A 115,343-nucleotide genomic window follows, 5' to 3' on the forward strand; every position below is an offset into this window, starting at 1 on the left:
GCCACATTATACTCTTGATACTCTCTCCCGCCCACCGGAAAAATCCGCTGACCCTGATTTTGTCTACTTTTTTTATGATATGACCTGTATTGTTATAGTCTGATATTTATTTCCCGGTCTTTAATGAATTATATTTGCTTGCAGAAATCATTTTCAATGAGAGGAAATTCGATAAATTATATATAGGCATAAGCCGGTACTGTTGGATTTGGTGATTTGTCTTCAGGCTAGGATACGATGCTTCTGATTTATAAAAGGGGTACTCTTAATCTTGGTAGAAGTATTTTGGGGGTCTTGAATTAGGATTTTTTGTCCGATGAATAAGTATCTGTCTTGCTGTTAAGAAGAGTTCGTCTTGTGGATGGTAATGGGTTCTCGGGTATAAAAAAAATCCGCCGAGTATCATCTACTCAGCGGATTCTCTGTTCTTTCTTAGTTAGTTTGTAGCTAACAATTAAGCAACTGTATCAGCGGCAACTGTATCAGCGGCAACTGTATCAACAGCAGCGCTATCAACGTCAACAACAACAGTATCAGAATCTACGGGAGCAGCCTGATTTGTTTTGTTACCACAAGATGCGAAAGAGATAGCTGCAACAGCTACAAACATAAATACTAATTTTTTCATTTTCTTTGCTTTTTTAATTTCTGTAAAACAATCATTTGTTTATTAAAACGTTGCAAAGGTATACATTTTTTTGATACGTTGTTTGTTTTTTTATGACTTTTTTATGCCTGTAGTTGTAACTTTTTAGTAATACGCTGAAAATCAGTGTATTGTGAAGTGTTAAAAAAGATGTATTTGTGATTGTTTGTGATAAATAGTATCATTTATATGTTGATTGGTAAAAAATGCGTATCTTTGTCTTGGTTAAATGACCCATCGACAGGATTTAAGATATACATTATTTTATATATATGATAGATACATCAGCTTTTCAAGGCAAAAAAGCGGCTTATTTCACTTTGGGGTGCAAGTTGAATTTCTCCGAGACATCCACATTTGGTAAGATGTTGCAGGATATGGGAGTATGCACGGTGAAGAAGGGGGAACAAGCTGATTTATGTCTTATAAACACATGTTCGGTCACAGAGGTGGCAGACCATAAATGCAGGCAGGCCATTCACCGGCTTGTGAGAAACAATCCGGGCGCGTTTGTCGTTGTGACCGGATGCTATGCACAGTTGGAGGCGGAGACGGTCAGCAAGATAGATGGCGTGGATCTTGTGCTTGGCTCAAATGAGAAAGCCAATCTTATACAGTTTCTATCTGAAGCGTGGAGTGGTAGGTTGGCTATGAGTGATACTGGGTGTGAGAGTCTTCACCGTTTTCATAGAGTTAAGACAAAAGAGATAAAGAGTTTTGCCCCAAGTTGTTCGCGTGGCAATCGCACACGATATTTCCTGAAAGTGCAGGACGGATGTGATTATTTCTGCACTTACTGCACCATTCCGTATGCCCGAGGGTTCAGTCGTAATCCCTCGGTGGCCTCTCTTGTGGCACAAGCGGAGGAAGCTGCCCGTGACGGGGGGCGGGAGATTGTGCTTACGGGTGTGAACATTGGAGATTTCGGCAAGACGACAGGCGAGAGTTTCACAGATCTTGTCATGGCGTTGGATAAAGTTGATGGAATAAAACGTTTCAGGATAAGCAGCCTTGAACCGGATTTGCTTTCAGACGAACTTATCGGCTATTGTGCGTCGAGCAGGGCTTTTATGCCTCATTTTCATATTCCGTTGCAGAGTGGCAGTGACACGGTGCTGAAACTCATGCACCGTCATTATGACACCTCATTGTTTGCGGATAAGATAGTTAAGATAAAGCAGGCCATGCCGGACGCATTCATTGGGGTAGACGTGATGGTGGGATGCAGAGGGGAGACTCCTGAGTGTTTTGAGGAAACTTACTGTTTTCTGAAATCACTTGATGTGACACAGTTGCATGTGTTTCCATACTCCGAGCGTCCTGGGACATCGGCTTTGAGCATCCCGTATATAGTGGACGACAAAACCAAGAAGCTGCGTAGCAAGCGTTTGCTCGAACTGTCGGAAGAGAAAACCCGTTCGTTTTATTCGCGTTATATAGGCCGTGAGGTCGAAGTTTTGTTTGAGAAAGCTCCTCGTGGAAAAGCCATGCATGGGTTTACTGATAATTATGTGCGTGTCGAGCTTTCTCCAGCCGATGCCAGGCCGGAATATGACAATATGCTGATGAGAGTGAGACTTGGTGATTTTAATCATGATAAAACGGCCTTAAAGGTTGATGGGATATGGACAAAATAGCTATAGTGATACTCAACTGGAATGGGGCTGATATGCTGAGGAAATATCTTCCTTCCGTGTTGGCAAATTCGGGAGATGGGGTGTCGGTATACGTGGCCGACAACAAGTCTTCCGATGACTCGTTGACTCTTTTACGCAATGAGTTTTCCGAATGCAGGATAATAGAACTTGAAAAAAACTGGGGCTTTGCCGAGGGATATAACAAGGCTTTGGCCGGGATAGATGCAGAGTACTATCTGTTGCTCAACTCAGATATTGAAGTGACGGAAAACTGGCTTCGTCCTCTTGTCACTTTCATGGATTCTCATCCTGATGTTGCGGCATGCCAGCCCAAGTTACTGTCCATATGCGACAGGGGAGCTTTTGAATATGCCGGCGCGAGCGGCGGATTTATAGATAAGTATGGCTATCCTTTCTGTCGCGGACGCATATTTGACACCGTGGAGCGTGATGAAGGGCAGTATGACGGCAATATTGAGATTTTTTGGGCCACGGGAGCGGCGTTGATGGTGAGGGCCGACGATTATAATACTGTTGGCGGTCTTGACGGCCGGTTCTTTGCCCATAACGAGGAGATAGACCTGTGTTGGCGTCTTCGTATGCTCGGAAAGGGGATATATTGCATTCCGGAAAGCAAGGTATATCATGTGGGTGGAGGAACGCTTCCAAAGAGTAATCCGATGAAGACATACCTTAATTTCAGGAATAACCTTACCATGTTGTATAAATGTCTGCCGGAAGCAGAGATCAGACGTGTGATGCGTATTCGTATGTTACTCGACTATCTGGCGGCGTTCGAGATGTTGCTGCTGAAGCGCAGTCCCAAGGATTTTATGGCCGTGCTGCGTGCCCGCAGGGAGTTTGGCAGGTGGAAAAAGGATTTCAAGGCCGAAAGGGAACACATAATGGAAGCATGTATGGTGAAAAAAATACCAGGCAGGTTTGATTTCTCTATTCTTTGGCAGTATTATGTTAAAGGATATAAGCGTTTTTCCGATTTGCCCATGGCTGATGGATAGTGGGAAACTGCCGATGGTTTATGATAATGGAATTACGGATTTAACACCTTGTTTTAGTGAAATATAATTGTCCGGTTCCTACATGCCACTATATTTAGTGTGGTGTTCCCGCCTATGTATGAGTTTGATATTCAACAGGATTAATTCAATAGGCCAAATCATTATGATTTGACCTATTGAATTAATTGTCCGGTACTTGTGTATTAAAACGTTCAAGATACGTTTATTTGTGTCCGTGTGGATTTTATTCCAGAATTATCGAGGCTTGAAGTACCTTATAATAATGGTATTTCTCGAATTCATATTTCGGGATAAATCTCTTTTCTTTCCTTGTCATTTGATTTCTATGGGAGTTTCAAGTTCTTTCTTCCACGCTTTCAGATGCTCGAACCATGCGTCGGCACTGTGGAAACCGAAAGTCTCGTTGGCAGAGCCGAAGGTTATGTTGTAGTGCAACTCGTCTGTTGCGTTTCCGATGACGTATGGGTAGTTGTCCTTGTTTGCGGGCAGTTCGCTTATCACGTTTGCCGCAGGAATGCAGATGCCGAGACCCACGGTCTCGCGCTTGTGGCCGGCCGAGTCTTTCTCGGATACGGGCCAGTCTGTTCCCCAGCAACCGCGCAGACCTTTGTTGTCGCTCATCTCAACCGAGTTTTTAACGTTTATGATACCGGTGGCAAATTGGTATTCCGGCACCGGTTTGTTGAACTTCACGTCCACGAAACAGTCGCGTCTTCCGGCGTAGAGCGTATATCTCATTGTCATGTCTATTTTGTCTTTGCCCGGGTTCATAGTATTCCATCCTTTGTCTATGACTTCTACAATGGTGCGCAACGGTCCGCGTGCCACTAGGCGCAATGTTCTGTGGTCTACGTCTTTGAGCATTTGGGGCGCGTTGCCGTTCCATCCGCGCAGCGTTCCCAGTCCGAGTGTCTCGCCGACCCACAGGATGTCATCTCCGAAACCGGCCGCTTTCTGAGCCTTGTCGGGGTAGAACTGTGTCTCTTTCAGTTCCAGTCCTTTCTTGTATTTGCCATATATGTCTACTGTCTGGCGGTGATCGAAGTATATCCTGTACGCCACCATTTCATTTTCGAATGCCGGGCCGTGGTGATGAAGCATCCAATATGGGTTCGTGCCGTTGTCTACGGTCAGGCTGCTAATGTAAAGGTTCTGCTTGTTGGAACTTTTCACCTTTTTGTTTGACATCAGCATCTCGGCGTATACCTGCGGCTTGTACTCGCGGGGCTTGCCGTCCGGCATCAGTCGCACGCTGAACTTAAGCTCGCTTTTCTTGCTTATGTCTGTTATGAAGCACAACTCGTCAAATATTCCGTCGCCGTTCAGATCATCGAGTTGAGACGGTATCTCAGTGCCGTCGCTCTGTACCAAGGCTGATTTAACGTCCATGCCGTATTTTTTGAGGTCCAAGACCACCGGAACGGCCTTACGGTCTGTCTTTGATTTGTTGATTACATTCACGTCGAATGTTTTTTGTGCCATTGTCGCCGATGCCATGACGGTCAGCAATGCAGTCACAAGAAAAGTTCTTTTCATAATTATATAAAATGCTTTAATAGTTAGTATTAATCAGAATACAAAGTTAAGGAAAATAGCTTGAAAAGCCTGTTCGTTTTTGCGGAAATAAACAATGGAATAGGTTTCGTATGTTCTTTTTTCACTTTTTTTAGCTTACTTCTTTGTTAATGATTTTTTTATTCGTATATCTACCCGCATAATAAAAAACTTGTTTCCTTATGATATAATACGGACAGAGCAATATCATAGCAGATTATAAATGCCGGTTTTCATCAATTCTCGTTCCCCGATGTATGTAAATCATATATGAGGAACAGGAAAACAACCGTTCAACTCAGCATTAATATCTTATCATTTGCCTACAATTAGTTTTATTTATAGTCTTAGAGTTGAAGACAAGTAATATTTTAAACTTAATATAGTATTTTACTGGTTTGGGTGTTTTGTGTCAGAATAGTGGATTGTTAGTGACTTTTGTATTATCTAATGTTTCTTAAAGTTTTTTATTTTATTTATGTTGTAAGACTGAGATTCGCAAATGGGAAAACGTATATATCCATAATGATATTATGGTAGATCCTGCAATCTGAACTGTATGTAACAATCATAGTCTTGACATGCCACGTATTGGCATGTACTACTATTTTTCGGTTTCATAAATTTTAATCGGGTGCCGATGTCTTTTAAAAAAGCGGCGGATTGTGCCGTATTTAATATTTTTTTACTATATTTGCGGTAGCTTTACGATTTAGCCAGGAATAGAAATCAAATATCAGGTGCATAGGATATATTATATATTGCTTATCGTTTTATTCACTTGTGTAGGTTGCGAGTGGAAGATGAAATGGGGAGACAGTGATACGGATTTGCTGTTGCGGGTGGAGCGATATGACAAAGTGGAGACAAAATATCTCACTACAGGGGATTTTTCCGCATTGCAGCAGATGAATACCGGATATCCAATGCAGACATGTACTTTGATTGAGGATGTGTTGAGGATTGGTTATGTGAATGAGCCGCAGATAAACGCCAGATTTTTGAATTACTATCAGGACAGCACGCTCCAAGGTGTTTTGGGTGAGGTTGGGGAGCAATATGCCGATATGACTGATATAGACAAAGATTTGTCAGATGCTTTCGGACGTTTGAAAAGCATACTTCCAGACATGAAGATACCTTTAATCTACACCCAGATAGGTGCTTTTGACCAAAGTATTGTGGTAAACAATGGGATGATAGGCATATGTCTGGATAAGTACTTGGGTACCAAGTATCCTGTTTATTATAAGTATTATCCGGAGTCGCAACGCAAGCATATGGTGCGCTCGATGATTGTTCCTGATTGCGTTATGTTCTATGTTCTCAGTCTTTTTCCCGTTTCTCCAGAGGAAGATACATCCCATGCTCTTCATGATATGCACATAGGGAAAATACAGTGGGTGACGAACAAGATTGTCAGGCGGAATGTATTTGGAGGCAAATGTGTGTCAAAGGTGGAGAAATACATGCACAAGAACAGGCAGGTGACTCTGGAACAGTTGCTCAGACATGACAATTGTGCGTATATCTCGACCTATTGACCGTAATGTTTTTGCCCCTGAAATATGTTATTCCTTTTCAGATGATTGTTCAGAAGGTTGGTAAACTCGTGGTTTTTCAATCCCCACTGCGGGGCGACGAGCAGTTCTTTGGGCGATTGCGACACAAATCTTTCCAGTATCAGGTCGCTTCTCAGCATACTGATATACTCCGATATAAGTGTTACGTATTCCCCGGCAGTGTAAAGATGAAACGGTTTTTTATCGTAAATATCGGCCAGTCTTGTTCCTTTTATTATCTGCATCTGATGAATTTTAAGAATGTCGAGACGCAGGTCCGATATTAAAGGTGCTTGTCTGAGACTTTCGGCGCGGTCTTCTCCAGGCAGTCCTATGATGATATGTCCGCCGGTTGTTATCCCTCTTTCTGCCGTTCTCTCTATCGTTTCCTTTGCGCATTCAAACGTGTGGCCTCTGTTTATCTGCTTCAGGGTGTCGTTGTTGGCCGACTCTATGCCGTATTCCACGATGAGAAATGTCTGCCGGCTGAGCTGTTCCAGGTAGTCGAGCAGTTCTGTGGGCATGCAGTCGGGGCGCGTGCCGATTACTATTCCCACCACATCTTCCGTGCCCAGCGCCTCTTCATACAGCTCTTTCAGCTTGTCCACAGGGGCATAAGTATTCGTATATGCCTGGAAATAAGCCAGATATTTCATGTCGGGATATTTCCTTCCGAAAAACTTCTTTCCCTCTTCGAGTTGCAGCTTTATCGAGTCTTTCTTGTCGCAATACGACGGGTTGAAGGTCCGGTTGTCGCAGAATATGCACCCGTCATGGCCTGTAAGCCCGTCTCTGTTGGGGCAGGAGAATCCGGCGTCGATGGATATTTTCTGTACTTTGAACGGGAATTTTGAGCGTATCCATGTCCCGAAGTCATTGTAGTGTGTGTCTGTTGTCATTGTCGCTTTGAAAAGAACAAAGTTACCGGTTTTTTCCTTAAAACTTGCATTCCGCTTCAAAATTTCGTATCTTTGCCAAAGATATTAAACTATATATAATATTTACGGTGTCTTTCAACAGACTGTCGTATTTATATGCCTTGAGATGTGCTTGCAGGGCTTCTTTGTAAAGATATTGCTTGCTGAAAATATATCCTTCTGTACGTTTATATTGCTTAAAAGCCGGTAGTTTCTGTTTTTGTTTAATTTATCTTCCGCCTTTTGATAGAAATCGATGGCGCGTGGAGCGTCGTTCAAATCACGGTATATGCTTCCGGCATAGTAGTATGCTTCGGGGAGAAAGCGTGTGTCGCCGGCGTTCTCGTAGTAGTCTACGAGTTTCATTATTGTGCTGTCCGACTTATGAGTTATGTATGTCTTGTCGGCAGCTTTGACGCGCAGCAACTCGTATAACATCCGTTCATGCTCCGGAGCTGCCGGCATTTCGGCTCTCATCGAGTCGAGCATGGATACCGCTTTTTCGGGATTTTCGGCCATGATGCTGTCTGCCGTGAGCAAATCCCGGCAATATTCGTAGTTGGTGCATGCATGCAATAACGACATGGCAGCAACAGCCGACACAGTATATAGTATGTGTATGATATGTTTGTAAAGCTGCGTTTTCATTTCGTCAGACCATTAATAGCCGTTCATCAGTATGCAAAGATCATAAAAAAACGGACAACGGCAACTTCTTGTTGTTGTCATGCAACATGGGCTTAGAGTTTTCTTGTTCCGTTTTTTTATTATTTTTCGTTAATAAAAAAGTCCTGTCACAGTGGTCTTGGTTGATATAACCTTTGCGACAGGACTTTCGTCTTATGCGTAAATAAATCTTTTGCCGGTGCTATTTCAGACTGTCTTTGTACCAATCGAAGAGTTTTTGCACTCCGTCCTCAATCTCAACCTTGTGTGTCCAGCCGAGAGAGTGCAGTTTTTCGACATCAATCAGTTTGCGGGGAGTGCCGTCCGGTTTAGAGCTGTCAAACTCAATGACTCCCTCGAAGCCCACCGTTTTCACCACGAGTTCCGATAACTCGCGTATGGTAAGCTCTTTTCCTGTGCCCACATTGATGTGGCAGTTGCGTATCTCGCCGAGTGCCGGTATCGCCCCGCCACGCCCTTCGCTGTTGTTGCGGTCTACATCGCCGTCGACAGATGCTCCGTGGAATACAGATGAGTATTTTTCTATGCCTATGATTTCTTTGAAATCAACGTTGAGCAGCACGTGAACGCTGGCATCCGCCATGTCTTCGCTCCACAGGAACTCGCGCAGCGGAGTGCCGGTGCCCCATAGTACGACCTTGTTATCTCCGATACCGTATTTTGCGAGCACGGCGAGTATATCGTCTTTTGTGTTGCTGCCAGTGACGCTTTCCACCGGCCGCTTGTCCATGTCAGTCTTGATGGCGTCCCAATTGTTGTCGTGTATGAGTTTCGCCAGATACACTTTTCGCATCATTGCCGGCATCACATGACTGTTTTCCAAGTGGAAATTGTCATTCGGCCCGTAGAGGTTGGTCGGCATTACGGCGATGTAGTTCGTGCCGTATTGCAGGTTATAGCTCTCGCACATCTTCAAGCCGGCAATCTTTGCTATCGCATATTCCTCGTTGCTGTATTCGAGTGGCGATGTCAGGAGGGCGTCTTCTTTCATCGGTTGCGGTGCGTTTTTGGGATATATGCACGTTGAACCGAGGAAAAGGAGTTTCTTCACACCGTGTGAGTAGGCGTTTCCAATGACGTTGCACTGCATCATCATGTTTTGCATGATGAAGTCGGCGCGGTATAATGAGTTTGCCATTATTCCGCCTACGAATGCAGCCGCAAGCACGACGGCATCAGGCCTTTCACTGTCGAAAAACTCTTTTACGGCTTTCTGGTCGGTGAGGTCGAGCTCTTTATGCGATCTGCCGATGAGATTTTTATAGCCTCTTGCATGCAGGTTATTCCAAATTGCGGAACCCACAAGCCCGTGGTGTCCCGCAATATATATCTTACTGTTCTTGTCCAACATTATTTCACGACTCCTTTTTCAAGATATTCGGCAAGGTTTGTTCTCATGACGCTGGCCACGTGGTCTGCCGCCACTTTCTGCATGTCATGCTTTACCATTATGTTGACGAGCTCTTCAAACGTGGTCTTCATCGGATCCCAGCCCAGTTCTTTCTTGGCTTTTGAGGGGTCGCCCCAAAGATTGACGACATCGGTAGGTCTGTAAAAGTCGGGTGACACCTCGATGAGGCATTTGCCTGTCTTGATGTCGTACCCTTTCTCGTCCATTCCTTCGCCTTTGAATTCCAGTTCTATTCCTGCGGCCCTGAAAGCGTATTGACAGAACTCACGTACCGAGTGCTGTACGCCCGTGGCTATTACGAAATCTTCCGGGGTGTCGTGTTGAAGAATCAGCCACATGCACTCCACATAATCTTTCGCATATCCCCAGTCGCGAAGTGACGACAGGTTGCCGAGATATAATTTCTCTTGTTTTCCTTGCGCGATACGTGCTGCGGCAAGGGTTATCTTGCGTGTGACGAAAGTCTCGCCACGGCGTTCAGACTCGTGATTGAATAGTATTCCCGAACAACAGAACATGTTGTATGCTTCCCGGTATTCCTTGATAATCCAAAAACCGTAGAGTTTTGCCACGGCATAGGGAGAGTACGGGTGGAAAGGTGTGTTCTCGTTTTGCGGTACCTCTTCTACTTTTCCATACAGTTCGGATGTGGATGCCTGATAGATACGGCATGTTTGTTCGAGATGATTGGCTCGAACGGCTTCCAAAATGCGAAGAACGCCGGTGGCATCAACATCAGCGGTGAACTCAGGAGAATCGAACGATACCTGGACGTGACTTTGGGCGGCAAGGTTATAAATCTCGGTCGGTTGTACTTTGCCAACCACTTTCACGAGAGACATCGAGTCACCCATGTCGGCATAGTGCAGGTGGAACTGCGGATGACCCTCAAGGTGGGCAATCCGTTCTCTGTAATCTACAGAGCTGCGGCGGATGATGCCATGTACATCGTATCCTTTCTTTATTAGAAATTCAGACAGGTAAGAGCCGTCCTGGCCTGTGACACCTGTGATTAATGCGACTTTTTTATTCATAATGCTTTGTTGATTGTTATTCTGTTGATATTGTTTAATTCTGTCCTGAGAATTGTTTTATGCGTTGTTCTTCCGATAGTTTACATATAAGGAGAGTGTCGTTGTTCTCCGCCACGATATAGCCGTCGAGCCCTTGGATGACCACTTTCTTTTCCTGCATGGTGTGGATCATGCAGTTGTGTGTCTCAAACAGGTTTATGTCTTTTCCTATGCAACTGTTTCCGTATAGGTCTTTCTTTGTCTGTGTGAGTAGGGATCCCCATGTGCCGAGATCGCTCCACCCGAAATCTGCCGGACAGATGAAAATCTCTTCGGCCTTTTCCATTATAGCGTAATCCACTGATATGTTCTCACACTCAGGAAACAGCCGGTTGATTTCTTTTTGCTCATTATCCGTATTGTATACAGGTATAAGCGATTCGAATATTTTTGCCATGGTTGGCTGGTATACTCTGAATGCGTTTACGATAGTGTTTACGTTCCAAATGAAGATACCTGCATTCCAGAAATAGTTTTTCTTCTGTATATATTGCTGTGCGGTTTGCAGATCGGGCTTTTCACGGAAAGAGTCTACTTTGTATATTTCTTTGTTTCTCAGTGAACTTGAAGACAGGTCGGCCTGTATGTATCCGTAGCCAGTTTCAGGACGTGAAGGTTTTATTCCAAGCGTGACTATGGCGTCGTTCTCGCTCGTGAACTTCATGCATCCGGAGATTACACGTGTGAATTCCGCTGTGTTTGTGACAATGTGGTCGCTTGGCGAAATCACGATATTGGCTTTGGGGTCTTTCGATTTTATTCTCCAACTTACATAAGCGATGCATGGTGCTGTGTTTCTTCTGCACGGTTCGCAAAGAATGTTGCTTTCGGGTATATCCGGAAGCTGTTCTTTCACGATGCCAATATATTTCTCGTTGGTTACAATCCATATATTGTCATGGTCGCATATATCTTTAAATCTCTCTACCGTGAGCTGTAACAGCGATTTTCCCACACCGAGGACATCGATAAACTGTTTCGGATTGTCCGTTGTGCTCATGGGCCAAAAACGGCTGCCTACGCCGCCTGCCATGATAACCAAGTGATTGTTGTTGGCTGCCATAATGATTAATTTGTTTAATTGTTATTTGGTGGATTTGCCGCGTTTGCTCATCATTCTTTTAATTACGAAGTAACCTACGGCGATGATAAACGCTACAATAATGAATAATTGAATCTGATGTGAGTATTCCGATATTTTATCATTGAGTTCGTTTTCCGGAACGATCGAATGCAGATACCAGCCGAGTGCGGCTAATATGCCGTTCCAGCAACCGGCTCCTATTGTTGTATAGAGCAGGAATTTCCAATAGTTCATCTTTGCCAGTCCGGCCGGAATGGATATTAATTGCCTTATTACAGGCAGCAGTCTTCCGGTCAGTGTCGCTACCGTGCCGTGATCATAAAAGTATTTTTCGCTTTTTTCCACTTTCTCCTGATTCAGTAAGCACATCTTTCCCCATCTGCTGTTGACAAATCTGTATATTATAGGTCTGCCGAGAAAATAAGCGGCAACATAATTTGCGGTAGCTCCAAGGTCAGCTCCGATGGTCGCAAATAGTATTACAAGAAAAATATCCAATTCACCTGCCGCGGCATGATATGCCGCTGGTGCCACCACTACCTCCGACGGAAAAGGTATGGCACTGCTTTCGATGAACATTAAAAAGAGAATCGTTCCGTAATTAAGGTTGTCTAACAGTGTCGAGATAATATTCATTCTATTATTTAATATTTAATTTGTTAATCATGTAATCAAAATAATTCTCAGGCTTGATATCTTTCGGGAAGATATTTGAAAGCACGTTTTCCGCTTCTTTTGGATTACGTTTTACTGCAATTTTAAGATAGTATAAAAACTCATCCGCTTTTTTCATATCCCAGCAGCAACGTGCCATATATGCGTATCCTTGATTGAAACCGTCTTCCGTTACTTCAAATAACTTTTTGAACATATTGTATGCCGCTTCGATGTATTTGTTATCGTATAATGATACTGTGATGCGTAATACAATCTCGGGATTGCTCTCAGATTTTATGATTGCTTGTTTGTATATGTCTTCCGCCTCTTCCAATCTGCCGTTTTCCAGTAATATATGTCCTTTAAGCACGTCTATATCGGCATGATTGCAGTCAATGCTTTTTGTCTTGTCGAGGACTTCCAGCGCTTTGTCTGGCATTTTTTTTGCGCTGTACGCAAAAGCGAGTTCATGATAAATCTGCACTCTGTATGGTGAACTGGACTGTGCCGCGGCCTCAGCTTTAAGCAGGGCCTCTATTGCTTTGTCATATAAATCAAGATATGCGAGGCATGTACCAGTGTTTAGCCATCCGAATTCGTCATCGGGAACCACGTCGCAATATCTTTCATAATACTTCAATGCCTCTTCATAATTACCAAGACGGTACAGGCCGTTGGCCTTGGCTATCAGTCCGTCGGGGTCTGTAGGGTCGATGGCAATCGCATATTCGCTGCTCGTTATGGCATCGCTGAACTTCTCTTCCATGAACTGTGCGCTGGCCAAGGCATTCCAATAGTTCTTGGAATACGGATTTTCATCAATAAGCTCATTGAAAATATCGGCGCTGTCGCTGAATTTTCCCATTCCGAACAGTGCCCTTGCCATAAGTTCCTTATAGTCGGAACTGTGATGATTTTTTGCCCGCGTCATCCATTGATATGCCTTGTCGTTTATTCCATAGTCTATGTATATGTTTGCTATGTCAAGTACAAAATCGTCGTAATCATCCGGTTCAACGGTCATGAAATACTCATGAAGGAATTTTTCCGCTTTGTCGATTTCGTTTTTGGCTATCAATATTTCCGCTTCAAGATATTTATAGTCAGGTGTTTCTTTATCTGTGACACAGCCGGCAAGCTCTTCCGCATTTTCAATCCGGCCGTTTCTCAATTCTTCGCATGCTTTGAATATGAGCGGCGATGCGGCCTCGGGATACAATTCGAGCGCAAGCCCTATTGCTTCCCGAGACTTTGCCGCTTTGCCTTTGTAGTTATAATAGTCGGCAATATCAACCAAATCGTCAACATCCATAAAGGGAGTATCGCCCGATTCGATTGATTCTTCGTATGAGTTTAATACTTCCTTAAACTCTTTACTGTCGAAGTATTCGTCGTCTATTTGCATTACTTAAATATTCTTCGAGGCCTTATTTGTTCATTTTTGCCCATGTGTCTTTAAGTCCCACTGTGCGGTTGAATATCAACTTATCTTTTGTGGTATCCTTATCTATCGTGAAATATCCGATTCTCTGGAATTGCAGGAAGTCACCGACATTTTTTTCCGTGATGAATCTCTCCACATAACAATTGTTGAGTACTGTCAGTGATTTCGGATTGAGCAGTTCTCGGAAGTCACGATCATCGGCCGACGGATTTTCCACGCTGAACAGTCTGTCGTATAGGCGCACTTCGGCAGGCATACAGTGACCTGCGCTTAGCCAATGTAGCGTGCCTTTCACTTTTCTGTTTGCCCCGTCCATGCCGCTTTTACTCTGCGGGTCATACTCGGCATAGATTTCTTCTATCTCCCCGTTTGCGTTTTTTTTGCATCCGGTGCACATTATTATATAGGCGTTTTTGAGTCTCACTTCCTTTCCTGGTGTCATGCGGAAAAACTTCTTCGGAGCGTCTTCCATGAAGTCATCCCGTTCTATCCACAGTTCACGGCTGAACGTGATGGTATGGGTTCCCTCGGCTTCGTTTTCCGGATTGTTCACCGCTTCCATCTCTTCCGTCTTTCCTTCGGGATAGTTTGTGATGATAAGTTTCACGGGATTTATCACTGCCGATATGCGTGTAGCTCTCTTGTTGAGATCATCTCGAACGGCTGCTTCGAGCAGTGCGTAGTCGTTCAGTGCGTCAAACTTGGTGTAACCGATTGAGCGTATGAAATTTCTTATGCTCTCTGATGAATACCCGCGTCGTCTCATACCGCAGATGGTGGGCATTCGCGGGTCGTCCCATCCGTTTACGAGATGTTCGTCCACGAGAGTGTGAAGTTTGCGCTTGCTCATCACTGTGTACGTGATGTTCAGGCGGTTAAACTCAATCTGTCTCGGACGGTAGCCTGTCTCGTTTTCCGTTTTGTTTTCCGACTCTTTGAGCAGGTCTATGAACTTGTCGTAGAGAGGGCGGTGAGGAACAAACTCCAGCGTGCATATAGAGTGGGTGACACCTTCGAAATAGTCGCTCTGTCCGTGTGCGAAGTCGTACATCGGGTAGGCGTGCCATTTCGTTCCGGTGCGGTGATGCGGAGTGTGGATGATGCGATACATTACCGGGTCGCGGAAGTGCATGTTGGGATTTGCCATGTCCATTTTGGCTCTCAGTACCATTGAACCTTCCACTGCCTCGGGTGTGTTCATCTTGTTGAACAGTTTGAGACTTTCCTCTATCGGGCGGTCACGGTACGGACTCGGCTTTCCCGGAGTGGTCGGAGTGCCTTTTTGTTCGGCAATCTGCTCCGATGTCTGTTCGTCTATGTATGCGAGATTGTTTTTTATCATCCATATTGCGAAATCCCAAAGTTGTGGGAAATAGTCGGATGCATAATAAACGTTGCCCCATTTAAAACCGAGCCACTTGATGTCGTTGAGTATCGAGTCAACATATTCGGTGTCTTCTTTCGAAGGATTGGTGTCGTCGAAGCGCAGATTGCATACTCCGCCGTATTTTTCCGCCACTCCGAAGTCCATACAGATGGCCTTGGCGTGTCCGATATGGATATATCCGTTTGGCTCGGGAGGAAATCGTGTCTGTATTTTTCCTCCGTTTTTCCCTTCCGCAAGGTCGTTTTCAACCATCTGTTCAACGAAGCTCAAGCTTTTTTTCTCTTCGTTTTCACTGCAATTTTTCTCAACCATAATAATCTTATGTTTTTTGTATTTGTGAATGCAAAGTTACTAAATATCATGGCACAAAGCCATCGTCATATAATAAAATATGTGGGATGCAAAGATACGAAATAAATGTCTAATAGATATTGTCAATATCTTTTTTTATGGATTTATTATAATAAAAATCCATTCCGGCGGCATAATACCATTCCAACCGTTTTATATCATTGTTGTAATCGTACCGTAAAACCCTGTCGTCATATATCTTTTGCGGCACGAAGACACTCATTCCGCCATATAGGCCTTCCGCGTCTTTGAAATCGAAATCAATATTGTATGACGTGGTCCATTTCCTCGTCCATTTCTTGTACACTACCGTTCTGTTGAGCTGTGCTTTCCATTCGTCGTATGCTTCGGCATACCGTATGTTTCCGCTCATTATGCAGTCTATATCGGTTAGAATCTTGATAACATCCGCTCTTGAACGTTCTCCATAATAAAAGATAGCATCTTCTGTTTTTATCGTTCCGTCTTCCGGCAGCAGTGCTATAATCCTGTTTGTGATGTAGGCCAGATACTCCATCTCGTTTGTCTTTATCACAGAGAGTGGCACTTTATTGCCGTAATAATCTTCTTGTTCGAAATATGTGTCTACGATTTTCTTATAGAAATCGTCTGATGTGCCGAACAGTAATGGCACTATTTTGTCGTAAGGCGCGCCGATAGCCGGTATTTCTGCCGGTGATCCTATTATGAAATCCGCGGTGTTGCGCAGTTCGTATGCGACTTCGGCCGACTGGAAGTTGCATATATCTGCGAGGATGAATTTGAATCGTATTCGAAGTCCTTCGAGAACATTTGCGAGAGTGGGTATGTTGATCCATTTTCGTCCGCCATTTCCGTCCATGTCCGCACCGGTATCATATCCGTAGGCCCTGCGTACCGTTTGGGAGGCTTGATGAGCGGTGCGGTATGCTATCGTGTCTTGTTCTATCAGCCATCCGCTTGCATGTCCCCATAGTACCAGTCCGTATTCTTCCGCCGGATACTCCGTAATGATTCTGCTCAGTATCTCGCTCATCTTTTGCGGGTCAGAGGCATAAAACTCATTTCCGGCACTGTTGTATCCCGTGTTCTTGCATATCTTTCCGCCTGCAATTCTTGCGATGTATGGAGGGTTGTTCCTGTCTGTATTGTCTACGAATGCCACCAGGTTTACATCGTCTGGAATGTTCTTCGACCCGGCTGCCATTTCTGTCAGGTCGGCAGTGGCGTTACCGGACAGATTGTTTTCAGCTATCATATATACAATCACTGTTTTCCTTGCGGCAGACGGGGGCTTGTGATTGTTAGGTATTTCATTATCATCGTTGCATGATATGAGCAGAAACACAGCCCAAATCATGGTTAATAAATACTTCATATATTAATATTTTTCGGCAAAGTTACATTTATTTTGTCAATAGTTAGTATCTTTGCAACCTAATTTTGCTATCATATAATGAAATATTTGACGATTATATTACTGCTTTTAATGTCCCTATACATGCGTGGTCAGGATTTTTACGAGCAGTGTGAGGATACTTGTACACACGTTCACGGAATAGACATGAGCCACTATCAGGGAGAAGTGTTCTGGGAGGCGGTGGGAGAAAACACCAAGATGGCATACGTGTACCTGAAAGCCACTGAGGGCGGTGACAGGATAGACTCGAGATATGAGCGTAACATAGAATTGGCCCACAGGCACGGACTGAAAGTGGGAAGCTATCATTTTTACCGCCCGAAGACCGAGCAGGTCAAGCAGTTGGAAAATTTCAAGACACAGTGTCTGCCGGGAGAACAGGACCTTATACCTATGATAGATATAGAGTCGACCGGCGGATACGGCACAGATGAGTTCTGCGACTCGCTTTTTAAGTTTCTTCGGCTTGTGGAAGAAGCATACCATCAGAAACCACTATTGTATACATATACCAATTTTTACAACAAGCATCTGTGTGGAAAAGTGGATGACTATCTTCTGATGATAGCCCAGTACACGGAGCGTGAGCCGGTATTGGCAGACGAGCGGGATATAGCCATGTGGCAGTATACCGGAAAAGGAAGCCTGAACGGGGTTAACGGGTATGTGGATAAAAGCAGGTTCATGGGAAATCACGGCCTGCGTGAAATCAGATACAGGCATAATGTCAAAGTTTCGGAAAAAACAAAAGAGTAGAATATGGCAATAATAAAGTGTCCGGAGTGTGGCCATCAGGTTAGCGACATGGCCAAGACGTGCCCGAGTTGTGGCATAGAGATAGCCGGAAAGGTGATGAAATGCCCCGATTGCGGAGAGGTCGTTTTTAATGATTTGGACTTGTGTCCGGGTTGTCATCATCAGTTGCACACCGTCAAGGCAACCCGAAATGATGGTGCCGGCAATGTAGGTGCACAGTCATCGGATGATTCAGTGGAATCTGTCGGTGTGGTTGATGCACCGAAGAAAAAGAAAACAGGGTATACTGTTTTTACCGTTTGTTTTGTCATAGTTCTGATAGCCGTGTTCGTTGGCGTGTATTTTTATACTGGCGAGCAGCAGCGCAATGAGTTGGAGGCATACGAGAATGCAGTGTCGAGTGAAGAACCGGCTGTGTTGCAGACATATCTTGACATGTATGAGGACGCTCCGGCAGAGCATCGCGACTCGGTGAAAGCCTGTCTCGACAGGTTGGGCAAGATCGACGCAGAGTGGACCGATGCGGTTGTAAACGGAACGAAAACAGCTTTCGAGCGTTACATGAGGTTGCATCCTGGAAGTGTGCATAATGTGGAGGCAAAGATAAAGATAGACTCTCTCGACTGGATTTCGGCCACACAGACAGATACACGCGATTCGTACAGGAACTATATAGACGCGCATGCGGACGGAATGTATGTAGATGAGGCCCGTGACAGATTTGACCGCATGGAGGCAAAACGTGTGGACGATACAGACAAGACGGAGGTAAGCCGGTTATTCACAGCTTTTTTCAACGCTCTTGCCACCGGTGACGAAGTCGGGCTGACTTCGTCTGTAAGTCCGGTAATGGACGATTTCTTGCACAAGGCAAATGCCACGAAGAGCGATGTCCTTGATTATATGGCACGCATACATGAGCCGGAAGACATAAATTCGATTGTATTCAGGCCTAATGGTGACTGGAAGATAAACAAGCAGGAGACGGCAGATGGAGGCCGTGAGTATGGCGTGATGTTCACGGTAGATATGAAGATAGACCGTAGTGACACAGAGAAAGAGACTTTCTGTACTTACAAGGTGGATGCGAAGATCACTTCCGACGGAAAGATAGGTGTGCTTAATATGAGGAAAATAGTGCAGTGACGAACATCCTCTTATCGGACTGTTTGATTGGTTGGATATATTTACAAAATCCTCTTGAATACTCGGTTGTTTTGAAATAAAACTCCAGTGGTCGAAAAAAACGTGTATTTTACGTTGTTTTGTTAAGTGTTTGATATACAGTGTATTACTGCTTATTGGGTGTTGAGGGTTTGTTTCCCGCTTTGCAACGGGATACTTATTGGTCTGCATTTAGCCGCTCGTTGCGTTGCGTTTAGCAATCCGTTATCTTCCAATTGGCAACCGAATGCAAGGCTACAAGCACCCTAATGTATCCAAAGGTAGTAGCCAGTGTTAAATATATGTAAATTATGTGTTTGAAAACAGCATAATTATAGACATGTTTGGGTAAAACAGCGCCTTTGATTTTCTATTTTGCGGAAAATTAAAGGCGTTTTTTTATGATATTATTATTACATCAGATACAGGGCGTTTGCCGGTCTATGTATGCTTTTCCTTATTTTTTTATTCCTCGATGCGTGATAGTGAGCGGGCAAAAGAAGCGAAGAAATTGGTGAAAATCTCAGCTGGATAATATTTGAAGAATTTTGCGGTGTGACGGATGTGCCATAGCATGGCATTCGAGTTGCTTGTCGTGACGAACACATGTTTGCCCTGGGTAAAGAACCAGTCTACTGTATGGCTGCCGTTCATGTCGAAAATGTCGTCGGTTATTGTAGTGGTGTCCGTGTCGTTTTTGAAGTTTATGAACGGTAGCTCATCCTCATCAAATTTCATCAGCTTTACGAGAAGTGCTCCTTCGAGTAGTGCCATGTGTTGCAGCTGCAGTTTGCCGATCCATTTTTGCAGTTTTACGAAGTCCACCTTGTCTCCTTCTTTTCTGAGAAACATCCCGAAGTCGATAAGTTGTTTCAGGCTGATGCCTTCGTTCATGATATAGCGTGCCATGCGAACTATGATGATAAGAAGACTCAGTGTGTGAGGCACGATCTCTATCTTCGTTCCGTTTATGATGCGGTATGCGGAGTCGCAGCATCGTATTTCGCTATCTATAATCTTTTGTAAGCGCCTGTTGAGCAGTGTGTTTGTCAGATACATCATTTGCTTGTGATGTTCTATCTTAATGTCGTGACGGAAGTATTTCAGCATGTTTCTGTCACTCTCGTCTTTTTCTGTGCCATGCTCGATAGCCCATGCGTCGGCCTTTTCCGCTTGCGGTTTGTAAGGGAAATATATGTCTATGTCTCCTCCCGAGCGGTGGCCGGGTCGGTCGTATAGTGATGCGAAGCCCTGGCCTTTCAGTAATATAGGGCGCAGGTGGGCATGATTGAACGTGTCGAAAAGCTCGGCCAGGCACATGTCTGTCTCTTTGTTTCGCTCTTCCGTCTCTTCGGTAATTCTATGCCAGTTATCCTTTTGCCTGTCCGACAGTCGCAAGAAAAAATCATCCGAGTATGCTTTTATTCCGTCTGCCACGAGTGCGCCTACACCGTGCATGAGCGCCAGTTGGCACAGACGGTCCCATTTCCATTCGGACATGGGTTCCAATGGCTCGTCTTTTCTTCCGAAAGTTCCGCTGCGCAGGAGCCGGAAGAAGTTTCGCTGTATCACCGGCATTGTTTTCATGAGTATCGTTTCGGGTATCTGAATATGATGGCAAGTACGGCGGCTGCACCTGTGCAGAAAGGATAATAAAGATATGGGATGAGGCTCATGGGGCTTGTCGAGGCTATTCCGGCTGCCAGTAGCAGGTGTGCCCCGTATGGCAGCAACCCTTGGGTGAAGCACGACATGGTGTCGAGGATGCTGGCGCATTTGCGGTTGTCAAGGCCGAAACGTTGGCTTATGCGGCGGGCTATACCGCCGACGGTGATGATTGCCACCGTGTTGTTGGCCGTGCACATGGTCACTATGCTTACAAGTGCCGCTATCGACAGTTCGGCTCCGCGCTTGCCGGATATGCGGCGCGTCATGTTTTTGATGATGTAGTCTATACCACCGTTTACTTTTATCAGTTCGAGCATTCCTCCGGCGAGCATCGTTATTATTATAAGCTCGCCCATGCCTGTGATACCGTCGCCGATAGTCTTGAACCATCCGTAGGTGTCGAAAGAGTTGTCGAGCAGTCCTATGAGTCCTGTGAGCGATATGCCGAGGGCGAGAACGGCCATGACATTAAGTCCGCACACAGCCGTGATAAGTACTACGATATACGGTATTACTTTCGTATACTCCACGTCCGGGATACTCTGAGGCGAGCTAATGTTGTTGCCGAGTAGTATGTATATGATGAGAATGAGGAACGCGGCCGGCATTACGAGAAATGAGTTGACCTTGAACTTATCGCTCATCTTGCATTCTTGAGTGGATGTGGATACGATGGTGGTATCGGAAATGAATGACAGGTTGTCGCCGAAAAAGGATCCTCCCACAACCACTGCCACCATCATCGGGACGCTTGCTCCCGTGGAATGTGCCAGACCTGAGGCAATCGGGGCGAGTGCCACGATGGTTCCGAAGCTCGTGCCGATAGACAGGGATATGAAGCATGACGCGAGAAAAAGACCGGCCAGGAGCATGTTTCCGGGGAGTACGGTCAGCATGAGGTTCACGGTGGCGTCTATGCTTCCCATCACCTTTGCGCTGTTTGCGAACGCTCCCGCCAGAATGAATATCCACAGCATCAGCATCATCTGTTCTGAGCCGGCTCCACGGCTGAAAATGTCGATGCGTTGGCGCAGTGTCCTGCCTCGGCTTATGATTACCGCATATACCGATGATGCCATGAACGCCACGGTAATCGGCACCTTGTAGAAATCACCTGCCACAATGGAGGTGACGAGATACAAGGTGACGAATACCAGTAACGGACTTAATGCTATGAGACCTTTGTTCAAATCGTTATAGTGTTACACCGTTTTTGAATATTGCTATCTCACGGTAGTCGTTTATTTCGTTGCGGGCTTTCTCTCCGCTTGCCACAGCGAGTATCTTGTCGATGAACTCAGGTACAAGTTCCTGCATGGTTTTGCCCTCGATGAGCTGGCCTGCGCTGAAATCGATCCAGTTAGGCTTGCGGGCGGCCAGGGTGGGGTTGGTAGCTATTTTCATTGTCGGAACGAATGTGCCGAACGGTGTGCCGCGGCCGGTTGTGAAAAGTACAATCTGGCATCCGGCGGAAGCGAGTGCCGTTGAGGCTACCAGGTCATTGCCGGGAGCAGATAGCAGGTTTAGACCGTTGGTGTCGAGCCGTTCTCCATATTTGAGCACTCCGCTGACGGGAGCGCGTCCGCATTTCTGGGTGCAGCCGAGAGCTTTGTCCTCGAGGGTAGATATGCCTCCCGCCTTATTGCCCGGTGAGGGGTTTTCGCCCACGGGCTCGCCGTGGCTGAGGAAGTATTCTTTGAAATCATTTACCATGCTCACGGTTTTGCCGAACAGTTCAGCGGTCTCGCAACGGTTCATCAGAATAGTCTCGGCACCGAACATCTCCGGCACTTCGGTGAGTATTGATGTTCCTCCTTGGGCCACGAGCCAGTCGGAAAACTCGCCCACGAGCGGATTTGCAGTGATGCCGCTGAAACCGTCGCTACCGCCGCACTTCAAGCCCACTCGCAACTTGCTTACACTCACATCCTCACGCTTGTCTTCCTTTGCCGTGGCGTAGAGACTGCGCAGAATATCCATTCCGGCCTCAATCTCATCGCCGTCAACCTTTTGGGTCACGAGGAATTTTATTCTTTCTTTATCATAGTCGCCGAGCAACTGCTCAAACAGTTCCGGCTGGTTGTTCTCGCATCCGAGTCCGAGCACGAGCACACCGCCCGCATTGGGGTGTAGGGCGATGTCACGCAGCACGTTGCGTGTGTTCTCGTGGTCACCGCTGAGCTGTGAGCAGCCGTAATTGTGATGCCATGCATAGATATCGTCTATGCCTTCGCAGCCTGTCTCATGGCGCAGCTTGCCGGCAAGCTTCTCGGCAATGCCGTTGACACATCCCACAGTGGGCACGATCCATATCTCGTTTCTGGTGCCAACCTCACCGTTTTTACGCATGTATCCCTTGAAGGTTCGTTTTTCATCCTTGATATCAAGAGTTTCCTTTACGGGGTTGTATGTATATTTGAGAGTTCCCGATAGATTGGTCTTCAAGTTGTTCTCATTGACCCAGTCGCCGGCTTTCAGAGGCTTGCAGGCGTGTCCTATCGGGTATCCGTATTTTATTATGTCGGCTCCTTCGGGGGTGTCGGTGATGAGGACTTTGTGTCCCGCCGGGGTGTCCTGGTTAAGGATGACGGTCTTGCCGTCTATTTCGATGGTGTCGCCTTTGCTTTTTTGTTGCAGGCAGACAACAACGGTGTCGGCCGGATTGATTTTGATGAATGTTTGTTCCATTTTAGTAGGTATTTTAAGTTATTAAAAATCATAATTGTTTGTCATGAATCGATATTCATTATCCGTGAAGTCACGCTTTTTGCTCATTGGCTTATATGTCTTCTGCGGTGATGTAGGGAATTTCATGGAATATGCGTTCATAGCTGTTGACGTCTGTAAAAGTCGACGTTTTCTTTTGTGAGAATTTCTATCGGCATATAGTTGATGGGTGTCACTTCTTTTTTTAGTACAATGGCTTCAAACAAAGTCTCGATACACGAGAAGCCTTGCATGTAGGCATGTTGTGCGATGAGGAACGAAATAGAACCTTGCTTTACACATTCAGCGTTTTTATTGACCATGTCATATCCCATGATTTGCACGTTGCGTCTGTTGCTTTTCTGTAAAAACTCACCGACAAGATGTGCCTTTGAATTGAAGGTTATACAATGATGTACATGAGGGTGCTCTTTGAAGAATGTGTCGAGAATGTCATCATATTGTTCGCGCTCTTCGTTAAGAGGAAGATTTACCTCGGTTATTTTTACTTCGGGAAAATGATCCCGCATGTAATGCCGGAAGCCGGTCTCCCGGTTTTCCTGTTGCTTGCTCGCCACGTTGCCGTTTTTCATTTGTTTCATGAGCATTATCTCATTTTCTTTCGCTGCCAGCAGCATAAGCATGCGACCGGCAAAATATCCGCTGAAAAACGAGTCCTGCCCATAGAATGACAACGGTTTGAGATCCGGCATGTATGAGTCGAGGAGTATGAAAGGTATGTCTTGATCGTGCAAGATGTCGGTAAACTCGCGCATCACATCAAGTGTCGTAGGAACTATAATCACTCCGTCCGGCTGGTCTTTGAGACACTGCTCTGTGACCTGCACGAATGTGTTCTTGTCAAAGCGATTGTAATACATCATTTTCATGTTGATATTGAAGTCGCGGCGATGCTCGCACGCACTCATCGCTCCTTCCTCGATCTCTTCCCAATATGCTTCGGATTCATGCTTTGGGATTATGAAATCAAAATTGTATTTCTTGTTGTAGGCAAGCGCGCTGGCATACATGTTGGGATGGTAGTCCATCTCTTTCAGTGCTTTCTCCACTTTCTCACGCGCTGTTTTGGATACATTCGGACGGTTGTGTATAACCCTGTCCACCGTACCTACCGATACACCGGCGAGTTCGGCAACGTCCTTGATTCTTATTTTGTCGGCGGCCATGTCTTATCAGTAATTTTTTACAATGCAAAAATACCAATAAAAAATGAATTGTGTAAATGCACAGTTCAATATTTTACAAAATAAGAAAGATTTTGTCAGTTTTGTTTCGCCATTTGAGAAATAAGTACTATTTTTGTGCTCACAAACTGTAGATCTATCAAAACAATAATAATAAAAATATTTTAGAAAATGGCTAAGGTAGTTACATTGGGCGAGATAATGCTCCGCCTGTCTCCTAACGGCAATGACCGTTTCATTCAGACCGATTCTTTCCGTATCATTCCCGGTGGCGGAGAGGCTAACGTTGCGATAAGTTGCGCCAATTATGGACATGATGCGTATTTTGTCAGCAAGTTACCGGCTCACGAAATAGGTCAGATAGCGGTTAATTCATTGCGCCGTTACGGTGTAAATACACAGTTTATAGCACGTGGCGGAGAGCGTGTCGGGCTTTACTATGCCGAGACCGGAGCCTCAATGCGTCCGTCAAAGGTTATTTACGACCGTGCTCACAGTGCCATAGCTGACGCTGATCCGTCTGATTTCGATTTCGACGCTATTATGGAAGGTGCCGACTGGTTCCACTGGTCAGGTATCACTCCGGCCGTATCTGATAAAGCGGCAGAGTTGACAAAACTCGCTTGCGAGGCGGCAAAGCGTCATGGTGTGACTGTATCTGTTGACCTTAACTTCCGTAAGAAGCTTTGGACATCCGAGAAAGCAATCTCTATCATGCGCCCGTTGATGAAATATGTCGATGTATGTATTGGCAACGAGGAAGATGCAGAGCTTTGTTTAGGTTTCAAGCCGGATGCAGACGTTGAGGGAGGACAGACTGACGCTGCCGGATATGAGGGCATTTTCAAGCAGATGAAAGAAGAGTTCGGCTTTAAGTATGTTGTATCAACATTGCGTGAGAGCTATTCGGCAACTTTCAACGGTTGGAAAGCGCTTATTTATAATGGTGAGGAGTTCTATCAGAGCAAGCGTTATGAAATCAACCCCATTATCGACCGTGTAGGTGGCGGTGACTCGTTCTCGGGCGGTCTTATCCACGGTCTGCTCACTAAGTCTACTCAGGGAGAGGCTCTTGAATTCGCTGTAGCCGCTTCTGCATTGAAGCATACAATCAACGGAGACTACAACCTTGTAAGCGTTGATGAGGTGGAGTCGCTTGCCGGAGGTAATGCCAATGGACGTGTGCAAAGATAACCTGATATTATTATAGTTTAAGAACATAAACTGATACGTTTAAATTTTAGATAATGGCAAAATTTGATAAAATAGCTGTTTTGGCAAAGATCGGCCAGACAGGAATGGTTCCTGTATTCTATCATAAGGATGCTGAGGTGGCAAAGAAGGTTGTGAAAGCTTGCTATGACGGCGGAGTACGTGCTTTTGAGTTTACCAATCGCGGTGATTTTGCTCACGAAGTGTTTGGGGAAGTGGTTAAATTTGCAGCCAAAGAGTGTCCGGAGCTGGCGCTTGGTGTCGGTTCTGTCGTAGATCCCGCCACGGCAGCTCTTTACATTCAGCTTGGCGCCTGCTTTATTGTAGGTCCGCTTTTCAATCCTGAAATATCCAAGATCTGTAACCGTCGTTTGGTTGCTTATACTCCCGGATGCGGTAGCGTGTCTGAGGTAGGAGCCGCTCAGGAGACAGGTTGCGATCTTTGCAAGATATTCCCCGGCGACGTTCTCGGTGCCAATCTCGTGAAAGGGCTTATGGCTCCGATGCCATGGTCTAAGCTGATGGTGACCGGTGGCGTATCTCCAGACGAGGCTAACCTTACATCGTGGATTAAAGCCGGTGTATATTGCGTCGGAATGGGTTCAAAGTTGTTCCCCAAAGACGTTATCGCGTCAGAGAATTGGCAGGCGATTACCGATAAATGTGTTGAGGCATTGGGATATATTGCTAAGGCACGCGGATAATGATATGACATTCACAAAAGGCTCCTTATGGCTTTTATGCCTGTGGAGCCTTTTGTTTTTTTCGGCATGTTCACGTTCCGATAGGCAGCAAGTGGACAAGTTGAATTCTATATCTTATGCCTATCATTATCGCAATCTCGATTCAACCTATTCTTATGCACGGCGTGCTTATGACATGTCTGGCGGTTACGGGGCGGGCAAGGCTGCCGCATTGAACAACATGGCATTTGTCAGTATTGCCAGGATGGACTATGAACTGGCGGAGAAGCAACTCGAAGAGGCTCTTGATGTTACCGATAATCATATCGAATTGCTTGTAGCCGAGGTTCAGAAGATGCGTCTTTGCCAGCGAATGTCGCAAAACCGCAGGTTTTATGATTATCGGGAACGTGCCAACAGCCGTATATCCAGAATCAATGAGGAGCGTTTTGAACTGTCCGATGCCATGCTTCGCCGTATGATATATGCGGAGACGGAATTTGCGATAGTCAATTCCACATACTATTTCTATGTGGGTCTGGAAAGGCAATCTATAGATGCCATATCCGTTATATCTCCCGATGGTGATATTAGGAAAGACACTGCGCAGTATTTGAATTATCTGTATAACATAGGTGTCGGCGGAATTATAACAGGCGGTTCGCAAGCAGAGATAAGCCAGCGTGAGTTTGACTATCTGATTAAATGCCTTATTATGGCCGGGCAGGGGAATTATCCGTTTTTTGTGGCCAACAGTCTTGAGGCTTTATCCGAGCACTTGTTAAAAAGACAATACCGGAATAGACTGATAGAGGATAACGCTCCGGCCATGAAATACATCAATCCGACAAATGTTTCAGATTCTATTGTTCCGGAACTTTTGGCGAAAAGGTCACTTTCCATATTTCTTGATTATGGCGATGTGTACCAAACGGCGGGTGCTTACCGCACTTTGGCGTCATGTGTCATGGCTGTTGGCGACAATGCGGCGGCTTTGCAGTATCTTGATTCGGCCTTGGCTGATAGGAAAATATATCAGGCTCCCGATTTGGTGGCAAGTATCAGAGAACAGTTGAGCGTAACTTTTTCCGCCGTTAATGATAAGCAGGCAAGCGATTATAACCGTAATATCTATATAGACTTGCAGGAGCAGACGCGCCAGGACCGTTATTTGGAAGCCCGTGCAGACATGTATGATAAGGCTGCCAAACAGTTAAACATCATGATTATAGCCGTAATCGTGGCAATACTGGTGCTTGTATTCATGCTTTTGTTTTTTTATTATCTCAACAGAAAGCGTCGTGATGAGTTTTCGATGGATATGCTTCTGCGTCCTTTGCGTTTATGGCAGCGGAAAGAGGAAGCGGAAATGAACCGGCTGACCGATTATGAGGAGGAGATAAAGGAAAGGCACGCCCTTCTCCTTTCACACATAGAAGCAGGAGAGAGATTGGCTCTTGAAAACAGGGCTAAAGTATTTCTTGCCAACAGTGTAATGCCGTTTATAGATAGGATAATAAACGAGGCGCGTATGTTGGAAGGTAGAGATGAGCCGGATGATGTGCGTGCCGGTCGTTATACGTACATCTCAGAGCTGACCGACAGGATAAACGACTATAACGATGTGCTTACACATTGGATACGGATGCGTAGCGGCAGGCTTGGCTTGCGTATAGAGAGTTTCGCCCTTCAACCTCTCTTCGATATTGTGGGAAAGGGCGTATCCGGTTTCAGAATGAGCGGGATAGATTTGAAGGTGAAAGATACTTCGGCGGTGGTGAAGGCTGACAGGGCGCTGACTCTTTTTATGGTGAACACTCTTTCTGATAATGCTCGCAAGTTTACTCCTGCCGGCGGAACTGTCACCGTTAGCGCGAAAGAGACTGATGATTATGTCGAAATATCGGTTGAAGATACCGGTGAAGGTCTTACGGCGGACGAATTGAACTCTGTTTTCGAGCGAAAAGTGTACAATGGTACTGGGTTCGGATTGCTGAACTGCCGCGGAATAATAGACAAGTACCGCAAGACAAGCCGTATATTCGATGTCTGTATCATATCGGCAGAGAGCGATAAAGGTACCGGCAGTCGTTTCTTTTTCCGTCTTCCTGTCGGTATACGCCGCTCCGTTACGGTCCTTTTATTACTCTTTATTTCTTTATTGTCATCCGTGGCGGAGCCTGTCTCAAACATTTTCATGGCCAAGGCTTATGCAGACAGCGCTTATTTCTCGAATATAGACGGCACATACGAGCTTACGCTTCGGTATGCAGATTCGTGTAGGGCGTATCTCAATCGGCATTACCTGTCGCTATATCCCGATGGGCGGCATCTAATGGTGAGGGAAGGGAATATCTCCGTCATGTCTCCGGAGATAATATGGTATCATGACAAGGTCGCGACTAATTACAGCATTGTGCTCGATATGAGAAACGAAAGTGCCGTCGCTGCCCTCGCTCTTCATCGGTGGACATTATATGACTATAATAATAAGGTATATACGCAACTGTTTAAAGAGATTTCGGCAGACAATACACTTGCTGACTATTGCAGGATGATGCAAAGTTCGCAGACCAACAAAAACATAGCCGTGATACTGCTTGTACTTGTTTTGGTAAGCATTTTGCCTGCTTATTATTTTCTTTATTACCGTCATCGGATTTATTATCGTTTCTGTTTAGAGCGTATAAATACTATCAATGAGATCCTTCTTGATGATATAACGCCGGCGGAGAAGCTCGGCAGGATTGATTTACTGGCAAAAGAGCGTTATCCTGATGATTTGCGGAAGATTGTGTGTGACATAAAGAAATCTCTTGCCATGGCCGTGGATTCCCGTAGCCGGCTTAGTGCTGATATAGAACTTGCCGATGACGAATGCCGCCGTGCCGAACTCGAATGCAACAATCTGCATGTGGCCAATTCGGTGACAGACAACAGCCTGTCGGCATTGAAGCATGAGACTATGTACTATCCGGGGCGTATACGCCGCATTGTGGATGAGCCGGAAGTTGACGTGCATGCTCTTGGAGAGCTGGCCTCATATTATAGGGAATTGTATTCGGTGATGAGCAGGCAGGCCATGCGTCAGACAGAGAGCGTCAAACCTCATGTCAGGCCGTTGCCTGTATCTGATATACTGCCGGGCGATGACAGCGGGCTTGTTTTTCTTGCCGATAGAAATCTTATTGTTTTTCTTTTCGACATATTGCGCCGGCAGAACGGCCGCCAACCGCTTGATGCCGTTGTGCGGGCCGCAGGTGTGAAATATATAGAAGTGACGCTTGGTATGCCTGGTGAATATGCTGTGCCTGGCACTGCCCCGGATATATTCACACCTGCGGCTGACAATATCCCGTATCTGCTCTGCCGACAGATTGTGCGCGACCACTCGGAAGCTACAAACCGCCACGGATGTGGAATAAAAGTGAGTGTAAAAGACGGGAAGGCGGTGATGGCGATAACGCTGCCAAGATATAAATAAATGAAAACGAATGACAAACAGACGTATGGATAAGTTTAAAGTGATAATCGTTGAAGACGTTCCGCTCGAACTGAAAGGTACCGAGGGAATAATACGCGGTGACATACCGGAAGCTGAGATTATAGGAACAGCAAGTACCGAGGCCGACTATTGGAGGCTGATGAAAGGGGATTTGCCCGACCTTGTACTGCTCGACCTCGGTCTCGGAGGTTCGACGACCGTGGGCGTTGAACTATGCCGTCATACGAAAGACACTCACCCTGAGATTAAAGTACTCATATTTACAGGTGAGATACTGAATGAGAAATTGTGGGTCGACGTTCTTGATGCCGGGGCAGACGGGATTATCCTTAAAAGTGGCGAACTGCTGACGAGAGTAGATGTGTGCCGCGTGATGGAAGGCAACCGCATGGTGTTCAACCAGCCGATATTGCAGAAAATAGTTGAGCGGTTCAAGTCTTCGGTAGGTAAGGAACTTGCTCGTCGGGAAGCTTTTGTCAATTATGAGATAGACGAGTATGATGAACGTTTTTTGCGTCATCTCGCTCTCGGATATACGAAAGAGCAAATAACAAACCTGCGTGGCATGCCGTTCGGTGTGAAGAGCCTTGAAAAACGCCAGAATGAGCTTTCACAGAAATTCTTTCCCGATGGGAACGGTGGTATGGGCATTAATGCCACGAGACTCGTGGTGCGTGCTTTCGAGATAGGAATACTCGACATTGATAACCTTGAGCCCGATGAGGAGTAGGATAACTGAATATTCTGTAGTGGCGCTGTGCCTGGTTCAACTTGTGCTTGTACCTTTGTCATGGTTACTCAGTGTGGCCGATGTGGGTTTTGAGGTGCGCAGCCTTATAAGCAGCGAGGGTATCAGGTGGTTTTTCGGACGTTTTGCCTCCATGTTGGCCTCTCCGTTTCTCGTCTGGCTTTTGCTGTTGTCAATGGCTTCCGGATGTATAAAAGCCTGCGGATTACCGGGTTTGTTTGTGCGCAGACCGTTGCTCTTGCGTTATCGGGAGCGTGTGGCATTGCTGTTCGGCGGGTTGTCTCTTCTGCTTCTGTCATGTGGCTATTCCATGCTTGTTTTTGTTCCTCATGCCGTATTGCGCGGTGTTACCGGCGATTTGTTGCCGTCTCCGTTTTCTGCTTCCGTCGTGCCGTCTGTCGCTTTCATTATTATTGTCGTCGGTATGGTATACGGGGCTGTGTCGGGCTGTTTTCATCGTATCTCGGATGTTTGCCACTCGTTGTTTTCCGGAGTATCGTCCGCTGCTCCGTTGTTTCTATACTATATTTTGTTGATGCAGTTGTACCATTCCATAGTATTCGTTTTCGGTTGAAACGTTACTTTAAAATATTGTGTGTTTAGGATATTAATTCATATTTTTTTTCAATCGTTGATAACCGTATATATAATATGGAAAGATGAATTGCCGGAAGTGATATGTGGATTAAGTCGAAGGAATTAACTTCATGACGTTTTTATGATTTTGAATTGATCGGACGTAAAATCGGTCAATTCTTTTTTGTTTGTTGGATTGCTGTTTGTTAAGATAATTCGCGGTGGGCCGGGCTTTCTTAATAGTTGCGTTTTGGGTGTGAAAAAATCATTTCCTGTATAAAAACCATTGAGAAATGATAAAAAAATGCCAGCGTTCATGCTCGTTTTTCTTTTTTCTGCGTTTGGATAGTCATCGCTCTGTGTTCGGTATCCCGTTACAATGCGTTTAGACGCTAAACGCATTGTAACGGGATACCGAACGCAGAGCAACGGGTAGCCTATTAGAGGCTTGTTTGGCGTTGTTTTTCGGAAAATAAAAATCCCGTCGGTGCATATTCATGCACCGACGGGAACAATGCTCGGCCCTCACTGCTGTTCGCCGGGTGTCGACAGGCAAGACATTTATTCCTATTATGGAATGTGAGTGTTGCGCCGGTATGTTGCGGTATCAAATATTACAGTCGCTTTTTTGGGGCAGAATTTATTGCGGTTGTTATGGTGATTGTAAATATTTATCATGAAAGTTGTCATAAAAAGAGTTTTTGTTCATCACAAAGATAATATAAAACATGCCGTGAAAAAAGGATTGTCACGATACACTTTCATATACATGTGCATATGTCTGACTGTCTCGATTTATTTATTCCGCCATTGCGGTAATGTGGCACGGAGTATAAAAATTAGTCTTCCTATCGTTATTTAGGCGGTTCTGTAAACGGTTTTTCCGACGTTTTTTATTAATTTTGCATTGTTTTACACGATAAAAATAAAAACGATATATAGATTATGGAATTAGCAAGCAAGTACGACCCGCAAGCAGTGGAGTCGAAATGGTATCAGTATTGGCTTGACAACAAGCTGTTCAGCAGCAAGCCCGACGGTAGGAAACCATACACGATAGTGATTCCCCCGCCGAACGTGACGGGAGTGTTGCACATGGGGCATATGCTCAACAACACCATTCAAGATATCCTTGTGCGCCGTGCCCGCATGGAGGGTAAAAATGCTTGTTGGGTTCCCGGCACCGATCATGCATCTATTGCCACCGAGGCAAAGGTGGTGAACAGGCTCGCACAGCAGGGAATAAAGAAGACCGATCTTAGTCGTGACGAATTTCTGAGACATGCGTGGGAATGGACCGACGAGCACGGAGGTATAATATTGAAGCAGTTGCGCCGTCTGGGAGCGAGCTGTGATTGGGAACGCACGGCATTCACGATGGATGATACTCGCTCGGCAGGTGTTATAAAAGTGTTCTGTGACCTATATAAAAAAGGCCTTATCTACAGAGGCGCTCGTATGGTGAACTGGGATCCGCAGGCACAGACGGCTCTATCAGACGAAGAGGTAATATACAAGGAAGAGCAATCCAAACTCTATTATCTGCGCTATATGGTTGACGGCGAGCCTGGTAAGTATGCGGTGGTGGCTACCACGCGGCCGGAGACAATCATGGGCGATACGGCAATGTGCATCAATCCTGGCGATCCTAAAAATCAATGGCTTCGCGGCAAGCATGTGATTGTGCCGCTGGTGGGTCGCCGCATACCGGTGATAGAAGACGATTATGTGGATATTGAGTTCGGTACAGGTTGTCTGAAAGTCACTCCAGCGCATGACATTAACGACCATGCGCTCGGAATCAAGCATAATCTGGAAACGATAGATATATTCAACGACAACGGAACGATCAGTGAGGCTGCCGGAATGTATGTGGGAATGGACCGCATGGACGTGCGTGTCAAGATAGAGGATGACCTCAAAGCGGCCGGGCTGATGGAAAAAGTGGAAGACTATACTAACAAGGTGGGATGTTCAGAGCGTACCAATGTACCCATAGAACCTAAGCTGTCTACACAGTGGTTCCTGTCAATGAAGCATTTTGCTGATATAGCTCTGCCACCGGTGATGAACGATGAGATAAAGTTTTATCCGGTAAAATACAAGAATACGTACCGTCACTGGCTTGAAAATATCAAGGACTGGTGTATCAGCCGCCAGTTATGGTGGGGACACCGGATACCGGCTTACTATTTCACCACTGAAGACGGGAAACGTGATTTCGTTGTTGCCGAGAGCCGTGAGGAGGCTCTCATGATGGCACGGGAAAAGAACGCGGCTCTTGTCGAGGCTGATCTTGAGCAGGATGAGGACTGTCTCGACACGTGGTTCTCAAGCTGGTTGTGGCCGATGTCCGTGTTTGACGGAGTGAACAACCCTGACAATGAGGAGATAAACTATTATTATCCGACAAGCGACCTGGTGACAGGTCCGGATATTATATTCTTCTGGGTGGCGCGAATGATAATGGCCGGATATGAGTATCGTGGTACAATGCCGTTCAGGAATGTTTATTTCACGGGTATTGTCCGTGACAAACTCGGACGTAAGATGTCCAAGAGTCTCGGCAACTCGCCCGATCCGCTGCTGCTCATAGATAAGTATGGGGCGGACGGAGTGCGTATGGGCATGATGCTTTCGGCACCGGCCGGAAACGATATTCTCTTCGATGAGAGCCTGTGTGAGCAGGGACGCAACTTCAACAACAAGATATGGAATGCTTTCCGTCTTGTGAAGGGCTGGCAGGTAGCCGGCGTTGAGCAGCCAGAGGCAAACAGGATTGCCGTGGAATGGTTTGATGCGAAATTGCGCCAGACAAATGCAGAGATTAACGACCTGTTCCGCAAATACCGTATCAGTGAGGCTCTTATGGCCGTATATCGTCTTTTCTGGGATGAGTTTTCGAGTTGGTATCTCGAAATGATAAAGCCGGTTTACGGTCAGCCGATAGACAGCACGACGCTCGGTGCCACCTTGCGTTTCTTCGAGACGTTGCTGAAAATGCTTCATCCTTTCATGCCTTTCATCACCGAGGAACTGTGGCAGCATATTTATGATCGTCGTGACGGGGAGTCAATCATGAGCGACAAGCTCGAGATGGCGGAAATGACGGCAGTCGATGAGGCTCTGATTTCAGGAATAGAGAGCGTGAAGCAGATTGTGGGCGGTGTGCGCACGGTGCGTAACCAAAAGAACATAGCCCCAAAGGAGTCTTTGGCTTTGCAGGCAGTGAACGCCAACAGGTATGAGGCTTATAATAGTGTCATTGCCAAAATGGCCAATCTTGGTTCTATTGACATTGTTGAAGAGAAAGATGCCACTGCCGCTGCTTTCATGGTCGGGACAGATGAATTTGCCGTACCATTGGGCGATATGATAGATGTAGATGCAGAGATAGACAAGTTGGAAGGTCAGCTCAAGCATCTTGAAGGATTTCTTTCCGGAGTAAGGAAGAAACTGTCCAACGAGAAATTTGTGGCTCATGCTCCTGAGGCCGTAGTGGCTTTGGAACGCAAGAAGGAAAGTGACAGTGAGGAAAAGATAGCCGCAATAAAGGAGTCGCTTGCCGCATTGAGAAACAGATGATACATGGCCGGCTGGGTTAATGATGATACAATGTGCGTGGACAACCATCCACGCACATTTCATAAGTCTCGGTTACGGTAGTTGTAGTGTGGTGGTCTGGTGGCGAATAATAATGATTCGGATATCAATTACTGTTCGTCTCATTGTTTGAAATGTTTTATTCGCGCTGTTGATTGTAGATATACTCATTATCGGGCAGGAATAACGTTTTATGTATTTATAATGTTTATCAAGAAGATGAAGAAATCAGAAAGATATAAAGTTGTCTTGGAGTATTTCAGAAAGGAAATGCCCGATGTTGACACAGAGTTGCAGTTTGGCAGCATATTTCAGTTGCTTGTAGCCGTGATATTGAGTGCCCAATGTACCGATAAGCGTGTAAACCAGGTTACGCCGGCGCTGTTTCGGCGCTATCCTGCGGCAAAAGACATGGCAGTTGTTGAGCCTGAGGATGTGTTGGAATATGTGAAAAGTGTATCATACCCCAATGCCAAGGCTCGACACCTTGTGGAAATGGCGCGTTGTCTAATGGAAAAGCATGACGGTGAGGTACCGTCGGATCTGAAAGAACTGCTCGCTTTGCCGGGTGTGGGCCGCAAGACGGCGAATGTGATCCAAGCTGTCGCTTTCGGGAAACCTACAATGGCTGTCGATACGCATGTATTCAGGGTCAGTCACAGGCTCGGATTGGTATCGGATAAGGACGATACCCCTTATAAGGTGGAGCGGAATTTGATGAAATATATACCCGAAGATGATATACCATTGGCTCATCATTGGCTCTTGTTACATGGAAGATATGTATGTACATCAAGAAAGCCGCACTGTGAGAAGTGCGGCTTGGAGAGTATTTGTCCTAAAAATATAGATAATTCCAAACTTGGCTGAATATCAGTTGCTATATGGAGGGCATTCGGTTCTGATATAATGGGATATTCGTTCCTATATGACCGATATGGCAATTCTGATATAGCTGCAACCGGTTCCGGATTGGTATTTGAATCTGTTTGACAGAAGGCATGTTCCGATACAGCCGGTGTTCGATTTTAATATAATCGTAAATCTATTTTCTGCCTTTCTTTTGGTTGTTATCGTGCATTTTTTTCAGTGAACGCCTGTGAAACTTATTCTCCGCTTTTATGACATCAAGCAGTTTTCGTGCAGGTATGACGGTCAGAAACTTGTTGTGATATGACTGTTGTATCCTCTTCAGGTCTATTTCCAGTTTGTCGCACTGTTTGATTATATTCAGGCAGGCGGCATCGTCTGTCGGATTATTTCTGCTTAATTGGCGTATTCGGTCGAATTTCGCACGTTGGGCTTTTCTCATTTCATCGTATAGCGGAAAGAATTTCTCTGCCTCTTTGTTGGTCAGGCCGGCTTCTTTGATAATGAATTGTTCCAAATCAGCCTGAAATTTTTCTGGAGAGAACCCTTTTCCACGGTTATCCTGGGCACAGACAGACAGTGCAATGACCAATGAAACAAAACAAAGCAATAATCTTTTTCTCATATATTCCCTATTTTATTATTCGCTCATAAGGCAGGCATACATGTCTGCATTGTCCATCATGGCATGGTCGATTATGGCATCTTCCGCCGTGTATGTATACCCATTTGAGTGAGCAACGGATTCGTTTCGCATGGTGTCGTGTGTGTGTGGCTCTGTTTTAGACATATATACCGTGATGCCGAATATGGCGAGACACAGGCATGCTGCCGAGTAAAGTATCGGACGCAATATTTGCATGCGTGAGCGGCTATGGATTATCACGTGCTCTTGCTCTGGCAATTTGTCGATAATTGTTGAGGCAAAATTGTCGAAATAGCCTGTCGGCACACGGAAATGATTATCCTTGCCAAACCGATTTTTTATGTACCTTTCTTCTTTTACCATAACTGTTCTTTATCTTTTTGATGTATAATAAACTGAAAAGTTTAATCATGCAACTTGAAATACTCCGATATTTTCTTCACCGCAATGTGGTAAGAGGCTTTTAATGCGCCTTCGGATGTACTCAATATCTTACTTATTTCGCTGTATTTAAGTTCATCGTAATACCTCATGTTGAATACGCAACGCTGTACATCGGGCAGCTTGGATATTGCTTCTTGCAGCATCGCATGGGTCTCGTCGCCGTCGAAATACTTATCTGCAATCAACTCATTGGCGACGTTGGTATCTTCGGCGTCAGCGCTTATCAGTGTCATTGTCTTGCGTTTCCTGAGAAAGCCGAGGCTTTCGTTTACGGCAATGCGGTAAAGCCATGTGGAGATCTTGGAGTCGTTACGGAACGAACCGAGATTGGTCCATGCTTTTAGGAACACATTCTGCATCACATCGTCTGCGTCTTCATGAGTGATGACTATACGGCGGATTTGCCAATACAGCTGCTCGCTATATTGGCGTACGACCATTTCAAAGGCGTTGCGCTGGGTTTTGGGGTCGGCCAGCAACAATGTTATATGTCGTTCGTCGTATTTTTCCACTTTATTCTTTGACGATTTATTTCATTAAAGGTTTAATACCGTTCCGGTAAATGCTTTATTATGCTTCATCAGGTGTCTGGCACGGCCTCGTGATATGCTCGATATGGTATAGTGAGGTGTTTAATCCTGTCTCATAAACGGTTTGATGTGCATGCTCATTATATTGTCGTATCCGTATACATCGGGATAGCTCCGTAACGAGCCGTCCGGTTCTTCAAATATAGTATAATAAGTTATGGATATCGGCACGTTTGGTTTGACGGTCAATGAGCGTATCAGCCGGCGGTTGTTGTCTTCGTTTTGTATATATCTTCGCCCTTTGTTGGTCTCCGGTGCGATATCCATTGATATACGCAATCTGTCAAGCAGCCATTCGTCGGGATTGTCTAACAGGAATACCGCCAGGTCGAAAGGCCGTTGAACTCTCACGCATCCGTGTGAGACGCTACGGTTTTCCCTGCCGAAAACGCCACGGCTCGACGTGTCGTGAAGAAATACCGAGAAGTTGTTTGGGAACCTAAATATTATGCGTCCGAGCGAATTGCCTGCTCCGCCTTCTTGAATGACCGCATAATGCCCTGAGCGCAAGTTACCGGCCGTCAGATTCTCTATGTCAATTCTGTTTCCGGTTTTTCTCTCGATGATGTAGTAATTGTTTCTTTCGAAATACGAGGCGTCACCCGCATGCGGTGCGACTTCGTTTCTGATGATGCTCATCGGGATGTTCCATACGGGATTAACTTCCATCCAACCTATTGCGCTTGTGAGTAACGGGGTCTTTGTCTTAAAGGCTCCGCATCCTATTCGCATGTCAATCACGTTCCCACTGCCGTATGCGTATAAGTGATATGCCGGGATGTTTACGATGATGTGCTTTCCCGTTGTGTCGCGGACGCCGTTTTGCCGCCATCTGCATCGCTCCATATTGCATAATATCCGCATTCGTGATTTGGTGTCATTGTCATTTTCGGATGCGGCCAATTCCTTTTGCAGGCGTAGATACAGAGGGTTTGCAGGCTTCACGCTGCGCAGAAAACCTGATATGCTGTCGTTGGTGATTTGGCTTAAGGCATGTATGAAGAATTTATCATCAGGCCTGCGTATTTCAATGTCGAAAAGCCGGCGGTAGCCAAGTACACGCTTTGTCGAATCGTCGCTGATGGCATCCAGTTTGTTAAACATATAATAAGGGTTCGTAAACCCGAAACTCTGTCCGGTTACATAGCGAAGATACGCTTTTGTAAGTCGGAATTCCAAGCGGGCCATTACATCGTTAATGGTATTTCCGTCTTTATCGAAATCAAGGTTGCGTATGCGCTGTATATCGTTTTCGATGAGTTCGGCATCGAAAGAACGGCTTGTAAATCCTATGCTGTCTTCCACCGTTTTCAGAACGGTAAGCAGGCTGTCGGCACAGCTTCCGACACCATATCTGTTTATCCATAAAAGCGAACCGTTGTTTACATAATGACTGCGTGTATGCCCGTCAGCGAATATAGTGTCAGTCTCAATGCGACAGATCTTGTCTATATTCTCTTTTATTTTATGTGAATTTATAACATATTCCTGCGTTCTCAAATCCGAAAACGCATCCATTGTTATATTATTATGATAATGATTGTGGCTGTTGTCACCGCACCCGGATATAATTGCCAATAGGCAAAACCAGATTAACGGATAGAGACTTTTCTTACAATCTTGCCGATTTTCAATATGTAGCAACCTTTGGGTACATTAAGTTCAACACGTTGTGCGGGGCTTTCTATCTTTATTTTCATCACAGGTTTGCCTGTGAGCGATACGACTTCGAGTATCAGCCCGTTCGCGCCTGTTACATGCACAGTAGCCTGTTCAACCGTTATGCTTATGGCCCGCTCATCAATCTGCTCCTGATAGCTCGCTTCCATCTCCGAGGCGAGTGCCGGTGAAGATGCCGCAAGTGTCATTATGGATATAATTGCAAGTATGAGTAGTCTTCTTGTCATATTCGATTTAATTTTATTTGCAAATATAATATTTTATATCCATACTGCAAAATATTTATTGTGAAAATACAATATAATCGTGAATGCAGAGTTGTATGGGGATGAAATTTTTATGCAATATTAAACAATCCTTTACGTAATATTAACCGAGATGAAACATTTATGAAATATAATGACTTTAATTTTGCATCGACAAAAGAAGTGAAATTATGGAATTAGTATTTTTAGGAATAATCATTACAATCTTTTTGCTGGCAGTCTTCGATCTCTCGGTGGGTGTAAGTAACGATGCGGTGAACTTTCTTAACTCCGCCATAGGCTCAAAGGCGGCATCATTCAGGGTCATTATAATCATCGCTTCGGTGGGTGTCTTCATCGGGGCGGCCATGAGTAACGGCATGATGGATATCGCGCGGCACGGTATTTTCCGTCCGGAGCATTTCTCTTTCTATGAGCTGATGTGTATTTTCATGGCGGTGATGGTCACAGACATCATTCTTCTTGACATTTTCAATTCAGTGGGGTTGCCCACGTCCACTACCGTTTCGCTTGTCTTTGAGTTGCTCGGTGCCGCGTTTGCCGTTGCCATCGTGAAGATAATCGGCGATGCGGGAGACTTGGGTATAAATGATTTGCTGAATACGGAGAAAGCGTTGTCTGTCATACTCGGTATATTCCTTTCTGTGGCCATCGCTTTTTTCTTCGGCACGGTTGTGCAGTTTATCACGAGAATGATATTCTCTTTCGGATATAAGAGTACGATGAAGTGGAAAATAGGGCTTTTCGGCGGTGTCGCCACCACGGCTATAATATACTTCCTGCTTCTTAAAGGTATAAAGGATATGGCCTTCATGACTCCTGAACTGAAAGGCTGCATACATGACAATACAATCGTCATTCTGGCTGTATGCTTCTTGTTTTTCACTGTCCTGATGCAGGTTTTATATTTTCTGAAGGTCAATGTGCTGAAAGTTGTGGTTCTTATCGGTACGTTCTCGCTGGCTATGGCGTTTGCGGGGAACGACTTGGTGAACTTTATAGGTGTGCCTCTCAGCGGATTGTCCTCTTACACGGACTACGTGACAAACGGTGCCGGTGATCCCCATTCGTTTATGATGGGGTCGTTGAACGCTCCTTCAGACACGCCGTTTTATTTCCTTGCCATTGCAGGCACGATAATGGTTATATCGCTTGCCACGTCCAAGAAAGCTCTTAACGTGTCGAAGACAGAGATAGGATTGGGCAGTCGTGATGCCGGCGACGAAATGTTCGGTTCGTCGCGTGCCGCCCGCAAGATTGTGCGTATGGTATTGTCTTTCAGTTCCTGGCTCAGGAGGTATATCCCCAAGCGTGTGCTGTCTTGGCTTAACGGTCGTTTTGATACTGAAAAAACAGAAATGGAGGACGGGGCGGCTTTCGATCTTATACGTGGAGCGGTAAACCTGACCCTGGCGGGAATGCTTATAGCCGTCGGTACGTCGCTGAAACTGCCTCTTTCCACTACTTTTGTCACTTTTATGGTGGCAATGGGTACGTCGCTTGCCGATAGGGCCTGGGGGCGTGAGAGTGCCGTCTTCCGCATAACGGGAGTCATATCTGTCATCGGTGGCTGGTTTATTACGGCCGGCGCGGCGTTTATCGGTGCGGCGGTGATAGTTCTTGTCATGCATCAGGGTGGTTATGTGGCAATGATAGCCGGTGCTGTGATAGCGGTAGTCTTGCTGATAAAGAGCAACATCAGGTTTAAGAACAGGAAGAAGGAAGACCAAAGCGACTCTCTCTTCCAGACCATTCTTACCACCAGGGACAAGAAGCAGGCTTGGAATCTGTTGTCGATATACATGGGTGAGCACCACAAAAAATTCCTGTTGCATGTAATCGAGACTTACAGTGACATCACATCCGGATTTATCAATGATAAGATAAACATGCTCAGCAAGAGCGAACGTGAACTGTACAGGCAGAAGTCTATATTGAAAGGTACGCGGAGGAGGGAGACTCTATGTCTCCGATATGTCAGCAAAGAGATTGCTATAGAGAAAAACACGTGGCTGCACCTTGCCAACAATTCTTGTATGGCGATGAACTATAATATGAGGCACATAAACGAAGTGTGCAAGGAGCATGTGGAAAACAATTTCAGGGTGCTTCCGTCGCAATATAAATCAGAGTTTGACGATATTCGCTCTGAAATAATGGATGTGCTGAACGAATCGTTGAGCGTGATAGATACGGACGGTTTTGAATACATAGCGATGATACGCAGGAAATGCGACAAGATAAAGGATGCCATATCTGTAAAATGCCGTCTTATGTTCGAACGTCTCAGAGATGGCGATCCGGCTGATATGGCTGTGCTGTACGTATATCTTAATATGCTACAGGAATCTCAGGAAATGATGTCAAATCTGCGTAAGTTGCTGCGCTCGGTAGACAAGTTGCACAGGCAGACCGGTTTTTAATCCGGCTGCCTGTGTTGCTTGGAAAATATATTACAAAAAACCTTTTGTATTTCGGTTTTTCTGAATTTAAAATCCTGTGGACGGAAATACCGGTGTATTTTGTCGTTTAGTTTAATTCGTTGAAATTCAGACAGATAGGTTAAGAGGTGAATTGCGGCATGCTTTCCATCTGGTCTCAAAACGCTTTCCGGGTTGTGTTTAGCGTCTAATTGCGTTCCATTTAGCGTCTGATTGTCTTCCAACGGGCTGCTAACCGTGTTGCGGTTAGTTGCCCGATGCGTTCCAACGGGCATCCGGTTGCGGAAAAACTGTTTACAAATAATATTCGGATGATTGTGCTATCGCAATGTATATGGCGATATGTATCGTTTACGCAATTCTGGTTTGAGAAAAAAGACAGGGCTTTTTTTATGATATATTTCTTACATATCGGGATATGCCTGAACCATTGTTTCCGGTTATATGGCTACTTCCTGCTTATGGAGAAGTGGAATTCCAGTCCTCCGTCACGTCTGTTGTTCACCGAGATGGTGCCGCCGTGAAGTTGTACCGAGTTTTTGACGATGGATAGTCCGAGGCCTGTTCCGCCTGCCTTTCGTGAGCGGCCTTTATCTATACGGTAGAAACGTTCAAACAGGTGAGGTATGTGTTCGTCCGGAACGCCTATACCGTTGTCAGACACAGAAAAAAAGTATTTATCGCTGTCGCTTGCTGTCAGTTTTATTTTTATATTGTCGCCTTGCGAGTATGTGATGGCATTGTCTATCAGGTTTCTGAATATTGATTCGAGAAACGGTGCGTTGCCGCATACCGTTAGATTGTCTTTAACGTTGTTATTGATATTGAATCCATGTGTCTCAGCGTGCGGTTTCTCATCGGTCACCACACCCGCTATCAGCAAGTCGAGTCTCAGTTTTTCTTTCTCTATAAGTCTCGAACCGTCGTCCATGCGTGTTATTGACGATACATCGGCCATCAGTCTGCCAAGCCGTTCACAGTTGTCATGGCACATTCGGATAAATTTAGTGCGCTTTTCTTCCGGCAGTTCGGGATGGTCGAGCAGTGTTTCAAGGCATGCCAGCATTGATGAAACGGGAGTTTTAAGCTCGTGGTTTATATTGTTGGTAAGTTGCTTTTTTATTCTTATCTTCTCCTGTTCCTCGTGTATGGCAACCTTGTGCTCGTGTTTAAGGTCGGTCGTGGCTTGTTGCAGTCGGGCATACAGTCTGACTATATGGCTCGATATGCTGCCAAGCTCATCGCTCGGGAAGTATCCGTCATCGTAGATTTTCTCTCCTTTCTCTGCTTTTTCCGCAAAATCGTTGAGTCTGGTGATGGTGCGTCCGAGGCGCCGTGTGGCAAAATATCCTATTATGCTTATTCCGAGTGTTACGAAAAGCATGAACCACAGGAATGTGTTATCCGTTTTGAGCACGGCTTGCAGCGGCAAGGAGTAGGGCACGGCCGATCGTATGATGATGTCGCCGCCCCTTGTGGCAGAGTAGAAATATGTGTTGTCGGTGCTCTGTGAGTGTCGTCTCAGTGTGTAGTCGTGTCCGTATTTTATTGCGTTTGAGATCTCGGTGCGGCTGAGGTGGTTTTCAGACGGCAGGGTGTCGAGCGAGTTGTCGAATACCACATGTCCTGACAGGTCTGTGATTGTGACACGGATGTCGTCCATAGGCTTTCTTGAGTCGTTCAGAACCCGGTCTATGGGTGTGTCGGCAGATATGGCATCGAGCAGATGCACGTTGTATAGTTGCAGTTGGCTGTCCAGTTTGTCTATCTTGAACTGTTTTTCGCGTTCACACTGAAAAGCCACGAAGCAGACGACCATCAGCCATGAAAAGCCAAGCAATAGAATGAAAATCTTCGTATGATATGACATTTTACCCCTTGAAACCATATCCGTATCCTACTCGTGTGAAAATATTTTTTCCGTATTCTCCTATTTTGGAGCGCAGTCGCGTGATATTCACGTCTACCACTCTGTCTGCCACGACAACTTCTTCCGGCCATACTTTTGAAAGTATTTCATGCCGCGAGAAAACCCTGCCTTGGTGTGTCAGCAACAGACAAAGTATTTCATATTCCTTTCGTGGTAGTATCACTTCCTTGTTGTCTACAAGACAGCGTTTAAGGGAAAGCTCGAGCGAAAGCCCTCTGTATGACAAAATGTCCGGATTGGTGTCGGCTGTGTGGCGGGTGCGTTTCAAAACCGTTTTTACCCTGGCCATAATATTCCGCACAGAGTACGGCTTGACTATGTAGTCATCGGCACCGATATTCAGTCCGGCCACCATGTCGTCTTCAGAGTCTTTTGCCGTGCAGAAAATGATTGGTATTCCGGCTGTTTCAGGTGCGTTTTTTAGTATGCGCGCCATTTTGAACCCGTTGATGTCGCCCATCATCACATCGAGCAGTATGAGTGAGTAGCGGCTTATGTCTTTTTCCAACGCTTCCTCTGCACTGTATGCCACATCGACTTCATAGCCCTCAACTTCGAGATTAAACTGCAAAACCTCGCAGAGAGTCTCTTCGTCGTCTACGACCAGTATTCTGTCTTTTTCCATTTTAGGTGGGGTTTATATGCTGTTAATTCAGTAAAAAAACGGTAAAAGGCTGTATGGCGGCAAATATGATTTGCCTGAATGAAAGAGTCATACGTCGATGACAGCCATTTCATCGGATAGAATAGTGTTTTCAAATACGGCCCGTGCCTCGTTGAGCAATATGGTTTCGTCCTCGTATCGTGACGAGTAATGGCCCAGTACAAGTTGTTTCACTCCAGCGGCAAGTGCCGTACGGGCTGCTTCTTCGGCTGTGGAGTGCTTGTATTTGATAGCCATTCGCTGATTATCGTTGGCGTATGTACTTTCGTGGTAGAGAGTGCTTGCTCCAGGTATGAGTTTATGAAGTCCGGGTATATAACGCGTATCGCTGCAATAAGCATAGCTGCGCACAGGGTCGGCCGGTGTCGTGAGCTTTGAGTTAGGTATGACATCCCCGTCTTCCGTGGTCCAGTCGTGTCCGTTTTTGATATTGTCTATCTGGCTTACCGGTATTCCGTAGAGATTGATGATGTCTCGCCTGATATGTGGCATGGTGGGTTTCTCTTTGAAAAGAAAGCCGCAACATGGCATACGGTGGTTTAGGGGGATTGTAGTTACGGTAAGGCTGCGGTCTTCATAGATGACGGTACTTTTTGCGGTGTCTATCGGGTGAAAGCATATTTCGTAGTCAAGTCCGGAGCAAAAGGCTGCCAGGCTCGATTTCAGTATCGGGCCAAGTTCTTCCGTGGCGAAGATGTGCATGGGTGCCGTGCGGCCCAACATTCCGAACGTGGACAGCATTCCGATAAGGCCGAGGCAATGGTCGCCATGCAGGTGTGAAATGAATATGTGGTTTATCTTGGTAAATCGGATTCGGGAACGTCGCAGCTGCATCTGCGTTCCTTCTCCGCAATCTATCATGAAAAGTTTCTTGCGCACCTCGACAACTTGCGATGATGCGTAATGCTTAAGGGTGGGGAGGGCACTGCCGCATCCCAATATATGGACTTTAAACGGTTCCAAAAGCTGATCAGGATTTTTAATTATCCGGTTTATTTCTGACGGCAGTATTCAAAAATATCTTCGTCGTTTCCGAATACCAGCGAGTCGGCATCAAGCTTCTTTATGTCGTATACCTCGATTTCGTCCTCCTCGCTTCCTCCTTCCCGCATAAGTGTCAGTTCAAGGCGGCCATTGGTAATTCGCCATGCTTTATACACGATATTTGCCATGTCTATGCTTTCCGCTATACCGCCGTCTTTCAGGGCCATGCCCACTATCGAACTGCCGTCAAACGGGTCTGGCATAGTCCAATTGCCGAGCAGGGTTGTCTCGTTTATTACTTGCTTGGCTTCGGTTTTATCATCATTGAGCAATACGGCCATACGGTCTCCTATGCCGTAACCGCCAAATACATTGTTGTTTTCCTTGGCTTCGTTGACACTCAGAGACAATGTGTCGCCGCTGTCTGTTATCAATTGCAGGGTGTTCATGGCGGAAGCCTCTCCGCACATGCCAAATACGGTAAGTTCCTTGTTAATGACATTCTCAACCACATTTGTGCTGTCTTTCGGTGCTTGCCGTTCTGTCTTGTTGCCGCAACTGAAAAGTGTGGCCGCTACAGCTGTCACCATTAGTAATATTCTTTTGTCCATAAACTTTGATTTTAGTTGTTGGATAATCGTCATTCATTCTCATTTTTCTTGGCTTCGTTCCATAAGGCATCCATCTCTCCGAGAGTCATGTCTTTCAACGGTTTGCCTATTTTTATGCTGTGCTCCTCTATATAATTGAAACGACGGATAAACTTGTCGTTTGTCTTGTCAAGAGCGGTATCGGGATTGAGGTGATACAGGCGGCCGGCGTTTATTACGCTGAACAGGAAGTCTCCGAACTCGGCCTGCGCCCTTTGGGTGTCTTCACGTCTCAGTTCGGCTTCCAGTTCTTCGAGTTCCTCGCGTACTTTACCCCATACATCGCCTTTGTCTTCCCAATCGAAGCCTACGTTTCGTGCCTTGTCCTGAATGCGGTAGGCTTTTATCAGTGAGGGAAGTGATGTAGGAACACCGGACAGAACACTCTTGTTACCGTCTTTTTCAATCAACTTTATCTGTTCCCAGTTCTCCACTACTTGTTCGGCTGTTTTAGCATTTCGCATATCATCGCTCTTTTCACCGTTTTCTCCGTATGGTAATGGCTTGGGCGCAGCCGCGCCTACTTGCGACGGATGGTATACATGAGGATGCCGATATATTAGCTTGTCAACGAGCTTGTTGCAAACATCGGCTATGTCAAACTTGCCTTCCTCGCTGCCTATTTTAGCATAAAAACATATATGAAGCAATACATCGCCCAATTCTTTGCAAATATTCAGACTGTCATTTTTTAGCAGGGCATCGCATAGTTCGTATGTCTCCTCTATGGTATTGGGGCGTAGGCTTTCGTTTGTCTGCTTGTGGTCCCATGGGCATTTCTCCCTGAGTTGGTCAAGCACGTCAAGCAGTCTGCCGAAAGATTCCAACTGTTCTTCTCTTGTATGCATCGTGTTTTTATATTTTGAGTTCTTTCATTATCTCGCTCATTCGCTGTAATGTGGAGATTCTTGTTGGCACGAGCGGCAGTCGCAGTATATTGTTGATCATTCCCATCTCGTGAAGCATGGCCTTGACTCCGGCCGGATTGCCGTCTACGAACAGCAGGCTGAACAGGTCTGTAAACTTATGATGTATCTTTCTGGCTCCGTCGTATTCTCCTTTGAATTCAAGACGGATCATCTTTGAGAACTCACGTGGCAGCGCATTGCCTATAACGCTGATTACGCCCACGGCTCCACATGATATCATCGGGAATGTGAGAGCATCGTCTCCGCTTATCACATCAAAGTCGTTAGGTTTGTTCTTGATAATCTCGTCTACCTGTTCGAGGCTGCCACCGGCCTCTTTTATTGCAACGATATTCTTGCAGTCGCGTGCCAGCCTTACTGTTGTGGCGGCGGTGATGTTGACTCCCGTACGTCCCGGAACATTGTAAAGCACGACGGGCAGTTTTGTTGCGCCGGCGATAGCTTTGAAATGTTGGTATATACCTTCTTGCGACGGTTTGTTATAATAAGGACAGACACTGAGTATACCGTCTATGCCGCGAAAGTCTCCTGTTTGCAGTTCGTTTACGATCATGGCTGTATTGTTACCTCCGCAACCCATAAGAATAGGTACCCGTCCGCCAACTTTATCCACTACAAGTTGTTTTATCTTATTTTTTTCTTCGGATGTGAGACATGGAGTCTCTGCCGTTGTGCCTAAAATGCAGAAAAAATCGGCACCGTTATTTAATTGATATTCCAGTAATTGGAGCAATGACGCATAATCAACGGAACCGTCTTCGTTGAACGGTGTGACCAACGCTATACCCAATCCCTTGAAAATATTATGTACCATAAAAAATAATGAAAGTCTGATTATGCCTACAAAATTATAAAAATTAATTGTAATCTGTTATTACAAATGTCACTTTTTTGATAAATCAATAATATAAAACATATATAAACAATAAGCCAGTGATATCAATGTGTCATAAAGACAACAGATATCACTGGCTTATTGTTTCATGATGATGTTATGGTGCTATTCGGCTTTGAAGAGTTCTTTTATACCTCCTATACTGCCCATGAGGTTTGTCGCCTCGTAAGGCATGTATACAGTCTTGGTCTTGTCGCCTTCAGCGATGGTTTGAAGCATCTGGATGTATTTCTGTGCGAGCAGGTAATTGGCCGGATTGCTGCTTTTGCCTACAGCTTCGGTTATCTTCTCAATGGCGATGGCTTCGGCTTCGGCTTTTCGTATTCTTGCCTGAGCTTCACCTTCGGCATGTAAAATGGCCTCTTGCTTGGCTGCTTCGGCACGGTTGATGGTAGCCATTTTTTCTCCTTCAGACTGCAATATTTCAGATGCTTTCTCTCCTTCACTTGTCAGGATGGCGGCACGTTTGTTGCGTTCGGCCTGCATTTGTTTTTCCATTGCTGCAAGTACACTTGCAGGTGGAGTGATGTCTTGCAACTCTACACGGTTGACTTTTATTCCCCATTTGTTTGTGGCATCATCAAGCACGACACGTAGTTTGGTGTTGATTGTGTCACGGCTGGTCAATGTCTCGTCGAGTTCCAACTCTCCGATGATGTTTCGGAGCGTCGTTTGTGTGAGTTTCTCGATGGCGTTTGGCAGATTGCTTATCTCATATACAGCCTTGAACGGATCGACAATCTGGAAGTAAAGCAAAGCGTTGATCTCTGTCTGGACATTGTCTTTGGTAATCACGTTCTGCTTCGGGAAATCATAAACTTGCTCTCTTAAATCTATGGATGTCGTATACATATAACGACCGCGTGAGAGAATAACAATCTCTTTTGCCCTGTCGATAAATGGGATTATCAGATTTATACCGGGGTTTAGCGTCGCATAGTATTTACCGAGACGCTCGATAATTTTTGTTTCTGACTGCGGAATGATCACCAAGGCCATTTTGGCAAATACCAAAATACATACTATTAGTACGATAAAAAAATACTCTATGAACATATTTTCTTTACTTTAAGGATTATACTTTCACGTCCTGTTACCATCACCTTTGCGCCGGCAGAGATGGTCGTGCCGTCTTCCGATTCAACTTTCCAGTTGTCGCCGTCTATCTCAATGCGGCCGTATCCGTCGCTCTCTATGGTCTGAACAACGAGGCCAGTGCGTCCTATGAGCGCATCGGCATTGCTTGGGCGCCATTTGCTGCCTGTATTTAGATAGCGGACCGCAAACGGCCTGACGAGGAATATGCTTATGGCCGAAACCACTGTGTATACAGTCAATTGTAGATATACGCCTCCGAAGAATGACGTTATCAAGGCGGATAAGGCTCCAACAGCAAAGCATGCGATGAAGAATCCGCTTGTGAAAATCTCAAATAAGATAGATATTAGTGCTACAATCAACCAAAGTTGCCACATGTTATCTATTAAATAGCCAATCCAAGACATAATAAACATTAGATTTTAAATTCACCGTAAAGATACGAATATTTATTTGTCATGATGCTTTTTTTATTCTTTTTTTACATAAACTATGCAAAAAAGAATTTTACCATTGTATTCTTTTTCAGATAAACGGTTATCGTGAGCCTATGTATAGGAATATCATGCCGAGAATGACCAATGTCAAATCAATGAATTTGGATTTGAGATTTTTTTCATGGAAAGCTATCGCTCCTATTAAGAAACTGACAATAACGCTGCCACGACGGATCATTGACACAATGCTTATCATGGCGTCCTGCTGACTTAACGAGTAGAAATAAACGAAATCTGCCGTACTTAGGAATATGCTGACGAATATAATGCTCCAATCCCAGTGGAATGGTGTGGTGGATTTGCGTTTGGGCCACCATAAAATCATCATCATTATTCCCATCATGAAGCATTGGTATATATTGTACCAGCTTTGTACCATCATTTTGTCAAGTCCTACTCCTCCGCTGCTTTCTGGTGCCATTAGATATTTATCGTATAGTCCGCTGATGGCTCCGAGAACGGCCGCGCCGACTATCATCCATATCCAGTGGTCGTGTTTGAAGTCTATCCCTTCTTTTTTGCCGCTGCGGCTGAGCATGAAAAATGATGCGATTGCAAGCAAGACACCTGTCCATTGCCATAAATTGAGCCTTTCTCCAAAGACAAGAAAAGCCCCGATGAGAACCATTACAGGGCGTGTGGCGTTGATAGGCCCGACGATTGTAAGCGGCAAATGTTTCATGCCGAAATATCCGAGAACCCAACTGCTGAGAACAATTATACTTTTAAGGATTATGTATTTATGTGCGTCCCAATTTCCGGATGCTACATGAAAGATAGTGGAATCGAAAACATCAGTGTTGTGGCTTAATATGATGAAAGGCAAAAATATGAGTGAGGAGAATAAGGTGTTGAGAAATAAAACAGGTATTACGGAATTGTTTCCGAGTGCTTTTTTCTTGAATGAATCGTAGAAGCCGAGTAGGGCGGCTGACATGAAAGCTAAGATTAACCACATAAATTATACAAATAGAACTTAATATTTTATGTCTTCCAGAAACAGAGCATTGCCTGGCATTGACTCTCCAGCCTCTGTTCGGCGCCGTCCTTCAATGACATTGCGGAACTCTTCTATTGTAAGGCGATGGCGTCCTACATCTACCAGTGTGCCGACAACAGCGCGGACCATGTTGCGAAGAAATCTGTTTGCGGTTATTTCGAAGTACCATGTTGTGGGTGACATGCGGTGCCATTCTGCTGATGTTACCTCGCATAATGTTGTCTTCACATCCGCATGGCTTTTACAGAATGCTCCAAAATCCTTATATTCAAGTAAAAGAGCGGCGGCTTCGTTCATTAAGTCAAAATCAAGTTGATAATGAAGCTCGCAGGAATAGGCTCTGAGGAATGGATTTTTGGCGGTGTGCACATAATAATGGTATGTGCGTGATGTGGCACTGAAACGAGCGTGCATATTGTTGCCGACAGGCTTTACTTCGCTAACGGAAATGTCTTTAGGTAAAAGCCTGTTCAGTTTGTATGCCAATTGCTGGCAGTTTAAATTTCTTTCAATATCAAAATGTGCTGTCATGAAACGTGCGTGTACGCCGGTATCGGTGCGTCCGGCACCAACTACGTTTATATCTTGGCGCAGCAAGATTGTCAATGCGCATTGAAGTTCGGCCTGGACTGTATTCCCGTTTGGCTGGATTTGCCATCCGTGATAGTTTGTTCCGTCATAACTGAGTGTTATAAAGTATCGCATATAAATCTTTTTACCATTTTAGCAAAGAAAGCCTTGTGCCATTTTTCAAGAAAAGAGATGCGGTAAGAACCTCATCTCTTTTTGTGATCCCGGAGGGATTCAAACCCTCGACCTTCAGAACCGGAATCTGACGCTCTATTCAGCTAAGCTACGGAACCAATGCGGATGCAAAGTTAATAAAAAGAATGGAAACTGCCTAATTTTTATACAGATAAATTCGTATCATAATATTTTTTGGCTGTACATGTCGGGGTGTTTGCGGCTTCTGCTTTTGGTTGCATGCCCATGCGGAAACGACTGCTTTCTGTCGACGCACGATTGCAATTATATATATTATACTGTGGCGATTTGTATTTTCAGTTTAATTGTACGGGATTTGTCAAAACGTTATAAATAAACAGCCTTTTCTTTCTTTTAATTTAAAATACAGGTGCTGTCGCTTGCGTATTGGAGTGAAAAAGACTATCTTTGCAAACGATAAATGAATTGTATGGAAGTACGAGAGTAATCACATATTTATAGTTGGAATATATGAGTGAATTGATAAAGCCGGCAGGCTATAAGGCATTGCTTGACATGAAGCAGACAGAACAGGGGATAAAACTGATTAAAGAATTCTTCCAGCAAAATCTGTCTACGGAATTAAGGCTTCGTCGTGTCACGGCGCCGCTTTTTGTTTTGAAAGGGCTTGGTATAAATGATGATTTGAATGGAGTGGAGCGTGCGGTGTCGTTTCCGATAAAAGATCTTGGAGATGCGGAGGCAGAGGTTGTCCATTCTCTTGCCAAGTGGAAGAGGCTGTCGCTCGCAGAGTATGATATAGAACCTGGATACGGAATATATACAGATATGAACGCTATCCGTGCCGATGAGGAATTGGATAATCTCCATTCGCTGTATGTCGATCAATGGGACTGGGAAGCTGTAATAACGGATAGTCAGCGCAGTGTGGCTTATCTGAAGAATGTGGTGGAACGTATTTATGCGGCAATTCGTCGTACAGAGTATCTCACTTGTGAGACATATCCGCAGTTGATTCCTTTTCTGCCGGAGACGATAACTTTCATTCATAGTGAGGAACTGAGACAGATGTATCCGGGGCTTTCTTCAAAAGAGCGTGAGGATGAGATATGTAGAAAATACGGTGCGGTATTTATAATAGGTATAGGAGGAGAATTGGGTGACGGAAAGAAGCATGATGGTCGTGCACCTGACTATGACGACTGGTCTACTGTTGGCGAGAATGGGCTTGCCGGCCTTAATGGCGACATTCTTATATGGTATCCGGTTCTTGGCCGTTCGTTTGAACTGTCGTCTATGGGTATCCGTGTTGATGGCGGGTCACTTTTGCGCCAGTTGGCAATGGAGGGTAAGGAAGAGCGGGCATCGCTTTATTTTCACAGGAAACTTCTTGCCGGAGAACTTCCGTTGAGTATAGGAGGTGGAATAGGACAGAGTCGTCTTTGTATGGTGCTGCTTCAAAAAGCGCATATCGGTGAAATTCAGGCAAGTATCTGGCCGGATGACATGAGGCGGGCTTGTCGGGAATGGGGTATGCAACTTATTTAGTAAATGTAAAAAGCATAGAGCTTAAAAGTAAAAGGTAAAAGGCCGGCGGTTGGTTTTTATATCAATACTTATAATATAATCATGCCGCCAGCCTTTTACCTTTTATGCTTTTTTGTATGTGTTATGCCAGTTCAAGGTCAAGCAGTGCCCGTAATTTCTCAATGGCCGGATTTTGCCGGCTCATCATTTCAAATTGTTCTCTTCTGGTTAATACTTTCACTTGTTCGTTCCGCTCGGCCATTTTCATATTGAACGTGATCTCACTGTTATGCAGATAAAGCTTCAGCGTGTTTACGACGCTTCCTCGTATGGCTTGTATCTGATCGAGCATGATTTGGTTTTCCACCGTAACTTCAATATTCGGAAATTCCGTTATTACGGGATTCATATTTTTCATCCGTGCGGCTATGCCGCTCAGTTTCTGCGGCATCCGGTTGCACATGGACATCCACTGAAATTCAAGTTCTTGTTGAGTGAATTCCTGATATTCGTTTTTATTTGTCGAGTTCGGATCGTCTGTTCCGAGTGTACCAGGAATGATTTGCATTTTCTTCGGTTTTGACATTTGCCGAAGATTATTCCATGAGTATCCTAATGCTCCTTTACTGTCTTTGAGCACAATGCGTGATGTCGTTTTTTGCGTAGGTGATATAGAGTTGCCCGATTGTACGGTTGTCGTTTGCGGTTGGACATCAATATCGGCATTGTCGGATTTGGTATTTGTACTTACTGATATCTCTTTTTCTGGAGTAGCCACATTGTCTGTGGCTACAGGCTTTGTTGATTTAGCAATGCTTGAATTTTGCCCGGCGGCGGCCACCTGCGGAGCCTCCATGTGTTGTCGGGATTGCTGAATCAGGTTCTTGAACAGGGATTTTAATCTCTTGGGGCAACGCCCCGCGGCAGGAGAGTCTTCGGGTTGTGTTATTTGTCCGATCTCTATCAGCGTAAGCTCCACTAAAAGACGCTTGTTGCTGCTTTGACGGTAGTTTATATCGCAGTTGTTCATTATTTTCAATGCCTGATACAAAAATCTTGTATCACAGCGCCCGGCTTGCTGTTTGTACATTTCCCTGCGACTGTCGCTCACTTCAAGCAACGGGAGTGTGCTTTCATCTTTTGCCATCAGTACGTTGCGCACGTGCTTTGCCAGTCCGCCGATGAGCAGTCCACCGTCAAATCCATTGCTTATTAGATTGTTGAGCAATATCATTATTCCGCTGATATTGTTTTTGATACTCAGATCCACTATCTTGAAATAGTTGTCGGAATCAAGCACGTTGAGATCTTCGATAACTTTCTGGTATGTTATGTCGCCTTGGCAGAAACTTGCCGCCTGGTCGAATATGGAGAGGGCGTCCCGCATTCCTCCGTCAGCCTTATCTGCAATGACGGCCAACGCTTCCTCCTCATATTTGATGCCTTCGCTGTCTGCCACGTTTTTCAGATGTGCTATGGTGTCCTGCACTGTCATACGCTCGAAGTCATAGATTTGGCATCTTGACAGGATTGTAGGCAGGATTTTGTGCTTTTCTGTGGTTGCGAGCACGAATATGACATGTGCGGGCGGCTCTTCAAGTGTTTTTAGAAAGGCGTTGAATGCCGCTGTGGACAGCATGTGGACCTCATCTATGATGAACACCTTGTATTTTCCTACTTGGGGTGGGATGCGTGTCTGCTCCATAAGGGTCTTTATATGCTCCACTGAGTTGTTGCTCGCTGCGTCAAGTTCGAATATGTTGAATGAGCGTTGTTCGCTGAAAGCCTTGCAACTCTCGCATTCGCCGCATGCTTCTCCATCTGCTGTCGGGGTCATGCAGTTTATTGCCTTGGCGAAAATTCGTGCACAAGTGGTCTTGCCGACTCCTCTCGGTCCGCAGAAAAGATAGGCATGTGCCAACTTGCCGCTCTTCACCGCATTCTTTAATGTTGTTGTCAGAGATTTCTGTCCAACCACAGTATCGAATGATGCCGGCCGGTATTTACGTGCCGAAACGATGTATTCTCCCATAAATATACCAATTTAAATATGCTTGCAAAGATAGTAATTAAACCGCAAAAATCAGCCTTTGGTATATTAAAAAAGAAATGTATATAGCCTTTTTGATACTGCCTTTTTTCGTAATGTCAGCTTATGTTTCTCACGTCAAGGTCATATTCCTTTATCGTTTTTATCCTGGTTGGAATGGTTTTGCCATGTGCTTTATGCTTATTTGACAGGTTGGTCCTTGCTGGACGATATGCGTACTATATTATTCCGGAGTGGATAAAATCGTGTCAGTCTGTGGCTTCCCACTTATTGTTATCGCTTTTATATTGCTTTTAAAGGTAAAAAGCCTATGAAAGATTTTGCCATATCGGAAAATATTTGTAACTTTGCCGCCCGACAGTGAGTATAATCATTTATAACAATAATATTTTAAAACAACAATGAAACAAGGTATTCATCCAGAAAACTATCGCCCCGTCGTATTCAAGGATATGTCCAACGGCGATATGTTCCTTACACGTTCTACATGCAAGGCTACAGATACAGTAGAATTTGAAGGAGAAACTTACCCGGTGGTAAAAGTCGAAATCTCAAGCACATCTCACCCGTTCTATACAGGTAAGAGCAAGCTTGTTGACACGGCTGGTCGCGTAGATAAGTTCATGAGCCGCTACGGTAAGGCTGCGAAGAAATAAGATATATATTTATCTTTAAGAAATTACAAAGGATGCGTCGGTGTAGTTGCATATGCACAGACGCATCTTTTTTGGTTTATGGTATTGGCAGTCCCGTTTAATAGATGATAAAACCACGTCTGTTTATCAATTTTTTAAATCTTAGATCTTTAATGTTTGGAAGTGTCGTTCTATTTGTATGGTGATGTCCAATTGAATAATCAAAGCATATAAAATATTTATTATTGCATGGTGAGAACTTGTGTGGTACATTTAAAAACATTTTATTATAGTGGACGGTTGGAGTTGGACATGTGAAAAAAAGGATTGCTATATAGGGGGATATTTGTCTTTGAAATAAAAATGGCGGACCCACATCACCACGATGTAGGCCCGCCCGTTCATTTCTGCTAACTACTAGTTATAAAAATTACTCACTAAAAAACAAATATCTGCTCACGTAGGGCAAAATATCATTGTTTTCAATCTTATTTTTTTTAAAATAGTCAATACGTAAATATGTTTACAATTTATTGTTGTTTGATTTGAAAATCTTTTTATTTTAATTCCTGATTACAAATTTACAATTAATGATAAGTAAATAACAATCAAAACGTTATGAAAATATGAATATATCACGATTTTTGACATATATCAACACAATTATCTGACAATAATAAAAAGATATTCAGATTGTCAAAAACATCATAAAAAGAGAATAAACATTTGGGGGTAAAGCAGAAAATGAGTACTTTTGCGACACAAACAATAAACAATGTAAACATTTATAATCGGATATAAACATTAATAATAAGAAGATGAAAACAGTTTATGATTTCTCTGTCAAGGACAGAAAGGGCAAGGATGTATCACTCAAAGAATATGCCAATGAAGTGTTGCTGATTGTCAACACTGCCACAAAGTGCGGCTTCACACCGCAGTATGAAGAGTTGGAGAAGTTGTATGAGAAATATCACAGCATGGGATTTGAGATCCTTGACTTTCCGTGCAATCAGTTCGGACAGCAGGCTCCCGGTACAGACGAGGCTATACATAGCTTCTGCAAGCTTACTTACGGAACGGAGTTCCCTCGCTTCAAGAAAATCAAGGTTAACGGAGAGGATGCCGATCCGTTGTATAAGTTCTTGACAGAACGAAAGGGATTTGCCGGGTTTGATATGACTCACCCGATTGCGCCGAAGCTTGATGAGATATTATCCAATGAGGATCCGGATTATAAGGAGAAAGCGGATATAAAGTGGAACTTTACCAAGTTCCTTACAAATAAGAAAGGTGTTGTAGTGGCACGCTTCGAGCCGACAGAAAAGATAGAAAACATAGCCAAGCAGATAGAAGAACTGCTTGCATAGTCTTTCTGTCGGGAACCGCATGATGTGGATTGAATATCTGAACAGTCTTTAATATCATGCTTCCATAAAGTAATATGCGTAATTTACATAATAGGAATACTTCCCATAAATAAAAAGCAATGGAACAAAACCATACCGAACACGTCCGTTGCCTCATTGTAGGTAGCGGACCTGCCGGATACACGGCAGCCATATATGCGGCCAGGGCCAATCTCAATCCGGTGATATACTGCGGAATACAGCCGGGCGGGCAATTGACGCAAACAACTACCGTTGAGAATTTTCCGGGCTATCCACAAGGAGTTGACGGCAACCAGATGATGATGGACCTACGTGAGCAGGCCGAACGTTTCGGAACCGACATACGAGACGGTGAAATAGTTAAGGCTGATTTTTCGCAATCTCCTTACACTCTAACGGCAGAGGGTGGAAAAACAATCAAAACCGATACGGTGATTATCGCTACCGGTGCGTCTGCCAAGTATCTCGGGCTCGATGACGAGAAGAAATACAACGGCATGGGAGTATCTGCATGCGCCACTTGCGACGGATTTTTCTATCGTAAGAAAAATGTTGCGGTAGTGGGTGGTGGCGATACGGCCTGCGAGGAAGCCATATATCTGTCAGGTCTTGCGGCAAAGGTATACTTGATTGTGCGTAAGCCGTATCTTCGTGCTTCGAAAGTGATGCAGGAGCGTGTGATGAAAACAGAGAATATTGAGGTGCTCTTCGAGCATAATACCCTTGGACTATTCGGTGAAAACGGTGTGGAAGGCGCTCATCTTGTGAAGCGTAAGGGTGAACCTGATGAAGAATTGGTTGATATCAGCATCGACGGTTTCTTCCTCGCTATAGGCCATAAGCCCAATAGCGATGTATTCAAGGAGTGGCTTGACACCGATGAGGTTGGCTATATAAAGAAGATAGACGGCACGCCGAAAACCAAGGTTCCTGGTGTTTTTGTTGCCGGCGACGTGGCGGACCCTCACTATCGTCAGGCCATTTCAGCTGCAGGTTCCGGATGTCAGGCGGCGATAGAGGCTGAAAGATATTTGTCTAACATGCAATAAGATAAATACGAATATTCATATTTTATTATAATTCATTAATAAAAATACAAATGAAAAAAACAATCAGACTTGTTGCGGTGGCTATGTTCTGTGCCGCAACTGCATTGACATCGTGCGGTGATTCAAAGAAACAATGCGATGCGCAAGGTGGCGAGGCTCAGACAGAACTTTCCACTTCTCAAAAGATAAAGTTGAGAGCTTTTGAGAAAGAGATGGAGAGGGTGAACAAGCAGTTGCCTATGGACATGGGGCAGGGGCTTACACTTGTGAAAGCAGAGATCAAAGACGGTTTCATGACCAATACTTATACGTATAAGAAAGGCACGGATATTACAATAGACAACACCGAAGAGTCGAAAAAGGCTATCAAAGGTGCTGTCGGTGAGTCTATCAACCGTTTGAAAGAACTTAATCTCGGTGTGAAATATATCTATAAGGAGGAAGGCTCAAACATAGAGAACGTTATAACAATCTCTCCAGATGAGATGTGATAAGACCGGCAGATGCCTATCGTGGCATGGTTGACGGACACAAAAAGACAAAGGGGTAAAGCCGCATAATGCGTAATCGCAGAATGAAGACTTTATCCCTTTGTTTTTTTTGTTTATGTCCCGTTTACTAAAAGCATTTTGTATTTCAGTGAAAGTATTCTTGGCTTTTACTAAAAACATTCCCGCCTTTAATTAAAACTTAGTATGTATTTCTGTAAAATGTTGCTTCTGTTACAGTCAGATGATGTCCAACAGTTCGCTGAAATCATCTATCACATAGTCCGCATTGCCGAAGTCTTCTTTTTTGCCGTTGCCATATGTCACGGCACATGTTTTCGTTCCTGCGCTGCGTCCCATATCGATGTCAAATGTCGTGTCGCCCACCACAAGTGCCTCGTCGGCTCGTCCGCCTGTAGCTTCCAGTATCTTGTATACCATTTCGGGTGCCGGTTTGGCTTCTGTCACGTCCCATGCCGATACGATGTATGAGATATATGGTTCAAGTCCCATATCGTGTACAAACGCCACAAGCGTGTCCCGTCCTCTGCTGCTGGCTATGGTGAGTGTCAATCCGCGGTCGTGCATCTTTTTCAGGGTCTCCACCACGTTCGGGAATAAAGGTACTGCACCCGGCACGTTGTTTATGTCGAACAGTCTGGCGTAAGTCTCTTCGCACTTTTTTCCTATCTTCTCATCCATCGGTATCAGTTCCGTGAAAGTGCGGCGTAGCGGCAGGCCTATCATTGCCGCACACTCATCATTTGTTCTTTCCGGTAATCCGAGCTTGGCTATCGTCTGCTGCATCGTTTTCACTATCAGTGAGTTGGTGTCGCCCATCGTACCGTCGAAATCCAGAATAATAGTCTTCATATCGTTTTTTTATTTATCAGTTGTATATATTGTTTTGCCTTTCACCTGCCGTTGTCATGTTCATTTCTTAATGTTCTGCCTGCCAATTCCCGACGCATACAGTCCGCAGAAAGTCAGCATACCGTTCATCATCAGCAATTCATAACCGAATTTATATCCGGTTAGCCGCTGTGTAAGCATATCTATTGCAAAACAAAGCAGCGGTGATGCTATGGCGATATAAGGTGTCCATGCGTCGTTCACGTTCCTTCGAGTTGCCAGTCCGAAGGCGAACAGTCCCAACAGTGGGCCGTAGCTGTATGAACATATTATATATATGGCATCTATCACGTTGGTGGAGTTGACTGTCTTGAACAGCAGTATGCACGCCACGAAAAGAATGCACATTGCTATATGCGTGCGTCGGCGAAGCGTTTCATCACCGTATCGCCGTCTGATATCCACACAATAGCTTGTGGTCAGCGATGTCAGAGCCGAGTCGGCACTGCTGAACGATGCCGCCACCATGCCGATTATGAAAAGGATGACGACCGGTACTCCGAGGTTGCCTGTGGCGGCGAACAGAGGCAGAATGTCATCTGTGGCAGAAGGTAATGCCACTCCCTGCCTCTCGGCGAGCGTCACGAGCAGAACGCCGAGAGAGAGAAACATGAGATTGACCGGAACAAAGGCAAAACCGTATGTGCACACGTCTTTGCGGGCTTCGCGCAAAGTCTTGCACGTAAGGTTTTTCTGCATCATGTCCTGATCAAGCCCCGTCATTACTATAACGATGAATATTCCGCTTATAAACTGTTTCCAGAAATTTTGTTTCGACATCCAGTCGTCGAAGACAAAAATACGGCTCATGTCGCTGTTCGCTACCGTATGCACGGCCTCGCGGAAAGTAAGTCCGAGGGCATCGGCGACATTGACGAATATGAGAATGATGGCTGTAAACAGGCACACTGTCTGGAATGTGTCCGTCCATACAAGTGTCTTTATTCCTCCGCGATACGTGTACAGCCATATCAGTGCCACCATACAAATCACGGTGACAGCAAAGGGAATGCCGGCAGCGCCGAAGACAAACCGTTGCAGGATTATGCATACAACGTAGAATCTCACGGAGGCCATGGTCATCTTGGTGACGAGAAAGAACCATGATCCGGTCTTATAAGACCTGTCGCCAAGCCTTCTGCCGAGATAAGTGTAAATGGAAGTCAGGTTATGCTTGTAATAGAGAGGCAAGAGAACAAGCGCTATGGTGAAATATCCGAGTATGAAACCGAGGCATGTCTGTATATATGTCATGTCGGAATGTACCACCATGCCGGGCACCGACACAAATGTTATTCCGCTGATAGAGGCGCCAATCATGCCGAAGGCCACCATGTACCATGGCGAGCGACGTCCTGCCCTGTAAAAAGTCTCGTTTGTAGCTCCGCGCCCTGTTATCCTGCTTACAACGAAGAGTACAAGGAAATATACCAATACGGTGATGATGATTATCATGCCGCAAAGTTACTTTAATTCGTGCATTCGGCAAAGAAAAACGCCAAGAATACATGGATGATATGATGAAAAAGCCAGGTAACGATAATGTACCGACAGGCGATGTTGTCTGAAACTGTGATGATACAGTCGCTAATTTGCACTTTCTCTGTCTTTCAGTATCCGTATCTATTATAAAGCAAAAAAACGATAAGTGGTAAGTAATGGACTGATAACCTGTTTTTACAGATTGTCAGTTTTATTGTGGTATATTATTTGATTTATATCATAAAACATGTTATTCGAGTGTTGATTTAGTATTAAAACAATAAAAATAATAACAAAAACGATGTATAATGCAATAAAAATAATATACCTTTGCACTATTCAAACCAATAAACGAACATATATGTCGAAGCAAAAGAAATTCATTCTGGAAGAAAACAGTATACCCACCCGGTGGTATAATATACAGGCTGATATGCCCACCAAACCGTTGCCGCCGCTTAATCCGGCAACGAAGCGGCCGATGACGGTAGAGGAACTGGGCCGTGTTTTCGCTTTGGAGTGCTGCAAACAGGAACTCGATACCGAGCATGCGTGGATAGACATTCCGGAGGAGGTGCTCGACAAGTACAGGTATTACCGCTCTACACCGCTTGTGAGGGCTTACGCCCTTGAAAAAGCACTCGGCACACCGGCGCATATTTATTTCAAGAACGAGAGCGCCAACCCACTGGGCAGCCATAAGATAAACTCGGCGATTCCCCAGTGCTACTATTGCCGTGAGGAGGGAACGACCAATGTCACCACCGAGACGGGTGCCGGGCAGTGGGGCGCGGCTCTGGCGTATGCCGCAAAGATATACGGTCTTGAAGCCGCTGTGTATCAGGTAAAGATAAGCATGCAGCAGAAACCCTATAGAAGTTCGATAATGCGCACGTTCGGAGCCACGGTCACCGGATCACCGTCTATGTCCACCCGTGCCGGCAAGGATATCATCACTGCCGATCCTACTCATCCCGGCTCGCTTGGAACGGCAATATCCGAAGCCGTCGAACTGGCCACCACCACACCCGGTTGTAAGTATACGCTTGGTTCGGTGCTCAGTCATGTGACGCTGCACCAGACCATAATAGGTCTTGAGGCGGAGAGGCAGATGGAGATGGCTGATGAGTATCCTGACATGGTGATAGCCTGTTTTGGCGGCGGGTCGAATTTCGGAGGAACGGCATTCCCATTCATGCGGCATAACATAAAGGACGGAAAAACAACGGAATTTATAGCTGCCGAGCCTGCAAGTTGTCCCAAATTGACGCGCGGCGTGTTCAGATACGACTTTGGAGACGAGGCGGGATACACACCGCTTCTGCCGATGTTCACGCTCGGGCATGGTTTCAAGCCCGCCAACATCCATGCCGGTGGTCTGCGTTATCATGGTGCGGGAACGATAGTAAGCCAACTGTTGAAAGACGGAATGATGCGTGGTGTGGATATACCGCAGCTCGAGTCTTTCGATGCCGGAATGCTCTTTGCCCGCACTGAGGGCATAATACCCGCACCTGAGAGTTGCCACGCCATTGCGGCGACCGTCAGGGAGGCAGTGAGATGCCGTGAGGCGGGTGAGAAGAAGACCATTCTGTTCTGTCTTTCGGGGCATGGTCTGATAGACATGACTTCCTACGACAGATATATCGACGGGGATCTGCAAAATTATTCCATTGCCGATGAAGACATAGAGAAGAACACGGCAGACCTGCTTCATGTGGAGTAGTGGGGAAGTAAAGGTCGTTTGATAAAGATAAAACGCCATGCACGGAAATGTGGTGGATATGTCACTTATAGTGAGATAGCCATGCGTTTTCGTGCATATGCGTTATTATAGATTTAATTTCAATATTCGCTTGTCTTGTTTTTTATTTCCGAGAGTATCTCCACTCCTGCCGCTACGGTCTTTACATCGGTGATGATTATCGAGCGTTTGCCGTTCTGTTCTCTAAGATTACAGCGGCGGGGATTGTGAGATATGTAGCCGAGTATGCTGTCGAAAGCAGTGCTGCGATAGTAAGGACTGTTTGCGTTGCTAACGAAGAAAAGCGTCATGCGGTGCTGTTTTATCATTATCTTCTCGCAACCAAGGCTTTTGCCGAGACGACGCAGCGGTACCACGTTCATCAGTTCCTCGGCCACGGCAGGCACGGCTCCGAAGCGGTCGCACAGTCGCAGACGGTATTTGGCTATCTCGTCATCGTCGCGCAGGTTGTCAAGTTCACGGTAGAGAAGCATTCGTTCGCTGTCGCTTGGCACGTAACTGTCGGGGAAATACATCTCGATATCACTCTCAAAGGCGCAATCGTCCACGAAGTCGCCACCTTCGGCTATCGCTTCTTCGGCATATAGATCGGCAAACTCGTCATTCTTTAACTCGGCTACCGCCTGGTTTAAAATCTTCTGATATGTCTCATAACCCAGATCAGCGATGAATCCGCTCTGTTCCGCTCCGAGCAGATTACCGGCTCCGCGTATGTCGAGATCCTGCATGGCAATGTTTATTCCGCTGCCAAGGTCGGAGAAGTTTTCGAGTGCTTCGAGGCGACGGCGGGATTCCCGGCTGAGCGACGACAACGGCGGCGCGAGCAGATAGCAGAAAGCCTTGCGGTTGCCGCGCCCCACACGTCCGCGCATTTGGTGCAGGTCGCTAAGGCCGAAGTTGTGAGCTCCGTTTATTATGATGGTATTTGCGTTTGGTATGTCTATGCCGCTCTCAACTATAGTAGTGGATATGAGCACATCGTAGTCATGGTTGGAGAAGTCGATAAGGATGTGTTCGAGGTCTTCGGGTTTCATCTGTCCGTGCCCGATGGCTATCCGTGCGTCAGGAACATACTTGTGCACCATGTCGGCTATACGTGTAAGGTCGCTTATGCGGTTGTTTACAAAGTATACCTGACCGTTGCGGCTCATCTCGAAATTCACCGCATCGGCAATCACTTCAGGGTCAAACGTGTGTATTTCTGTATTTATCGGATATCGGTTTGGCGGCGGAGTCTGTATTATGCTGAGGTCTCTTGCGCCAACCAGAGAGAACTGCAAGGTGCGTGGTATTGGTGTGGCACTCATCGTCAGCGTGTCTACGTTGACTTTTATCTGTCTCAATTTCTCTTTCGTAGATACTCCGAATTTCTGTTCTTCGTCTATAATCAACAGGCCGAGATCCTTGAATTTCACCGTCTTGCCTATCAGTTTATGCGTTCCTATTAGTATGTCTATCTTGCCGTCGGCAAGGTCTTTGAGCACTTCTTTCGTCTGTTTTGCCGATCGTGCCCTTGTAAGATAGTCTACCCTGACAGGGAAATTCTTCAATCTGCCGCTGAAAGTGCGGAAGTGCTGATAGGCCAATACGGTTGTCGGGACGAGCACTGCCACCTGTTTTGAGTCGCATGCGGCCTTGAACGCCGCCCGAACGGCCACTTCCGTCTTGCCGAATCCTACATCACCGCATACCAGGCGGTCCATCGGACGGCGCCGTTCCATGTCAGCTTTTACGTCGTTGGTGGCTTTAAGCTGGTCGGGAGTGTCTTCATATAGAAATCCTGCTTCAAGCTCATGCTGCATGAATGAGTCTGAGCTGAATGCGAAGCCCTGCTCTTGTTTGCGCTGTGCGTATAGTTTTATGAGGTCGCGCGCGATGTCTTTGAGCTTGTTCTTCGTCCGTTCTTTAAGCCGCTCCCACTGTCCGGTGCCCAAGTGGCTCAGTCTCGGTGCCTCGCCGTTGTCCTGCGCTTTGTATTTCGACACTTTATATAGTGAATGTATCGACACATATATGGAGTCGCCGTGCTGATACTGTATTTTTATCATCTCCTGATAACTGTCGCCTTGCGGCATTCGTACCAGTCCGCCGAAACGTCCTATGCCGTGGTCTACATGCACTACGTAGTCACCTGGTTCAAACTGGCGTATCTCTTTGAGCGTAAGAGCTACTTTTCCGCCTCGTGCCCTGTCGGATCGAAGGTTGTATTTATGGAAGCGATCGAATATCTGGTGGTCTGTGAAGAAGCATACCCGCAGGTCGTTGTCGGCAAAGCCCTCATGCAGTGTCTTGTCAACGGGTGTAAACTCTATCGTCTTGCCGTTTCCTGTGCGATTTTCTCCGCTGCCGAATATCTCTTTGAGACGTTCGTTCTGCTTGCGGCTGTCGGCAAGAATGAATAGTCGGTAGCCCCGAAGCAGATAGTCTTCGAGCGAACGTGTGATTAAATCGAAGTTCTTGTGAAAGAGCGGTTGCGGTGAGATGTCGAACTTGATGGTGGCATCCGGTTGGATGACAGGCCTGCGGCCAATCTCTATTATGCGGAAATCTGCGGTATCCTGTGCGAATCGGGAACCGCTGACCAGTTGCAGGTCTTTGCGCAACCGGCGGCTTATCTCCTGCTGTTCCATTTCCGTGGCTCCTTCCATCTGCTCCATCACGGCTTGCTGTGAGAAGCCCTCGTCGTAGATCCGGCTGACAGCGTGACGTATAAACTCGCTGTCTTTCATCACAAGCAACGTGTCGGCAGGCAGAAAGGACAACAACGGTACGCGGTCTTCGGCTATCCGTGCGAGTTCGGGCATTATGTCGATACACTCCTTACGCTCCCGCGACAACTGTGTCTCAACCTCAAATGTGCGTATTGAGTCAATCTCGTCGCCGAAGAAATCAAGGCGGAACGGATATTCGCAACTGTATGAATACACATCGAGAATGCTGCCTCGGAGAGCAAATTGCCCCGGCTCATATACATAATCGACCTCCCGAAAACCGAAATCGCGCAGTGTCCGCATCATGTCGGGCATGTCGGCGGTCTGTCCTTGTCTTAAAGATAATGTGCGGCTGTCGAGCCGTTTGCGTGAAACCACAAGCTCGGCCACTGCTTCCGGGTATGTGACGACATATAAGGGTGCGGTGTCTTCTGCTTTTCTGGCTGCCAGCCTGGACAGTGTCTCTGTGCGCAATATCTCGCTGGCGGCGTCTCTTTGGCCGTATTTCACTGCCCGTTTGTATGATGACGGGAAATAAAGCACGGTCTCGCCGCCCGTCACCTGCGTGAGATCATGATAGAAATAACCCGCCTCGTCGGCGTCTTGCAGAATGAAAAGAACGGCAGATAGGCACTTGGAGGCAAGTGCTCCGAAGACCATTGGCGCGGCCGATGCCATGAGCCCGTCAAGGAAAACCGTCTTCACCGACTTGTCTTCCAATGTCTTTGCCAGCGCTCCAATTTTTGGAAGCCCGGCATACATAGTTTGTAAATCCTGTATGTTCATCGAGAATAGTAACGGCAAAGGTAATATTTTTTGGCCGTTCAACCAAAAAAAGAGCAGAATCAACACCGGCATGTACAGATAAAAAGGAATTAAAGGAGACGCGGTTGCGGCCTGTCGTTCCTTTAATTCCACCACAATTCACCAAAAGGATAAGGTATAGATATCTGGTTCCAGTCAGTTACGCATGTCTTGTACTTATCTTATTCCCATTTCAGCTTGTCGTACTCTTGGTCCGTCATCTCCTCAAGCCACTCGTTTGACGTGTTTTCTCCCGGTATCTCAAAAGCGAGGTGTGCAAACCAACTGTCAGATGCGGCTCCGTGCCAGTGTTTAACGTTGGCGGGTATGTGTACCACATCGCCGGGCTTCATCATCCGTGCCGGTTTTCCCTCTTCCTGGTACCAGCCTCGTCCGGCCACACATACGAGCGTCTGGCCTCCGCCTTTGGTCGCGTGGTGTATGTGCCAGTTGTTTCTGCACCGTGGTTCGAATGTTACGTTGCTGAACGGTATCTGGCTTGCCGACACACGTGCCAGATAGCTTTTGCCCTTGAAGTACTTTGCGTATTCGGTGTTGGGCTCGCCTATCGGAAATATCATCTCATGCTGAAAAGCCGCTTTTGCGTCTTCGTTTGTCGTTTCGTCTCTCCATATATCTTTTGCAAGTCGGAATGCTCCCCATGCGTTTGGCCAGCCGGCATAAAAGGCGATGTGGGTCAGCGTCTCCGATATTTCCGTTCTGGTGACACCGTTTGACTTGGCAAATTGCAGATGATGACTGAGCGAAGAGTCGATGATGCCTTTACCGACAAGGGTTGCCACGGTTACCATGCTGCGGTCGTGGGCACTGAGTCCGGGGCGGTTCCATACTTCACCGAACAAAACGTCGTCATTAAGCTCGGCGAATTTCGGAGCCAGGTCGCCGAGCTGGGTTTGTCCGGCGGTTTGTGTGATCTTTTTCTGTGCCATGATTGAATGTGTGACTGTTAATGCTGTAAAAAGAAAAAATGTGATTATAAGTCTTTTCATGTTATACTTTTTTGATTTGCAATGTATGCCTTCGGTTGCAAAATTACAACCGTACCGTAAAATTCCTTGTGCACATTTTCGTGAAAGATTTACCATATTCACGGTTTTGCCTGTGTCAATGAGGTTTATGCCTTTCATGCAGGGGCATATATGTGAGGATGAGAATATATTTTGTGGGCATGTCCTGTTATATGGCAAGGCGATTTTGAATAATTCTGACAAAAAGTTGTTTATAATTCGCTTGTTTATAAATAAAAATCCGCAGGCCGAGAATATCGGCGTATTTCAAAGGTTTTTGCAACTGCTTGTACGTCAGTTGTATACGTTCTCGGTTGCTAAAATTGACTCTAAGCAAAATGTATATTCTCATGCTCGTTTTTGCAATGGGACGCTCGTTGGCCTGCGTTTAGCGTCCCGTTGGAACGCAACGGGACGCTAAACGGCTCGCAATTACTTGCCGAACACGGACCAACGGGTGTCCCGTTGCGAAAAAACTCATGAATTTACATATAGCGGAAGGTATTTCACTGCACTGTGTATAGCGATGTATATCGTGATCTCAGCTCTATTTCGACAAAAAAGAAAGTGTTAAATCCGTGACTTTATTATTACATATTTTACGGCAATGGGTTTAGGATGTATGAGCAAATACAAAATTTTGATAAATAAAATCGAATAAAGCAGTTTATCTTTGGCCGTTAAACGGCTTTGAAGTATCTTTGCGACTATAAAATAACACGTCCGACAATATAATATATAAATATTTGCGGCATAAAAAGACGTAGCATCATGAACAGTAGCGACAGCATAGTAATAATACCGACATACAACGAGAAAGAGAACATCGAGAAAATTATACGTGCGGTGTTTTCGCTTGACAAGTGTTTTCATATCCTCGTGATAGACGACGGATCACCAGACGGCACAGCGGGTATCGTTCACCGGATGATTGATACAGAGTTTGACGGCAGGCTCTTTATAATTGAGCGCACCGGTAAGCTTGGACTCGGTACGGCATATATCATGGGATTTAAGTGGGCGTTGGAACACGGGTACGATTATGTCTTTGAGATGGACGCTGATTTCAGTCATGATCCCAATGACCTTCCCCGACTGTATGCCGCCTGTCATGACGAGGGCTACGATGTGGCCATCGGGTCGCGTTATGTAAGCGGAGTGAATGTAGTCAACTGGCCAATAGGTCGAGTGCTGATGAGCTATTTTGCGTCTAAGTACGTGCGGTTGGTGACCGGTTTCAAAGTTAACGACACCACGGCCGGTTTCAAGTGCTACAAGCGCAGGGTACTCGAGACCATTGAACTTGACAAGATTCGTTTCAAGGGCTATGGGTTTCAGATAGAGATGAAGTTTACCGCCTACAAAATAGGATTTAGGATAAAGGAGGTTCCTGTGATATTCGTAAACCGTCGTGAAGGAGTGTCGAAGATGAGTGGAGGAATATTCGGGGAGGCATTCTTCGGGGTTATGCGTCTCAGATGGGACGGTTGGACGAGAAAATATCCCAAGATAGCACATTGAGACTTATTCCAACTCATGGTTGTTAGTGATGGGTGAATAGCCATGATTACAGCATGTGAATGCCTTTTGTACTGATGCGGTTACTGAACGGCATCGAGACTATGGCTGGTTATGCTCCGGAATCTATCGGTAATCACGGCTATTTATTTTGTACTATCCGCTCTAATACCGTAAACTATCGGGCATCGAGGGCGCTTGCCACTGAGTCATAGCTCTGTCGAAGCGTTGCCAAAACATTCTCCTGTCCCTTGCCCACCGGATATATAGGTTGATGGATTGTGAGGCGGAGCGGATGCCATGAAATCCAATGCCAGTCTTTCATGCGGGGTAGAACATCGAACGAACCGTTTATCGTAAGCGGTACGATGGGCAGTTGCAGTTCGTCTGATAGCATGAAAGCACCTTTCTTGAAGTCGCGCATCTGTCCGGTAAACGTGCGGGCACCCTCAGGAAAGACAACCAGGCTCATACCGCTGCTCAGCGTTTCGCGGGCCATGCCGTATGTCTCTCTTACCTTACCCGGATTTCGCTTGTCCACAAATATGAAGCGGGCTTTGCGGCAGGCATATCCCACGAAAGGGATTCTTTCCAGTTCGCATTTCATCATCCACTTGAAGTTCCGCCCGAGATAGCCGTAGATAAGGAATATATCGAACGCTCCCTGATGGTTGGCTACGAATACATACGACTGCTCTGGTTCAAGGTTTTCGCGTCCCTCTACTGTCACAGGCAGCAGGAATATGCGTACCATGAGTTTAGACCACCACTTGCCGGGATAATACCCCCAGAAATGTCCGTTGCCGACTGTACAGCCTATAATAACGGTAACGGCTGTTGCCACTGTCGAAATAAAAGCCACGGGCAATGACACCAAAAGTTGGAAAGCACGGTATAAGTATTTCATCTTTGCGTTATTTTTAATGTAATTGTTTCGTTCCTTTATGCAATGTGATTACGACAATCTCTCCCGGAACGCCGAAGCGGAAAGGAATGAAGCCGCCAAGCCCCGTGCTGACGTTGATGGCACGGGTATTCTCATAGTACATGCCGCCCCACTCGGAGTATTTAAAGGCTACCGGCGACCATCCGAACAGTTCGAACTGCATGGCATGGGTATGGCCGCTGAGTGTCAAAGCCGCGTTAGAATGAGGTAATATACGGTTGCGCCATGATGTGGGGTCGTGTTCGAGCATGACGACAAAAGCACTGTCTGACACTCCTGCGAGCGTCTTTCCGATGTCTCCCTTTCTCGGGAAATGCTTTCCGTCTCCGTCGTTTTCCATTCCGGCTATGACGATGCTGTCTGTTCCGCGGAATATCGCACGGTTTTCGTTTCTGAGCAATGTCCACCCCATACGGGTCTGCAATTCGACAGTCTCACGCTCATTGGCTTCCTTCACACTTTGAGGAGCCGCTATGTAATCGGCATAGTCATGGTTGCCAAGCACAGAGAACACACCGTCATGTGCTTTTAATCGGTTGAGTACCGGTATGTGTGGGCGTATCTCTCCGGGATGCATGTTTTGCAAATCGCCAGTGAAAACAATCATGTCCGGCTGCCTGGCATTGATGCTGTCGACCGCACGGCTCAGCAGTCCGGCGCGGCTTCGACCGTATGTGCCCACATGGGCATCGGAAAACTGTACAATCCTGTACCCGTCGAACGATGCCGGCAACGTGTCGGAATAGTAATCTATATGGCGTACATCAAGTTTGCCGAAACTTATGAAAGAGCCGTAAAACAGGACATAAAGGCTTCCTGCGGCAAGAAAGACACCCATTGCCGTACCGTAATTGCGGCGCATTCGGAACACCTTTTGCAAGGCAAGGCCCGCAGATGAGAACATGGCAAAGACAAGTTTGGGCACTACTGTAAGGCCGAGCAGAAACAGATATACGTTTAGTATGGCATTGTCTCTCGGAGCGAAATCGCGCATACATCCCATACAGACAGTGTATATCACCATCGATAGGGATGGCAGCCACCACAACAGTCGCAGCGGCAGGCGTGTCTTGGCACGGATATGGTTCAGATATATGTATATATCCGGTACCAAAATCATGAGTAACAGCGGTATTACTATCTTTGCAATCATGATACTTTTATCTATGATACATTCGTGTTTGTTGTTTTCTTATGTCTCAATCCACATTGGCGGCGAGAAATCTACGCATCATTTCCAACGGCACGCCGCGTCGCATTGAATAATCGCGCAACTGGTCTTCGCCAATTTTTCCGATGCTGAAATAACGGGCGGCAGGGTGGGCGATGATCAGTCCGGAAACGCTTGCATGCGGTTTCATGGCGCCGCTTTCAGTCAGTCTTATGCCGATGTCGGCCATGCCGATAAGCCCGGCGATAATAAAGTTGATACCGGTGTCGGGCAAAGAGGGATATCCCACTGCCGGACGGATGCCGGCAAAACGCTCGGCGTGCATCTCTTCAATTGTCAGGCACTCATCGGGGGCATACCCCCAAAGGTTTTTCCGCACCTGTTCATGTAGGCGTTCGGCGGCCGCTTCGGCCAGACGGTCGGCCAGAAGTCTGGTCATCATCTTCATATATCCGTCGGACTCGAAGTCGGTTTCAAGCCCGATGTCCACCGTAGTGGCAAATACGCCCATGCTATCTTTTGCTCCAGATGACGCAGGACGCACGAAATCGGCAAGACAAAGGCAGTGTCCGGCAGTTCCTGCGGCATGTTGTTGGCGGAGCATCGGTATACGGACATCGCCTATGATAATGTCGTCTCCATCGCTCGCGGCATTGTCAATGACAACAATTCCATGGACGCGGTAATGCCCGTCAAGCCGTGACAGTATGTTCTCGGCCTCTATGCGTATGCGGGTTTGCTCTTCATGGTCGCGCAATTGCCATGCGAAATAGAAATAAGGCCAGTTGATGTAAGGTACAAGCTCGCCTATCTCATATCTCATTATATGTCTTGTCACTGTATCCCGGTTATCTGAAATCCACCGCACGGCCGACACGGCAACTGTCCACACGGCCATTCTCATATACTGTATGGCCGTTGCATATAGTGGCGGCTACGGTCCAGCCGAATGTCATTCCCTCAACGGGACTCCATCCGCACTTGCTCTCTATCATGTCTGCGGTGACGGTCATCGGTGTGTGCCGTACTATTGTTATATCGGCCTTATATCCCTCACGGATGAAACCGCGGTCACGGACACCGAACAGGCGTGCCGGATTATGACACATAAGTTCCACCATCCTTTCGCGGGTGAGGATGCCGGCATCCGTAAGAGTGAGCATTGCCGGTAGCGAGAACTGTATCATAGGCATACCGGACGCAGCCTTGTCGCACCCTCCTTCCTTATCGCATGACAGATGCGGGGCATGGTCTGTGGCCACTGTGTATATGCGGCCGTCGGTAAGCGCATGTCGCAAAGCATCCCTGTCGGACATGGTCTTTATTGCAGGATTAACCTTTATGCGTGCCCCGAGTCGCGAATAGTCCTCATTGCAGAACAACAAATGGCCGACGACAACTTCAGCGGTGATTTTAGTTCCGGTGGAGAAAAGTTCGAGTTCACGGGCTGTGGTAAGATGGGCCACGTGTAAACGGGCGTCATACTGCCGGGCAAGAGATACTGCCAGGGACGTACTTTGGTAGCAACTCTCGGCCGAGCGTATTTCGGGATGAAGGGAAATGTCGGGAAAGCTTTGATCGGATAAACGTGCCTGCTCCATGTTTCGGTCGATAATGGACGTGTCTTCGCAATGTGCCATGAGTGGTAAACGTGCCGTTCGGAATATCTGTTCGAGTGCTTCGCGGCGGTCTACGAGCATGTTGCCGGTTGAAGAGCCCATGAATAGTTTTATACCCGGAATGCGATGGGTGTCAAGATGGTCGAAAAGCGGCTGATTGTCGTTTGTGGCTCCGAAAAAGAACGAGTAGTTGACATAGCTGCTGCGTGAGGCAATGGCAAACTTCTCGTCGAGCGCTTCGAGCGTTGTTGTCTGCGGCACGGTGTTGGGCATGTCGAAATATGTCGTCACTCCACCTGCTGCCGCTGTTCTGCTCTCGCTCTCCATGTCGGCTTTGGCGGTCAATCCCGGTTCACGGAAATGCACATGAGTGTCTATCACACCGGGAATAACGAGACAGCCCGACGCATCTATCGTTTTGTCGACAGGTACACCGGGCTGTTGTTTGTTATTGTTTATTTGTAATATATAATCGTCTTCGATGATTATTGAACCTGAGAATGCTTTATTCTCGTTGACGATAGTCGCGTTTTCTATTAATGTTCTCATTGTCGTTTTATCACTGGATGTCGCCGGACAACTCTGTGTTTTCCGTCGAATCAACCGAAGATTCAGGCATCGTCTGTTCTTCTTCCGCTATCGGTGCCGGCATTTCATCCGACGGGTCGAGACCTTGCATGCGGTTCTCGTTATCGGTTGCGGTCTGATAATAGTCCTTTACGTATGGATTGTTTTTGAACTTTTCCGTGGCTTTGCTCATGATATCCTCTATCTGCGGTGTGAGGATAGGGTATCTGTAACCGCTGGTTATCATCATGAATACTCCCGGTCCGAGCACGTTGTCGAAGTTTTCAACAATGAAAGTGGTGACAAGTTTGTCTTCTTCCTTGGCTATCTTGCCGGCCTCACGTGACAACTCTTCGTTGATAATGTGTTCTTCTATGCCTTCAAGCATCATCTGGCTTTGGCGGTGAGACAGTTCGCTCATGCGGTTGTCGAGTTGATTGTGCTTTTTGAGAAACTGGTATAACTTCTCATTCAGCGGTGTTCCGCTAACTGTCTGTGTCGCATTGTCTATCTTGATTGTTATTTGCCCGCTTTCGAGTACTACCGGCATGACACTTTCATCACCGATGAACAGTGTTGCCATGCGCACGGTGTCGAGGACTCCGGAAAGTTGGAAACGGCCGTGCACGACATCACAGGAGTCAATTGTCTTTATCTCGTTTGACTTGACGGTTCTGAGATACATCATGTTTCCGTCAAGTGACGATATGGAAGAAGAGCCCTGTACGTTATAGGATTCGGCACATGATACCATCATTACCACAACAGCCAGTGCGTATAAGATTTTATTCATAGAAACAATTTTGTTCATTTGTCTTCGACAAAATTACAATGATATATCGACGTACGGAATTTTTTTTATGCTATTTAAAACATTTAGCCTTTCTTTTATATTTTTTTTGCCTCTTTATCGAGTTCTTTGCTTATCCTGTGCACCACATAAAACTGTAAAACAGCGGCGACAAGAAGAGTCACGACCCAGTTGTTATGAATATATTTAATATAGGTAAGCATGTCAAGCTTGAAAGGATTGCCGTGTCCGGCATACATGAGTAGGGCCGAAGCGAGCAATAAGACATCACTGAAAATCATTATACGGCGCAATCGTTGTATAGCGATGTTTCGTCCTTCGTATTTCTGGCGGAACTGCATCAAGACAAAAGCGATGGCTCCCATGGCGAATAAATACGGTGCCCATGAGTACATAAATATACTTGCCACGCTGCCAATGACCATCATTAAAGCTCCGAGAAGCAGGATTATGTTTTCTATTTTATTCAGTTGTTTCATCGGTTGGAATGTGTGTTGTCGGTTTGTCGTCACTTAACACGAAGATGTCCTCATCGTCCATTTTCATAAAATAACGCTCCCTTGCTATTTTCTCTATTGCCTTTGGGTTTCTGTCCAGTTCTCTCAGGCGGGTCTTGTCGCGTTCATAATCGGCGGTATAGCGCTCTATGTCACTTTTCAACTCGTTTATTTTCTGCTTATTCCTGAAATGATTCCAGACACTGTTCTCGTCGGCAAAGCCCACAATGGCAATCGCTCCGATTACAACCACGACATATTTCAGCGAATGGGAGCGGCGTATATAATTGAAAACGGTCTTGACGATTCTCATTATTTCCTGTTATATATTTCTGCAAAGATAATGTTTTTTTCGGAATTTTCAGTCTTTGCATATCAACATTAAGGTTTCTTAAAAACTGACGCTTATAGAGGCTTAAGCGTATATACATGGAAATAAGTCCGGTATGGTGATCGGAATATAACTTGATTTAGATGTATTGGGAAACAAATCCGGCTTTGAAACAATTCCGAAAGAGTATGAAACAAACGTCAAAGAATGTACAATGTATTTATATTAATTTTGTGGACAGAATGAGACGCGGTGGTGTCTTTAAAGGGAATAATGGAGTTTAATATACCATAATATATTTGAAATATGAAAATACGACTGTTTAAAATGTTTATTATGCTTGCTGTTTTCTTGTTGACGGCAGGCAAGGTCTCGGCGCAGGAACGGCGCCCCGTGGATGACAGACATCCGCTTTGGTTGATACATGTGGATGTATGGAATCAGGCTGATCCGCAAAAGATTATCAATCTTATTCCTGACGACATAAAACCGTATGTATGCCTTAACCTGTCTTTGTCGTGCAGCTATGATAAAGAAAAGGATGTGTATATGAGGCCGCAGAGTGCCGTTCGCACGTTTAAGTCGTGGGCTACGGTATGTCAGGCCAATAAGATGTGGTTTTCATGTCAGCCTGCCAGTGGCGGTCATACCCATATAAAGGATGACGATCTGGAAACATTTGAATATTTCTACAAGCGTTACCCAAACTTTCTCGGGTGGAATTTCGCTGAGCAGTTCTGGGGCTTTGACGAGCCGAACGATAAGAGTTCCAGTACGCAGCTTGATCGGTTGGAGCTTTTCTCCAAGTTAGTGCCGATGGCGCATAAGTATGGCGGCTTCCTTACTATCAGTTTCTGCGGAAACATCTGGTCGCACGGCCTCAACCCGGTGGGCATGATGAAGCGCAATGCCGCATTATTGCAGGCGTGCAGAGACTATCCCGAGGCAATATTATGGCTCTATAAGTATACTACATCATCGTGCTTCTATAACAACGAGAGTGTGACTTTCTCGCCGTTCATCTCCGGATTGGCAAAGAACTATGGCGTTCGGTATGACAATTGCGGATATAATGGTGCGCTTGGTGATATACTTGGTGAAGGGCACGGACGCAAATATCCCATTGCTGCCGGCATAGGTACCGTGATGGAGCAGACCTGTGTTAACGGTGGTGCGGTATGGGACGGCCCGGAACTGATATGGACAGAGGATTTCCAGAACCTTAGCAACTCTACTGTTGACGGATATACACGGCGTAACTGGGGCACGTTCCCCGGATTTGACAACGCATGGATAGACATGTTCCGCAAGATAATAGACGGTACAATGTACATTCCTACACGGGAGGAAGTTGTGAAACGCACAAAGATTGTTGTCGTAAATGATGTCGAGAATGGCAGCGATGAGGATAAATACGCTTCGTGGGGAACTCTTTATGACGGACTTTACAAGCAGGACGACCCGTTCAACAAGGACAACGGGCAATGGCATAACAACTATTGGTACTTGAAGAAGACCGCTAGATATGGCACCATTCCCGTGGCTGTGGAGCTTTATGACGATTTGGCGAAAGCTATTCCGGTGGTAGTTAAAAAGTCGGAACGTTCAACAAGGTGGTCTACGGAAGGGAAAAAGGTTGAAGAATACAATAAGATGTATCCGGAAATGAGTTCCGGCGACCTGTTTGTGTCACGACATAGGAACCAGCTTGTCGTATATACCCCTTATACATATTTAAATAGTAAGACTACGGCTTCGGCAACTGTTCCGTTGGAATATAATACTTGCGACAGGCTGCAACTTACTTTCGGGCAGTTGTGCAGTGGCGTTATACGTGAATATGCGGACCATATAGACTGCTACTTGAATAATTATCGCACGGACGTGACAACGAATGTGGTTGATAAAATCGTGTTGGAAGGAGTGACATCCGAGCCGTCTTATAAAATGACCAAGCGTGGAAAAGCAACGGCGTTGGCAACAGCAAAATGGGATGAGGCAAACGGTGTGTATACATTGGAGGTGAAGCACAATGGACCTGTCGATGTGACAATAGACTGTGCCGGTGCGGCGACGGGGCGTAATACGGATGTGTTGCCTGCAAACGCTTTGACGGATAATCTTCCGAAACAGCCGGGAGAATATGCAGGTGAGCTTATTATAGAAGCGGAAGACATGGACTTTAAATATATAAAGGAGTGCGTCGTGCTGCCTTATTACAATCGTCCGAATGTCAGGGGATTCAGTGGCAATGGCTTTATGGAGATGGGGACGAACCGTTCGGGCAGTCTGCGGCACACTACTGATAAGCTGCAGGCGGGTACTTATGACATAACAGTGCGATATAGTTCTCCAAACAAGGCCGGCCGACTGAAAGCTTCCATAGGAGGGAAGGAATACACTTTGTCTTGTGAGAAGACCGGAACCAACCAGTGGCAAAAAGCAACATTTACAGCTGAAATTGCGGGAGGTTCCAACAGGCTGACCATTACCAATACGGATGGGGCGGATATGATGATAGATCAGGTGGTATATGCGCCTCAGGGAACTCCGGAAGAGGAATATCTCGTGACAATACGTGATGTGGAGCATGGCAAGGCGACGGCCAGTGTAAGCAAGGCGGCAGAAGGTTCAGAGGTAATGCTTACTGTACAGGCAGATGAAGGATATGCGCTTGCAGGTTGGGAGGTTATTCACGGCAATGTGTCGATAGGTGATGACCTTACATTTACCATGCCTGATGATAATGTTACGTTGCGTCCGTTGTTCGTAGATGTATCTTCCGTATATAAGCTTGACTTTGCAAAGGTGGGTACAGGTGCGATGCCGGAGGGATGGCGTGCTGTGCAAGGTAGCGGTGAAGTGCATGAGTATCCCAATACTTACGGTCAAGGTTCGCGTGCATTCTCTGGTTTCAACGGCTATCAAGGCAAGGCATTGTATTGGCGTGAGAACTGTGCCGAGTACGGTCGTCAGGATGCTTATCCACTTACACTGTCGCCCGGCACTTACAAGTTGTCGTATGCCGTCGCGGCATGGAAGGGCCAGCCGGGTTATAGAGTTGCCGTGCTTGATGCTGCCGGCAACGCCGTGGCGACATCATCGGTTCATACAGCGACTCCGAATGCCAATGGAAGTACTACTGCCAATGTGAGTGCGGCCGTATGTTATGAGCTTGATGTGAATATAAATAAAGAAGGTAAATACATTATCAGTTTCCAAAATTCAGGTGATGGTTTCAATGAATACCTGCTCTTGGAATGTAAATTGTCAAATGAAGACTTGGTAAATATCAGTCAAATCGTGGATGATGCCGATGAAGACGTGATTGGAATTTATAGTATAGATGGTGTGAAACGTTCCGGTTTGCAGAAAGGATTGAACATATTGCAGCTTCGTGGAGGAAAGACCAGAAAAGTGATATGCAGATAATAATAAGGAAATAAAAAAACAATACTTAAATAATAACGATAATGAAGAAAATCAGTTTAATTTTATGGGCTGTACTATCTGCTGTGACGATGACGGCACAGAACCCTTATCTGCCACTGTGGGAACATCTTCCCGATGGTGAGCCTCGTGTGTTTGAGGATCCGGATCGTCCTGGTAAGTATCGTGCTTATATCATCGGGTCGCACGACGTGACTTATTCCGCCTATTGCGGTAATGACATCCGTATGTGGTCGGCACCGGTAGAAGACCTTAGTCAATGGCGTGACGAAGGTCCTATCTTCACCTGGTTTGTCGATGGGCAGTGGGACACGATGTTCGCTCCCGACCTCGTGGAAGTGAAAGATCGTAAGACGGGAAAGAAGACATATTATCTCTATCCTCATTCGCGCGGTTGGCGTCGTGTCGCCATGGTTTGCAAAGGAGACAGGCCGAACGGTCCTTTCACTCCCGTTAACCTCACTGACGATGGCCGGCAGTGCCTTCCCGGTTCGCTTATAGATTTTGACCCGTCGGTATTTATCGAGAATATAACCGATAAACGCGATAAAGACTACGACCGTGGCTTCCGTGCATACGTGTTTTATGGTTTCCGCCACAGCACGGCATACGAGCTTGATCAGGATAACATGTATGCTGTCCGTCCGGGTACGGAGGTTCATGACTATTTCATTCCTGCCAGTGAGCGTTACGGAGTGGTGCGCGACCCGGAAGGAACGCAATATCCGGCGTTGTATAAAGACCAGAACCCAGGCGACTTCAATTTCTTTGAAGCGTCATCCATTCGTCAGGTTGGTAATAAGTATGTGATGGTATTCTCCGGATACAGCGGTCCCGATTACGGACTTGGCTCAACCAATTCCGCTCTGCGTTATGCTTTCGGTGATTCTCCGTTAGGGCCTTGGCGCTCGGGCGGTGTGTTGGTAGATTCGCGTGGTGTGGTGCCGAATGAAGACGGAACGCGCCTTGTAACCACCAATGCCGCTCACAATACTCACGGCTCTTTGCAGGAAATAAACGGTCAGTGGTATGTGTTCTATCATCGTCCGCCGCGTGGTTTCGGTAATGCCCGTCAGGCAATGGTCGCTCCTGTGAAGATTACATGGGACAAGAAGAAAGTGTCAGACGGCGGTATGGTGCGCATCACGGCATACGATCCATATACTAAGAACAATGAATGGACGGCTTCTGCGTCCAATGGCATGACCTATACCGGTGCGGAAGTGACCAGCGAGGGCTTCCAGATATTCGGTCTTCCGCCATACCGTTACTATTCGGCCGGCTTGGCTTGCTATATGACAGGCAACGAGTGGATGCAGGATAATCACGACGTATGGAATGATGGCATGGATTTGGCGGGTATCAATAATCGTGGTATTGTGGGATTTAAGTATTTCGGTTTCGGTGGATTGGATAAGGACACAAAGGGTGTCAAGGCTTTCACCGGAACGAAAAAGGGCAATGGCACGTCTCTTTGTCTTGACTTGACTCCGGGTGGAAACGGTGCGTTTACTATTCGTGTGATGCTCGACGGCCCCTATGCCAACGATACATGGAAAGGCCGTGAGATTGGTTCAATCGACATTCCGGCCGGTGCACGCCGTGAGCGCACCGTTTATAATATACCTGTTCCGGAGGTGGACGGATTGAAAGGCAAGCATGCCATATATCTTGTGACAGAGGGACCGGAAGTAAAACAACCCAAGCAGGATCCTCGCGCTCAGCGTCAGCCCCGTCAGCCTCAGCGTCCTGTCGGATTGTTCGACCTTCACGGTATAGGTTTTTCCAAGTCTGACATGCCGTTCAAGCGTCCTGTCGTTCCTACTGTTACCATTATGGCCGATGGCAAGACTCTAAATATTCCTGCCACTCCGATACGTACCAGCAATGCGAACGGACTTACGGATGCCATCCGTTATCAGGTATACGCTCCGCTTACGGCCGGTTCCAAGATTACCGTTAAGGCGTCAGACCCGTCTGTAAAGGCTGAGGTAAGCCCCGTAATTGAGGGACGTGCAACTGTAAAGTGCACTTATAATGGTAAGGAGAAGATATATCTGATAAACTAATATTTGGCATAATATTGGATAAAGACTGAAATTTATCTATAAAACCGGAAATGGGAGCGTCATCGGTGGCGCTCCCATTTCCGGTTTATTATCCCAATGTCGTTGTGTGATTGCGGCGGTATAAGACTATATCGGCATTCCGATTTCATTTTTATTATCTTATTCCCCAGTAATTATAAGCGACTTTGCTTTCTACTTTGTACTCTATTCCGTCCGGCAGATTACAGAAGAAGTCTATGCCGGTGCGGGCTTCAAGCTCGTCGATTGTTATCACATAGTTGCGTAAATTGTCTTTCGACTGGTCTGTGTTTTTGTGCTCTGCCCAAAAAGCGAGAGCTGAATACTTGCCCTTTTTCTTTGATAGTAACGCCATGTAGAAATATTTCGGTACAATCATTTTGCCTTGGATGCGTGTCAGTATCTGGCTCTCGTTGTCTATTGTGCCGCCTTTGCACACAAATAGGGTATCCCCGATAGTATTCGGAGTCCAGTCCCTTACTTTCTGTTCCATTACAGCCCATAGTTTGGCATTGAACGCGTTTCGTTGCGGTTGCATATTTGTCATGTAGAAAGTCTGATAGTTTGCCTCTTTTGAATACTGACGGTCGGCAGACGGGCATATATGGCCGTGGTCATATCCGGAGCGCACAAATAAATCGTCGCTCCATCTGTATTGTGCCGGTAGTTGCGGGTCGTATGGGTATTGTCGCTCGTTTGGATGATTACCGGGGTTTCTGTTAGGGTCATATCGCCCGGCATTGCCTTTGTATGTGTGCTGTTTGTCATAGTTGGAGTGGTGATGGTCCACCATCATGTAGCACGACCAGCGTTGCGATTTCTTCTCCGTGTCCCATTCCACGCAGTAGTTTAGGCCGTAAGTATCGCCTGAATAATACTTCAGTATGATGCTCTTTCCGTTTTTTACTTTAGGAAATTCCAGTCGTGCGAGTTCCGGATTAGCCGCTGTTACAATGTTTTTGTTCACGTTTGCATTATAATCAATGCCTCCATTATCATCATCGTCATTACATGATGTGAATGTGAAAGTGATTGCTGCGTAAACTAACAATGTCGATACTTTGAATAATCTATTCATATTTGTTATTTATATAGAAACAGACTGCAAAATTAAGTGTAATTTTGCAGTCTGCCAAATATAATTATATTTCTGTTGTAAAAATATTATATATAAGTTTCAAGGAATAAAAATCCCGATGCGTATTTAATACGCATCGGGATTTTTGTTATGGATATAAACGTATTATTCTGCGTATGAAATAGCCATTGATTTTATACGGAATTGAGATGCGGTGCCATTACCTTCATGGGCATTCTTGATGACAAATTTGTTGTTGCCGATGCTTTCAATCTTTACTATATTATCTTTGAATGATACATTTCCGCTTGTGCATGTAACTTTTTCTTCGGCGTTACATGTGATATTATTATATACATCTACTGTTACGGTAATATCTTTGACCGGTTTAACAGCATTTATGTCAATGGAATTTTGCGGATACATCCGGAATGTACCGCCGCCCCCTGTGTAATATGCGGGAGCCGTAGCTCCGTCACCTTTACTGAATGTGAGCGTTGTTCCATCTGTTAATGTAAGTGTGGTTAGTAAAGTCTGGTTTGTCAATCCAAACGAGTTGGGATCTACGATGAATGCGTTCGGGTCATCAATGTCGCCTCCGCCTGTACTTCCGCCGTTCTTTGTCAATGAATACAGATAACTTTCGTTTGGAACGGTTTCGGGAGTTGGGACGCCCTGTGTACCTACGTATTTAGTGAGTTTTCCGCATACTACGACATCGTCTCCGACAGCGATGTTCTCACCTTCGGTATACTTCACGTTGTCCAGATAGAGAGTGCGGAATACGTAGAACTGATTGTTTGTTGTGCCATCGTCAGAGATATTGAATGTGGCATTACCAAATTGAGTGCTGAATGTCTCTTTTATAGAAGAAATCTTACCCTTGATGTAGACTACTTCAGATTGCTCGTTGTCGCCGAGCGACATTGCGAGTTGGTTGGCTGCTACACTGTTGAATGGATTTTCAAGCGTACCGTCTCCTTTGGCTTCCCCTGTTATCGGTGGCTGGCCACCTTCCGAAGATGTTTTGCCGTTTATTGAGTAGATATATGCTTTATTCTGCACTGTCTCAGGAGTGTTACCCATATAGTTTGTAACTTTTCCGCATACAACCACCTCGTCACCTTCTTTGAGCAAATCTCCACTTGTGTATTTCTTGTTGCCAAGGTATAAAGCACGGAATATATAGAACTTGTTCGTGCTTGTTTCCGTATCTGCGATATAGAAAGCGGCGTTACCGAATTGTGTAGTGAAGTTTTCCTTTATTGATACAACTTTTCCTTTGATGTATATATCTGTGGCTGATTCCTCACCGGAAGCCAATTTAGATGTATATTCATTTGCGGCAATTGCATTGAATGGATTTGCCAATGTTCCGTCTCCGGTCGGCTCTTCTGTTGATGGCGTTTCCTCTCCGCTTCCTCCGGGAATATCATACGGTTCTGGTACATCTTCACAGCTTGTGAATGTGCATGTCGCCATTGCTATGGCGAATATTGAATATAATATCTTTTTCATAAATGTTTGTTTTAATGTATTTATTATAATTATGATACGTTTAATTACCGTTTTCGTTGTTTATAACCTCAACATCGCTTCCTTCGCGCAGCAGTATCTGCCATGTATATCCTTTTTTAGGGTCGTTGGCGTATACGGTGAATATACCGGTAAGGTTTATTTTCCCTGTCGGCATCACCTGGGCGGCGAAGTCGGCATATGTGCTTGAACGCACCACAAACGACGCATAGCTGCCGCTCATGGGCACTTCCCCGTTCACTGCGATAGAGCGGCTCACACCGTTGCCGGCGTCTTTTTCAGCATCGCTTGCCCAGACTTTTGTACCGTCGGCCTCGGCCATTGTCACGCCTTTCACGGTCATGAGCTTGCCGCGGCACGCTTTCACGTAGTCGGCATCCTGCATGCGCGTCACATCAAACACCTCGGGTACGACAACCTCTGTCTTTGACGGATTCACATATTTGAAATGGCGTTGCCACAGCACACGGCTCATACGGCTGGGGAAAGTCTTTCCCGATGCGTTGGTATATGAAACGCCGATTTGCGGCTGGTTGCCATACAGGCCTATGTGCAGGCCTTTGAGGTCTACGAGTATCTCCTTGCCGACAGGCAGGTAGCCGTACAGGCCGCCTTGGGCAATGCAGATAAGTATCGCGCCCGTGGCGTCTTTCACCGCCACCTCGTTGTAGATATTGCCTTCAATGTCGTTTCCGGTAATCACTACTTTTATTTGCACGTCATCTTTGATGAGAACAGTATCGTTGGCGTTTGTCATCGGGTTGACATACCGCTGCAAAAGCTCGGCCACAGTTATGACGTTTGTTTCTTTCAGCTCCGGGTTCCCGTATGCGTTCTGAGTGTCGGGAGCGGTCCAGTCGGTGTCAAATCCATAATCTTCTCCGCCCATGCACCCTGTAAGCACCGCACAGGCGAAAGCCGCGAGAATATATTTTATCTTTTTCATGTTCGTAGCTGTTTTAGAATTTATATGTAATGTTCAGCATACCGTTTGTTCCGTAGGCATAGAACTTCATCGGGTTCTTCGAGAACCTGTATGTTCTCGTGTTTCCGCTTTGCGTGTAGTCGCTGCGGCTCTGCTCATATCCTCCGGTGACAATGTCGCGGTTGTTGAGCACGTTGGTCACCATCAGGTTGATAGACAGAGAGCCTTTTTTGAGGTATATGCTGCGGCCGATGGACGCGTCGAGCATAAATCCGCCTTTGCCCTTGGTCTGGTCAAGTACTCCCGGGAGGATGTTGCCTTCATTGTCGAATATCTCCAAGCCTGCGTCATGACGGTTTTGCAGCGAGCTTTCGTAGCGGTAGCTCGGAGAGTAAGACAGGTATATGCGGTCATAGTAGTTTCCGTTCAGGTCTATGTACCATCCGTTAGAGTGGTAGCTCAGTCCGAGACTCAGTGCCGTGAGTGGAGTTCCGTTCTCGCGCATATCCTTGTTGTAGCATATTTCCTCGGTATACTTGGCCGATGTGGAGTTCATGTAGCGCACGTTCGAGTTGTCTGCATACTTTGCCTCGCTCATCTGTCCGAGCAGTTTCACGCTGAATGCCGAGTTGATCTTCACGTTTGCTCCAAGCTCCACTCCGTAATACTCTTTCTCCACGTCTGTGAACGAAATATATGTGAACGAGTTTACGTCGTCATAATAGAAGTTCTGCCATTCCGTTCCGTCGGTGATTTTGGAGTAGTATCCGCTTAGCGAGAGGTTGAGCCATGACGAGCGCAACTGGTATCCAACCTCGGCAGACATCACTTTCTCGTTTTTCAGGTTTGTCACGAAGTCGTTGTTGATTTCCGGTGCGGCAAAGGCAGCCGACGGAGTGGGGGTGCGCAGTTCGTAACCTACGCCGAGTGCCACCGTGTTTCCTCGTCCGAGGTTTATGTTGGCTCCCGCTTTAGCTCCGCCGTCGAGGAAGCGTGCCGTGCCGCTCTTTCCGTAAGAGTTGTTTTTTGCCAGTCCGTTGCGCATCTTTCCGTCACGCTGCATTGATGTAGCGCCCACGCGTCCGCTGACGAAAGCGTGTACCGACTTGATGTTTGTCTTATATGTGGCCCATGCGTTTGCCTTGTCTACGAGTATGTTGTAGTTGTATCCGAACTTGTCTCCCTCGCGCACTTCTGCGTTCGGGTTGTTCATGTCATACTGCACCTCGTCTGAGCCTGTCGGGTATGTACCCAGCGCATAGCTGTTTATATTATGGTAGATGTTCGCTCCGAGCAGGTCCTCCATTGTCTGGTAGTGCATGCCTTTTGTTGTCGACAGCGCTATACCGAGGTCGAGCGACGAGTTCTTCGTCAGTTCGGTTTTGAGCGATGACGACAGGTTGAATGCCAGCTGGTCGTTGTTCTTGGCCTGTATGTAGTACATGGCGTCCTTGCCTTGGGCCGCGAGCTGCTGGTTGCTGTAGTACAGTCTGTCCCAGTTTATCTGGCGGTTGGCTTTCGATGCCGTCCAAAAATCGTATGACGCGCGCCAGTCAGCGAGGTTCTGCTCCGTGCGGTTGGTAACATCGTTTTCATCCCATACGTTATAGAAGCTCGACGGCAGGTTTTTCCAATAGTTAGGGTGCGGGTTGTCCGAGTTGCTGTAGTTCAGCTTCGTGCTCTTGTAGTGGCTGTACTTTCCGCTCAGTGCCGTCGTCAGCTTCATATAGTCGTTGATTTTATAGTCCCATGTGAGCAGAGCCGTAGGCGCAAAGTCATTGACTATTCGCGAATTGCGCTTCTTGCCGTTCTGGTATCCCCAGTTGGGGTTGTAGTAACGGTCGTTTGCCAGCCAGTAAGCCTCATCGGTGGCTGCGCCCTGCGACGCACGTTCCGTAGGGTTACCCCATGTCACGAGCGATACGGTGTGTTGGTCGTTTATGATTTTCTCCACGCCGAGGAAATAGGACAGGGAGTTGTAGAACGTGCCTTCCACGTATCCCCTGTTTGCCCAGCGATACATCACTCCGGCCGAGTATGCCCATCCGTTTGCGTTCACTCCCGAGTTGTAGGTGTAGCCTCCGCGCAGTGTGTAGCTGCGGTTGGCGCCGCTCAGTGTGAGCCTGTGGCCGGTGGGCTGTGCCGACGGGCGGAAGTTATAGTTGTTCGAGCCGCCCATTGCCGACATCGAGAAACTGTTCGCCTCGAACGGCAACGCAAACTCCATGTTCCGTGTCTGTGCGTTCAGTCCGCCTATCATTGAGTAGCGAAACTGTCCCGACTCGACATCGTTCATCGGCGCTCCGTTGATGTAAATCTCGTTGTACTTCTGGTTGAAAGCCCGGTATCTGAATCTCACCGGACTGAACAGGTATCCCACCTGGCTTGCGTAGAGGTTGCTGTTAGAGTTGATAATCGTCACGTTCTGCGACATGTCATCGTCTTCTCCCAGTTGAGCCTCGGTGAAAGTGAAGGCCGATTCTCCCGTGTCGACAGGCTTTTGTCCCTCCGTCTCGGTGGTGTTCTGGGCGAAAGCGGTTGCCGAACAGCAGATAGCCATCATTGCTAATCTCAGCTTTTTCTGCATAATTTATAAATTTGTTTGTTTATTATTTTCGCTACAAAGTAACTAAATAAAAATTGAATAATGGTATAAAAGTAGAATAAAATTAGATTAAAAAACATTCAAAAAGTATATATTGTCATTTTATTTCCCGATATTTGCACAAAAATATACATGACCATGAACAGATTTATTTCATTATTGGCGTTTCTGCTCATCATTGTCGGTAGCGGAGCGCAGGCTCAAGAGAGGAAATTCTCCGTATATGCGGTAGGATTCTATAATCTTGAAAACCTTTTCGACACTTGTCATGACGAGGGAAAACGCGACTACGATTTTCTTCCAGAAGGGGCATATAAGTGGAACGGACGCAAGTATGCCAGCAAGCTCGACAACCTTGCCCGTGTGCTTGCCGACATGGGGACCGACGTGTTGCCCAAATCCGTAGGTTGCGCGGTAATAGGAGTGAGCGAGGTTGAGAACGCGAAAGTTCTCGACGACCTCACGGCCCGGAAGCCACTGGCAGACCGAGGATATAAGTATTGCCATATCGAAGGGCCCGACAGCCGCGGCGTCGATTGCGCGTTGCTCTACAATCCGCGTCTTTTCACCGTGCGCGATGTAAAGCTCGTGCCGTACGTGCAGTCTCTCGCCAAGGACAGCAACTTCCATACCAGAGGCTTTCTCACGGTGAGCGGCACTATGGCCGGCGAGCACGTCACGGTGGTGGTGAACCATCTGCCCAGCCGTTTCAACGGCTCTTTCTATCGTGAGCAGGGCGGCCGCCAGTTGCGTCAGCTGAAAGACTCGCTGCTTCGTGAAGATCCGGCGGTGAAAGTGATTGTCATGGGTGACATGAACGATGACCCGATGGACAAGTCGATGGCCGTGGAGCTGGGTGCAAAGCGTAATATTAAAGATGTCGGTGACGGTGACATGTACAATCCATGGTGGGATATACTGGCAAAAGAGGGGCGTGGCACGCTTATGTATAACGGCGGATGGAATCTCTTTGACCAGATAATCCTTTCTCCGTCTCTTCTATGCCGTGACGGAAAGAAAGACTACTCCACACTCAAATATTTCAAGCATCAGATATTCACGCGCGACTATCTGTTCCAGCAGACCGGCAAATACAAGGGCAACCCGCTGCGCACCCATGCCGGCGGAGTGTGGCTCAACGGCTACAGCGACCACCTGCCCACTATCGTTTACCTTGTGAAAGAACAGAAATAGAGTATCGTATGCAAGGCGACATGACGATAGAGACACACCCGTTCGAGCCTTTTCTGCCGGCAGATGCGTGCCTGCTTATGTTGGGGACGTTTCCACCGGCAGAGAAACGGTGGTGCATGCCTTTCTATTACCCCAACTATCTTAACGACATGTGGCGTATTTTCGGTATCTGCTTTTTCGGAGACAAATCACATTTTGTCATCGGTGAAGAGAAGCGTTTCGATCTCGATGCCATCGTCCCGTTCCTGCGAAGTAAGGGAATAGCCCTTTTCGATACGGCTCAGAAGGTATGCCGAACCAAGAACACCGCCTCCGACAAAGATCTGGAAATAATAGAGCCTTCGGACCTCGACGGTATGCTCGAGGCCCTGCCTCTGTGCCGTGCCGTGATTACGGCCGGGCAGTTGGCTACGGATACTTTCTGTTCACACTACGGCATCGCGGCTCCAAAGGTTGGAGAGTATGCCGTTTTCAATTTCAGTGGAAGGGATATTAGGCTCTACCGCATGCCCAGTTCCTCACGGGCATATCCAATGCGTGTAGAGCGCAAGGCCGGGTATTATGACAGGGTGTTCGCCTATCTTGGGCTTACCGACGCTTTATGACGAGCAAGTACGTGCCCCTGCCGCTTTTACGACAGGGGCGATATGGAAAAAGATAACTTGAAAACAATCTCAAACAATGACTATAATAGGAATAGCCGGCGGTACCGGTTCTGGAAAAACCACCGTCGTGAGAAAAATAGCCGAGGCCTGTCCGCCTCATTATGTGACAGTGGTGCCTCTCGACTCGTATTATAACGACACATCGCACATGACAGAGGAAGAGCGGCATGCCATAAACTTCGACCATCCTGATGCGTTCGACTGGAAACTGCTCACCGAACATATCAGGCAGCTCAAATCGGGAAATGCCGTCGAGCAGCCTACATATTCGTATATCAAGTGCAACAGGCTGCCGGAGACGGTGCATGTGGAGCCGAAGCCCGTGATAATAATCGAGGGCATAATGACACTTCTGAACAAAAAGTTGCGTGAGATGATGGATCTTAAAATATTCGTCGACACCGACCCCGACGAGCGTTTGATAAGGAATATCCGTCGCGACGTGGTGGAGCGCGGACGTACCGTTGAGATGGTGATAGACCGTTATCTCGACGTGCTCAAGCCGATGCACGAGCAGTTTATAGAGCCGACCAAGAAGTATGCCGACCTGATTGTGCCTCAGGGAGGAGACAACAAGACGGGCATAAGCATTCTGAAAGCATACATAGAAGGCATAGTGACAAGAATATGAAATATATTGGAAACACTCGGAATAATATTTACAAAGTGCTCCTCATATTTCGTTTGTTTTAAAATATAAAACCGGTGGCCGCAAATAAGCGGGTTTTAGACGTTTTTGTGTAACTGACTGGCAATAAGAGCAATAGGTCAAATCATAACGATTTGACCTGTTTTTGTATGTCCGTCTGAGCGGAACTTTTTATCAATTAGATGCTTATTGGTTTGCATTGGGGTGCTTATTGGAAGCCAACGAGCCGCTAAACGCATTGCGTTTACCTGCTAAACGCGTTCCAACGAGTATCCCGTTGCGTAAAAACGGTTGCCTGGAAGTGTAGGTTTCAATGTGCTATCGCGTAGCGTATAGTGATGCGTAGCGTGCGGGCATTTCTATTTCACGGAAAAACGAAGTGTTAAATCCGTGACTTTATCATTACATCCGCACGTTGAGATCAGGCTTTGCTTCCGGTAATCATAGCCCATTCTCCGGCTCATTGTGCATCGTCTTTTATCTCTGTGGCATTATCTTTTATTTCAACGGCATCATCGATGTCAAGTTTACGCCCCTTGGCCATGTATCGTTCTATTTTCTTGCGGTGAGCGTTTATTTTCAACTCGTTCACCACCTCTGTCACTCCATAGAGCAGCAGGCACCAGCCGATAATCACGAGCGGCGCTCCCGCTATCCACATGGGTTTGATGATGGCTATCATTCCAATGATGAGCACAAGCACCGGACTTATCCATAGAGCCGGGGTGATGCGGCCGAGCCTTCCTGCGGCGATGATGTTGAGCATCTGGTTGATGGCGCCGAGGATGAGTATTCCACCGAGTATGTAAGACAGGAAGTTAATCACCATGGCGGGAGAGATGACGAGCAGCAGACCGAGGGCCACGCTGCCCACTCCCACAATGGGGAATGTGGGGCGGTTGCAGGCAATCACCCGTCCGTCGCTGTCGAAGACCGTTGCCGTGTCGTCACGCCTTGTCACGAAAAAATAAGAAATGCACGATATTATGCCTGACAGAAGGAACAGGCCTCCTATTGCCATTGTGAGCCACACGGCAGTGTCGTCGGGATATTTTATCAGTAACGCTCCCACTGCTATCGAGCATATCGCACGGAAAATACTGCTTTGTATTGCTTTCATTGTTGTAAAGTTTAAGTTTTTGAAAATGACGTGTCTGTGCGTCGATATCGTTTGCAAAAGTACGCAATATAAATATGAAAAAGTAATTATTTTACTACTTTTGCAGAATAAAAACATTGATTATGACAACTCTATATCTTGTAAGGCATGGTGAGACGGAAGACAATGCGGCCATGATAATGCAGGGGCAGACACAGGGACGGCTGAGCCGGGAGGGGGAGAGGCAGGCTCGGCAACTGGCCGAACGGCTCGACGGCACGCACATAGACGCTTTTGTGTCGAGTGATTTGAGGCGCGCTTTCGATACGGCCGCCATAATAGCCGGCCGCCGCCGGATGGCAGTCGCCGTGACACCGCTGCTGCGCGAGCGTGATTGGGGCGATTTCACGGGCAGGTATATTCCCGATCTGAAAGACGAGCCGTGGCCCGAGAACGTGGAAACGGCGGACAGCCTCTGTGAGCGTGCCCGCCGTTTTATCGGTTATATAAAGAGAGAATATCCAGGAAAGTGTGTACTGGCCGTGGGGCATGGGATAATAAACAAGGCTGTCCAGGCCGTCTGTCACGGCAGGCCTATGAGTGGGATAGCCCGCATGGATAATGCCGAGGTCAGGGTGCTGGTGTTCTGACGCTTCATGTCGGTAGGGCTATCTGCTGCCTCCGAAGCGGCCTTTTGCTCCTCCTCCGTGACTCTTGCCGGCGTTTCCGCCTCCCCTCATCGCCGCTCCTGCCGATGAGTGCCTGCTCATTTTCGTGGCACTCTTGTTGACGGTAGGCGTGCTTCTGCTAATTTTGGATGTGTTTTGTTTCATCGTCGGCATGTTTCTGTCGAGCTTGCCCGTGTTGCGGTTGAGGTTGTCAATGCGTGAGCCGGTTGTTTCTTTTTTGCGGATGTCCGTTCCTTTGCTTATGCTGAAGCCTGGGTGTTTGCCGCTTACGGTTGTCGTGTGGCTTTCCTTGTTCAGGTCGAGCGTGCGCTTTTTTATTGTTGTTATGTTCGTTTTGTTGTCTTTTAATGTCACGTTAGTACGGCTTCCGCCAAATCCGTTACCGTTTTTCCCGTTACCGTTGATGTGCTTGTCGGTATTGTGCTTGTCGCCTCGTTTTGCTGTCACGTGCGTCGAACTGAGTTTTCCGTGTCCGTTGTTTTTGTTGAAATCGCCTTTGTCCCACTTGTCTCGCATGCCGTGATGCCCGTCGCCGCGGTGAAAGTCGTGCTTGCGTCCGTGATAGTAGCTGCGTCCGCCGTTGCTTCGCCAACTGTGTCCTCCTCTGTATGATATGTATACCGTGGGGCGACCGAAGTAGAAGTAATCTCGTCTGGGATAGCGGGCGTAGATCCCGAACCGCCAGTAGCCGCCGTGCCAGTATAGCGGACGGTAGAAATATGTGGCCGCCCTGAAAGCTCTCCACTGCCAGTCGAGCAGAATATAGCTGATGTCAAGATTGCGTCGTGTCCAGTATGTGCCGAAAACATCGTCGCGCCCGGTGACACCCATAAGGTAATCGAGGTTTATCTCGTATGCGGCGTCATACTGCTCATTTGTCAGGTTGAGTTCATAGGCCATCTTGTCCGTGAGAAAGAGGGCCTCTCTCCGTGCCTGGTCGTAACTCATCGCCGTGGCCGATACCGTTATTGTCAGCATTGCCATTATCGCTATTATCATCCGTTTCATAATCGTATGGTTTTATATGGGTTAAACATCGTTGTTTGTTTTCTCAGTGGCAAAGTAACGGATATTTCTTCGTTCCGGCAAAGGATTTTCCCTAAATGGAGGTGGGAAAATCCCTATCATGGCATATTTGCCGTATTTTATGGATGTAAAGTGCTGTTTTTTCACTACCTTTGCAGAAGTTATAATTCGTCTTCGGGTGATGTGTTATTACTATTACCGGAAAAAGAATTAAGCCAACAGTAAAGACTCAATCATGAACAGAACGATAAAAATGTTGTTGTCGGCGGTCGCCTTTTTCTCGTGTCATGCCATGGCGGTTCATGCGCAGCAGGAGAGAACGTTGCTTGACGGACTTGAATATAAAGTGTCGGCCGAGGCTTCGGCTACCCACGGAGACCGCACCCCGTTGTGGTTGAACGCCAACAAATATGGTCTCAGCTCTCTTGAAAAGTATAACGGCCATGTCAGGGCGGGAGTGATAAGACCTCTTGCCGTCGACTCGGCGAGAAAATGGGGAGTGGGCTATGGCATAGACGTGGCCGGAGCGTTCCGCTATACGAGCAAGGCCATAGTGCAGCAGGCTTTTGTCGAGGGGCGGTGGCATAGGGGAGTACTGACCGTAGGAAGCAAGGAATATCCCATGGAATTGAAGAACGGAAAGTTGAGCAGCGGCTCGCAGGCGCTCGGAATAAACGCACGGCCTGTTCCGCAGGTGCGTATAGCGCTGCCACAATACTGGCCGTTGCCGTTCACAAACGGGTGGGTGAGCCTGAAAGGACATATCGCTTACGGCATGACTACCGACGGAGGATGGCAGCTCGACTTCACGCAGGGCAAGACTAAATACACTTCAAACACGCTGTATCACAGCAAGGCCGGATACATCAAGATCGGAAACAGCTACCGTTTTCTTCCCGTATCTCTTGAACTTGGGCTGGAAATGGCGGCGCAGTTTGGCGGCACGTCGTATAACGTGGGTGGAGTTGAAGGCGGTTTGCGGAATGAGGTAAAGAACGACGGCGGCATTAAAGCTTTCTGGAACGTGTTCATCCCCGGAGGCTCTGACGCTCCGGAAGATGTGTATCGGAACATGTCGGGTAATCAACTCGGCACATGGATGATGCGACTGAACTTCGATTACGAGAACTGGTATCTGGGATTTTATGCCGAACACTATTTCGAGGACCAGTCGGCAATGTTCCATCTTGACTACGACGGATATGGAACAGGTGATAACTGGAACGTGAAGGAGAAGCGCCGCTATCTGTTGTACTCGCTGAAAGACATGATGCTTGGAATGGAACTGAAACTGAAGGGAAACAGATTGTACGTCAATGACATAGTCTTTGAGTATCTGTACTCAAAGTATCAGAGCGGACCTATATATCATGACAGAAACGTGAATATATCAGACCATATAGGGGGGAACGACAATTACTACAATCATTCCATCTTCACAGGGTGGCAGCACTGGGGGCAGGTGATGGGAAACCCGCTATATACGTCGCCTATATATAACGGAGACGGAACAATAGAGGTGAAGAACAACCGTTTCTACGCTTTCCACCTCGGAATAGGCGGTGAACCGTCTTATGACCTCAGCTATCGTCTGCTGGCTACATATCAAAGGGGATTCGGGCAGTATAACAATCCGTATCCGGACCCGCGTGACAATATCAGTGTGATGGCCGAGGCTCTTTACACTTTTGCCGAGGGTACGAGGCTTGACGGTTGGAGTGTTAAAGCGGCGTTCGGAATGGACAAGGGACAACTGCTCGGCGACAACTATGGCGTGCAATTGACGGTGACGAAGAGAGGGTTGCTGAATTTTAGGAAATAGAACGAGATGAAAAAGATATTCTTTTTATTATTTGCGTGCGGGGCGTTCGCGGCCTGCGAGCTTGAAACATCCGGTAATGGCGATCTCGATGGCTTCTGGCAGTTGAAGAGCGTGGACACACTGGCTACGGGAACATCGGCAGACATGCGTGAAAGCGGTGTATACTGGGCGTTCCAGAACAAGATGATGTCTGTGAAGAAGATAAACCATGTGTCGGCTTTCCTGCGCTTCAATCATTCCGGTGACTCGCTGTTCCTCTCGGAACCGTATATAGACAACCGCGATTCTTCCGATATAGTGATTGATGATGTGGAGCTGCTCAGACCTGTAGGTATAAACGAGTTGGAGGAGCGTTTCGGTGTATCTCAACTTGATGGCGGCACGATGGTTCTTAAATCGAAGACTCTGAGGCTACGGTTCAGAAAGTATTGAGCCGTGTAATGGCTTGAACGGTTTTGGGGATAGACAAAAAACAAGTGTGGAGATACGGATTTTTTATCGTTTCAGCGATATTGGTATTCCGTACTGTCGTGCATGCAGTGTATCTTCAAATGTTTTCAGGCTGTGTATTAACCTTATATCCGTATTGTATTACTGGGTGTTTCAGAATTTCTTTCCGGCGATAACGGAAAGGAACGTGTTTGCCACTATTTTCATGTCGAGCAGCAACGAGAAGTTGTTGAGATAGTCGAGATCCATGTCGAGCCGTCTTATCATCTTCTCCATAGTGTTTGTATATCCGTTGTAGAGGGTTGCCATGGAGGTTATTCCAGGCCGCATACGGTATAGCTCGGCATAATCGGGGCGTTGGATCATGATCTTGTCTATGAAGTATTTGCGCTCCGGGCGGTAGCCTACAAACGACATGTCGCCTTTCAGTACGTTCCATAGCTGTGGCAGTTCGTCGATATGATGCTCGCGAAGGTACTTCCCGAACGTTGTCAGTCGCTCGTCGTTAACCTCGGCCAGGAGCGGTATCCCGTCTTCCTCGGTATTCGGAACCATTGTCCTGAACTTGTAGATGTCAAACGGTTTGCCGCCTTTTCCTATTCTTTCCTGTTTGAATATGGCGGGGCCTCGGCTTGTGATTTTCAGTATTATGTATATAACGATGTATGCGGGGATAAAGAAAATTATCCCGATAAGAGAGCAAACAATATCAAAAAAACGTTTAATTATCGTCATATTCCTTTTCAATATAAAAGACTTCTCCGCCTTTTTTCTTTATATAGTGGTTTATAGTCAGGTGAAACAAGACCCATATCATGATGTCCGTAATCAGTATCATGCTGAAATCGAGATAGTTGTATGCTGATATGTTCAGGATGATATAAAAGCATGCGAGTCCAAGAATGAGAATGAGGGCATTGTGCTGGCTCATCCCTGTGCGCATTATTTTATGGTGTATGTGGTTCTTGTCGGCATCGAATATGGCTTTTCCGTGTTTCAACCGCACGAACGTGATTCTGAAAACATCGAATATCGGCACTATGAGCAGGCTGCCGGCAAGAAGCAGGTTGTTGTGCGGCAGGGTTATTACATCGGGATTTTTCATTGACAGTTTTACCAAAAGGAAACTCAAGATGAAGCCAAGCGTGAGGCTGCCGGAATCGCCCATGAATATTTTTGTGCCCTTTTCTGTGGTTCCGAAGATATTGAAATAAAGAAATGATATGAGCACTCCCATGAGTCCGGCAATCAGAATGCTGTAAACCCAGATGCCGCCGAGCATGAAATAGACAAGAAAGCCCATGAGGGCGATGAGTGAAAGCCCGGCTGACAAGCCGTCTATACCGTCGATAAGGTTTATGGCGTTGTTTATGAACACTATAGTGAGTACGGTGAACGGAGCACCGATGAAAAACGGGATGTCGTGTATTCCGAAGAGACCGTACAGGTCGTTGATATATAATCCGGAAAGTGGCAGGATACTGGCGGCGATGATTTGGAAGATGAACTTGGTCCTGGCGTTAAGTCCGAGGACGTCATCTACGAAACCGACAGTATATATGATAATCATGCTTACAAAGAAAAAGCAGGACCACAGGCTTATCGTTATTTGTCCGTTTGTACCAACGGTGTTGAAAACGGACATGGCAAGAAAGAATGCCGCAATCATGCTTGGCAGGAAACTGATGCCCCCGAGGCGTGGGATGCCTGTCTTGTGTATCTTCCGCACGCCAGGCAAATCATACAGTTTGCGTTTTTTGCAGAAACGGTTTATGATGGGAATGAATACGACCCCGCATATAAAACTTACAAAAAATGATCCTAATATATATAGTATATATCTATTCATACAATAGAGCAGTTGTTAAATATATAACTATATATGTGGTCTAAATATTGTATAAGAAAAGGAAAACTTTTCAACTTGGTTACTCTGTTGCGTACAAACGATGTGGCGGTATATTTCCGTATGTATGTGCATGTTGACCGATAACAATCTGAGTAATAATAAATTCCCTCGGATATGGCGGTTAACGGAATGAAATGTTTTGACGTTACGCCTGTTTACGGGAGGGAAAGAGAAAACCGAAAATCTTGTAAAGATACTTCACCGAGATGAAAGCGGTGTTCGTGTACATCCCGTTCCGGCGGCATGCGATCACGTCTTCGCGTGTTATGATAAGTCGGTTCTTGACATTCTTTGTACTCAGTCCGCCTGTGCGCATGGTGACAAAATCTTTCGATATGTATTTGGCTTTTATGTGGTGCTTGTGAAAAAGTCTCACCATCATGTCGTAATCGGCCGCTATCTTATAGTCGGTGGCATAGCCGCCATAATCAGCGTATACTTGTTTACGGACATAAAAAGAAGGGTGGGCCGGCATGAAACCGAAGCGGAGCAGGAACGGGCGGAACAGTTTTGATGAGTAATATCTCGTGATTTTGTCCGGTTCTCCGTCTCGGATGAAGTGTATGTCGCCATATACGGCGTCTATGTCATTGCGTGAAAACTCGTGGGCGATGCGCTCCACAACATCGTCCGATGTGTAATAATCATCGGAATTGAGTATTCCTATAACATCACCTGTACATAGTGCGATGCCTTTGTTCATCGCGTCATAGATACCTTTGTCAGGTTCTGATACATAACGCATGCGTCCCTCGAATTCCGGCTGTGCCTTGCGGAGTATCTCTTGTGTCCCGTCAGACGAGTTGCCGTCTATGACAATATATTCAATATCCTTGTATGTCTGTGACAGCACCGATTTTATCGTGTCACCGACGGTAGCCGCACTGTTATATGTTATGGTGATTATCGAGATCTTCATTATTGGTTGTTCTTTTCCTGTCGGTTACGACATTATTGTCATTTACTTTTCTTATTCATAGTGATAATATCCATTATTATATTTATTCTGAACATTATCTTTTGGATTATGGAATAATCACTTTTACTTGCAGTAGTTGAATTATTATGCCCATGTCTTCTGAACAGAATCAGTTTATCGGATATAAACTTTACTTTATATTTTGAGGAGGCAACATTTCCTATCCAAATATCGTGCATTGGTATATTTTTCGGGAAAGGAAGAGATCTTTCAAGTATATTTCTTCGGAAAGCCATACAGCATCCTAAATAACCGTTTTTGATTAGAAGATTATATGTGATACCTGTTTTTGTTTTGTTTGAATGGAAGAAAGATGGTGATGTTTGGTTCAGATTACCGTCAACTACGATGGCATCACTTATGATACAATCGTATTTTCTTAGATTTTCCATCATGATACAAACTTTATTTTCAAGCCAAACATCATCTTGATCGGCAAGAAATATATAGTCTCCACTTGCTCGTTTCAATGCATTTTCGAAATTCCATATAGGTGAACCTTTATGTGGTCCTTCTATTATTGTAATTCTTTTGTCTTGGAAACTTTTTATGATATTGATGGTTTCATCGTCAGAGCCATCATCCGAAATGATAATTTCATCTTTTTCTTCCAGCTGTTTCAGGATAGATGCTATTTGCTCTTTAATGTATTTTTCTCCATTATATGTTGCTATACAAACTGAAATCATTTCTTGAATAAGTATTTATTAATATAATATTTTATGAAAATGAACTTTTTTGTTCGTAATGTCAGTGATATTGTGTGTCTCAGGACATGGAATGAACACTTTGATTTGAAAGATGTATTAAGCGCTCCTTTTATATATAATATATACCGGCAGAAAAGTTTCTCAGTATCAGTTTCTTCGTTAGAGAAATCTTGAAAAGCCGTACTATCCATGAGAAAGAATTTATCTGAGTATTTTTTCAATCTCATGAAAAAATCGAAATCTGCAAAGTCGAGTTTTATTTTCTCATTATATCCGGATACGGTTATAAAAGAATTTAGATTAATGCATGCACCACTATTTACCGGAATGTACTTGTTTAGTGATAAAATTCCACTTTCAATATCAATACCTTTCAATGTCATATATTTGAACAGTACAGGTGAGAAAGAACGATTTTTACCATATTTGATTTTCGGTACGAAAACATTTATATCTTTGTATATATTCACACAATTTTCCAATTTATCTATATAATCTTTTTCAAAGATTGTATCTTGATCCAGTAACAATATAAAATCAAAGCATCCAAGCCGTTTGGCTTCTTTTGCTCCGTAGTTATATGCGCGTGAGACGCCACCATTATTTTTATCATGGAAATACAAAGTTTTTTTGTTCTTGTATTTTGCGTTTATGGGTATAGGTGAGTTGTCATATATTAACATTGGTCTTTCCGCATAATGACATATAAGGGATTTATAAGTATTACAATCCTTTATATCTGTCATGTATGTTACTATTATTGGAAAGATACGCATTTCTTGTGAATTATTACAAAGTTAAATAAATTATTTTATATATTCTATTACGTGTATTGTATTGTTTAATACTATACATTCAATGTTTTTTTACGTAAACTGATATTTGTGTGGCATATTATTATTATTATTATTGTTTGCAATATAGCTGATATGCCTTGCATTATCAATTCATCAAAAAACTGCATTATCAGCAATGTAAATATGTAAGCATACAAATATGTCATTATATTACATCCACTCTTTGAGTATTTATATATTGCACCGATGGCAATCCCTTCTAATAATGCGAATATAAAGATACCTTCAAAACCAAAATCCTTGTAGTATGGAAACATTACAGTATATACATTGGTTGGCATTGGAACAAGTTCAAAGTCCTGCAAAGCCTCAGTCGGCATGACATTAAATCCGAGACCATGCAATATATTGTAGAAAGGACGGAATGTCGTTTCTCCCCATTGCATGGAAGAATATGGTGTTATTGTTCCGAATGCAATGATTGATGATATTGTATAAATCAAAAGAATATTTCCAATCATTTCACCGTCTGTATTATTGTCTCCTCCTTGGCGCAATAATTGCATTATGGGAACCAATGATATGATGAAAAAGATGAATAAGGCAATTGGTTTTAGAGAAATCCTTTTCTTATTGTATAATATGTATAGGCCAGAGAATATATACATTAGTAATGTTAATTTAGCCATTGTTGCAATGAAAAACAGTATGCATAAAATTACAATCAATGACAATCTCCTTTTTCTGATTTTATCACGATTTAGCTCTATAATTAATAGCACGTTTATCACATAAATGAAATATTTAACAATACCTAATTGATTTTCTTCAGGATTTACGGCTTGTTCTCTTAAAGTATAAAACAATCCTTCTGGAGAAGCCATCATAACGGCATGTTGTATAGCTTTATATACGGCAAAAGGGACAAGAATCAGTGTCATTAATGTAATTATATCCACATTTTTCTCACACACAGCCCAAGGTCTTTTTTTATATTTTGGAAAAAAACTGTAAGCGATGAATGATGCTCCTGAGAATGTAAGAACCCATATCGTTATTCCGGTAACAAATTGCGTTGGAACAGCATATAATTCATCTTTGACACAAATATAAAGAAACAGAATTACTGCCCATATAAATGGGGTTATGCTCCATGGTGACAGTATTTGATGTTTTAATATCAGTGATACTGTCACAATCAGTGAAAAGATTATTATTAAAAATACAATATTTGTCAGCATGTTTTTCTTTTCGGTTATGTTATTTATTCCATATCCCGTCAGCCTTTCCCGTCAGCAGTTTGTTCAATTGGATGTTATTTGTAATAGCACATATAATATTTACTGTAATTAAAGCCAATACCACTCCCTCAATACCCAAATGTTTACTGAGATATATTGCCAATGGTATATATATAATGGCTTCTATGATTGTTATAATCGTTATTAATCTTATTTTCCCAATTCCAAACAGCATATTCGAATAGCATGTGCTGTATATGAGTATAATTATGTATAGTGCCATATATGTTGACATTTCCCATGTAATGTTTATTTGTTTTCCAATCCAGATATTATATGCTATTTGTGATAATGTTAGCATTATTCCTATACATACGAAAAACAACAACATAACTACCCTCATTCTTCTTAATGTTTTTTTTATCCATTCCATATCTTTATGGGAGTATGCATCGGTTGTTGCAGACCATAATGGAGCGGCAATGATGGTAAATATCATTATCGCAAGGCTGAAATATCTATATGATATTTGATAAGGAGTTACTTCTGACGGTGAAAAGAGATTTGATATAAGAACATTAGATGATGAAAAAATTACGATACCTGCTAATTGTACCATGAAAAAGTTTATACCTAAATCAAATAATCCTTTTAGTTCAGTTTTATCAAATAGTCTTATACGGGGTCTTAAATATTTATATTTTGTGAATGTTATAGGGTATGATATTATATACACAAATAATGGAGAAAGTGTATATATACAGGCAACACTGTATAATGATGAGACTTCTGTTTTACTCAATATAGCTATTCCTATTAGGGATACTGTCTGACCGGAGACAATCAGTAGATTATTTATGGCCGGTAATTGTAATCCCAAATAAATGTTTCCGATGAATTTGAATACAAATGTCATACAGATAATAGCAAATGAAAGTATCAAAATACCTTTAAGATTTGGTATTATGTCGGGATTGACATTCAACAATGTATGGCAATTGTTATATGTTATAAATAAGTATACTGCGATGAACACAGGCACCATTATCATAATGAGCATTACAAATGTGGTACTGATTTGTATTTGGCCTTTGTGTATGTCATTGATAGCAATGGATTCTGCAAGTTTGTTACGCAATCCATTTCCAAGACCGATATCGAAAGAATCAATCCATATAAGTATAGAATTGATGGTGAGCCATATTCCATATTCATATTGATTGAGGCAATTAAGAGTCAATGGAACTAAAAGGAGTTGTATGATGCAACTCCATCCCTTGATGAGAAAAGAATATAGTATGTTTTTTTTCACAAGGGAAGTTCTTGGGTCTCCCTTAAATATCTTTTCTATAAACATAAATAGAGGTTCCACAAAATGTCACGAAGAGCCAGAACATTACAAAAAACATCCTTTTAGGGCTTGATGGACGTAATGGTACCGATGCGCTTTGCAGCGTGGTGAAAGCAGGAGTACGTTCTTGAAGTTTCGCTTTTGCTAATTGCAGTTGTAGAGCTGTCTGCTGATAATTATTGAATAACAATTGCATTTCATTTTCAAGTTCGTCACGTTTCGCCTTAAAGCTTTCAAGTGCCAGTCCTTCATTGGCGTCAGCATAGGCTGCATACAGTTTTTGCGCTTTTAGGTATGATTGCTTTGCCTCAATGTTTAGTCTCTTAGCATAAGCAAGGTCTATTCTTGCTTTACTTGTTCTATAATTAGTGATAAACTGTTGTAATTTCACTCTTGCGGAGTCGGCAATAGTTGCACAGACAAGCGGGTCTTGATCCTCTACATTTATTGTGATGACATCAGTTTTCTTATCAACATTGCATTTTATCTTTCCTTCAATAATCTTTGCAATGTCGTTTTGGCTTTTTGACATCATGAACGGATTAACTTTATTTGACTGTCCATTTCCGGATATTTCTTCTTCATCTTTAGTGAACTTTGATAATATCCAAATAATGGCATAATCCCAATATGCGAATTTTTGATTGTTTTTCAAATAGTCAAAGTATGTTGTGTTAATTTTCCCGTTTTTTGTTGTTACTTTTACATCGAACATACTCACACGGAAATCGGTCGATTTCATGAGGTCAGGGTATAATTCTGGTATTATTGCATCTTGATTTGTCATGTTTCCGATGTTCATGCCAAGCGAGGATGCAATAGAACTTAAACCACCGATGTTCGGAGAACTTGATTCCGGAGCAAGTTTCACTTCACAGATATATGTCCTTGGAATACAAATAACAATAAGACTGCTTATTACCAATGCAATCGGTAGAGTAAATAGAAAATATTTTTTACCCTTTATTATTTTTCTTATCAGTTCCGCTATATTTATTTCTCTTAAATAGGGGAGTCCCTGATTTACCTCTTTCATATCGTTAAGAAGTTATATAAATAGTATCTTGTATTTTATTACTTAATCAAATTCGCTATTGTTGCAATCATGGTTGCTACCGAAGCCGTTCCGGAACCTATTGCTACCATTTCGGCTACAGACATCTTTTGAGCCTTTTGTTTTGTCGGTACGATAATCTCGCATCCGGGGAGCGGTTTGGTTTTGTAGCCCACTTGTGCTTTCGTTCCGTTCATGTATACAATGAATGTTCTGCTCTTCTTGGCTCTGTTGCCCCATCCACCGGCCTGGTCCACGTAGTAGTTTACGCCCTTGCCCTCTCTGTAGGCCACAGTGGTGGGTGACATTACATCGCCGCTGATTTTCACTGTACTTGAAAATTCGGGTACAATGATGCGATCTCCTTCACGCAGTATCACGTCGTAGTTGCTGCCGGGATTTTCCATTGCCTTGTCAAGGTCTATCGCCACGTAATATGTCTCACCGAAGTCGAGTTTCTTGGTGTCGAGCGTATCTTTCTCTCCGCTTTGCGTGATGAGCATCTTTCTCACGTCTTCCATCTTCAGCCTCTCCTCGGGAGTGATTGTCCTTTCCAGTCGTGCGCCTTTTATGTAGGCCGTTTTTGTGAAACCGCCTGCTTGTTTTATTATCTCACTAACTCGCTGGCTTTTCTTTTCTAGTGTGTATGTACCGCTGTAGAGCACTTCGCCTTCCACTTTCACGTTCTGCTGTTTTGAGTATCCGGGGCTTGTTCTTACGTACACTTCATCATATGGTCTCAACACAAAGCCCTGCTCGCCGTCTATCACGAAGCCGTCTTTTATGGCAAACGAGTACGTTCTCGCTATCGTGTCAGACGATGTTGTGGCGTTGGGATCGCTTATTCTCCGTGCCACGTCGACTTTCATCACGGATGCAGCGGCATTAAGTCCGCCTGCTTGCAATATGAGGTCTTCTATCGTCTCGTTGTCGGCATACTTGTATACACCGGGGTAGATAACCTCACCGTGTATCGTTAAGGTCTGCTCCTCGAGCAGTTCTTTCTTGCTTGGGATATACAGAACGTCCTCATTGCGCAGCGGAATGTCGGGCACCCTGCCGCTCATGATGCCGGCCACGTCTACCGACAGCACTTCAAGCGTGCGGTCGGGTTTCATGCGGTGCATCACTCCTCGGGCCGTGAAAGCCTCTTCCGTCACACCTTCGGCAGTCTCGATTAGCGAGCGAACCGAGTTTATGTCACCACCCACCTGATACATGCCGGGGCGGAACACAGCTCCCTTTATCTCAGCCATATTCGAGTATCGTGGCAGTATGGAGTCGACGCTTAGCGAGTCTTCATCGTCAAGGCGGAACGAGTTCATGTCAAACTCGCCCACGTTGTATACCGAGTATTGTGTGCCGGCCTTGCGTATCAGTCTTATCGATTTCTTATATGCGTCGCCAGTGAATCCTCCCGAGTATTTGAGCAGCGTACCCACGCTCTCGCTCTTCTTCATCTCGTAGAACATCGGGCGCTTAACCTTTCCGGTAATGTTGACCAGGCAGTCGTAAGGCCCTACCACTATAACGTCGTTGTCTGTCAGACGCACGTTCCCTCTCAGATTTCCGTTCAGTATATAGTCGTATATGTCGACTGTAGTCACGAGTCTGTTGTTGCGGTATACCTTTATGTTTCGCAGTGTTCCGATGTCGTTTATTCCGCCTGCCATGTAGAGTGCGTGGAATACTGTGGCGAAGGCCGATAGAGTGTATGTGCCAGGTGTGGTTACTTCGCCCATCACGTTGACGGAAATCGTGCGTGTCTGTCCTACGGTGAGAGTTATTTTCGAACTGCTGTATCTTGATCCGAGTGTCGAGCGAAGGCGCAAGTTGGCCTGTTCGACTGTCAGTCCGCTAACGTTCACAGGGCCGTAGCCGTCTATGACTACCATACCGTCGGGTGACACAGTGCTTTCTATAGTCTTTTGCGACGCTCCGTAAATGTCTATAAACACGGCGTCACCCGGACCGAGCCGGTAGCTCTGCGGTGTGGCTATGTTCATGTTGGGTTCGAAAGTGAGGTCTTTATTGTTGAAGATATCCCGTCCGAACACCTTTCGCTTGTTCTTGTCCTTCTCTTTGTCTTTCATCATCATTTCGAGATATTTGCGGTCGTATATCTCGTCAGAGTCGGGCATGAAAGTGTTCAGTTCGCGCTGCATCAGCAGGTAGTCTTTGTCTTCCTCATCGAAAGTATGCGTGGTTTGCGGCTTTATTTTTCCATCCTTTACACGGTATTTCGATACGTTCCTGTCTTTTCCCGTTTTTTTGTCACCGTTGTTTTTCCTTGTGCGGTCTTCCTTGCCTGGCGTTGTAGTCAGGTTTCTGGCGCCGAGCGCCTCGTTGCCAGTCTCCTTTTCATATTTCTTTTTCACTCGGCGTATTTGGTCGATGGTGACTCCTTTCTGTATCAATTGTGTCACTATCTGCGATTGCGATGTTCCTTTCTGGTGTTCTTCTATCACGTATTCCATCACGGCCTGGTCGGTCATGGACGATTGGGCGAACGATGACGTTGCCGACGCAAGCATCATAAAAATAGAGATGATATATTTTTTCATGTTTCTTTTTGAAATCCTTGACTTGTGTTATAAATCCATATAGGATATAACTTTATTTTTACGAAATTGTTGCAAAGATAGCAAAATAATTTAAATAAAGGCCCGTCGTTTTGCATAAAATGCCTATCTTTGCAAAAGTTTCAAGCGTGAGACGCACGTAACATTTCGGGGTTGACTGGATTTGACAGCGGGTTGAGATGGTACGTAAGCATGCGGAGTGGCGGCTGTACACTCCATAATCCATTCGGTCAAAAATTTATCTGGCGAAAACAAGTATGCTCTCGCTGCCTAATCGAAGTACAGTAGATTATCGGCTTTATCCCGCTACAAGGTAGAGGGACGAGACATCGCTCAAAAGCTGTTGTTCCGAAGCTCTTTGGTAAAGCGGTGCAGTTAAATCGGGAATAGCCTCGTCGTGCCCCGCCGGCGTGGTGAAGTTTTTGGGGATAAGGTCGCGATCGGTGGTCCGGGTCTTGTCGCGACTCGAAAATCGAAGTCCGGAATAAGCATGTAGAAAGCGTATGGTTTCCCTGTTTGGACGAGGGTTCGATTCCCTCCAGCTCCACAATATGCTTGGAAATAAATCGGAAAACCAGGTGAAAATTCCGGAACCACCATGTGGCTCCGGTTTTTTGTGTGTCTTGAACCGTTTTTCCGAGAGTGTCGGTTTAGTTTTGATGTCTCGTTCGTTGTGTTGCGTACGGCTGTTTATGATGGCCGGAGGTTATATTTTCACTTATTCCGTATAGAATTTTATGAGTCTTGTCAATGCCTGTTGGCATACAAGGCAGAAATCTGGAACGTCGTTTGTACGCATTCTGCAATTCTCAAATCCTCTGAAAACTCCTTTCGGTTGATACCCGCCGCCTTCTATTAAGCCTGCTTTTTTCTCTTTTACCAGATTTTCCCATTTACCTTTAAATCCATGCTTTGTTGTAAGGTTGGGTTCCCACGGTTCCATATCCGGAAAATACATCGGGTCGTCATTGCCGTAATCGTATTCGTCGCCAAGTCCTCCGAAGCTGTGGCCGAACTCATGGACGACGACCGGTTTGAAGTGGCTTCCTTTCGTATATGACAGATTGTATGAGTTATAGATACCGCCACCTCCGTATTTTTCGGTGTTTACGAGTATGATTATATGCTCGTATGGGGTTCCGGCGAGTATGTTGTGGAGTGCTTTAATATTTAGTGTTGTGAGGTATCTGTCTGAATAGAACGTGTTGAAGTGCGAATGCAGGGCTGTGTTTTTCCATATATTTTTGCCCGGTTCGCTCGCTCCGCTGTCCTTGGATGGAGACATGACCGCCGTTACATGAAACCTGTTACGCATGGCTTTAAACGGTTCGTGGGCGAATAACGCGTCTGTGGCAGACTTTGCGTCGCTTATGAAAGCATCCATTTCTTCTTTCTTGTAGCCTTCCGCCACATACGATATGTGTATACATTTCGATGTGTCGGCAGCTGTTTGCAGGGTGATGTACGGCGTTATGTCTTGCTCGCCGAGGTGTCTGATCAGAATATCTTCCGGACAAACGCTGTGTGTCATCGTAGCGGTGATATTGCCGTGATAGTCATGTAATTCCACGGTTATATCGGCATCGTGCCTCGGATATGGCACAAGGAAAACATTTTGGAATGATTTTTGTGTCTGTTTCGCTTCTTTTGTGGCAAGCCATTCTTGGAATAGGGTGGAGAAAGAGTGTCTGTATATTGTCCGTTGGCTCTTTCTGTCTCTCACAGTGATCACTCCGTTGCCTTTCAATGGCAGTTCCGCAAGTCTGTCTCGCCTGCCATACCATCGTGGTATCACGTTGAGCTCGTCCACATATATTGCCTGGTGGCTTGTGTCTCCGGCAAATATATAGTCCAGTCGCAAGGTGTTGTCCGTGAAGTAATCATCGAACCCTTGCGCCTTGGTTGCCGTGCAGGCAGACAGCAACAAGGCAGTAAAGATCAGTTTGGATAGCCTTTTCATATTTCTTTAATTAATGTTTTTATGTATTCCCGTTCCCAGTCTGCCGGATGTTCTTTTCGTTTGTCGTATTTAAGAATGTCTATGTCTATTTTCACTATGTGCTTTTTCTTGTCATCGTGGTTTCTTCCGCATTTTTTCTCGATATTCTTTATGGCGGAATAAAGGTCTTCCAATTCAAGGGCGCAACTGCCTGAAACAATCATGTTCATGAACATATCGCACGTCATGTCTATCGGAGTGGTCCATAGCCTTCGGCTTTGTCTCATTCCGGTTATGATGTCTCCAAGCATGCATACAGCCTTGTCCATGTTGGGTTTATGGTCGGTGTTGGTACCCAGTGCAATGATGACTTCGTGCATTTCCTGTTCCGTCATTACTTGATACGCTCTGTTTTGATGAATGAATCGAAGCTGTCTTCATAGCCGTTGAATACGTTTATATCCACGTCCCCATGTATTCCGTTGACTCTTCCGTCAGGACTTAGTTGCCAGTATATCAGTTTGATGTCGGGCTTATATTCTCCATATCTCGCAATCCATATATTATAGTCTTTTTTAATGTCGGGAGCCGCATTCAGATATTTGTTCACGAAGTTCTGGCTTACATACAGTACAGGTTTCACGCCTGTGTGTTGCCTCACAATTCTCATCCATGTACGTATGGCGTTGAACAAAGCTGTCTCTCCTCCCATCTTTACGATTTGTTTATGTGTCGGTTCCACGTCGAGTACGGGCGGCAGGTCGCCTTTTTTGAAAAACGAGTTTCTTATGAAATATCTTGCTTGTGCCGTTGCGCTTGTCTTGGTTGAGAAGAAGTGATATGCGCCACAGTGAAAGCCGTGTTTTCTTGCCTGTTTGTAGTCGGCGGCATAGTAGCGGTTGCGTATTGATATTCCTTCGGTAGACTTGATGTAAACGAAAGATACGGGATAATTTACCACACCGCTGACGTTTTTCTTGCTTAGCCGTCCAAGGTCGGTTATCCTCAGCCTGTTCCAGTATATCGGATAATACTTGCGGCCTTTTCCGTGTTGATACCGTGAAATGTCAATACCATATATTCGTTCGGAAGTATAGCTTATGCGCTCTCCTTTATAAACGCCGTTCATCCATTCGCCGGCTTTCATGTGGCTGCGTCCCAATTCAAAACCGAACCCGTTTCGTAAGCCGCCTACCCATCTTCCTTCATAATACGTGCCGTCGGCTGCGGCAAAACTTCCGTGTCCTTCCGCTTCTTTTTCCTTGTTGAAATGTCCGTGGTATGTTCCTTTCCCGTCTGTTCTGCGTCCCTCCACTATTGTGTCGGCATTCCATGTGCCGCATATCAGGTTGCCTTTTCCGTCATGCGATATTCCTTTTCCTTCGCGTTTGGTGCGCAGCCATGTGCCGTAACGCCATATACCGCCGTCGGTCTCTACGAATATTCCGGAGTATGGTTTGCGCCCGGTGTCTTCGTGTGATACTATTCTTGATATTTCGAGTCTCGTACTGTCGGTTATTACGCTGAGCGTGTTGATTATTTTGCCCACTGCGATGCTTTCTTCCGACAGTTTATCGTAGTGTTTCGCAATCATGTCGAATCCTTCATCCCTCACGTTGTGTCTCTTGATGAAGTAGTCCATCTCGGCTTCTTTTTCGGTCAGTTCGATTTGCCGGTCCTTCAGGAACGCCTTATACCGTTTGACAATGCTGTGCAAGTCTTTCTCACTCACTGTGATTTTACTGCCGTATCTGATGTTGTCCGGCTTTATGTCGGCGTCACGTAATATGGAATCTTTTGTGATGTCCCTGAAAAACAATATGCTTTTTCCGTTTGCTTTAAGTATATTGTAAGACATTGTCTCGACTATTGCAGGCTTATGTCTTGTTTCGGATGGATGCCGGAACATGAGCACCACGGCTGCTGTCATCAATGTGATGGCGGCCATGCTGCATCCGAAAGCTGTTTTTTTCTTTATCAGAATATAGTCTTTCATCTGTTGATGAGTATAGAATGAAAAACCTGCGCAGTCTCCTTTTGCATGTTCATGGAGAGTGCGCAGCTTTTCAGTATGTTTTTATATATGTCTTTTTGGGGAAGACATACGTTTCCTATCCGTTCATGGACATGAGGAACTCTTCGTTGTTTCTTGCTTGCACGAGCCTGTCGCGTACGGTGTTCATGGCCTCTATCGGGTTCATCTCGCTGATGAACTTTCGTATGATCCACATTCTGTTCAGTGTGGTCGGGTCTTGCAGCAGATCGTCGCGGCGTGTGCTTGACTGCACAAGGTTTACTGCCGGGAATATGCGTTTGTTGCTCAGTGAGCGTTCGAGCAGTAATTCCATGTTGCCGGTACCCTTGAACTCCTCAAAGATGACCTCGTCCATCTTCGAGCCAGTGTCTATCAATGCGGTGGCGATGATGGTCAGCGAGCCTCCGTTCTCTATGTTACGGGCTGCTCCGAAAAATCTTTTCGGCTTTTGCAGGGCGTTTGCGTCAACACCGCCGGTGAGTACTTTTCCGCTTGCCGGACTCACTGTGTTGTATGCCCGTGCGAGGCGTGTGATGGAGTCGAGGAATATCACTACGTCGTGTCCGCACTCAACCATCCGCTTTGCCTTTTCAAGCACTATGCCGGCTATTTTCACATGGCGGTCGGCCGGCTCGTCGAATGTGGAAGCTATGACCTCGGCGTTCACCGTGCGGCTCATGTCTGTCACTTCCTCCGGGCGTTCGTCGATGAGCAGCATCATCAGATATGCCTCCGGATGATTTGCCGCGATGGCATTGGCGATGTCTTTCATGAGTATGGTCTTACCCGTTTTCGGCTGTGCCACAATCAGTGCTCTCTGTCCTTTGCCTATCGGAGAGAAAAGGTCTACTATGCGTACGCTTGGGTTGCTTGTCTCCTTGTCGCCGCACAGAGAGAATTTCTCTTCGGGGAAGAGCGGGGTTAGGTGTTCGAAAGACACACGGTCGCGTACCTCGTTCGGGTCGCGTCCGTTAATGGCGTTGATGTTGCTCAGTGCAAAATACTTTTCGTTGTCGTGTGGCGGACGCACAGTGCAGTCGACCACGTCTCCTGTTTTCAGGCCGTATTTCTTTATCTGCTGCGGTGATACATATATGTCGTCTGGTGATGACAGATAGTTGTAGTCGCTTGAACGCAAGAAACCGTAACCGTCGGAGAGTACTTCCAGAACGCCGTTTCCGGATATGATGTCTGAGAAATCGAATGTTGGTTTCTGCTGGGTGGCAGGCATCGTGTTGTGTATCGGCTCAATCTCCTGTTGGGGCACGGTGGGTCTGTCGAACATGTCGAGCGTGGGCATCGCTCCCTGGTCTTCGATGGGAATGTCTACTACGGTGATGAAGTCGGTACCGTCTCCCGGGTCTCCTTCCCATACGGCAGCGGCGGTATCGTTTTTTTCTTCGTCCTGATTATGCTTTGACAGCTTTTCCTGTAATTGTTCCAGAAGTCCGATGTTGTCGTTGTTGTTGGTCTGATCATCGGAAAATTCGGCTTCGGGAACAGCCGCTTCCGTGTAGTTGTCGTCGTCAGTGGTTTCTGCGGCTTGTTCGATAACGGGTTCTTCCTCGTTTTTCTCGGTCTGTTCGCTTTCTGCGGCGGTTTCTTCCTGTTCGTATTTTGGCTTGCGTCCTCTGCGTTTCGGAGTGGTTTTCTCCTGTGGCTCTGTGTTTTCTGTGCTTGCCGTCTCCTCGGCTATGCTCTCTGCCGTTGTTTCCGTGTCGTTGCTGACAGGGAGCTCACCAAACAGTGATGCCGGTTTCTCTGTTGTCTTGCCGTGCCTGTTCTTGACATCAAAGTTTTCACCTTCCTTGCCGTTAACGGTATAGACTTTATTTGTGTCTTTTTTCACTATTCTTGTTCTTTTTCTTTTGGGAGCTGTGGCAGCGTTTGCGGCGGTTTCTTCCGCGGCTTTGTCTAAAATGGAATAGACCACGGTCTCATGTTCGTCATTGGGCGAAACTTTTACGCCCAATTGGTCTGCGATACCCATCAACTGTGGAATATCCATAGATTCTAATTCTTCTTTTGTATACATACTATGATGCTATAAGTATATTACCGGATATGTAAATTCGAGGTAAAAACGTTTCGCGGATGGAAACGCTATTTTCTAAAACGGTGCAAATTTACGGTTTTTTTTTGAAACCGCCAAATAAAAGACGGTATAAATAATGTACAATACCGATATTCGTGTTTATGTATTTTGCGGCACGTGCGGTGGAGTTCTGTTGCCTTCTCATTTTTATGTGGATGTATATATGGAAGTGTATCGTGCTGATGTTTGCGTTATATTGATTTAATGTGTATATTTGTTTCCGGTTTTATATAAAAAGGAGGTGATGATTATGATATTTATTTACAAAATTGCATGTGGCAGAGAAGTTTTTATGCTGTTTTTTTAGTACCGTGAATTTTGATATTTGTGTTTTGGAAAATTAAAAAAAGGTTGATGTGACACATTTATATGTTATTTGCATAAAGCCGCCCTTGACATAAGCATGCTGTTATAATGCCGTCAAGGTTATGCCGGAAATGAAGAAGGTGTGTGTGGTTGTTTGTAATAATGTTAATTTTTTTGTGATAACGAGGCTCTTGTTGCTCTGCAACGGGAGCCTCGTTGCTTTATAACGGGATACTCGTTGCATTGCGTTTAGTATCTAAATGGAATGTAACGGGTATCCCGTTGCGTAGAAATTGGAGACAGAGCCTGTCTTGTCGGATTTTCTGTCATTTTTCGATGCAATATGTGTTGTTTTTTTTATCGTTTTTGAATAAAACATTAATATAGGAAATATTGCGGGTTTTATGATTTTTATTTACAAAACAAGGCCGTTGCGACAAGTTGTCGTCTGTGGCCTGCGTATGGTTTTCGGGACGTTTGCCGCATATTTTCCGTATTTTTTGTATTTATCATACAGCCTGAAAATTTTGTAGTATCGAATAAATGATGTAACTTTGCCTTTTAAAAAGAAAATAACGAGACGTAAGAAAATGAAACAGACAAAGATTGTAGCTTCCATCAGTGACAGACGGTGTGATGTCGATTTTATTCGCCAGCTTTTTGACGCAGGAGTGAATGTGATAAGAATGAATACCGCCCACGCCACTCCGGATGGAATAAGGATGATAATCAGAAACACAAGGAGTGTGTCTCGCCACATCGGAATATTGATAGATACGAAAGGTCCTGAAATCAGGACTACGGGATGTGACAATCCCATTGAATACAAGACGGGAGACGTGGTGAAGATATTCGGCAGGCCTGATGTGGACACAGAGCATGATATAATTAATCTGTCGTATGTCAATTTCGTTGATGATGTCCAGATTGGAAATCATATACTTTTCGATGATGGGGCGCTTGATATGGAAATTATCGGTATCAACGGTCCGGCCGTCATCGCACAGGTCAAGAATGACGGCACGCTCGGTTCGCATAAGAGTGTGAATGTGCCTGGTGTGCATATCGATTTGCCCGCACTCACTGAGAAGGACAAGGCAAACATCAACCTTGCCATCGACGAGGATATAGACTTCATTGCCCATTCGTTTGTGCGCAGTGCGGCGGACGTGAAGGCAGTGCAGGATATACTCGACGAGCGTGGAAGCGACATAAAGATAATCTCGAAGATAGAAAATCAGGAAGGTGTAGACAATATCGATGAGATTATAGAGGCGTCGTATGGTATAATGATAGCCCGTGGCGACCTCGGAATAGAGGTCCCGATAGAGCGTATACCGGGTATACAGCGCAAGATCGTGCGCAAGTGCATGCTTGCCAAGAAACCGGTGATTGTGGCTACACAGATGCTGCACACCATGATAAACAATCCGCGCCCCACACGTGCGGAGGTGACAGATATTGCCAATGCCATATATTACCGTACTGATGCCCTGATGCTTAGCGGTGAGACCGCGAGCGGCAAGTATCCGGTGGAGGCGGTGAAAACGATGGCCGCCATTGCCGAACAGGCGGAGAAGGACAGGGCTTACAATATGGAATATGACATTCCGATAACCGAGAACACCGATATCGCAGAGTTTCTGTCGAGAAGCGCCATCGAGGCGACTGAGCGTCTGGGCGTTAAAGGTATCATAACAGACAGCAAGACAGGATATACAGCCCGTAATCTTGCCGCTTTCCGCGGTCCGAACCCCGTGTTGGCAATATGCTACAAAGAGAAGACCCAACGGTGGCTGGCGCTGAGTTACGGAGTCATTCCTGTTGCGCAGCATGAGCAGATAGGCCCGGAGGAGCAGTTTCTCGCAGCATTGCGAATGCTTCGCCAGAAAGGCTACCTGAGTATGGAAGACAAGGTCGCGCACCTGAGCGGAAGTTTTCATGAGGGAGGAGGAACCACATTCCTTGAAATAAATAGGGTAGGCGAGGTATTTGAGCGTTCGTATACGTTCCACATGCCAGAGGCTAAAAAAAACGCATAAATTCTTTTTTTTGAGATATTGAGAATATAAAAAATAATGGCAGAGAACGATTGTTCTCTGCCATTATTTTTATATATCATCCCTCAAACCATCGGCGGGTGAGGGTAGTGCCGAGTAGTTTTATTTGTCTATCGGCATCTTGTCTATTCTCTTTTGGTGTCTTCCGCCCTCAAAAGTGGTCTTGAAAAATTCATCCATGATTTTTTCGGCAGTATTGTTGTCCACAAACCGTCCAGGCATCACTAATACGTTGGCATCGTTGTGCTGGCGTATGAGATGGGCAATCTCTGGTATCCATGCCAATCCGGCACGTACTCCCTGGTGCTTGTTGAGAGTCATGCTTATTCCTTCGCCGCTTCCGCATATTCCGATACCGGGGTATACCTCGCCGCTTTCGATGCCTTCGGCCAGCGCATGCCCGAAGTCGCTGTAGTCACAACTCATGTCACTGTAAGTGCCATAATCCTTATAATCGTATCCATGGTTTTCAAGATACTGAATGACGAATTTCTTTAAGGCAAACCCTGCGTGGTCGCAGGCTATTCCGATTCTTTTTATTTCCATATCCGTTGAATTTGAGTTTGGAAAAAATGTCATGGACACCAGCGGTGTCCATGACCTGATTATTTTTATGCAAGCATTTCTTTTACTTGCTTGTAAACGTTCTCACCGGTATATCCGAGTTTCTCATCGAGCACTTTGTATGGAGCCGAAAAACCGAAGCTCTGCATACCGAACACACGGCCGTTTGCACCTACAAGGCCTTCGAGTGTGACTGGCAGGCCGGCTGTCATGCCGAAGATCTTTGAACCGGTGGGGAGTATACTTTCCTGATACTCCTTGCTTTGGTTGCGGAACAGTCCCTCTGAGGGTACGCTCACGATGCGGATTTTCACGCCGTCTTTGCGCAACAGCTCGGCACCGGCGACAAGTGTGGATACTTCCGAACCGCTGGCGAGCAGTATGACATCGAAGTCTTCGTCTGAACCGGCCACGATGTAAGCACCCTTGCGGGCCTGCTCATAATCCGTGCCGGCAGGAAGTTTGGTAATGTTCTGACGGGATAGTACAAGGGCGGTCGGGGTTTCCATGTTTTCCATGGCCATCGCCCAGCATACGGTTGTCTCGTCGGCATCGGCCGGGCGGAATACACGCACGCTGTCTTTACCGTGGTGGTTTTTCAATTTCTCCATCAATCTGATTTGTGCTTCTTGCTCAACCGGCTCATGTGTAGGTCCGTCTTCGCCGACACGGAAAGCGTCGTGAGTCCAGATAAACTTGATGGGCACTTCCATCAAGGCAGCCATGCGTACGGCAGGTTTCATGTAGTCGGAGAAAACGAAGAATGTACCGCATGCGGGAATGACACCGCCATGGAGATACATGCCGATACACATGCAAGCCATAGTCAATTCGCTGACACCGGCCTGGAAGAATGCGCCTTCGAAACTGTCGGCTTGGAGTGATGTCGTTTTCTTCAGGAAACCGTCTGTCTTGTCAGAGTTGGACAGGTCGGCGGAAGCGCAAATCATGTTGGGTACCTGCTCGGCAAGCACGCCGAGGCATGCCGCGCTGGCCGCACGTGTGGCAGAGTTCTCTTTCTGTATGAGAGCGCTCCAATCCACTTTCGGAGCATTTCCGCTGAACCACTCTTTTAACAACGCGGCTTTCTCGGGGTTGGCTTTGGCCCATTCGGCCTCGGCGGCATGGCGCTCGGCAACGATCTTCTTCAATTCCTCTTTGCGGTCTGCATATAGTTTTTCCACTTCGGGGAAGATTACAAACGGATTTGTAGGGTCTCCGCCGAGATTATTTATGGTGTTGACGTATGCGTCTCCGCCGAGTGGAGCACCGTGTGTTCCGATATTATGCTCGAAGCTCGAGCCGTCAGCTTTGAGAGCACCTTTGCCCATTACTGTCTTTCCGATAATCAAAGTAGGGCGCTTCTCTTCCTTTTGAGCGGCTTGTAGCGCTTTGCGGATTTCATCGGGATCATTGCCGTTTATGTTGATGACATTCCACCCCCACGCCTTATATTTGGCTTCAGTGTCTTCCTGCATCACGACATTGCACTCGGTTGAAAGCTGTATGTCGTTGCTATCGTAGAACATGATAAGGTTGTTGAGGCCGAGTATTCCGGCGATGCGGCCTGTTCCCTGTGAGATTTCCTCCTCTATGCCGCCATCGGAGATATAGGCATATATCTTATGGTTGACTACTTCTTTGCCAAGACGGGCTTCGAGGAACTTCTCTGCGATGGCCGCTCCGGCTCCGAATGTGTGGCCCTGACCAAGTGGTCCGCTGGTATTCTCGATGCCACGCTCGATATCACGTTCGGGGTGACCGGGGGTGGGAGAGCCCCACTGGCGGAACTCTTTTAGTTCTTCGAGCGTGAACTTGCCTTGCAGTGCCAATGCAGAATAAAGCATCGGAGACATGTGGCCGGGGTCGAGGAAGAAGCGGTCGCGTCCTTCCCATGAAGGATTTTCGGGATCATAAACCAAAAATTCAGAGAAAAGCACATTGATGAAGTCCGCGCCTCCCATGGCTCCGCCGGGATGGCCGGAATTGGCTTTCTCTACCATTGATGCCGCAAGTATGCGGATATTGTCCGCAGCCTTGATCATTAGATTCTTGTCGTTCATATTCTTTTATTATAAAATTGTTTTTGATAATGTTTTTATTTATCGTATTAAAGATTTTATTTCACGTTTAATACAACGATTGACTTGGCGGGAATC

The 115,343-nt window shown here is 45.8% G+C and carries 93 protein-coding genes, 1 tRNA gene and 1 other RNA gene (1 of these 95 running past the window's edge); 30 read left to right on the top strand and 65 right to left on the bottom strand.

Going from position 1 to position 115,343, the window contains the following annotated elements; genetic code table 11:
• Nucleotides 1-454 precede the first annotated feature (454 nt).
• Nucleotides 455-628: a hypothetical protein gene (locus MoGM_RS13155; protein ID WP_172204685.1), complete on the bottom strand. Its 174-nt coding sequence runs from the start codon at nt 626-628 to the stop codon at nt 455-457.
• Nucleotides 629-918: 290 nt separating this feature from the next.
• On the opposite strand from MoGM_RS13155, the gene mtaB reads away from it, so the two are divergent.
• Together mtaB and MoGM_RS04655 are read left to right on the top strand one after the other, a co-directional pair.
• Nucleotides 919-2,283: a tRNA (N(6)-L-threonylcarbamoyladenosine(37)-C(2))-methylthiotransferase MtaB gene (gene mtaB / locus MoGM_RS04650; protein WP_104368963.1), complete on the top strand. Its 1,365-nt coding sequence runs from the start codon at nt 919-921 to the stop codon at nt 2,281-2,283.
• Nucleotides 2,271-3,302 carry a glycosyltransferase family 2 protein gene (locus MoGM_RS04655; RefSeq protein ID WP_104368964.1) on the top strand — a complete coding sequence of 344 codons (1,032 nt, stop codon included), beginning with the start codon at nt 2,271-2,273 and terminating at the stop codon, nt 3,300-3,302. The genes mtaB and MoGM_RS04655 overlap by 13 nt, the downstream gene beginning before the upstream one ends.
• 333 nt (nt 3,303-3,635) lie before the next feature.
• Here MoGM_RS04655 and MoGM_RS04660 read toward each other — a convergent pair whose 3' ends face one another.
• Nucleotides 3,636-4,859 (bottom strand): DUF4861 domain-containing protein, encoded by a 1,224-nt coding sequence (locus tag MoGM_RS04660; protein ID WP_104368965.1) that lies wholly within the window; start codon nt 4,857-4,859, stop codon nt 3,636-3,638.
• 779 nt (nt 4,860-5,638) lie between these two features.
• Between MoGM_RS04660 and MoGM_RS04665 the strand changes: the two genes are divergently transcribed.
• A complete protein-coding gene (locus tag MoGM_RS04665) occupies nt 5,639-6,421 on the top strand; it encodes a gliding motility protein GldB (RefSeq protein WP_216651888.1) in 783 nt (260 codons plus the stop codon).
• On the opposite strand, the gene MoGM_RS04670 is transcribed toward MoGM_RS04665, so the two are convergent.
• The 9 genes from MoGM_RS04670 to MoGM_RS04710 all read right to left on the bottom strand — a co-directional run bounded on the left by MoGM_RS04670 (nt 6,415) and on the right by MoGM_RS04710 (nt 16,807).
• Nucleotides 6,415-7,338 carry a TIGR01212 family radical SAM protein gene (locus MoGM_RS04670; RefSeq protein WP_104368967.1) on the bottom strand — a complete coding sequence of 308 codons (924 nt, stop codon included), beginning with the start codon at nt 7,336-7,338 and terminating at the stop codon, nt 6,415-6,417. The two genes, MoGM_RS04665 and MoGM_RS04670, sit on opposite strands and share 7 nt — an antisense overlap.
• A gap of 114 nt (nt 7,339-7,452) precedes the next feature.
• A complete protein-coding gene (locus MoGM_RS04675; RefSeq protein WP_104368968.1) occupies nt 7,453-8,004 on the bottom strand; it encodes a tol-pal system YbgF family protein in 552 nt (183 codons plus the stop codon).
• 220 nt (nt 8,005-8,224) lie between these two features.
• A complete protein-coding gene (locus MoGM_RS04680) occupies nt 8,225-9,394 on the bottom strand; it encodes a GDP-L-fucose synthase (RefSeq protein ID WP_104368969.1) in 1,170 nt (389 codons plus the stop codon).
• Entirely contained in the window at nt 9,394-10,488 is a 1,095-nt protein-coding gene (gmd, locus tag MoGM_RS04685) for a GDP-mannose 4,6-dehydratase (protein ID WP_104368970.1), read from the bottom strand. The genes MoGM_RS04680 and gmd overlap by 1 nt, the downstream gene beginning before the upstream one ends.
• A 34-nt stretch (nt 10,489-10,522) precedes the next feature.
• On the bottom strand, nt 10,523-11,590 hold the full coding sequence (locus MoGM_RS04690) for a mannose-1-phosphate guanylyltransferase (protein ID WP_104368971.1): 1,068 nt from the start codon (nt 11,588-11,590) through the stop codon (nt 10,523-10,525).
• Nucleotides 11,591-11,611: 21 nt separating this feature from the next.
• Complete coding sequence (locus MoGM_RS04695) at nt 11,612-12,247, bottom strand: DedA family protein (RefSeq protein ID WP_104368972.1); 636 nt, start codon at nt 12,245-12,247, stop codon at nt 11,612-11,614.
• A gap of 4 nt (nt 12,248-12,251) precedes the next feature.
• Nucleotides 12,252-13,673 (bottom strand): lipopolysaccharide assembly protein LapB, encoded by a 1,422-nt coding sequence (locus MoGM_RS04700; protein ID WP_104368973.1) that lies wholly within the window; start codon nt 13,671-13,673, stop codon nt 12,252-12,254.
• A 22-nt stretch (nt 13,674-13,695) separates the two neighbouring features.
• Complete coding sequence (locus tag MoGM_RS04705; protein WP_104368974.1) at nt 13,696-15,411, bottom strand: glutamine--tRNA ligase/YqeY domain fusion protein; 1,716 nt, start codon at nt 15,409-15,411, stop codon at nt 13,696-13,698.
• 109 nt (nt 15,412-15,520) lie between these two features.
• Entirely contained in the window at nt 15,521-16,807 is a 1,287-nt protein-coding gene (locus MoGM_RS04710; protein ID WP_104368975.1) for a clostripain-related cysteine peptidase, read from the bottom strand.
• A gap of 78 nt (nt 16,808-16,885) precedes the next feature.
• Between MoGM_RS04710 and MoGM_RS04715 the strand changes: the two genes are divergently transcribed.
• Nucleotides 16,886-17,605, top strand: a complete 720-nt coding sequence (locus MoGM_RS04715) for a glycoside hydrolase family 25 protein (protein ID WP_104368976.1) — start codon at nt 16,886-16,888, stop codon at nt 17,603-17,605.
• A gap of 3 nt (nt 17,606-17,608) precedes the next feature.
• A complete protein-coding gene (locus tag MoGM_RS04720; RefSeq protein WP_146078648.1) occupies nt 17,609-18,751 on the top strand; it encodes a zinc ribbon domain-containing protein in 1,143 nt (380 codons plus the stop codon).
• A gap of 483 nt (nt 18,752-19,234) precedes the next feature.
• Here MoGM_RS04720 and MoGM_RS04725 read toward each other — a convergent pair whose 3' ends face one another.
• The 4 genes from MoGM_RS04725 to MoGM_RS04740 all read right to left on the bottom strand — a co-directional run bounded on the left by MoGM_RS04725 (nt 19,235) and on the right by MoGM_RS04740 (nt 24,330).
• A complete protein-coding gene (locus MoGM_RS04725) occupies nt 19,235-20,356 on the bottom strand; it encodes a nucleotidyltransferase family protein (RefSeq protein ID WP_199181766.1) in 1,122 nt (373 codons plus the stop codon).
• Complete coding sequence (locus tag MoGM_RS04730; RefSeq protein ID WP_104368978.1) at nt 20,353-21,627, bottom strand: Na+/H+ antiporter NhaC family protein; 1,275 nt, start codon at nt 21,625-21,627, stop codon at nt 20,353-20,355. The genes MoGM_RS04725 and MoGM_RS04730 overlap by 4 nt, the downstream gene beginning before the upstream one ends.
• 4 nt (nt 21,628-21,631) lie before the next feature.
• Nucleotides 21,632-23,125 (bottom strand): UxaA family hydrolase, encoded by a 1,494-nt coding sequence (locus MoGM_RS04735; RefSeq protein WP_104368979.1) that lies wholly within the window; start codon nt 23,123-23,125, stop codon nt 21,632-21,634.
• 137 nt (nt 23,126-23,262) lie between these two features.
• The gene (locus MoGM_RS04740) at nt 23,263-24,330 is read right to left on the bottom strand and encodes a substrate-binding domain-containing protein (protein ID WP_104368980.1); all 1,068 of its coding nucleotides are present in this window, start codon (nt 24,328-24,330) and stop codon (nt 23,263-23,265) included.
• A 189-nt stretch (nt 24,331-24,519) separates the two neighbouring features.
• Between MoGM_RS04740 and MoGM_RS04745 the strand changes: the two genes are divergently transcribed.
• The 7 genes from MoGM_RS04745 (at nt 24,520) to nth (ending at nt 35,545) form a co-directional block, all read left to right on the top strand.
• A complete protein-coding gene (locus MoGM_RS04745; RefSeq protein ID WP_104368981.1) occupies nt 24,520-25,542 on the top strand; it encodes a sugar kinase in 1,023 nt (340 codons plus the stop codon).
• Between the two features lie 53 nt (nt 25,543-25,595).
• On the top strand, nt 25,596-26,264 hold the full coding sequence (locus MoGM_RS04750) for a bifunctional 4-hydroxy-2-oxoglutarate aldolase/2-dehydro-3-deoxy-phosphogluconate aldolase (protein WP_104368982.1): 669 nt from the start codon (nt 25,596-25,598) through the stop codon (nt 26,262-26,264).
• 91 nt (nt 26,265-26,355) lie between these two features.
• Nucleotides 26,356-29,727: a DUF5112 domain-containing protein gene (locus tag MoGM_RS04755; protein ID WP_371410501.1), complete on the top strand. Its 3,372-nt coding sequence runs from the start codon at nt 26,356-26,358 to the stop codon at nt 29,725-29,727.
• A 25-nt stretch (nt 29,728-29,752) separates the two neighbouring features.
• Nucleotides 29,753-30,478: a DUF5932 domain-containing protein gene (locus MoGM_RS04760; RefSeq protein WP_104369122.1), complete on the top strand. Its 726-nt coding sequence runs from the start codon at nt 29,753-29,755 to the stop codon at nt 30,476-30,478.
• Nucleotides 30,468-31,070, top strand: coding sequence for an AbgT family transporter (locus tag MoGM_RS04765; RefSeq protein WP_146078649.1), 603 nt, complete (start codon nt 30,468-30,470; stop codon nt 31,068-31,070). Before MoGM_RS04760 ends, MoGM_RS04765 begins: the two co-directional genes overlap by 11 nt.
• Nucleotides 31,071-32,017: 947 nt before the next feature.
• Nucleotides 32,018-34,657: a valine--tRNA ligase gene (locus tag MoGM_RS04770; RefSeq protein ID WP_104368985.1), complete on the top strand. Its 2,640-nt coding sequence runs from the start codon at nt 32,018-32,020 to the stop codon at nt 34,655-34,657.
• A 237-nt stretch (nt 34,658-34,894) separates the two neighbouring features.
• Complete coding sequence (nth, locus tag MoGM_RS04775) at nt 34,895-35,545, top strand: endonuclease III (RefSeq protein ID WP_104369123.1); 651 nt, start codon at nt 34,895-34,897, stop codon at nt 35,543-35,545.
• Nucleotides 35,546-35,720: 175 nt separating this feature from the next.
• On the opposite strand, the gene MoGM_RS04780 is transcribed toward nth, so the two are convergent.
• The 5 genes from MoGM_RS04780 to MoGM_RS04800 form a co-directional block, all read right to left on the bottom strand.
• A complete protein-coding gene (locus MoGM_RS04780; RefSeq protein ID WP_104368986.1) occupies nt 35,721-36,170 on the bottom strand; it encodes a hypothetical protein in 450 nt (149 codons plus the stop codon).
• Nucleotides 36,171-36,185: 15 nt separating this feature from the next.
• Nucleotides 36,186-36,554, bottom strand: a complete 369-nt coding sequence (locus MoGM_RS04785) for a hypothetical protein (protein ID WP_104368987.1) — start codon at nt 36,552-36,554, stop codon at nt 36,186-36,188.
• A gap of 41 nt (nt 36,555-36,595) precedes the next feature.
• Nucleotides 36,596-37,147, bottom strand: coding sequence for an RNA polymerase sigma factor (locus tag MoGM_RS04790; RefSeq protein ID WP_233210168.1), 552 nt, complete (start codon nt 37,145-37,147; stop codon nt 36,596-36,598).
• A gap of 120 nt (nt 37,148-37,267) precedes the next feature.
• On the bottom strand, nt 37,268-38,743 hold the full coding sequence (locus MoGM_RS04795; protein ID WP_146078650.1) for a L,D-transpeptidase family protein: 1,476 nt from the start codon (nt 38,741-38,743) through the stop codon (nt 37,268-37,270).
• Nucleotides 38,744-38,817: 74 nt separating this feature from the next.
• Nucleotides 38,818-39,132, bottom strand: a complete 315-nt coding sequence (locus MoGM_RS04800) for a T9SS type A sorting domain-containing protein (protein ID WP_233210169.1) — start codon at nt 39,130-39,132, stop codon at nt 38,818-38,820.
• Nucleotides 39,133-39,341: 209 nt separating this feature from the next.
• On the opposite strand from MoGM_RS04800, the gene MoGM_RS04805 reads away from it, so the two are divergent.
• Nucleotides 39,342-41,594, top strand: a complete 2,253-nt coding sequence (locus MoGM_RS04805) for an inorganic phosphate transporter (protein WP_104368989.1) — start codon at nt 39,342-39,344, stop codon at nt 41,592-41,594.
• Between the two features lie 466 nt (nt 41,595-42,060).
• On the opposite strand, the gene MoGM_RS04815 is transcribed toward MoGM_RS04805, so the two are convergent.
• The 11 genes from MoGM_RS04815 to MoGM_RS04865 all read right to left on the bottom strand — a co-directional run bounded on the left by MoGM_RS04815 (nt 42,061) and on the right by MoGM_RS04865 (nt 51,122).
• Nucleotides 42,061-43,500, bottom strand: a complete 1,440-nt coding sequence (locus tag MoGM_RS04815; RefSeq protein ID WP_104368991.1) for a cell wall metabolism sensor histidine kinase WalK — start codon at nt 43,498-43,500, stop codon at nt 42,061-42,063.
• The gene (locus tag MoGM_RS04820; protein WP_104368992.1) at nt 43,484-44,167 is read right to left on the bottom strand and encodes a response regulator transcription factor; all 684 of its coding nucleotides are present in this window, start codon (nt 44,165-44,167) and stop codon (nt 43,484-43,486) included. The genes MoGM_RS04815 and MoGM_RS04820 overlap by 17 nt, the downstream gene beginning before the upstream one ends.
• Nucleotides 44,168-44,254: 87 nt before the next feature.
• On the bottom strand, nt 44,255-45,169 hold the full coding sequence (locus tag MoGM_RS04825) for a ribonuclease Z (protein WP_104368993.1): 915 nt from the start codon (nt 45,167-45,169) through the stop codon (nt 44,255-44,257).
• A 29-nt stretch (nt 45,170-45,198) separates the two neighbouring features.
• Entirely contained in the window at nt 45,199-45,801 is a 603-nt protein-coding gene (locus MoGM_RS04830) for a lipocalin family protein (protein ID WP_158249555.1), read from the bottom strand.
• A gap of 29 nt (nt 45,802-45,830) precedes the next feature.
• Nucleotides 45,831-46,688 (bottom strand): nucleoside triphosphate pyrophosphohydrolase, encoded by an 858-nt coding sequence (gene mazG / locus MoGM_RS04835; protein ID WP_104368995.1) that lies wholly within the window; start codon nt 46,686-46,688, stop codon nt 45,831-45,833.
• A 7-nt stretch (nt 46,689-46,695) separates the two neighbouring features.
• Nucleotides 46,696-47,583, bottom strand: coding sequence for a 4-hydroxy-tetrahydrodipicolinate synthase (gene dapA / locus MoGM_RS04840; protein WP_104368996.1), 888 nt, complete (start codon nt 47,581-47,583; stop codon nt 46,696-46,698).
• A 186-nt stretch (nt 47,584-47,769) separates the two neighbouring features.
• Complete coding sequence (locus tag MoGM_RS04845) at nt 47,770-48,720, bottom strand: SPFH domain-containing protein (protein ID WP_104368997.1); 951 nt, start codon at nt 48,718-48,720, stop codon at nt 47,770-47,772.
• On the bottom strand, nt 48,711-49,139 hold the full coding sequence (locus MoGM_RS04850) for an NfeD family protein (RefSeq protein ID WP_158249556.1): 429 nt from the start codon (nt 49,137-49,139) through the stop codon (nt 48,711-48,713). Before MoGM_RS04850 ends, MoGM_RS04845 begins: the two co-directional genes overlap by 10 nt.
• A gap of 160 nt (nt 49,140-49,299) precedes the next feature.
• Nucleotides 49,300-50,217: a DMT family transporter gene (locus tag MoGM_RS04855; protein WP_104368999.1), complete on the bottom strand. Its 918-nt coding sequence runs from the start codon at nt 50,215-50,217 to the stop codon at nt 49,300-49,302.
• A gap of 18 nt (nt 50,218-50,235) precedes the next feature.
• Nucleotides 50,236-50,964, bottom strand: a complete 729-nt coding sequence (gene truA, locus MoGM_RS04860) for a tRNA pseudouridine(38-40) synthase TruA (RefSeq protein WP_104369000.1) — start codon at nt 50,962-50,964, stop codon at nt 50,236-50,238.
• Nucleotides 50,965-51,048: 84 nt separating this feature from the next.
• A tRNA-Arg gene (locus MoGM_RS04865) sits at nt 51,049-51,122 on the bottom strand.
• A 373-nt stretch (nt 51,123-51,495) separates the two neighbouring features.
• Between MoGM_RS04865 and asnA the strand changes: the two genes are divergently transcribed.
• On the top strand, nt 51,496-52,533 hold the full coding sequence (gene asnA / locus MoGM_RS04870) for an aspartate--ammonia ligase (protein WP_104369001.1): 1,038 nt from the start codon (nt 51,496-51,498) through the stop codon (nt 52,531-52,533).
• A gap of 121 nt (nt 52,534-52,654) precedes the next feature.
• Here asnA and MoGM_RS04875 read toward each other — a convergent pair whose 3' ends face one another.
• On the bottom strand, nt 52,655-54,544 hold the full coding sequence (locus tag MoGM_RS04875) for a DNA polymerase III subunit gamma/tau (protein WP_104369002.1): 1,890 nt from the start codon (nt 54,542-54,544) through the stop codon (nt 52,655-52,657).
• 419 nt (nt 54,545-54,963) lie between these two features.
• Between MoGM_RS04875 and MoGM_RS04880 the strand changes: the two genes are divergently transcribed.
• The 4 genes from MoGM_RS04880 to MoGM_RS04895 all read left to right on the top strand — a co-directional run bounded on the left by MoGM_RS04880 (nt 54,964) and on the right by MoGM_RS04895 (nt 58,128).
• Complete coding sequence (locus tag MoGM_RS04880) at nt 54,964-55,218, top strand: type B 50S ribosomal protein L31 (protein ID WP_104369003.1); 255 nt, start codon at nt 54,964-54,966, stop codon at nt 55,216-55,218.
• Nucleotides 55,219-56,015: 797 nt separating this feature from the next.
• Nucleotides 56,016-56,567, top strand: coding sequence for a glutathione peroxidase (locus MoGM_RS04885; protein WP_104369004.1), 552 nt, complete (start codon nt 56,016-56,018; stop codon nt 56,565-56,567).
• A 119-nt stretch (nt 56,568-56,686) separates the two neighbouring features.
• Entirely contained in the window at nt 56,687-57,637 is a 951-nt protein-coding gene (gene trxB, locus MoGM_RS04890) for a thioredoxin-disulfide reductase (protein ID WP_104369005.1), read from the top strand.
• 50 nt (nt 57,638-57,687) lie between these two features.
• Nucleotides 57,688-58,128: a hypothetical protein gene (locus MoGM_RS04895; RefSeq protein ID WP_104369006.1), complete on the top strand. Its 441-nt coding sequence runs from the start codon at nt 57,688-57,690 to the stop codon at nt 58,126-58,128.
• A gap of 237 nt (nt 58,129-58,365) precedes the next feature.
• On the opposite strand, the gene MoGM_RS04900 is transcribed toward MoGM_RS04895, so the two are convergent.
• Nucleotides 58,366-58,998, bottom strand: a complete 633-nt coding sequence (locus MoGM_RS04900; protein ID WP_104369007.1) for an HAD family hydrolase — start codon at nt 58,996-58,998, stop codon at nt 58,366-58,368.
• Between the two features lie 60 nt (nt 58,999-59,058).
• Nucleotides 59,059-60,492 carry a sodium:solute symporter gene (locus tag MoGM_RS04905; protein WP_104369008.1) on the bottom strand — a complete coding sequence of 478 codons (1,434 nt, stop codon included), beginning with the start codon at nt 60,490-60,492 and terminating at the stop codon, nt 59,059-59,061.
• 388 nt (nt 60,493-60,880) lie between these two features.
• Here MoGM_RS04905 and MoGM_RS04910 point away from each other — a divergent pair, with 388 nt between their 5' ends.
• Nucleotides 60,881-62,245: a TrpB-like pyridoxal phosphate-dependent enzyme gene (locus tag MoGM_RS04910; RefSeq protein WP_104369009.1), complete on the top strand. Its 1,365-nt coding sequence runs from the start codon at nt 60,881-60,883 to the stop codon at nt 62,243-62,245.
• A gap of 119 nt (nt 62,246-62,364) precedes the next feature.
• Here MoGM_RS04910 and mfd read toward each other — a convergent pair whose 3' ends face one another.
• Both mfd and MoGM_RS04920 read right to left on the bottom strand, forming a co-directional pair.
• Nucleotides 62,365-65,781, bottom strand: coding sequence for a transcription-repair coupling factor (gene mfd / locus MoGM_RS04915; protein ID WP_104369010.1), 3,417 nt, complete (start codon nt 65,779-65,781; stop codon nt 62,365-62,367).
• Nucleotides 65,782-65,981: 200 nt separating this feature from the next.
• Nucleotides 65,982-66,749, bottom strand: a complete 768-nt coding sequence (locus MoGM_RS04920; RefSeq protein WP_371410502.1) for a carboxymuconolactone decarboxylase family protein — start codon at nt 66,747-66,749, stop codon at nt 65,982-65,984.
• An 849-nt stretch (nt 66,750-67,598) separates the two neighbouring features.
• Between MoGM_RS04920 and MoGM_RS04930 the strand changes: the two genes are divergently transcribed.
• Complete coding sequence (locus MoGM_RS04930; RefSeq protein ID WP_104369012.1) at nt 67,599-68,348, top strand: polyprenol monophosphomannose synthase; 750 nt, start codon at nt 67,599-67,601, stop codon at nt 68,346-68,348.
• Between the two features lie 175 nt (nt 68,349-68,523).
• On the opposite strand, the gene MoGM_RS04935 is transcribed toward MoGM_RS04930, so the two are convergent.
• From MoGM_RS04935 to MoGM_RS04965, 7 genes are all read right to left on the bottom strand, one after another.
• The gene (locus tag MoGM_RS04935) at nt 68,524-69,252 is read right to left on the bottom strand and encodes a 1-acyl-sn-glycerol-3-phosphate acyltransferase (protein WP_104369013.1); all 729 of its coding nucleotides are present in this window, start codon (nt 69,250-69,252) and stop codon (nt 68,524-68,526) included.
• A 13-nt stretch (nt 69,253-69,265) separates the two neighbouring features.
• On the bottom strand, nt 69,266-70,444 hold the full coding sequence (locus tag MoGM_RS04940; protein WP_104369014.1) for a metallophosphoesterase: 1,179 nt from the start codon (nt 70,442-70,444) through the stop codon (nt 69,266-69,268).
• Nucleotides 70,445-70,490: 46 nt separating this feature from the next.
• A complete protein-coding gene (locus MoGM_RS04945) occupies nt 70,491-71,285 on the bottom strand; it encodes a vitamin B12 dependent-methionine synthase activation domain-containing protein (protein WP_104369127.1) in 795 nt (264 codons plus the stop codon).
• A gap of 25 nt (nt 71,286-71,310) precedes the next feature.
• Nucleotides 71,311-72,630 carry a dihydroorotase gene (locus tag MoGM_RS04950; RefSeq protein ID WP_104369015.1) on the bottom strand — a complete coding sequence of 440 codons (1,320 nt, stop codon included), beginning with the start codon at nt 72,628-72,630 and terminating at the stop codon, nt 71,311-71,313.
• A 10-nt stretch (nt 72,631-72,640) separates the two neighbouring features.
• Nucleotides 72,641-73,441 (bottom strand): DUF4369 domain-containing protein, encoded by an 801-nt coding sequence (locus MoGM_RS04955; RefSeq protein WP_104369016.1) that lies wholly within the window; start codon nt 73,439-73,441, stop codon nt 72,641-72,643.
• A gap of 95 nt (nt 73,442-73,536) precedes the next feature.
• Nucleotides 73,537-73,938: a hypothetical protein gene (locus MoGM_RS04960; protein ID WP_104369017.1), complete on the bottom strand. Its 402-nt coding sequence runs from the start codon at nt 73,936-73,938 to the stop codon at nt 73,537-73,539.
• The gene (locus MoGM_RS04965; RefSeq protein ID WP_104369018.1) at nt 73,922-74,269 is read right to left on the bottom strand and encodes a septum formation initiator family protein; all 348 of its coding nucleotides are present in this window, start codon (nt 74,267-74,269) and stop codon (nt 73,922-73,924) included. The genes MoGM_RS04960 and MoGM_RS04965 overlap by 17 nt, the downstream gene beginning before the upstream one ends.
• A 354-nt stretch (nt 74,270-74,623) precedes the next feature.
• On the opposite strand from MoGM_RS04965, the gene MoGM_RS04970 reads away from it, so the two are divergent.
• Both MoGM_RS04970 and MoGM_RS04975 read left to right on the top strand, forming a co-directional pair.
• Nucleotides 74,624-77,719, top strand: a complete 3,096-nt coding sequence (locus tag MoGM_RS04970) for a glycoside hydrolase family 98 domain-containing protein (protein WP_233210170.1) — start codon at nt 74,624-74,626, stop codon at nt 77,717-77,719.
• A 41-nt stretch (nt 77,720-77,760) separates the two neighbouring features.
• Entirely contained in the window at nt 77,761-79,806 is a 2,046-nt protein-coding gene (locus tag MoGM_RS04975) for a hypothetical protein (RefSeq protein ID WP_104369020.1), read from the top strand.
• 154 nt (nt 79,807-79,960) lie between these two features.
• Here MoGM_RS04975 and MoGM_RS04980 read toward each other — a convergent pair whose 3' ends face one another.
• The 4 genes from MoGM_RS04980 to MoGM_RS04995 all read right to left on the bottom strand — a co-directional run bounded on the left by MoGM_RS04980 (nt 79,961) and on the right by MoGM_RS04995 (nt 85,950).
• Nucleotides 79,961-80,902 (bottom strand): DNA/RNA non-specific endonuclease, encoded by a 942-nt coding sequence (locus tag MoGM_RS04980; RefSeq protein WP_104369021.1) that lies wholly within the window; start codon nt 80,900-80,902, stop codon nt 79,961-79,963.
• A gap of 165 nt (nt 80,903-81,067) precedes the next feature.
• Nucleotides 81,068-82,420: a hypothetical protein gene (locus MoGM_RS04985; protein ID WP_199181767.1), complete on the bottom strand. Its 1,353-nt coding sequence runs from the start codon at nt 82,418-82,420 to the stop codon at nt 81,068-81,070.
• A 40-nt stretch (nt 82,421-82,460) separates the two neighbouring features.
• Nucleotides 82,461-83,384 (bottom strand): DUF5689 domain-containing protein, encoded by a 924-nt coding sequence (locus tag MoGM_RS04990; RefSeq protein WP_104369022.1) that lies wholly within the window; start codon nt 83,382-83,384, stop codon nt 82,461-82,463.
• A gap of 13 nt (nt 83,385-83,397) precedes the next feature.
• Nucleotides 83,398-85,950: a TonB-dependent receptor gene (locus MoGM_RS04995; RefSeq protein ID WP_104369023.1), complete on the bottom strand. Its 2,553-nt coding sequence runs from the start codon at nt 85,948-85,950 to the stop codon at nt 83,398-83,400.
• A 156-nt stretch (nt 85,951-86,106) separates the two neighbouring features.
• On the opposite strand from MoGM_RS04995, the gene MoGM_RS05000 reads away from it, so the two are divergent.
• The 3 genes from MoGM_RS05000 (at nt 86,107) to udk (ending at nt 88,458) form a co-directional block, all read left to right on the top strand.
• Nucleotides 86,107-87,162, top strand: coding sequence for an endonuclease/exonuclease/phosphatase family protein (locus tag MoGM_RS05000; protein ID WP_104369128.1), 1,056 nt, complete (start codon nt 86,107-86,109; stop codon nt 87,160-87,162).
• A gap of 20 nt (nt 87,163-87,182) precedes the next feature.
• Entirely contained in the window at nt 87,183-87,767 is a 585-nt protein-coding gene (locus tag MoGM_RS05005) for a uracil-DNA glycosylase family protein (protein WP_104369129.1), read from the top strand.
• A gap of 76 nt (nt 87,768-87,843) precedes the next feature.
• Nucleotides 87,844-88,458, top strand: coding sequence for a uridine kinase (gene udk / locus MoGM_RS05010; RefSeq protein ID WP_104369024.1), 615 nt, complete (start codon nt 87,844-87,846; stop codon nt 88,456-88,458).
• 478 nt (nt 88,459-88,936) lie between these two features.
• Here the strand turns inward: udk and MoGM_RS05015 are convergent, their stop codons facing one another.
• Nucleotides 88,937-89,596 carry an HdeD family acid-resistance protein gene (locus MoGM_RS05015; RefSeq protein WP_104369025.1) on the bottom strand — a complete coding sequence of 220 codons (660 nt, stop codon included), beginning with the start codon at nt 89,594-89,596 and terminating at the stop codon, nt 88,937-88,939.
• Between the two features lie 122 nt (nt 89,597-89,718).
• Between MoGM_RS05015 and MoGM_RS05020 the strand changes: the two genes are divergently transcribed.
• Nucleotides 89,719-90,225 carry a histidine phosphatase family protein gene (locus MoGM_RS05020; protein ID WP_104369026.1) on the top strand — a complete coding sequence of 169 codons (507 nt, stop codon included), beginning with the start codon at nt 89,719-89,721 and terminating at the stop codon, nt 90,223-90,225.
• 18 nt (nt 90,226-90,243) lie between these two features.
• Here the strand turns inward: MoGM_RS05020 and MoGM_RS13300 are convergent, their stop codons facing one another.
• On the bottom strand, nt 90,244-91,272 hold the full coding sequence (locus MoGM_RS13300; protein WP_233210172.1) for a hypothetical protein: 1,029 nt from the start codon (nt 91,270-91,272) through the stop codon (nt 90,244-90,246).
• A gap of 253 nt (nt 91,273-91,525) precedes the next feature.
• Here MoGM_RS13300 and MoGM_RS05030 point away from each other — a divergent pair, with 253 nt between their 5' ends.
• Nucleotides 91,526-93,112 carry a capsule assembly Wzi family protein gene (locus MoGM_RS05030; protein WP_104369027.1) on the top strand — a complete coding sequence of 529 codons (1,587 nt, stop codon included), beginning with the start codon at nt 91,526-91,528 and terminating at the stop codon, nt 93,110-93,112.
• 6 nt (nt 93,113-93,118) lie between these two features.
• Nucleotides 93,119-93,544 (top strand): lipocalin-like domain-containing protein, encoded by a 426-nt coding sequence (locus MoGM_RS05035; RefSeq protein ID WP_104369028.1) that lies wholly within the window; start codon nt 93,119-93,121, stop codon nt 93,542-93,544.
• A gap of 171 nt (nt 93,545-93,715) precedes the next feature.
• On the opposite strand, the gene MoGM_RS05040 is transcribed toward MoGM_RS05035, so the two are convergent.
• From MoGM_RS05040 to MoGM_RS05080, 9 genes are all read right to left on the bottom strand, one after another.
• Nucleotides 93,716-94,297 carry a sugar transferase gene (locus MoGM_RS05040; RefSeq protein WP_104369029.1) on the bottom strand — a complete coding sequence of 194 codons (582 nt, stop codon included), beginning with the start codon at nt 94,295-94,297 and terminating at the stop codon, nt 93,716-93,718.
• Nucleotides 94,284-95,411, bottom strand: coding sequence for a glycosyltransferase family 4 protein (locus MoGM_RS05045; protein ID WP_104369030.1), 1,128 nt, complete (start codon nt 95,409-95,411; stop codon nt 94,284-94,286). The genes MoGM_RS05040 and MoGM_RS05045 overlap by 14 nt, the downstream gene beginning before the upstream one ends.
• A 205-nt stretch (nt 95,412-95,616) precedes the next feature.
• The gene (locus MoGM_RS05050) at nt 95,617-96,390 is read right to left on the bottom strand and encodes a glycosyltransferase family 2 protein (protein ID WP_104369031.1); all 774 of its coding nucleotides are present in this window, start codon (nt 96,388-96,390) and stop codon (nt 95,617-95,619) included.
• A gap of 38 nt (nt 96,391-96,428) precedes the next feature.
• The gene (locus tag MoGM_RS05055; protein ID WP_104369032.1) at nt 96,429-97,139 is read right to left on the bottom strand and encodes a glycosyltransferase family 2 protein; all 711 of its coding nucleotides are present in this window, start codon (nt 97,137-97,139) and stop codon (nt 96,429-96,431) included.
• Nucleotides 97,136-97,906, bottom strand: coding sequence for a glycosyltransferase (locus MoGM_RS05060; RefSeq protein WP_158249557.1), 771 nt, complete (start codon nt 97,904-97,906; stop codon nt 97,136-97,138). The genes MoGM_RS05055 and MoGM_RS05060 overlap by 4 nt, the downstream gene beginning before the upstream one ends.
• A 101-nt stretch (nt 97,907-98,007) precedes the next feature.
• Nucleotides 98,008-99,198 carry an O-antigen polymerase gene (locus tag MoGM_RS05065; protein ID WP_104369034.1) on the bottom strand — a complete coding sequence of 397 codons (1,191 nt, stop codon included), beginning with the start codon at nt 99,196-99,198 and terminating at the stop codon, nt 98,008-98,010.
• Nucleotides 99,199-99,217: 19 nt separating this feature from the next.
• Nucleotides 99,218-100,555: a lipopolysaccharide biosynthesis protein gene (locus MoGM_RS05070; RefSeq protein WP_104369035.1), complete on the bottom strand. Its 1,338-nt coding sequence runs from the start codon at nt 100,553-100,555 to the stop codon at nt 99,218-99,220.
• On the bottom strand, nt 100,533-101,585 hold the full coding sequence (locus MoGM_RS05075) for a chain-length determining protein (protein ID WP_104369036.1): 1,053 nt from the start codon (nt 101,583-101,585) through the stop codon (nt 100,533-100,535). The genes MoGM_RS05070 and MoGM_RS05075 overlap by 23 nt, the downstream gene beginning before the upstream one ends.
• Nucleotides 101,586-101,623: 38 nt before the next feature.
• Nucleotides 101,624-104,167, bottom strand: a complete 2,544-nt coding sequence (locus tag MoGM_RS05080; protein WP_104369037.1) for an SLBB domain-containing protein — start codon at nt 104,165-104,167, stop codon at nt 101,624-101,626.
• Nucleotides 104,168-104,334: 167 nt separating this feature from the next.
• Between MoGM_RS05080 and ssrA the strand changes: the two genes are divergently transcribed.
• Nucleotides 104,335-104,735, top strand: a transfer-messenger RNA (tmRNA) gene (ssrA, locus tag MoGM_RS05085).
• Nucleotides 104,736-104,903: 168 nt separating this feature from the next.
• Here the strand turns inward: ssrA and MoGM_RS05090 are convergent.
• The 4 genes from MoGM_RS05090 to rho all read right to left on the bottom strand — a co-directional run bounded on the left by MoGM_RS05090 (nt 104,904) and on the right by rho (nt 110,194).
• Entirely contained in the window at nt 104,904-106,145 is a 1,242-nt protein-coding gene (locus MoGM_RS05090; RefSeq protein WP_104369038.1) for a M64 family metallopeptidase, read from the bottom strand.
• A complete protein-coding gene (locus tag MoGM_RS05095) occupies nt 106,142-106,519 on the bottom strand; it encodes a 2-amino-4-hydroxy-6-hydroxymethyldihydropteridine diphosphokinase (RefSeq protein WP_104369039.1) in 378 nt (125 codons plus the stop codon). The genes MoGM_RS05090 and MoGM_RS05095 overlap by 4 nt, the downstream gene beginning before the upstream one ends.
• Complete coding sequence (locus tag MoGM_RS05100; protein WP_371410503.1) at nt 106,519-108,120, bottom strand: GH25 family lysozyme; 1,602 nt, start codon at nt 108,118-108,120, stop codon at nt 106,519-106,521. The genes MoGM_RS05095 and MoGM_RS05100 overlap by 1 nt, the downstream gene beginning before the upstream one ends.
• A 115-nt stretch (nt 108,121-108,235) precedes the next feature.
• Nucleotides 108,236-110,194 (bottom strand): transcription termination factor Rho, encoded by a 1,959-nt coding sequence (rho, locus tag MoGM_RS05105; protein ID WP_104369040.1) that lies wholly within the window; start codon nt 110,192-110,194, stop codon nt 108,236-108,238.
• Nucleotides 110,195-111,150: 956 nt separating this feature from the next.
• On the opposite strand from rho, the gene pyk reads away from it, so the two are divergent.
• A complete protein-coding gene (gene pyk / locus MoGM_RS05110) occupies nt 111,151-112,602 on the top strand; it encodes a pyruvate kinase (RefSeq protein ID WP_104369041.1) in 1,452 nt (483 codons plus the stop codon).
• A 120-nt stretch (nt 112,603-112,722) separates the two neighbouring features.
• Here the strand turns inward: pyk and MoGM_RS05115 are convergent, their stop codons facing one another.
• From MoGM_RS05115 to MoGM_RS05125, 3 genes are all read right to left on the bottom strand, one after another.
• Entirely contained in the window at nt 112,723-113,166 is a 444-nt protein-coding gene (locus MoGM_RS05115) for an RpiB/LacA/LacB family sugar-phosphate isomerase (RefSeq protein ID WP_104369042.1), read from the bottom strand.
• 65 nt (nt 113,167-113,231) lie between these two features.
• Nucleotides 113,232-115,247 (bottom strand): transketolase, encoded by a 2,016-nt coding sequence (locus MoGM_RS05120; protein ID WP_104369043.1) that lies wholly within the window; start codon nt 115,245-115,247, stop codon nt 113,232-113,234.
• Nucleotides 115,248-115,303: 56 nt separating this feature from the next.
• Nucleotides 115,304-115,343, bottom strand: partial view of an alpha-N-arabinofuranosidase gene (locus tag MoGM_RS05125; RefSeq protein ID WP_104369044.1) — the 3' portion only. 1,529 nt of this gene lie beyond the right edge of the window; only the last 40 of its 1,569 coding nucleotides appear in the window; the start codon falls outside the window, past its right edge; the stop codon is at nt 115,304-115,306.

This window comes from Prevotella sp. MGM1 (assembly GCF_002933775.1).
GTDB lineage: Bacteria > Bacteroidota > Bacteroidia > Bacteroidales > Bacteroidaceae > Prevotella.

Excerpts from the sequence above, each read along its gene's own strand:
- MoGM_RS13155 (WP_172204685.1), bottom strand. The coding sequence starts at position 628 with ATGAAAAAATTAGTATTTATGTTTGTAGCTGTTGCAGCTATCTCTTTC.
- mtaB (WP_104368963.1), top strand. The coding sequence starts at position 919 with ATGATAGATACATCAGCTTTTCAAGGCAAAAAAGCGGCTTATTTCACT.
- MoGM_RS04655 (WP_104368964.1), top strand. The coding sequence starts at position 2,271 with ATGGACAAAATAGCTATAGTGATACTCAACTGGAATGGGGCTGATATG.
- MoGM_RS04660 (WP_104368965.1), bottom strand. The coding sequence starts at position 4,859 with ATGAAAAGAACTTTTCTTGTGACTGCATTGCTGACCGTCATGGCATCG.
- MoGM_RS04670 (WP_104368967.1), bottom strand. The coding sequence starts at position 7,338 with ATGACAACAGACACACACTACAATGACTTCGGGACATGGATACGCTCA.
- MoGM_RS04675 (WP_104368968.1), bottom strand. The coding sequence starts at position 8,004 with ATGAAAACGCAGCTTTACAAACATATCATACACATACTATATACTGTG.
- MoGM_RS04680 (WP_104368969.1), bottom strand. The coding sequence starts at position 9,394 with ATGTTGGACAAGAACAGTAAGATATATATTGCGGGACACCACGGGCTT.
- gmd (WP_104368970.1), bottom strand. The coding sequence starts at position 10,488 with ATGAATAAAAAAGTCGCATTAATCACAGGTGTCACAGGCCAGGACGGC.
- MoGM_RS04690 (WP_104368971.1), bottom strand. The coding sequence starts at position 11,590 with ATGGCAGCCAACAACAATCACTTGGTTATCATGGCAGGCGGCGTAGGC.
- MoGM_RS04695 (WP_104368972.1), bottom strand. The coding sequence starts at position 12,247 with ATGAATATTATCTCGACACTGTTAGACAACCTTAATTACGGAACGATT.
- MoGM_RS04700 (WP_104368973.1), bottom strand. The coding sequence starts at position 13,673 with ATGCAAATAGACGACGAATACTTCGACAGTAAAGAGTTTAAGGAAGTA.
- MoGM_RS04705 (WP_104368974.1), bottom strand. The coding sequence starts at position 15,411 with ATGGTTGAGAAAAATTGCAGTGAAAACGAAGAGAAAAAAAGCTTGAGC.
- MoGM_RS04710 (WP_104368975.1), bottom strand. The coding sequence starts at position 16,807 with ATGAAGTATTTATTAACCATGATTTGGGCTGTGTTTCTGCTCATATCA.
- MoGM_RS04715 (WP_104368976.1), top strand. The coding sequence starts at position 16,886 with ATGAAATATTTGACGATTATATTACTGCTTTTAATGTCCCTATACATG.
- MoGM_RS04720 (WP_146078648.1), top strand. The coding sequence starts at position 17,609 with ATGGCAATAATAAAGTGTCCGGAGTGTGGCCATCAGGTTAGCGACATG.
- MoGM_RS04725 (WP_199181766.1), bottom strand. The coding sequence starts at position 20,356 with ATGAAAACAATGCCGGTGATACAGCGAAACTTCTTCCGGCTCCTGCGC.
- MoGM_RS04735 (WP_104368979.1), bottom strand. The coding sequence starts at position 23,125 with ATGGAACAAACATTCATCAAAATCAATCCGGCCGACACCGTTGTTGTC.
- MoGM_RS04740 (WP_104368980.1), bottom strand. The coding sequence starts at position 24,330 with ATGGCCGCCGACAAAATAAGAATCAAGGACGTTGCCGAACTCGCCGGT.
- MoGM_RS04745 (WP_104368981.1), top strand. The coding sequence starts at position 24,520 with ATGGCTAAGGTAGTTACATTGGGCGAGATAATGCTCCGCCTGTCTCCT.
- MoGM_RS04750 (WP_104368982.1), top strand. The coding sequence starts at position 25,596 with ATGGCAAAATTTGATAAAATAGCTGTTTTGGCAAAGATCGGCCAGACA.
- MoGM_RS04760 (WP_104369122.1), top strand. The coding sequence starts at position 29,753 with ATGGATAAGTTTAAAGTGATAATCGTTGAAGACGTTCCGCTCGAACTG.
- MoGM_RS04765 (WP_146078649.1), top strand. The coding sequence starts at position 30,468 with ATGAGGAGTAGGATAACTGAATATTCTGTAGTGGCGCTGTGCCTGGTT.
- MoGM_RS04770 (WP_104368985.1), top strand. The coding sequence starts at position 32,018 with ATGGAATTAGCAAGCAAGTACGACCCGCAAGCAGTGGAGTCGAAATGG.
- nth (WP_104369123.1), top strand. The coding sequence starts at position 34,895 with ATGAAGAAATCAGAAAGATATAAAGTTGTCTTGGAGTATTTCAGAAAG.
- MoGM_RS04780 (WP_104368986.1), bottom strand. The coding sequence starts at position 36,170 with ATGAGAAAAAGATTATTGCTTTGTTTTGTTTCATTGGTCATTGCACTG.
- MoGM_RS04785 (WP_104368987.1), bottom strand. The coding sequence starts at position 36,554 with ATGGTAAAAGAAGAAAGGTACATAAAAAATCGGTTTGGCAAGGATAAT.
- MoGM_RS04795 (WP_146078650.1), bottom strand. The coding sequence starts at position 38,743 with ATGGATGCGTTTTCGGATTTGAGAACGCAGGAATATGTTATAAATTCA.
- MoGM_RS04800 (WP_233210169.1), bottom strand. The coding sequence starts at position 39,132 with ATGACAAGAAGACTACTCATACTTGCAATTATATCCATAATGACACTT.
- MoGM_RS04805 (WP_104368989.1), top strand. The coding sequence starts at position 39,342 with ATGGAATTAGTATTTTTAGGAATAATCATTACAATCTTTTTGCTGGCA.
- MoGM_RS04815 (WP_104368991.1), bottom strand. The coding sequence starts at position 43,500 with ATGGTTTCAAGGGGTAAAATGTCATATCATACGAAGATTTTCATTCTA.
- MoGM_RS04820 (WP_104368992.1), bottom strand. The coding sequence starts at position 44,167 with ATGGAAAAAGACAGAATACTGGTCGTAGACGACGAAGAGACTCTCTGC.
- MoGM_RS04830 (WP_158249555.1), bottom strand. The coding sequence starts at position 45,801 with ATGGACAAAAGAATATTACTAATGGTGACAGCTGTAGCGGCCACACTT.
- mazG (WP_104368995.1), bottom strand. The coding sequence starts at position 46,688 with ATGCATACAAGAGAAGAACAGTTGGAATCTTTCGGCAGACTGCTTGAC.
- dapA (WP_104368996.1), bottom strand. The coding sequence starts at position 47,583 with ATGGTACATAATATTTTCAAGGGATTGGGTATAGCGTTGGTCACACCG.
- MoGM_RS04845 (WP_104368997.1), bottom strand. The coding sequence starts at position 48,720 with ATGTTCATAGAGTATTTTTTTATCGTACTAATAGTATGTATTTTGGTA.
- MoGM_RS04850 (WP_158249556.1), bottom strand. The coding sequence starts at position 49,139 with ATGTGGCAACTTTGGTTGATTGTAGCACTAATATCTATCTTATTTGAG.
- MoGM_RS04855 (WP_104368999.1), bottom strand. The coding sequence starts at position 50,217 with ATGTGGTTAATCTTAGCTTTCATGTCAGCCGCCCTACTCGGCTTCTAC.
- truA (WP_104369000.1), bottom strand. The coding sequence starts at position 50,964 with ATGCGATACTTTATAACACTCAGTTATGACGGAACAAACTATCACGGA.
- asnA (WP_104369001.1), top strand. The coding sequence starts at position 51,496 with ATGAGTGAATTGATAAAGCCGGCAGGCTATAAGGCATTGCTTGACATG.
- MoGM_RS04875 (WP_104369002.1), bottom strand. The coding sequence starts at position 54,544 with ATGGGAGAATACATCGTTTCGGCACGTAAATACCGGCCGGCATCATTC.
- MoGM_RS04880 (WP_104369003.1), top strand. The coding sequence starts at position 54,964 with ATGAAACAAGGTATTCATCCAGAAAACTATCGCCCCGTCGTATTCAAG.
- MoGM_RS04885 (WP_104369004.1), top strand. The coding sequence starts at position 56,016 with ATGAAAACAGTTTATGATTTCTCTGTCAAGGACAGAAAGGGCAAGGAT.
- trxB (WP_104369005.1), top strand. The coding sequence starts at position 56,687 with ATGGAACAAAACCATACCGAACACGTCCGTTGCCTCATTGTAGGTAGC.
- MoGM_RS04895 (WP_104369006.1), top strand. The coding sequence starts at position 57,688 with ATGAAAAAAACAATCAGACTTGTTGCGGTGGCTATGTTCTGTGCCGCA.
- MoGM_RS04900 (WP_104369007.1), bottom strand. The coding sequence starts at position 58,998 with ATGAAGACTATTATTCTGGATTTCGACGGTACGATGGGCGACACCAAC.
- MoGM_RS04905 (WP_104369008.1), bottom strand. The coding sequence starts at position 60,492 with ATGATAATCATCATCACCGTATTGGTATATTTCCTTGTACTCTTCGTT.
- MoGM_RS04910 (WP_104369009.1), top strand. The coding sequence starts at position 60,881 with ATGTCGAAGCAAAAGAAATTCATTCTGGAAGAAAACAGTATACCCACC.
- mfd (WP_104369010.1), bottom strand. The coding sequence starts at position 65,781 with ATGAACATACAGGATTTACAAACTATGTATGCCGGGCTTCCAAAAATT.
- MoGM_RS04920 (WP_371410502.1), bottom strand. The coding sequence starts at position 66,749 with ATGGCACAGAAAAAGATCACACAAACCGCCGGACAAACCCAGCTCGGC.
- MoGM_RS04930 (WP_104369012.1), top strand. The coding sequence starts at position 67,599 with ATGAACAGTAGCGACAGCATAGTAATAATACCGACATACAACGAGAAA.
- MoGM_RS04935 (WP_104369013.1), bottom strand. The coding sequence starts at position 69,252 with ATGAAATACTTATACCGTGCTTTCCAACTTTTGGTGTCATTGCCCGTG.
- MoGM_RS04940 (WP_104369014.1), bottom strand. The coding sequence starts at position 70,444 with ATGATTGCAAAGATAGTAATACCGCTGTTACTCATGATTTTGGTACCG.
- MoGM_RS04945 (WP_104369127.1), bottom strand. The coding sequence starts at position 71,285 with ATGAGATATGAGATAGGCGAGCTTGTACCTTACATCAACTGGCCTTAT.
- MoGM_RS04950 (WP_104369015.1), bottom strand. The coding sequence starts at position 72,630 with ATGAGAACATTAATAGAAAACGCGACTATCGTCAACGAGAATAAAGCA.
- MoGM_RS04955 (WP_104369016.1), bottom strand. The coding sequence starts at position 73,441 with ATGAATAAAATCTTATACGCACTGGCTGTTGTGGTAATGATGGTATCA.
- MoGM_RS04960 (WP_104369017.1), bottom strand. The coding sequence starts at position 73,938 with ATGAAACAACTGAATAAAATAGAAAACATAATCCTGCTTCTCGGAGCT.
- MoGM_RS04965 (WP_104369018.1), bottom strand. The coding sequence starts at position 74,269 with ATGAGAATCGTCAAGACCGTTTTCAATTATATACGCCGCTCCCATTCG.
- MoGM_RS04970 (WP_233210170.1), top strand. The coding sequence starts at position 74,624 with ATGCTTGCTGTTTTCTTGTTGACGGCAGGCAAGGTCTCGGCGCAGGAA.
- MoGM_RS04975 (WP_104369020.1), top strand. The coding sequence starts at position 77,761 with ATGAAGAAAATCAGTTTAATTTTATGGGCTGTACTATCTGCTGTGACG.
- MoGM_RS04980 (WP_104369021.1), bottom strand. The coding sequence starts at position 80,902 with ATGAATAGATTATTCAAAGTATCGACATTGTTAGTTTACGCAGCAATC.
- MoGM_RS04985 (WP_199181767.1), bottom strand. The coding sequence starts at position 82,420 with ATGAAAAAGATATTATATTCAATATTCGCCATAGCAATGGCGACATGC.
- MoGM_RS04990 (WP_104369022.1), bottom strand. The coding sequence starts at position 83,384 with ATGAAAAAGATAAAATATATTCTCGCGGCTTTCGCCTGTGCGGTGCTT.
- MoGM_RS04995 (WP_104369023.1), bottom strand. The coding sequence starts at position 85,950 with ATGCAGAAAAAGCTGAGATTAGCAATGATGGCTATCTGCTGTTCGGCA.
- MoGM_RS05000 (WP_104369128.1), top strand. The coding sequence starts at position 86,107 with ATGAACAGATTTATTTCATTATTGGCGTTTCTGCTCATCATTGTCGGT.
- MoGM_RS05005 (WP_104369129.1), top strand. The coding sequence starts at position 87,183 with ATGACGATAGAGACACACCCGTTCGAGCCTTTTCTGCCGGCAGATGCG.
- udk (WP_104369024.1), top strand. The coding sequence starts at position 87,844 with ATGACTATAATAGGAATAGCCGGCGGTACCGGTTCTGGAAAAACCACC.
- MoGM_RS05015 (WP_104369025.1), bottom strand. The coding sequence starts at position 89,596 with ATGAAAGCAATACAAAGCAGTATTTTCCGTGCGATATGCTCGATAGCA.
- MoGM_RS05020 (WP_104369026.1), top strand. The coding sequence starts at position 89,719 with ATGACAACTCTATATCTTGTAAGGCATGGTGAGACGGAAGACAATGCG.
- MoGM_RS13300 (WP_233210172.1), bottom strand. The coding sequence starts at position 91,272 with ATGAAACGGATGATAATAGCGATAATGGCAATGCTGACAATAACGGTA.
- MoGM_RS05030 (WP_104369027.1), top strand. The coding sequence starts at position 91,526 with ATGAACAGAACGATAAAAATGTTGTTGTCGGCGGTCGCCTTTTTCTCG.
- MoGM_RS05035 (WP_104369028.1), top strand. The coding sequence starts at position 93,119 with ATGAAAAAGATATTCTTTTTATTATTTGCGTGCGGGGCGTTCGCGGCC.
- MoGM_RS05040 (WP_104369029.1), bottom strand. The coding sequence starts at position 94,297 with ATGACGATAATTAAACGTTTTTTTGATATTGTTTGCTCTCTTATCGGG.
- MoGM_RS05045 (WP_104369030.1), bottom strand. The coding sequence starts at position 95,411 with ATGAATAGATATATACTATATATATTAGGATCATTTTTTGTAAGTTTT.
- MoGM_RS05050 (WP_104369031.1), bottom strand. The coding sequence starts at position 96,390 with ATGAAGATCTCGATAATCACCATAACATATAACAGTGCGGCTACCGTC.
- MoGM_RS05055 (WP_104369032.1), bottom strand. The coding sequence starts at position 97,139 with ATGATTTCAGTTTGTATAGCAACATATAATGGAGAAAAATACATTAAA.
- MoGM_RS05060 (WP_158249557.1), bottom strand. The coding sequence starts at position 97,906 with ATGACAGATATAAAGGATTGTAATACTTATAAATCCCTTATATGTCAT.
- MoGM_RS05065 (WP_104369034.1), bottom strand. The coding sequence starts at position 99,198 with ATGCTGACAAATATTGTATTTTTAATAATAATCTTTTCACTGATTGTG.
- MoGM_RS05070 (WP_104369035.1), bottom strand. The coding sequence starts at position 100,555 with ATGTTTATAGAAAAGATATTTAAGGGAGACCCAAGAACTTCCCTTGTG.
- MoGM_RS05075 (WP_104369036.1), bottom strand. The coding sequence starts at position 101,585 with ATGAAAGAGGTAAATCAGGGACTCCCCTATTTAAGAGAAATAAATATA.
- MoGM_RS05080 (WP_104369037.1), bottom strand. The coding sequence starts at position 104,167 with ATGAAAAAATATATCATCTCTATTTTTATGATGCTTGCGTCGGCAACG.
- MoGM_RS05090 (WP_104369038.1), bottom strand. The coding sequence starts at position 106,145 with ATGAAAAGGCTATCCAAACTGATCTTTACTGCCTTGTTGCTGTCTGCC.
- MoGM_RS05095 (WP_104369039.1), bottom strand. The coding sequence starts at position 106,519 with ATGACGGAACAGGAAATGCACGAAGTCATCATTGCACTGGGTACCAAC.
- MoGM_RS05100 (WP_371410503.1), bottom strand. The coding sequence starts at position 108,120 with ATGAAAGACTATATTCTGATAAAGAAAAAAACAGCTTTCGGATGCAGC.
- rho (WP_104369040.1), bottom strand. The coding sequence starts at position 110,194 with ATGTATACAAAAGAAGAATTAGAATCTATGGATATTCCACAGTTGATG.
- pyk (WP_104369041.1), top strand. The coding sequence starts at position 111,151 with ATGAAACAGACAAAGATTGTAGCTTCCATCAGTGACAGACGGTGTGAT.
- MoGM_RS05115 (WP_104369042.1), bottom strand. The coding sequence starts at position 113,166 with ATGGAAATAAAAAGAATCGGAATAGCCTGCGACCACGCAGGGTTTGCC.
- MoGM_RS05120 (WP_104369043.1), bottom strand. The coding sequence starts at position 115,247 with ATGAACGACAAGAATCTAATGATCAAGGCTGCGGACAATATCCGCATA.